Here is a 107620-nt window from a genome sequence, read left to right as displayed (position 1 = left end):
GGAACCTCCATCATCGGAAGACCTCGACCCCACTCCCGGCCACGACGCGCCAACCCCACACCCGTACGGCTACACCCTCAACTGCGAAGAGCCGGTAAATTCAAGGCGGATAAGATGCTCGCGAGGGCTTTCCATCGGTTTAACCATCTCGAGTATGTCTTTTATTCGTATCTCAGGCGTTCCAAGGTTTTCGGGGAAAGTTGCAAGTTCGCTGCGAGCCTCTCGATAGTGTCGTAAATGAAATGTGGCACCGGTCGATCTAGCCAGAGCAAAACCGTTTCTAGACAAATGGTGTACTCACCGGCTTCGATGTATTCGCGCAAATCATCTAGGATCGTCGCAGGGAACTGTTCTCTTAACTCGGCAATGATTGTTTCTAGACTTCGTTCTGCTTCTTGCCATGTAATTTGTGCCATGTTTGTTGTGCGTCCCCTCCTTAGGGCGATTTGGCCTGTGGTAATACGCGGGAAATATAACGCTTGAGTCAATCAAGCCGCGATTCCCTTCCGCGTTGAACTGATGGGTGGACTGGGTGAGTTGCGCGAGCAGCAACTGAACAGGATGTTCACCGCCGGAGCACGCGTGTAAATTCTTCGTCGTCTAGCGAATTGGATAGCCGGTGATAATCCCTTCTCCGCTAGGTGCTATTATTACTTTCATTCTGACTCCATCTCTTTCCCCTATTACATCAAAGCGGGGTTGATATTCGTCCATTCGGCTGAGCATCGACGGAGGTATTTCCTTTTCGGTCCAAGTCAGCGATGGGTCCGTCGCCACATCTGATATCTCGTGCATGATTTTCTCGTCAGACCACTCCCTCGGAAAAAGCGACTTACCTTTTCCTCCCGGAAACCGGTGCCCCCCTCCGTTCGTGCCCGGTTCGCCGTCGAGGATATGCCTGGTTCGCTCGGGGCTGGCGAGGTTGACGTAGTCGTCGGGGACGGGTGTGACGGCGTTGAGTGGTTCGTTTGGTGTGGTGATGTCTGGTGTGAGGGCGTCTGCTTCTTTGCCGAGGAGGGTGCGCGTGGAGCGTCCGGCTCCGGCGAGGCCGTGTCCGAGGAGTGGTCCGCCGGCTCCCATGGCGGCGCCGGAGAGTGCGCCGCCGCCGGAGGCTTGGAGGAAGCCGTCGAGGGTGTGGGGTCCAGGTCCGGAGGCGTAGGCGTACGCGTCGCCGGAAGCGCCGGACGCGGCGCCGGAGGCGGCTTCGGTGGCGACTGCGGCTTTGAGGCCGTTGATCCCGGCTGCGCTGAGGCGGGCTGCCATGAGGCTGCTGCCGACGCCGCCGGTGACGGCCATGAGGGCGGTTTGTGTCCAGTTGACGGAGCCGGTGGTGGCTTTTTGGACGATGACGTCGATTCCAGCGCCGACGAGGGCGGCACCGATGGGGCCGCCGATTCCGATGAACATCAGGGCGCCGCCAGCGAGAGCCATGGCGCCGCCGGCGATGTATTCCCAGTTGTCCGCCAGGAAGTCTCCGGCGGCGGCGAAGGCCCCGTTGTGTCCGTCGCGGTAGGCCTGGAGTTGCGCGTCGCTGACGGGGCTTAAACCCGCGGGGTCGAGCGCGTGCACGGGGTCGTTGCCCGCGAAGGAGTACGGGTTCCCGGACCAGGCCGCGCCCCACACGGGCGGCACGGGGTCGGTGGAGAGGAATCCCCGGGTGGTGGGGTCGTAGGCGCGTCGGCCCATCCATTCCAGTCCGGCGAAGGTGAGGGCGCCGATTATGGCTAGGCCGATGGGGCCCGACGGTGGTGGTGGAGGAGGGTTTCCATGGGTCCTGGGCGCTGGTGGAGTGTCCGGTGCGCTCCGCTGGTCGCCGACGCCGGTGACGCCGCCGGGCGTTCGAAGGACCGGGGAGAGGAAGTTGGGGGCTCCACTCGCGTCGTCCCACCAGGCGTAGATGCGCTCCGATTGTGAACCCGACTGTCAACTCTTAAGCAAGGCGATTGGCTATCTTGTAAAGTTGGGTCCGCAGGATGCCTAACTCTTTATTGAGTCCTCGCGGATAAGTGCCGTTGTTATAAATAACTGCGTCATTGAAAGAACCCATTCCGCCATAAATGTGAATTATCCTTCGCGAAAGGCGGCTGACGTCTGCGGAATCGTGTGAATTATCCAACTCATCGAGCAAGGAATGCATTACATCAGCCCAGAACTTATCCTTGCCACTAATGAAGATACTCTCCAGTGCCTTGAGTGTTTCGCGCAAGGCATCGATACTCACTTGAGTCCCCAATAGCCGAGAACTTCCACGCCATCTATAAGCCACGGCTCAATGATGACGTGCTGTGTTGTTCCTCCCATGTAAAATCCTCCTTGATTGGCTATTATTCCCGAATGTACCATCGTTCCAGCGGGAAAGCGAACGGCAAATCCAGTGTCTAAATGCGCCGGCTGTCCGTTTGACCAGACGGGCGGCAGGGCACGATCAATTCTGGTCTGTAGAACACTATAGGGCGGGGTTTCGGTCCAAAATTGCCCAAATGCTCCTTTTTCGAATGATCCGGCTCGGAAGAGCGTGGTCGGCTCGGCCAGGCGGGAGGAGGTGTATTGGGAGCCGCTGAAGGTCTCCGCGATTTCTTCCGACATGGAGGACGGGGTGGTCTCCGTCGAAGCGGCGCTGACAGGAAACCTAGTCCCGAGCTTGGAGGCTGCGCGGGAGAGCGCGCCTCCGATGGCTCCTCCGGCGGCGCCGAGTGCTGCGCCGGCGAAGGCTCCGCCGGCGGTGGCGGTGACGAATTCGCCGGCGGTGTGGGGTCCTGGGCTGGTGGCGTAGGTGTAGGCGCTTCCGGCGCCCCCGCCGGAGGCGCCTGCTGCTGCGCTGACGGCGACGGCTGCTTGGGCTCCTTTGATGCCGAGGGCGCCGAGGCGTGCGGCGGCGAGTGTGCCGCCGATGCCGCCGGTGACGGCGGTGAGGGCGGTTTGTGTCCAGTTGACGGATCCGGTGGTGGCTTTTTGGATGATGGTGTCGGCTCCGGCGCCGATGAGGCCCAGGCCGATGGGTCCGCCGATCCCGGTGTACATCAGGAACCCGCCGGCGAGGATCAGTCCGACTCCGGTGACGTAGTCCCCGTATTGCGCCCACCAGTCTCCGGCGGCGGCGAAGGCTCCGTTGTGGCCGTCGCGGTAGGCCTGGAGCTGCGTGTCGTTGACGGGGCTTAAGCCGGCGGGGTCGAGCGCGTGCACGGGATCGTTGCCCGCGAAGGAGTAGGGGTTCCCGGACCAGGCCGCACCCCATGTGGGTGGTACGGGGTCGGTGGACAGGAACCCGCGGGTGTCGGGGTCGTAGGCGCGTCGGCCCATCCATTCCAGTCCCGCGAAGGTGAGGGCGCCGGCGGGGGTGAGTCCGACGCCGTCGGCGACGGTGGTCGCGGCGGAGGGGTTCCATGGGTCTCGTGCGCTGGTGGCGCGTTCGCTACGCCAGCCCGGGTCGGTCCATTCGTCGCCGATGCCGGTGACGCCGCCGGGCGTGCGCAGGACGGGGGAGTCGCCGACGGCGAGGAGGTCAGGGGCTCCGCTCGCGTCGTCCCACCACACGTCGGCGCCCTGCACGGAGGCGAGTTCCCCGAGTACGTCCACCCACAGTGACGTCGTGTGCGGCGCGGAACCCGGATGCGACTGAGAGACCGACGCGAGGTTGCCGGTCGCGGACCACGCATACGTCCGCTCCGATCCGTCGGAGGAGATTTCGCGGGTGCGGCGGCCGAGCCCGTCGTGCACGTACTCGACGCGGGTGCCGTCGCTGGCCTGTGATGCGGTCAGTTGACCGGCCGCGTCGTAGTGCCTGGTGCGGGTGGTGCCGCCTTCGCGCTCGTGGACGAGTCGTCCGGCAGCGTCGTAGGTCCACTCGATGGTGGGGCCGGAGTCGGGGATCGCGGCCACGAGTTGGTGCGCTTCGTCGTAGCGGTAGGCGACGGACCCGTCCGGCCCGCTCACTCCGATGAGGCGTCCCTCCGTGTCGCGCCGCAGGAGGGTGGTGGTGGTGCGCCCGCCGTCGTTTCGCTGGTGTTCGATGAGGGCGCCGTCGCGGAAGAGCCACTCCTGGGTGTGTCCGCCCGCGGAGGAGCGGACGAGGCGGCCGGAGCTGTCGTGGGTGAATGTGGCGCGGCCGAGGCGTGGATGGGTGAGGGCGGTGATGAGTCCGCGGGCGTCGCGTTCGTACTCGGTGCGTTGTCCATTGGGGTGGACGACGGCGGTGCGGGAGCCGTTGTCGTCGTATTCCCAGGAGACGCCGCTGTCGCCGCGGCGACGCTGGATGAGTTGGCCGCGGCGGTTCCAGCGCAGTTCGTGCTCGACTGGTGCGCCGGGTGCGGTGTGGTCGGTGACGCGGAGGGTGCGGCCGCGGATGTCGCGGTGGGTTTCGGAGACGATGCGGCCGTTGATCTGGAAGCTTTTCTCGCGGCCGTGGGGGTCGTATTGCCGGTCCCAGCGTGATCCGTCCCGTTCTTGTTGCCAGATTTGGCGTCCTGCGGCGTCGTAGCCGCCGGTGGTTGACCTGCCGAGCGGGTCGATGGTTTCGATGGCGCGGTCGGCGGCGTCGAAGCGTCGGCGGGTGACGCCGCCCATCGGGTCGATGATGACCGTGTTGCGGCCGCGGTCGTCGTACTCGAATCGGGTGACACCTCCGACCCCATCGACCGCTTCGATCAGCTGCCCGGCAGCGTCGTAGCGGAACCGGCGCCGGCCTGTCCACGGGTCGCTCGAACGGACCACCCGCCCGAGGGCGTCGTACGCGAACCGGGCTGTTCCGAGGCCGGGGATCGTGCGGAGCAGCACGCGGCCGACGGCGTCGTAGTCGATGCGTTCGATCTCGCCGGTGGGGAGGATGGTTCGCACTCGGCGGGAGTCGCGGTCGTACTCGATCGTGGTCCGGGCGCCGAGCGGGTCGGTGACGGCGGCTGGTCGGCCGCAGTGGTCGTAGTCGAAGGTGGTGACGGCGCCGGTGGGGGAGACGCGTTCGATGATGCGTCCGGCGGCATCGCGGCGCAGGAGCGTGACGGATCCCTCACCGTCGACGAGTTCGACGGGGCGGCCGCAACGGTCGTAGGAGGCGAGTGCCACGGTCTCGCCCTGCTCCTCGATGCGGGTGAGGCGGCCCAGGGAATCGAAGCGGGTCAGTTCTTGCGCGCCGCCGTCGTCGATGCGGAGGGATTGCGGTTCGTGGTGGAGGCCGCGTCGCACGCCGGTGGGGTCGATGGTGGCGGTGAGGGCGCCCGTCGCGCTGTGCTCGCGGCGCCACACGCCTCCGCTGGGGTCGATGGTTTCGGTGAGGCGGGAGAGAGCGTCGTGACCGAATCGCCAGGACGAGCCGTCGGGCAGGATTGTTTCGCTGACGAGGCCGACGTCGTCAAGGACGCGGGTCACGGCACGGCCGAGCGGATCTACTGTGCGCACTGGTGCACCGTGCTCGCCGTGCTCGATGGTGGTGCGCCCGCCGAGCGGATCGATGACGGCGACCCTGCGCCCGGCGGTGTCGTACTCGTAGCGCCAGGTCGCGCCGAGAGCATCGCGGGTGGAGACGAGCCGCCCTGCCGCGTCGTAACGGAATTGGGTGAGCGCTCCCGACGGGGTGATCGCGGCGACGACTCGACCCGCGTCGTCGCGCTCGAGCCGGGCGCTGGCTCCGTCGGCGTCGGTGGTGGCGATGAGGTCGCCGTACTGGTCGTAAGAAAAACGCAGGCGGACACCGACCGGATCGACGATCTCGGTGAGCAGGCCATCGAACCAGGTCAGGATCGTGTGCCCGCCCTCGGGGTCCACGACGAGGCTGGGGTTGCGGTCCGACTCTCGTGCGTACTCATAGGTGGTGACCGCGCCGGACTCGGCGACCACCGCTGTGACGCGATCGTGCTGGTCCCAGCCCACGGTCACGTCCGCGCCGGAGGGGGTGATCGTGCGGATCCGGCGCCCACGCGCGTCATACGCGTGCGCGGTCGTCGCTCCGTCGCGCTCGATGGCGGAGAGGAGGTTACCGTGCCGGTCCACGCTCATCGACTGGCGGCGCCCGGTCGGGTCGAGCACCCCGACTAGTCGGCCGCGAGAATCCGAAATCCAACTGTTACCGCGGGAACCGTCCTCGTCGGAGGCGACAGTGATCCGGCCGGGGAGATACGCGAAACGCGTCGTGCGACCAAACGACGAGGTCTGCGCGATGACGCGGCGCCGCGAGTCGTAGCGGTTCTGCACCTCGGCGACGCCCGCCGCGTCCGTGACGCTCGCGAGGAGCCCCGCCTCGCTCCAGCCGTAGCGGCGGGTCCCCGCGAGACCCGTCGCCGCGACCAGGGTCTCGCCCTCGTACTCGAAGACGACGCGCCGTCCGTCGGAGGCTTCCAGGGCGATGATCCGCTCGCCCGCCCAGATCACGTCGATACGGCGGCCCCGCTCATGCTGAAGAGCGCTGAGTCGGCCCTCGGCGTCGCGTTCCCCGCTCACCCGCGTCCCGGCGCCGACGCTCGACGCACGCCACACCCCGGCCGCCGAGAACTCCCACCGCCCGCCATCGTTATCCGAGACGTGGAGAGCGTCACCGACCCGGTCAAGCCACAGGTTCTCGCCGTCGGCGTGGTCCCAGCCATCCCCCAGCCGCGGGAACATGGTTTCGCGGCCATCAGCACGCACCAGCGTCGCGCCGTCGTCCTCCAAGCGAAGCCCCACCTCAGCATGAGAGGACCAGCCGCGCCCGAACGCGCCGACCCGCTCATCCAACGAGTTATAAGTGCGGGCGAAACAAAGCGCCGCATTCCCGCCGCTGAAACCCAGATCGACCTCGGTCTCGAGAAAGTTCCCGGTCGCGGTATTCACCGGATCATCCGCATAACCAGTGGTCGGCACAGCCCCATACGCCTGCGGGGGAGCGATGACAATATCCAGACGCGCCAGCGGAACACCGGCCGAGCCCAAAGCCGTCGCAAGCGCCGCATTAGGCAACGCCGTGACCGACCCCGCACCTCCAGCCGCAGCGAACGCCTCAGCAATCGTGCCAGCCCACGCGACGTCTTGATCGTTCGCGGACAGCCACTGCTCGAAGCCCGCGATAACTGAGTCGGCCGAGAGCCCGCCCCACCGGCAGGAATCAGTGAACTCCGCCAGCCAGCCGCGCACCGAGGCGAGCTTCCCCCGCAACTCCCCGTTCGCGGTCCCCGAGGACGCGGCGAAAGAACGCAGATCCTCCGGACGAGCCGAGGTCGTACCACCGCCCGCGCCGCCGCTGCCCGGGAACGGGTTCTGCCGAGTGCCGGCCGTCGACGGCTCCACGGTGAGAGACAGTGGCGTGGCCGGCGGACCCACGGGCGGCTCCTCCTCACCGAAGAGACCGTCATGCACATGCTCGAGGAGGTTGCGCGCATCCTGCTTGCGCTTCCACTCCCGCGCCACCGTGCGCCGCTTCTGCTCAGCGAGCGCCTCGCGCGCCAACTGCTGCACAGCATCCGAGACCTCGCGAAGACGGACCACGAGTTCGTCCGCGTCAGCCTTCGCGACCCGCGCGTTCTCGGCGAACACGTCGGCGAACAGCCCCCGAAACTCCGCACTCGCCGCCGACACCAGAGCAGCGCGGGAACTCGCCTGCGCCTCAATCGCCGCGGCAGCCGACACTGCCGAACCGGCGAGCTGCTCGGCAGTCGCATGACTGAAGCGGACGTTCTCCTCGATCGCACCCAAATCTGCCACAGCGACTCCTCCCGCACCCGGCAGTGAGACCGACGCTCGACGCACGAGCGGGAGCCGGCGCCCTACTCCCGCTCCACCAGGGGCAGAGACGGGTCGGATCGGCCGAGAAGCGCACCGAGGAAGGCTCGCCTACGCTAGCCGCGCACAGCCAGGGCTAGCCGAAAATGGCGCCCCCCTGGCGCGGATCATCGGATGGGGCCGCCGGACCCTCAAATGTTCAGGCGGTTGAACACCGGCGCCGGGAGCAGCTTGATGACGGTCATGATCACCCGCCATTTCGCGGGAGCGTAGGCCACGGCACGCCCCGAGGCGAGGGCAGCGACGACGTCCCGGGCCACCGACTCCACCGGGGCGAGCGCGCCGCCGGACTGCTTGATGTGCGCGGTCATCGGAGTATCGGTCGGGCCGGGCTTGACCAGCACCACCGAGAGGCGCGAGCCGGCTAACCGGTGCTGCAAGCCCTGGGCGAAGCGCTCCACGAGCCCCTTTGCGGATCCGTACACGTAGTTCGTCTTGCGGCCGCGGTCGCCCGCCACCGAACCGAGCACGCCGATGGTGCCGGAGGGGAGCGCGTTCGCGTACGCCTCCAGCCACAACGCCACCGAGACGCCGGTGACCACGAGCACGTCGCGGGCGACGGCGAGGTCGGCTGAGGCCTCCTCCTGCGACGTCATCGCCCCGTGCGCGATCAGCACGGTGTCGGGAGCCCCGCCCTCGAGCGAGGAGGCGACCACGGCCGAGATCGCCGCCGGATCGGTCAGGTCGACGGCCGAGACCGCGAGCGCTGCGGCGGGGAAGCGCACGCGCAGGTCGGCGGCGAGCGCCTCTAGGCGGGCGGAGTCGCGGCCGACGAGCAACGCCGAACGCGCGCCCGTACCCAGCCAGAGTCGCAGGGTGTGTTCGGCGATGGCGGAGGTGGCTCCGATGACGACGATCTTCGAGGGGGTTCCAGTGCTCACGTCAGCTCCCGAGGACCCGGCGCGAGAAGCCGGAGGAGATCCCCGGGTCGCGCTGAGCGGTGAAGTCGGCGAGGCGCGGATATCCGGCCTCGAACATCGCGCGCGACATTCGCGCATCCTTGGCGGGATACAGCCGCCCGCCGGCGTCCAGCACCAGTGCGTCCAGCCGCTCGAACAGGGGCAGCGCCGCCGGGGTGTTCGGGAAGTCGAGCGCGAAGCAGACGCCGGGCGCGGGGAAGCTCAGCATCCCGGGCGACTCGAGTGCGCCGAACGTCTTCAACACGCCGAGGAACGAGCCGGTGCCCGAGGCGGCGATCAGCGCGAGCATCTCGCGGGTCGTCTCGAGCGCCCCCTCCCACGGCACGACGCTCTGGTACTGGTAGAAGCCGCGCGACCCATACATCCCGTTCCAGCCCTCGATCGCGTCGAGCGGGTAGTAAAACTGCTCGTAGTGCTGCACCGAACGGCCGGCGCGGGTCGCCTTGAGACGGTAGTAGGCGCGGTTCAGCAGCGGCAGGGTCGCCCGGTTCACCACCGAGATGGGGAACGTGAACGGCACCCGCAGTGAGCGGCTACGGCCCGGAGCCAGCGCGGGAGCGGCGGTGCTGTCGGCGCGCGAGTACACGCCGCGCCGACCACCCCCCGTGGTCACGTCAATCCACGCCACAGTCTGCTCGAAGACGTCTACCGACTCGTGCACCAGGCCCAGGTACTCCTCGAGCGTCTGGAACGGCACGTCTTCGGCGACGAGCCACGGCCCGGGCACCCGCGCGAGCGTCAGCTCGACCTCGACGATCAGCCCGGTGAGGCCGAGACCGCCGACGGTCGCGTCGAAGAGGTCGGAGCCGGGGGTGCAGCGGGTCGAGGAGCCGTCGGTGCGCAGGAGCGTGACCGCGACGAGGTGGCGGCCCAGAGTGCCGGCGGAGGCGTGATTCTTGCCGTGCACGTCGTTGGCGATCGCGCCGCCGAGGGTCGCGTTCTTCGTCCCGGGAGTGACGGGGAGCATCCAGCCGCGCGGCGCGAACACGGCCTGCACGTCTTTGAGCAGCACGCCCGGCTCGGCGCGCAGCACCCCCGTCTCCTCGTCGAAGTCGAGCAGCCGGTCGAAGCCGCTGAGGTCCCAGAGCACGCCGCCGCCGTTGAGCGCGACGTCGCCGTAGCTGCGGCCCACTCCATAGGCGATGCCGCCGTCCCCGCGGGCGAGCGCCGCCTGCGCCTGCTCCGCGCTCGTGATCGCGACGACGCGGTGCTCGTCGCGCGAGAGCAGCCCCCAGGCGGACACGGCGGCTGTCATGCGTGATCCTCTCGCGGGGGATGGAAGGTGATGTTCTTATCGAGCAGGTACTTGGCCGCGTAGCCGATGGCGAGGCCGATGACGGCGCCGGTGTAGCGGGCGACGTCGGTGCCGAACAGGTAGTCGAAGCCGAACTCGAAGCCCCAGAAGACGAGCGTGGTCACGCCGCTCATCACTGCGTAGAGGAGGAACGTCCGCACCCCGTGCGCCGTGTCTATCGTCTCGTGCCGAAAGATATAGCGCTTGTCGAGGAGGTACTTTGTTACTACCCCCGTCAGGGTGCCAGCGAGGACCGCGATCACCGTCGCCCAGTCGCCGTCCAGGGCGAGCTCGACGAGCATCTGGGTCCCCAGATTCACTGCCGTTGCAAGGATCGCGAATGCGATGTAAAGACCGGCCGTCCTCATCCGAACTCCCCTGGGGCTCCGCAGTGACGAACAGCGCGGGATCGTCGCGTTCTCCGACGATTGTAGGTTGAGTCCGTTCTCCCCGTTCCGTCCGCCCCCGGCCGTCCCGGCCGCGTCCTCCAAGAGGGAGACGCCGTGAACACCGCTCGTGCGCTGGTCGCCGCCATGCGGCCGCGTCAATGGCTGAAGAATGTGCTCGTGCTCGCCGCGCCGGTCGCCTCGGCGCGCGTTTTCGAGCCCGAGATCCTCGCCGCGAGCCTGATCGCCGTCGTGGCGTTCAGCCTTGCCTCCTCCGGCGGCTACCTGCTCAACGACCTGCTCGACGTCGAGTCCGACCGCCTGCACCCGAAGAAGCGCTTTCGCCCGATTGCCTCGGGCGCGCTGCCCCTTCGCGCGGCGTGGGTGGCGGCCGTCGTGCTGATGCTCGCGCCGGTTCTCGTGACGTTCGTGGCCGGATTCACGTGGTTCGCCGCCACCCTCGCCGGGTACCTCGTGATGCAGATCGCCTACTGCATCTGGCTCAAGGAGGAGCCGGTGATCGACATCCTGATCGTGGCCGGTGGCTTCGTGCTCCGCGCGATCTCGGGCGCCGCGGTCGCCGACATCCCGCTGACGCAGTGGTTCCTGCTCGCCGTGTCCTCCGGCTCCCTCTTCATGGTCGCGGGCAAGCGCTACTCCGAGAAGCTGCAGAGCGAGGGTCGCGAGAACGCCCACACCCGCGCCACGCTGAAGATATATACGCAGGGCTACCTGCGCTTCGTCTGGTCGGTCGCCGCCTCCCTGACGATGATCTCGTACGCGCTCTGGGCGCTCTTCATCAACGGCGAGAACTCGCTCGTGTCGATCGCGTCGGTCGTGCCATTCGGAGCAGCGCTGTTCCTGTATGCGCTCGACATCGAGCGCGGGCGAGCCGCGGCGCCGGAGGAACTCGTGCTCGGCGATCTCCGGCTGCTGATCTGCGGGGCGCTCTGGGCGGTGCTGTTCGTCGTGGCGATCGTGACGCGGACGCCGGTCGTCTGACGCCGTGGGAATCGGCCGCGTTCGCAACCGAGGTTGAAAGAGCTACAGGGCCCCATTCACCGTCGTCAACGAGCAACTGACCTCGATTGCGAACACCGACCGGGCGAGATCAGTCCGCTTCGCTCCCGGATCGCCGGTCGAGCACGTGAGTGACGCCGAGGAGCAGCGCAATAGCGCCGAAAGCGGCGACGATCAGCGCGACGACCGCGCCGGGTTCGAGGGCGAGTCCGCGCTCGACGACTGCCGCGCGCAGGGCGGGATCGGCCGAGATCGCGAGCAACCCGGAGGACGCGGCGATGGCCACCAGTCCGTAGAGGACCGCGCCCACGCGGATCCGCGGGCGCCGGGGAGTGATCGGGGTGGTCATCGTGCTTCTCCTGTCGTTGTGGTGGCGCCCGCGTCGGGCTGTGCAGTGGTGTCGGGTGGTGGAGTGGTGGTGGGCGCGGTCTCCGCCGTCGAGTCGTAGACGTTGATCGAGCCGCTCTCCTGCGTGATCCGCACCACGAATGGCGTCGCGGCTGGATCGCCGAACGTCTGCGTCCACAGCGTCCGTCCGCCGACCGTGCGCACTTCGCGTGGCACCTCGGTCTCGCCACTCTCGGGGTCGATGATCTGGAGCGCGGTCTCTTCGGAGGTGGTCTCGATCCGCACCGACGTCCCCTGCATCGCCTCGATCGAGACGTGACCGACACCGACCCAGAGATCGAGTTCACCGTCACGCTCGAAGCCGGGAACGATCCGCACGTGCAGGTCGCTCGCCAGAAGCGCCGAGTACCTCCCGGGTGTGCCGTTCGAGAGCATGTAGGAACTGCCGAGCACCGGCAGGAACGTGCGATCGGTGGGAAGCAGCGCCGTCGAGGTCGCCGTCAGCAACGCGACCACGGAGAACGCGATCAGCAGAATCGCCCGCCGCTTCAGCACTGCGGCGAGCACGATCGCGACGCCGAGCACCAGCGCGGCAGTGGCGAATCCCACGACGGTCGCCGTCGGTCCGGAGACGGTCAGTGAGACGAGCGCGCCGGTCAGCGCGGCCGCGCCAAGAGCGAGCAGCGTGAGGCTCGCCCGCAGTCGTGGACGGGCGGCCCGGCGCAGGCGCCGCCGCTCGAGGCGGGCCGCAGTGATGGCGGCGGCGGCACGGCGCGCCTCCTCCCCACGGACACGGGCTGTCTCGCGGGCCGACACGCTCTGCTGGGCGCGGAACGCCTCCCTCTCGGCGCGCCACGCCGCCTGACGCTCGCGCCATTCGGCGACGGCCTCGGGGGAGGAGGGGCGCGCGTCCTGCGGAGCGAGCGGCTCGGTCGGCTGCAATGCGACGGTGGCAGGAGGTGGCGCGCTCGACCGTGCGCTGCGGCGGACGATCCAGATGATGAACGCCACAATCAGAGCCAGCACGCCCGACGACCACACCGTCCGGCCCGTCATCGGCGACCAGGGGATCGCTCCCGTGTACGCCCCGCCGAGTGACCAGAAGCCCTGCGCCATCGGCAGCATCGAGGCGAGCACCAGCGCGCCGATCGCGGCATGGATGCGGTCGAAGGAGCCGCGCAGCAGCCGCTCGACCGGCAGCGCGCCGTCCTGGTCGGGGAGCAGCAGCCAGGCCGCCGCGTAGAAGAGGAGCGCCGGCCCGCCGAGCACGGCGACGACGATCACGATGCCGCGCACGATCAGTGGATCGATCCCGAGGCGATCGGCGATCCCTGCGCAGACGCCGCCGATCCAGCCGGGTTGGCGTGGCAGATCGAGCCCGCGGAGCCAGAGCACGAAGCGGTTTTCGAAGGCCGGAGGCGCGGCTGCGGCGGACGCCGACCCTTCGGACGCCGAATCGGACGGCATCGACCCGCCGCTGGCCGCGCCCTCCTGACTCCCGGCCGACCCTTCCTGCGCACCATCCGGCTCCGTGGAGCCGCCGTCCGGTGCTGTCGTGCTCTGTGCTGTCATGCTGCGAGTCTCCCGTGAAGCGCGGATTCGGGATATCGGGGGAACCCCTGATCCGACCCCGACTCCGCCCCGCAGCCGCGGCCGACCTGTTTGTATGCAGGGGTGAGCACACTCCCCGGCACGATCGTCCGTCCTCCTCTGCGGCGCGCGCGCTCGGTCGTGCTGGGCGGAGTCTGTGCCGCGCTCGCCGAGCACCTCGGCTGGAAGGTCCGAACGACCCGCTTCCTCGCCCTCGCGACGACCGCCCTCGGCGGCGGTGGTGCGCTGCTCTACCTCTGGCTGTGGGCGCTGGTTCCACTCGCTCCTCTTGAGGGGCCGGATGCCGATCCGGCCGTCCGCCGCCGGGCCCCGGTCGCCGGCCTGCTCGCGCTCGCCACGGCCGCCGCGACGCTCACCGTCCTGTTCGCTCATGTCCGCGGTGACGACGCCGACATTGACGTCACCCGCGCCCTCGTCGCGGTCGGCGTGCTTGCGGGCGGCGCGGTCGGCTGGAGTCTCGGCCCCGACCGCGGCGATCCGGCGCGCTCGGCGCGCTATGGCCCCACTGTCCGTCTCGCCACTTGCGGGCTGCTCGTCCTCGCGGGTGGCGCGGTGCTCACCAGCCGCCCCAGTGCCCTCAACGCTGTGCTCGCTGTGGGCGTTCTCCTCGTGGCCGCGGGCGTGCTGGCGGCGCCGCGCGTGGTCACCCTGTGGTCCGAGCTGATGGGTGAGCGCGCCGCCCGCGTGCGCGAGGAGCAGCGGGCCGAGATCGCCGCGCACCTGCACGACTCCGTTTTGCAGACCCTTGCGCTCATTCAGAACCGCGCGGGCGCCTCCAGCGAGGTTGCCCGGATCGCGCGCGCTCAGGAGCGCGAGCTGCGCGACTGGCTGTTCGAGCGCGACGTTCCTGTCGCGAACGACCTCGCCGCCGAGGTCCGCGCGATTGCCGCCGCGGTCGAGCTCCGCGGCTCGCGGGCTTCGTGCTCGACGCCTTCGGCGCGCTCGCGGGCGAGCAGGCGGAGTCGGGGGACGAGCTCGACCGGCTCTCGGCCCGCGAGCGCGAGGTCATGCGGCTCATCGCTCGCGGTTACGCCTATAAGGAGGCGGCGGCTGAGCTGTTTATCTCGGTCAAGACGGTCGAGTCTCACGTCTCAGCTGTGCTGCGCAAGCTCCAGCTCTCGTCGCGCTATGAACTCACCGCATGGGCGTCCGCACGGCGTCTGCTCTGACGTTCGGCGCAGCCGGAAGATGGGGGTGGTTCCAAACGAAGGAACGATTCGCTTGGCCGCCGCGACATCCGCATGTTCTCGTACGCGCGCGGCAATCCTTCCTACGTTTGGAACACGACCGTGCTCAAGCGTCGGAGGAGTGCCGGTTTACAAGGACAGCGCAGGCAGCAGCAGCGCGGCCAGCGCCGTCAGCCCGCCGAGCAGCGCCCCCGCGAGCACGTCGGTCGGAAAGTGCATCCCGAGCGCCAGCCGCGACACCAGCATCGCGACCACCACGACCACCGCCAGCGGCCAGAGTCCCGGCAGCATCACCGTGAACACGATCGCCGCGGTCGTCGTGGACGACGCGTGCGAACTCGGGAAGCTGAGCTTGCTCGGTGCCGTCCCGAGCACCTGCACGCCCTCGCCGTGCGGACGCGGCCGGCGCACCACGCGCTTCACCACGATCGAGAGCCCGTGAGCTACCACGATCGCGACGTCGCAGAGCGCCCACGCCCAGAACCGCGACGGATCCAGGAACGCCCCGACCACTCCCAGCAGCAGCCAGCCCGCTGCGTGCTCGCCGACGAGGCTCAGTCCGCGGGCAATCGGGAGGAGGAGACGCGTGAGGGGTGCGCGCTGCACGGCGGCGATCACTGCCGACTCGCGGCTCCTGAGGGTCGGCATCGCGATCAACCTAGCGCACAGGAGCGCGGCAGCCGCGGCCGCCTCCCCCTCACGCCTCGGAGTCGTCCTCGGCTCGGCGGCGACGGGCGCCCAGTCCCACCGCGGCCGCCCCTGCCGCCAGCAGAGCCGTCGCGCCGGCGATCAGGCCAGCGCTCTCGACGCCGGTGGCGGCGAGCTTTCCGCCCGAGCCGCCGGCCGGTGGTGCGAGGGGGGTCGGAGCGGGTGAGGACATCGGCGGGTCGGCAGTCGGGCTCCCGGCCGGCGCTCCCGTCTGCCCGGGAGTCTGCCCGGGAGTCTCCACGGGAGTCGGCGCAGTGGTCGCCCCCGGAGTCGGCCCCGGCTGCACCACCTGTGCGGCCGGCAGAATCTGCACGATCGTCGGACGCGGCGCCGCCACCGCGCCGGCCGCCGTCGATCCGTAGTCCGGGAACATCGAGTGCGGCGCCTCGAAGGTGCCCTCCTCACCCGGGTGCTGCACCGCCACGAACACGTGCTGGTCGAGGTCGTGCACGATCGGGCCGCAGGTCTCGGCATCGCGCGGCACCGAGAGGAACTGCTCCACCTTGCCGCGGCTCGCCCCGTCGAGCGTCACCTTGAACAGGCCGTCGTTGTAGCCGATGCCGTCGGGCGCCCCGTCCGTGGCGATCCAGAGGTTCCCCACCGAGTCGAAGGCCAGGTTGTCGGGGCAGGAGATCGGCGAGACCTTGTCCGCCGGGAAGCCGGAGAAGTAGACCGCGTCGCCCTGCGCCTGGTCACCGCAGAGCATCAGCAGGTTCCAGGTGAAGGTACGGCCGGCCTGATCGCCGCCGTCCTCGATGATCTCGACGATGTGGCCGTCGCGGTTCTCGGTGCGCGGGTTGATCTCGGTCGCGCCCTCCTTGCCTGCCTTGCCGCGGTCGGAGTTGTTGGTGCACGACACGTAGATTCGCCCGCTGACCAGGCTGGGCTGTACGTCCTCGCAGCGGTCCATCTTCGTGGCGCCCGCGAGGTCCGCGGCCTGACGCGTGTGCACGAGCACCTCCTCCACGCTCATTCCGGCAATCGCGGAGGCGCCGCTCACCACCAGCGGCAGCCACTCGCCGATGCCGTCGAAAGCGCCATCCGAGGGGACGGCTCCGGTCCCGGTGATCTCGGCCACGGGGGAGTCGCCGGTGAAGCGCGCGACGAAGAGGTCGCCCTCCTCCAGCAGCGTCATATTGTGAGCGCGGTCGCCCTCGATGTAGCGCTTCGTCGACACGAACTTGTAGAGGTAGTCGAAGCGCTCGTCGTCACCCATGTAGGCGACCACGCGGCCGTCCGGGGCGATGATGACGTTCGCGCCCTCGTGCTTGAGGCGGCCGAGCGCAGTGTGCTTCTTCGGGGTCGACGTCGGATCGAACGGGTCGAACTCGACGATCCAGCCGAAGCGGTTCGGCTCGTTCTCGTATCCCGGAGTGCGTGCGTCGAAGCGGGGGTCGTCGAGCTCCCAGCGCCGCGAGGTCTCGGAGTCGACAAGCCCGTACCGCTTCTGCGCGGCACTCGTTCCCGTCACGCGGAAGTAGCCGTTGAAGTTCTCCTCGCCCGAGAGGATCGTCCCCCACGGCGTGGTTCCTCCCGAGCAGTTGCCGAGCGTGCCGAGCACCGTGCGGCCGGAGGGATCGGCGACCGTCTTGAGCAGGTCGGAGCCGGCGGCGGCACCGGTCACCGCGTAGGGCGTGTTCATCAGGTAGCGGCGGTTGTGCGCTCCCCCGCGGACGTACGTCCACGGGCGGTCGACCGCGGTGCGCACCAGCTCGACCACGCTGAGGCCGTGGGCGGCGCGGCCGACGGCGCGCACTCGCTCCGGCTCGGCGTCGAGCTGCGCGGCCGGGAACATGATGCTCTCGTTCGTGTACTCGTGGTTGACGACGAGCAGCGCGCGCAGCCGCTGCGAGCCCGGAATCTCGACGATGTCGGTGTAGTCGTTGTTGTAGCCGAACTGCGCGGACTGCGCCGCCTCCGTCTGGTCCTCCAGCGAGAAAGCCGGGCTGTCGGCGAAGAGCGGGTCTCCCCACCGGATGATCGACTGCCAGGCGAACCCCTCCGGCACCGTGAACTCGTCGGTGAGGTACGGCACCGGAGCGATCGGTGTGAACGCGAGTGGGGACCGGTCATCGACAGCCGCCTCGGCGGTGGGCGCGCCCGAGGCCGAGGCGACGGCCACGGTGACCGCGCCCGCGAGGCCCAGGCCGAGCGCGCTGCGGCGCGAGAGCTGCGACGAGACGATGTCGCGGAAGTAGCTGTTGTGCGAGGTGTTGCAGGTCGCGATGGAGCAGGCGTTGGCACACTTCAGTGCACAGGTGACGGGGCTGCGCTTCCCCCGGACGTGGCCGGTCATCGGCAGCAGGAGTCGTCGGGAGGTGTCGGTCATCGTGGTCGCGTCCTTCGGTGTCGCAGTGGGGGATGCGTCGAGCGAACCAAATCCGGCCAACCGGGATGCGGTGCGGAGGTGACCGCGGCCTGAACGCGAAGTGAACGAGTCGTTTGCGGGGGCGCGGGTCCTCCGCTCACAACGAGCGCTCCGGCTCCTCCCCGACCGCTTTGAGCATGTCGCCGGCCGTCGTGAATCCCGCCAGCTCCGCGACCGCCTCGAGGTCCGACTCCGTCACCCATCGCCGCCGTGCGAGCATCGCGCGCGCTCCCGCCGCGCGCGCCGCGCGAAGCATGCCGCCTGCAGTCCTTCCCGTCGCCTCAAACGCTGCCTCCAGCTCGCCCACCGTCACCTCCAGCTCCGCGGCCAGCGCCGGTACGTCGACGTCCGCATCCTCCCAGTCGCGCGCGATCACCTCGATGGCCGCGCGAACCAGACCTCCTTCACTCAGCCCGACCTCGACGACAAGCCCGCCGATCAACGTTGCGAGCATCTCGCGCAGCAGCGGCCAGCTCGGCGCGTCAGGCTCGGGTCGTGACTCCAAAGCCGCGATTGCGGTGGGAAGGAGGAACTGCAGCGTCGTGGTCTCGGCGCCGACCACGGTCGGTTGCTCCGGCAGCGGCATCCAAAAGCCTCCGAGGTGCGCGGCGCCGTAGACGATCTCGACCACGGCGAAGGGCGTCGCGCTCTCGAGCGTGAACCGCGTCGGAGTGGGGAACAGCAGCGCGCCCCGGACCAGCTCGTCGGCACCGTCGATCCGCAGTTCGCCCTCGGCGACCAGCAGCACGCCGAGGCCCGGCCCCTCGTGGACCACCTCGGCCCGGCCGGGCGAGTGCTGCACGCGCGCAAGGGAGAAGGCGGAGTCGCGGGCCGCGTCGCCCGCGATCCGCATCCCGTCCGCTCGCGATTCCTCCCAGCCGAGCGTGCGCATCCAGGCCGCCGCCGCGTCACCGGTCAGCTGCACTGCGGGAGCGACTCGCGCGGGCATCCAGTCGTCGAAGGGTTGCACCGGTGCTCCAGACGGGAGAGTAAGGCCCCTGTAGTGGGGCCGCTCCACCAGCATCGCGACCCGTGGCGCGTAGGAGAAGCCCCCAGGCACAATTCTTGCCGAGGGCGAAAGAGTGGGGACCGCGTCTCGGGAAGCATCTCCTCGACGCCCCCGTTGCACCCCAGGGTGGCGGATTCGCCACCCTGCCCCCAAGGAAGGACCCCCATGACCCTGGTCGTCACTGGAGCCACCGGCCATCTCGGCCGCCTCGCTATCGAACACCTGCTCGCCCGCGGGACTGCCGCCTCCGACATCCTCGCCACCGGGCGAGACACCGCGAAACTCGAAGCCCTCGGCCTCGGCGTCCGGACCGCCGTGGCCGACTTCGAGAACCCCGCCTCGCTCGACGCCGCCTTTGCGGGAGCCGAGGCCATCCTCCTCGTCTCGGGTTCGGAGGTGGGCAAGCGCGTCGCGCAGCACACCGCCGCGATCGAGGCAGCGGCCCGCGCCGGCGCCCGCCTCGTCTACACGAGTGCCCCGAAGGCGACCACCAGCCCGCTGATCCTGGCTCCTGAGCACAAGGCGACGGAGGAGGCGATCGCCGCGGCGGGACTCCCCGCCGTCATCCTGCGTAACGGCTGGTACAACGAGAACTACGCGCAGACCGTCAGCGAACTCGCCACCACCGGCACGACCCTCTCGAGCGCCGGCGAAGGCCGCGTCGCGAGTGCCGCACGGAGCGACTACGCCGAGGCCGCGGCGGTCGCCCTGACCGACGCCTCCCTGGTCGGCACCGTGCACGAGCTCTCGGGAGACACCGCCTGGACCTTCGATGAGCTGGCCGCCCTCGTCGCCGAGGTCGCCGGCCGCGACGCCTCAATCCGCCACGTCTCCGCAGACGAGCATGCGCGCATCCTCGCTGAGGCCGGTGTCCCGGAGGGCGGAGTCGGCTTCGTCGTCGGACTCGACGCGAACATCGCCGACGGCCTCCTCGGCGAGACCGACGGCTCCCTCGCCCGCCTGATCGGCCACCCCACCACGGGGATCCGCGCCTTCGTCGAGCAGCAGCTCGCCCGCTAACGCGCCGCGCGCTTGATGCCGTGGTGCACGCTCACTGTCCCGATCCAGCGTGCACCGCGGCATCAAGCGTGCTTACTCGGCCGCGAGCGCCCGCGGCACCGGGGTGCGCAGCGAGTGCAGCGTCGGCAGGAGCGTCGCCGCCAGCACGAGCACCAGCCCGAAGCCGAACACCGCACCCGGCTCGGCGACTGGGATCGACGGCAGCACGACGATCCCGCGCCCCAGAGAGATGGCACACGCGGCCGTCGTCGTAGCGACGGCGACCACACCAGTCCCCAGCAGAAGTGCCGTCACCGCGTGGACCGCGGCTTCCCCGATCGAGGAGGCGATGATCGTCCCGTCCGTCGCTCCCGCTGCACGCAGGAGCGCGTTGCGGCGGTAGCGGTCGCGCCCGGCGACGAGGACGACGACGGCCGAGCCGAGGAGGGAGAGCGCAATCGGCGGGCCGATCAAGAGACTGAGGTTCACGAGGATGCTGCCGGAATCGCCGGTGAAGTAGTCCATCGTGAGCTCGTGGGTGATGCTGATCGTGTTCGTCGCGGTCTCGATCGCGGCGAAGAATCCGCCGATCAGCGCGACCGAGATCATCAGCGGAGTCACGGCCGCCGTCGAGAGCCCCATGTCGTGCCGGGCGTTGTGCCGCGCGAGATACCACGCCGGCGAGAGGCGCGCCGGCAGGAGGGCCGTCCAGAGTCGCACCGTCGCGGGGAAGAGCAGCGGACCCAGCGCAGCCGCGACCAGAACGAGGATCGAGGAGAGTCCGATGCTCGTACCGATGATCTTCGACAGGTCCTGCGTCCCCATCGACTGAACCATCAGAGCGACCACGCCGAGCAGCGCGACGACCACAAGCCAGCGCCGCCACGTCATCCGGGCGGGAGGAGTCGTCGACTCGCGCAACGCGGTCAGCGGTTCCGTCCGGGAGGCGCGGCGAGCGGCGGGGATGCTCGACGCGAGCACGAGCACCGTGACGACGAGAACGTCGGCAATCGCGCTCGCCGGGCCGAAGCGCATCGAGAACGTCATCGTGCTGGTCGAGCTGAGCATCGCGTCGAGCAGCCCAGGCACGACCTGCGTCGCGAGCGCCGCCCCGAGCACCGAGCCGGCGAGCGCCACGACCACCGACTGGCCGAGGATCACGTTCCGCACCGCGCGAGGCTGCACTCCGGCGAGGCGCCACGCGGCGAACTCTTGTCGGCGGAGGTCGATGGCGAGCTTGCTCACCGCTCCAACCACGAGCATCGACGTGGAGACGGACCCGACCAGGGTGGTCATGGCCATGCTCACCATCGCGCCGGAGGAACTCGACAGGGTCGTCGCGGTCTCCATCATGCTGATCCCGAAGGCGAGCACCAGCGCCGCACCCACGATCGTCACGAACGGCCCGAGCCTGCTCGCCACATCCGTGCGCAGGTCGGCCAGGATGAGGCGGATCACGCGTCTGCCCTCGTCGCGTCGGCGTTCGTCGCCGCGTCCAGCGCAGCGAGGATCTGCGGGCGTGTCGGCGAGGCGAGCTCGGCGTGGATCCGCCCGTCTTTCAGTACGAGGACGCGGTCGGCGAGGGTTGCCGCGTCGAGATCGTGCGTCACCATCACCACCGAACGGTCGCCGGATGCCAGCGAGCGCAGCAGTGCGAGCACCAGGGCCCCAGACGCTCCGTCGAGGGAGCCGGTCGGCTCGTCCGCGAACACGACCGCCGGATTCGCCGCCAGCGCCCGCGCGATCGCCACCCGCTGCTGCTGGCCGCCCGACAGATGGCCCGGCGCGTGCTGGGCCCGGTCGCTCAGCCCCACGGCCGCGAGTGCCTTGTCGGCCTGCGCTGTCGCGTCCTTCTGCCGTGCGAGGCGGCCAGCGAGCGCCACGTTCTCTCGGGCGGTGAGCGAGGGAACCAGGTTGAACCGTTGGAACACGAAGCCGACCGTCTTGCGCCTGAAGAGGGCGAGCGCGGCGCCGTTGAGGGTGCCGACAGCGGTGCCCGCGATTCTGACGCGCCCCGAGGTCGGCGCCTCCAGCGAGGAGAGGCAGTAGAGCAGCGTCGACTTGCCGGATCCGCTCGGCCCGACGATTGCCACGAACTCGCCACGGTGCACCCGGAGCGACACGTCAGTGAGGACATCGACGCTCGGCGCTCCGCGACTGGCGCGAAACGATTTCGTGATGCCCACCGCCTCGACGAGTGGTTCGGTCGTGCGGGGTGCGTTCTGCTGATGATCTGCCATGCCACGAGTCGACCAGCTCGGCCGCGGCGGGTCGATCGTGCGCACTCCCGTCCCGAGGTGGTGCTAGCACTACCCCTCTTCTCTCTGGCGCACCCGGGCGCTCGGCCCGTCCGGCTCCTACTGTGGGCGCCATGCCCTCCACCGCACCCCCGTCGCCTGCCCAGGAGTCTCGCGGTACCGCGGCGAACGGCTGGCGCGCCCTACTGCGCCCCGGCTTCCTCTTCTCCTCCTGGCCCTGGCGCGCCCTGCCCTACGCGCTGAGCAGCGTCGCGATCATGGCCATCGTCCTCCCGCTTGTGATCGTTACCGTCCTGATCGTTCCCGTGTGGGCCGTGCCGTTCGCCGCCCTCGAGCGGCGGCGGGCGCGCCTCGTCGGTCAGCCGCGCCTCCCGTCCGGGCATGCGCCGATCCCGCGGGAGCAGTGGTACCGCTGGCTGCCCATCCGGTACGTCGAGGCGGCGACCTGGCGGGACACCGCGTACGTCATGATCGCGATCGTCTTCGGGATCCTGCACGCGACGGTGCTCGGGTTCAACGTCGTGATCGTTGGGACGATCGCGTTCATTCCTAGCACTCTCGAGCACTACTACCGGCACGACAACGGTTACTACTCTGAGCACCCGCCGACGCTGCCTCTCCCCGGGCACACCTTCAACCTCACCGACCCGTCCACCCTCGTGCTGGCCCTGGTCGTCGTGGTTCTCATCGAACTCGTCACCGTCTACCTCGGCACGCTCCTCGCGCTCGGCCAGGGCGCGCTGGTGCGGGTTCTGCTCTCTGCGCGGCCGGAGGAACTGGAGGCGCAGGTGCGCGACCTCACGTCGTCCCGCGCCACGCTGGTCACCTCCTTCGACGCCGAGCGGCACAGCATCGAGCGGAACCTGCACGACGGAGTGCAGCAGCGCCTGGTCAGTGCCGCTCTTCTGGTTGGCACCGCCGAGCTGGACGTGGACGACCTCACCGCCACCGACGCCGAAACGACCAGGCTGCGCGCGACCCTGGCCGCCGCGCACGACGCCGTCGAGGGCGCCCTCGTCGACCTGCGGAACACCGTCCGCGGGATCCACCCCGCCGTGCTCACCGACCACGGGCTGGTCGCGGCGGTACGCGAACTCGCCGCCCGCCTCCCAATCCCGGTGGACCTGCGCGCGACCGCGACCGCGCGCCTGGACCCCGGAGTGGAGGCGTGCGCCTACTTCGTCGCGAGCGAGGCGCTGACCAATGTCGTGCGGCACGCCTCCGCGACGACCGTCGACATCGGGATCCAGGTGGTCGATGGCCGGCTGACGCTGACGGTCGAAGACGACGGGACCGGTGGGGCCGACGCCTCCCGCGGCTCGGGCCTCGCCGGCTTGCAGCAGCGGGCGGCCATCGTCGGCGGACGGCTCGAGGTCTCGAGCCCGGCGGGGGGACCGACGCGCCTTGTCCTCACGGTTCCGGATTAGCGTCCCCGCCGCCCGCGCCAATCGCCAGCGGATGACGAGCGAAAACTGAGGCACGATCCGACCAGCACCTGGCATGGCCGCCACATCGCCTTTGTCGTGATCCTGGCGACTGTCGGAATCTGGCTGAATCCGGGGAGTCGGATGACGGTCACGACAACAACAACTGTCAGATTGATGGACTGAGACTAGGCCGTCACACCAACGTCGAGCATAGGTCAAGTAGTGTGCGCTCATCCACTCACCATCGCGAGGAAGGGCAGATCATGACCTCCGCAATAGAATTCAGCCACTTCACGAAGGCGTTCGGCAAACGGCTCGCTGTGGATGACCTCAGCTTCTCGGTCCCGCAGGGAACTGTCGTTGGACTGCTTGGCCCGAATGGCGCGGGCAAAAGCACAGCCCTTCGGGGGCTCGTGGGGCTCTTGCGCGGTGATTCGGGTCAGGCTCGGATCGGTGGTCGCTCCTTCGGTGAGTTAAGTGATCCAGCGCGAGTTGTCGGGGTGCACCTTGATGGTCTCGGATTCGAGAACGGAATAACGGGGCGTCGCCACCTTGCGATCGTCTGCCTCGCGGTTGGTGTGTCCCTCGAGAGGGTCGACGAACTTCTCGAAACTGTCGGCCTTGCCGACAGCGGCCGGGCTGCCGTACGCGGGTATTCGACCGGGATGCGTCAGCGCCTCGGGCTCGCCACGGCACTGGCCGGGGACCCGGAGATCCTCGTCCTTGACGAGCCCGCGAATGGGCTCGATCCGGAAGGCATCCGCTGGTTGAGACAACTTATCCGAGCCGAAGCGGATCGCGGCCGGACGGTCCTTGTCTCGAGTCACCAGCTGGCCGAACTCGAGCATACGGTCGATGAAGTCGTTGTCATGCGGCGGCGCCTTCTGTTTCACGGTCCGCTGGATCAGCTCACCCGGTCAGGTTCTCAGAGTTTGGAAGACGGCTACTTCACTCTTGTCGACCAGGCGGCAGGGCGATGAGCGGCGTCATGAGGTTGGTCCGCTCCGAGATCCTTCGCGCCCGAAGCGGTTCCTCGTTTCCGCTGCTGCTGAGTTACGCGGTGATAGTACCAGGATTCACCCTCGGTCAGACGGGCATTCTTCACTCGCTCGCCTCACTCGACGACGGCGCAGCGACCCGACTCGTTTTCGCTTGTGTCGCGTGCGCGGCCCTCGGTGCCTGCTTTTATGGTTCTTACGCATACACCCGGGAGACCTACTATCATTCTCTAGAACGGACACTTTTGCTGGGAAATCGCGATGCAATCCTGATCGGGAAGTCAGTCGCCGGCGCCGCCTCCGGAGCGATCTTCGGAGTCGTCGCGATCCTCTGCTGGACTCCCATTACCATCGCTGTTCTGGCGGCTTCGGGGCATGGACTGGTCGTTGACGCGACAGTAGCTGTCGCCGCCGTAGGAACCATTCTCTCTTGTGCCCTGAGCGGTGTGATTGGAGTTGCTGTTGGATACGTCATCCGTAACTACTATTTGGGAATACCGGTAATACTCATCCTGCCTCCGCTCATCGCCGTGCCGATGCTCACCCACCTGCGGGAGATCGAGCGCTTTCTGCCGGCCGGAGCACTTGCGGGATCGACAGTTGCACCTCTCGACGGACTGCTTCCTGCACCGCTAGCGCTACTCGTTCTCCTCGCTTGGTCCATTCTGAGCGTCGCGGGAGCGCGGGCTGTCGAACGTCGGCGGCGGCGATGAACGGGAAGGGAAAGGTCGAGATCGTTCGTGCCACCTCGGCCGAATTCCGGCGGCTCACTCTCAGCCCGATGCTCGTCTACTGCCTCATCTGCGCGTTCCTGCCCGCGCTGCCGCTCCTGACTGCGCTGGCACAGCTCGACGGCGACGTGACCGCGTCGCAGTCGACTGCGCTCGGCCAGACAATGGCGAGTGCCCTCCTGCAGGGCTCGGCATTCGGAGCAGCCGCGTTTGGTGCGCTGCGCACGGCATCCGCATTCGACAGCGGAGTTCTCGCCCGCGACGTCCTTCTCTCCGGCACGCGACCCGCGTTGGTCGCACGTTTCGTGGCCGCCGCGACGAGCGGCGCTGTACTTGCGGCCCTGGTGGTCATCATCGGCGCCGGGATGAGTGCACTCTGCTCGACCGGACACGTGCTCCCCACCGCGGGTTGGATAGTAGCCGCGCCACTAGTCGGCTGTTGGGGTGGAATCTGGGGCGGCTTATGCGGAACAATCGTGCGACTACCGCTCTTCGTATTGTTTGCGGCGCTCGGCCCCCTGAGTATCACAACGCTCGTCACAGAGAGCGGCATTCGTGAGGCTATGCCACTCGCGATCCTCGAGACCACCGCAACGCCGACCATAGTGTCGGCTTGTGCTGGTATCGCCTGGTTACTACTCTTACTGGCCATCGCTTATATTTCGGGACGCCGTCGCCCATTACTGTGAAACCGGCCGTGCCCGCCGCGCCGATGAGGGCGCCAGCCAGGGCGAGACCCAGCGTCCCGCGCTAGCGTTCCCGACCGTGCGCATCATCCTGGCCGAGGACACGGTGCTTCTCCGTGACGGGCTCACCTCCGTGCTGGAGCGCTTCGGGCACGTCGTGACGGCGGTGGCCGATGCGCCCGCGCTTGAGGCCGCCGTCGAGGCGGCCCTCGCCTCGAGCGCCGGAGTCGACGTCGTCATCACCGACATCCGCATGCCGCCGCACCGGCGCAACGACGGACTCGATGCCGCCCTCGCCCTCCGCTCCCGGCACCCCGGCCTACCCGTGCTCGTCCTGTCGCAGTACATTGCCGGCGCCTATGCCCGCGAGTTGCTCGCCGACGGCGTCGGCGGCGTGGGCTATCTCCTGAAGGATCGGGTCGGCCGCGTCTCCGACTTCCTGTCGTCGCTGGCCGTCGTCAGCGCGGGAGGCACCGTGATCGATCCGGAGGTCGTCCAGCAGGTCCTCGACCGCAACGGCCCCGGTTCACCGCTGACCGGTCTCACGGCCCGCGAAAGGGAGGTGCTCGAGCGGATGGCGACCGGCATGTCGAATGCCGACATCGCGCGCGTCCTCGTCGTCTCGGAGGCCGCAGTCGCCAAGCACATCGGCAGCATCTTCGCCAAGCTCGGCCTCTCCGCCGAGGATCCCGGTCACCGCCGCGTCCGCGCGGTCCTCGCCTTCCTGGCTGCGGACGCTCGCTAGGAGCCGCGGCGCACGTCCGATGTCTACCGCGGGCGTGTGTCGCAGCGTCGAGCGTGCGTGGCAGCCGTCACGAGGCGCCCGCCCCGTCAGGGATCGACGATGAGCGACTCGGATGCTGGCGTCGGCTCGATCGTCATCCCCGGCATTTCGGCGAGGACAGCGCGCATCGTCGTCGTCGCGAGCACCGGGCCGAGCGGATGCTCTCCGGCAGCCCCGAAGACGTACAGGCAGCAGCCCGAGCCGAATCGGGAGCGCGAGCGGATCCCGTCGAATCCGGCCGCGGCGATCGCGGTCGCCCACGTCTGAGTGAGCCCGTAGTCGGCTCGGGGTGCCGAGACGTCGCCCGGCACGATCCCGAACACACTGGCACTCTCGGCGGTGAAGTCGGCGAATCCGCTCCGTGGGATCTCGAGCGAGCTGACCCGACGACCCGACACGACCGTTGCGGGAATCGTTGAGGCCGCCGCGAGGACGCCGCCCAGCGACTCGCGGGCGGCGGTCTCCCGCGACGACGCCAGATTCAGCGTGCCCCGGGGCGCGGCAAGATCGAATCGCCCCTGCGAACTCGAGAACCACCACGGATTGAGGGACTTCAGGTGCGCCCGGTGCAGCCGCTGTCCGCCCCGGTGCTCACGGAGTGGGAAACGGGCCAGGTCGATCCCCGGATCAGGGGGACGGAGCGTGCTCTCAGACCTCCCCACGAGGTCCCCTGCGCCACGAAGCAGCGTCGTCTGCGGCCAGGTCCATCAGGTCCTCGATCTCGTCCGCCCGGCGGGAGTCAAGCACATCGAGGGCAGTGCGGCCCTCGAACTGAGCGAGCGGGGTGGTGAGCCAATAGGCGACCGTCCAGCTGTTCTCTCCGGTCGCCAAGAGGGTCTGCAGGAGTGCCGCGAGCCGCGGCCGCACCTCGCCCGTGGGCTGGAACTGGAAGGCGGGGAACAGGAGCTTCCCGTCTGAGGTCTCGACACGGAGGAGTCGATGGCCCGCGACCCGCTCCGTGACGGCCTGGCGTGAGATGCCGCCGAGCAGAGTCCGGACGCGATCACTGCTGTAAAACGGGCCGAGCTGCGCGTTCAGCCGGTTCGCTTCGCGCACCCCCGCGAGAGCGGAGGCCGTGGTCGCCTCGAGAGCGTCTTGGGAGAAGTCGGTAATGGTGTGGGAGTCGAGGAGTTCATCGACAGATCTGCTGAATCGGTCGAGGAGCACTTCCCGATAGCGATCGGATGCGGCGTTCATCTGTCCTCCTTCTTTTCCCGAGGTTACCTTATCGTCAAGCTTCGTCAAGCCCGGGCGCGTATCGCCTCAGGCTGTGACGGGGAGCCGTCGCACTACCGCCCGCACGCGTCCGCTCACGAATGCCTCCAGCGGCCCGCGCCGGCCCGTCCGCAGGAGGAACGCTCCGATCGCCAGCGCCGCCAGCGTGTGCACCGCGAGCCCGCCCGGCCCGATCGCCAGCCACTCCGCTTTCGACAGCATCGAGAGGGCGAACAACGCGTAGAAGCCGAGGAAGTGCCCGAGGTAGAGGGTGAGCGGAGCGGATCCCGCGCGGGCGATCACGCGCACCGGCAGAGGAAGCGAACCGCGCTGGAGTGTCAGGACCAGCACGGCGAGGATGACCAGCGCCGTTCCCGCCGTCCGCAGCACGTCGGCCGTCGTCCCCGTGTGGGGTGTCGCGTTGAGGATGGCGAGCCAGCCGGAGCCGAGCGGCGTCCCGAAGCCCTGGCCGATCACTATCTCCCGGGCAGCGTCGCCCGTCATTCCCTGCGCCTCGAGCGCGCTCACCACGGCCGGGCGGCTCAGGATGTCGCTCGCGAACCCGGCAATCGCCATGACGGCTCCCGGAATCAGGATCGCCAGGGCCGGGAGCCGCCGTCCCGCGATCAGCACCCGGCCGGCGCACACGCCGATCAGCAAGTAGGTGATCCAGGTGATGGCCGGGTAAAAGCCCGTGAAGAAGATCGTCTGGAGAAAGTCGTGCGGATTCTCGAACGACGGCGACGGGATCTGACCGCTCGGTGAGGTGGTCCGCGCCCAGAGGATGAGGTGTGGCCCAGCGGCCGTCAGCGCCGCGGCCCCGAGCGCGAGGACCCAGGTCGGCAGCCAGAGTACGAACGCCACCACGATCAGGGCGACCCCGTAGTAGGCGAGGACCATCACGATCACGAGCGTGACGGCTCCTAAGATCAGCCCGATCACCGCGATAATCAGCCCGCGCACCGCGACCGACACGCACGCGGCCACCGGCCGGCCCGCCTTCACCAGGCTTCGCGTCGAGATCGCCACGCTCACGCCGCCCAGCACGGCGAACATTGTGGAGGGGAAGCCCGTGACGATCTGCTGAATCAGTCCCGGGTGCTTAGTCATCATCAGATGTTCGGCGAACATCCCGATCAGAGCGAGGAACCGGGCTACGTCGAGCGCGACGATCCGGTCGGGCCGCCAGGGGGTGGGGGAGGGTTTGACCAGGGCGGCCAAGCGGGTCGCGAGCGACATGGGTGAGTTCCTTTCGACAAGGACCCATCCTCTGCGTCGGCGGCCTCCACCCGCGTCGGCCGGCGGGCTCGCCGAGATCGACCCGGAGGAGGAGTCCGGCGAGCCCGCGGTCGCATGCTGGCGCGTCCCGCCACGCAGCTACGACCGCCTCTTCGCTCCGACACGCCCGATCGCCGCCGGCCAGGTCTCTTCCGCGCTCTCCCGGCTCACCCGCGACGAGGTGAACTCCCTGCTCTGACGCCGGAGGAGCAAACGGCCGTGCGGGTGCTCACGCGGCTCACGTTCGACTGCCTTCGCGCACACAAGATCGACGTCCCCGACCTCATGTCCTCCGGCGGCTGGAACGACGTCCCGCCCGATTTCGACTGGAAGGAGTACAGAAGTGTGCGGACGGTGACGACCAGCGATTGCCGCCACCAGCGATCACAGTGACGACCTGAGGTGTCACGGGGATGTCGCTTCCCGCCACCTGCTTGCACTCCTCAGGTAATTCCCTCCGTCGGTCGTGACAGTGGTGCGGTCGGCGATGACCGAATCGACGTGCGCTCCGCTTGAGGGGGTCGCTCGGGACCTGGATTCGCACGCTCCTCTTCTCCCGACCACGAAGGAACGACCATGACCTCCCTCCTCCGCGGAGTCGCCCTGCTCTCAGCGACGGCGCTCGCCGCGGTCCTGCTCGCCGGCTGCACCTCCGCCGCCCCGCCCGTCCCCATGACCAAGGAGCGGGCGCTCTCCCTGCGCGACGCCGCCGAGCAGAGATCAGCGAAATGGGATGACGAGTACACCGCCTGCCTCGCCCGCAGCGGCGTCGTCGATAACGGACCTGCCGTGCACGACGACGACCCGCGCCTCGGCGAGGTCTCGATCGCGTGCGGGAGCGAGCTCGGCGCGGAGCCCACCTACACGGCCGAGGAGGATGCCGCGGTCCGCGTGCTCAACCAGCTCACGATCGACTGCCTGCGTAGGAACGGTGCGACCGTCCCCGACCTGACCGCCTCGGGCGACTGGCCTGATCTCCCGGACGACATCGACGACTCCCAACTCGACGCCTGCGAGGACGGCGGCGACCAGTGATCCGCACCCGCAACGCTGTCCTGACCGGTGCCCTCGTCCTCGCGGCATCGATTGTGTTCCCAACGAAGGATGAACGTCGCCGGCGCCCCGAGATCACGCGGATCTCGAGGCCCCACATCGAATCCATCCTGAATTAGGAACGGCTCTGCCCTCGGGCTGTTCATTACCGAGGTCAGATGCCGCGAAAAGACCTAAAAAGCCGCCGCTGACCGCATCCAGCCTCGGTTACGAACAGGTCCCGAGCCCAGGAGGAGCGGAGACGGGCAGCCCGGGAGCTTCTCCATGCAGACGGCCGTGCCCAGCCGTCTTCATAAGCAGGATCCTGCACAGCCATCCTGCGGTAGCCGTGGCTCCCCTCCCGGGCGGAACTCCGGGCCCTCGCAGTGCCTATTAGCCGGGCTTCGCCGTCGGTGCCGGTGTGCACACGCGCGCCGAGACCGACATCCCGTCGCTCCATCCGATGATGCAGCCGGCTCCGCCCATCACGGGCACCACGATGCACGGGAGGGTGACCAGTCCCCGGGCATCGGTCGTCGCCGAGCAGGTGGTCGAGCCGGTGACGAAGGTGTAGCCGCCGGCGAGAGTAACGGTGATGAGCGCGCCTTGGACGGGAGTGCACCCGTCAGACAAGCGGCGGAGCTGTACCCGCGGGACGTCGTACAGGCGGTGCCGCGGTACTCCGCCTGCGTGAAGGCCAGCAGGGGCTGGCTTGACGAGGCGATGGCAGGCGCGAAGGTGATTTTTGAGATCACCGGGGTGGTCCACACCGCCGGTGTCAAGGTCGTGTCCTTGGGATGACGGTCCCCGGCGGTGACGTGTAGGCGGACGAGGGCAGGGGAGATTCGGGTGAGTGGGTAAGCACGGGTTTCTTCGCCTTCTGGGTACAGAAATTGCAACAAAGTTTCGCCAGCTTAGGCCCGCGAGCCATGCGGACACGAGTGACAGTGTTCTGCAAAAGGCGACAACTGCGGCCGGGATGTGCCCGGAGGGCTGTCATCTCGCGACTGACGACCGCTTCAACCGCTGTATTTCGCGGGATCAACTTCTGAAAATGGCCATACAGAGATTCACACCGAGTCTGTTTACCATAAATATATGGTTCTCCTCGCGGAGGGAAAAGGATCCCGCGTGAGGCCATCTGCCCGGCGGCGGTCGGCACGAGCGCTGTGCCGGGATGGGGCTGCCGTTAAAGAACGTGGAGTCAAGCGGCAGCGTGACGATCTCGAGCCCTCGTCTCGTGAACACACCCCAGAGACGGAGGAGGTCGGAGCCAGGGCTCCGACCTCCTCCGTCCTTCCGAGAGGCGGCGCAGTTGCCGTCACCCGGAGAAACGCCTGGCGAGTGTCTCGCAGTCGATGCGGTGCGCCTCGATCAGGCTGGGCGACCGCGTTGTGCAGCCACTCGTCACCTCGCTCAGCCGCAGGTGACAGTCGGTGCCGTCACCCCCAACTCGTCGCTGACCTGATTGTCCGTTACTCCGTTGTGGGAGAACTTCATCTGGAGCTGAATGCTGGTTACTCCTGCCGGGACGGTGTAGCTGGCGGTCCTCTGCGTGTACACGGTGAACGGATTGTTGGAGGGAGAGTTCGGAGTGCTTCCGTCCTGACTCGTGCTGGAGATCAGCTCGCTGAGCGAATTGTTCGCGAGGACTCCGAACGAGTAGATGGCCGCCGTCGGAGCCTGGTTCCCGCCCGTACCGCGGGATGCCGCCGCGGAGAAGCTGAAGGTCAGGACCTGTCCTGGTGTGACCGTGATGTTTGTGGTGAAGGTCGATCCGGCATTACCCGTGTTCGTCGCGGGTTCGATGTAGTCGAACCATTCGTTGCCCTTCGATCCGTTGCGGGTCGGCGCTCCGGTTCCAGCTTGAATGTTGCCCTGGGTCGAGGAGAGGGCCCATGCCGAGGCGGGCGGCACGGTGGGGCACGCCACTGGGTTCGACGCTGCGGCGGCGGGGGTGGCCATCGCGACGGCGACGACGGGGACGGTCCAGGCGGCGCCCTTCACGATCGTGCGGCGGTGGAGGCCGTCTTCGGAGGGGATGGTCCAGTCGGATGTCGTGACGATGAGGTCGCGGGTCTTCTTGGTCATGGATGCTCAACTTTCGGTAATTGTCTATCTGACTGCCGAAAGTGTCTGCCGGGCCGGTCTCGAGTGGGGCCGGGATCCCGATCCTGTTCGCGTCGAAGTCGAAGTGGGTTCGCGTTGGCGTACCTGGCTTATTAGCCGAAAAGTGCCCCGAGACTTCCAAAAATGTCATAAAATACGCGAATGGACTGTGGATGCCAGGTGGTGCTCTGCCTGGTCTCATTGTGAAAGAGGTCCCAGCGGCGTTGAAAACGGACCCCTGAACGCCACCGAGGGCGCTACAGGCCCTAGCTCTGGCGGAGGTCGCGATGATCGCGTGGTGATGGAGGCCGTCGTTAGGGCGGATGGTCCAGTTGGAAGAGACGCTGAAAGCGAAGGCGTTGATCGTCTTCGTGCGCGTTCTCGAGCCTTCGCTGTAGCGAGTACGAGTTGTAACGTTTCATCGCCGCTGGTCTTCCTTTGCAGGTAGTTGCCGAAATAGCGCCAACACGGCCGGAATATGCATGTCTGGCGACGCCCAGTCGAACCAACCGAGCCGGCCGCCCTGATCCGGGTCGCAGTGAGTGTGTCCAACGACGCGGCAAATGTGCCGTTGCACGCCCTGTCCGGGCACCTCGTCGGTTAGTTCGTGGCCGACGGGTTTCTTTTGGGGGTGATCATTCCGAGTCCTGTTGTAGCCTCGGTTTTCAAAATGGCGTGGCTCGCCGTTCCCCGTGTCGAGGAACCCGGACTCTTGGAGCGCTTTCGCGTCGTGGACGCTGTCGGGCAGCGGATCGGAGACCCAGGCCAGTTGACCACCGAGAGTGCGCGCGACCTGCACGATGACGCCGGTTCTCTTGTGTTTCCCGGAGTACAGTTCTGGGCGGTTCTGCCAGGACCAGCAGATGTACTGGCCGTTCGAGTCGAAATCATAAACAGCCGGGACCCAGTCGGCCAGCGCGGCCGTTAGCGCAGGAACGAACGCCGCGATGATGCGGGAAATTGTCGCTTGTGAAGCACCAAACATTTCCGCTAACTCGTGCTGAACATGATTGCGCCGAAGATAAGCGAGAGTTATTGCGACGGATCGGAAGAAGCTCAGGGCTGACTTCCGTTCCGTCGTTCGTTTCCGGCTCGAGACGTGCGGCGCGACCAGCGCACACAGTTTCGTTATTTCCGTCGTCGTGAAACCTGTCGTATGGTACATCCGTGGCGGTTTTCTTTGGTGGACTAATCCTCCAAGAAGAACCGCCATTTTTAGTTATGCCGCGCGCATCGACCGTCTACTAATCAACCGTCCTGAATAAACCTCAAGGAACAGAAATAGCCTTACATCGCCAACTCACCGTGGCGACCGGATGCTAAGTCAATCTCCTCGATCCGCCTTCGTGCTGGCAGCAGAGGGACGAACGAGAACACGAATGGGTTTATCCGCGAGTCCTACCCGAAAGGGTTCGATTTCACCGCGATCACCGAAAAGGAATTTGCCAAGACGCGGGAACTCCCGAACGTCCACTTGTGACAGTCACTTGCATTTTGGAGCCCGCTCACTAATCTCAAAGACTTGATCAGTAGCACGCTAGCTACATGCAGCCGCGGCAGGGTAAGACTTGTACGCGTGGGACGCGAGGACCTCCTGGCCAGAATCGAAGCCGTGGCAGCTCCACCCTGAACCGGGAGGTCCTCATCTCGTTTTGCCGACGACGGCGAGACGTCACACATCAACAAACCAGCCTATATGGTACAGCTAGAAAGCTGCCGCGGCCGGCCAGGGCGAGATCAGAGACGACGAGCTCACCGGGTGCGCGCCGATATACAGATAAGGCGCACCCGCGAGAGGCTTTAGGAGCAGGTCAGTGTCGGCATCTTGATCCAGACATCGTGGTTCGCGTCTTGCGTGCTCGCCAGCTGTGAAAGACGGACCGTGTAACGGAATGTGTAGGTGCCGTCAGTCGTCGGCGTGAACGTCTTCGACGCGGAGACCCGAGCCTTCGTGTTGGGGTCGATGAATGAAGCACCCCCTCCGTAGTTGCCGTCTGTCGATGCCGTGTAAACCTGATTTCCGCCGATTGTAACGTCGTAGGCGGCGTAGTTGGCAGTATTCCTAGCGCCACTTGCGTAAGCCGACCAGTTGAAGGTATAGCTATGGCCGGCAACGCCCTTGAAGGAGAACTCAATGTAGTAGCTGAAGGAATCTGCTTTTGTCGAATCCTTCGTGTTTTGCCACTCAGTGCCGTCGGTCGACCACTCATAGACTCCCGGGCCAGTTGAGGTACCACTAGTGACTGGCTTCGTCCACCCGGAAGAGGCCGGCACGGTGGGGCAGACAAATGCTTCCGACGCGGCAGCAGCCGGCGTAGCCATCGCAACGGCCACAACCGGAACGGTCCAGGCTGCGCCCTTCACGATCGTGCGGCGGTGAACGCCGTCGGCGGAGGGAACGGTCCAGTCGGACGAAGCGACGATGACGTCGCGGGTCTTCTTCGGCATGTGATGCTCGAACTTTCTATCGGTGTGTACGGACAAGAGGCAGTGTTGCCAGTGCTCCCCGCCCGAAGCACTCTCAGGCCCGAATATCGGCCGGAAAGCGCTGGCGCGTCTGCCGCTATGGGTCGAAAGGACTGCCAGGCCGCGAAAACGTGACCCCCAAGCAGGCCCGGCCGCCCGGCCGCGTTCGGATCGACGTCGCCACGACTTCGCGTTGGCGTCCACCCCCTGCATCCCTCGCCACGATGGGGCGTGATCGAGGTGGCGCGCGGCCGATCGGGCGTCCTGAGGACAGGGGTACCGAGTGCTGCGTAATCCAGGAGAGGCCGAGTCGGTTGACCGTCGCGTTGCCGTGCAGGGGGAGCCCGCGATGCAGTGGATGGCGGGCCTCGGCTATGACGTGACGAGTGAGTCGCCGCGGATGCGGGCGGGCGGCGACGTCATCCGGGGCCGCACTTTCGCGGTCGCGCGGCTCTGGCACGACGCCTCCGCTCTCACCCGGCGAGCCGGCGGCGGTGGGAGTGCGATCAGTTTGGTTGTGGAGGGGCGGATCCGGGTTACGCGAGTAGCGACGTCGATCGAGGTGGGCAAGGGGGAGGGCTTTATCGACACGCTCGACGGGGCGACGACGGTCGAGGTCGAGAACTCGGTCGGCTCGATCGAGTTGCGGGTGAGCGAATCCTTCTCTCGGCGCTACGGCGTCTCGGTGGCCGACGGGTTGCACTGGCTCGGTCCCGACCTCGACTCCCTCCCGTGGCTGCTCTCTCTCGCGAATGCGACGCTCGCTTCCCGTGGGGAGCGCCGCGACACGACCTGGTCCTTCACCCGCGCGGCGCTCGAGAACCTGGTCGCCGCGGTGCTGGTCGAGGCGAACGAGCCGCCGTCCGACTCGATCGTGGACCGCGCGCTCGAGGAGATCCGCCGCTCCTGCACCGACCCCTCCTTCGATGTCGCAGCCCTCGCGGCAACCCAGCGGATGACGCCGCGCTGGCTCCAGGTTGCCTTCGCCGAACGGGCGCTCACTCCGCGGCAAGCCATCCGCCGTGAGCGGACCCGTGTTGCCCGCCAGATCCTCGAGACGCACCGGGGACTGGGAATAGACGACGTCGCGCGTCGCGCCGGCTTCCCCTCTTCGCGCGCATTGCGAGATGCATTCCGGGCACTAGGCGAGCCGGCATCCGGGGAACTTCTCTCACTCCACCGAGCGCACCACATTCGACGCGTCGCGGAATCGAGCCGGAATGCCGACGGGCGTCAAGGAGAAGGGGATACTGCGGCCCGGTTCGCGACGCGTATTGCCTCTGCCCAATAATCCTCGGTGAGCGCAGGAGGGACGTCGGGAGGAGTCGCGACGGCGGCCCTGTGACATGCGGGGCCGCTCGGACGGTGCGCTTTCGATTGCGTCTGAGGGAATGTCCTCGGGACAACGGAGCGACGGGGAGAATCGGACGGAGATGGTCTCGTGTTCGGTATTCGAGGCGATGACCAATACCTGAGGAATGGACTCGCCGAGCGCCGAGAGTAGACGCTTTCGGTCGCTGCTGAGGTCTCCGCTGGGACCCTCCGCCGTCGAAGATGATCGCCGCCGTATGTGCCTCCGGCCGTGGGCGTGGAGGCACCGACCACCGTCGTGGTGCTGATCCGCTGTCCGCGGTGTCTCGGAAGTCGCCCGAACGGCGACCGAGAGCACGCTCCTGCTGGCCGTTTATATGCCACGGCGATGGTTCCCGCGACGTTCTGGCGCAAAGACGTCTTCACTTTCCGGCAATTCGCGCCATCTGGAGGTGTCCGGAGAGTTCTCCATATTCCGTGAGCTATTCGCAATGTGCGAATATCCGCCTTTCTTAGAGGCTTCTGCGACGACGTTTTGTCGACAACTTTGATTTACGCGAACGCAGCCGTCAATCGCCGCAAAACGCCCATGTCATTGCCGAAATATGTATTTGACAGGCCTCCGTCGTCAAGGTGTAAGCAGAACCAATCACGGCAGTCGACCTTCCACACGGTCGAGCAATCGTCGTTACCAAACATCGACAAGAAAGGAAAGTCCATGCCCACTGAGACGCCACGATACAAATACTCCCTTCGCGGTCCGGAGGCGCTGAGCTGGCTTGCCGACCGAAATATGGTCGAGAGCAGCGATGACGAACCCGAGGTCCGTCTCGTCGCCGACGAAATCGTTCTCCCCGACCTCCGTATGGCCCGCGTCTGGCACACCGGCGCCTCCTACCGGGTCACCCGCCACGCCTTGAATGCCCTTGTGCTGCTCCAGATAGAGGGAACTGCGACGATCGAATCGGACTCCTGGGATCAGCCGGCAGAACTCGGCGCGGGAGACGTGGCGGTCCTCCCAGGAGGCGAACACTCCTTCCGGTTCACCTCCACCTCGCCGACCGCTCGCTACGAACTCGACTACGACCTCGACGTCCTCCCGCGGGCCGCCCGCGACGAGCTCGCCGCGGGCAAGATCTTCGTCGCGCCAGCGAAGGAATACCGCGATGCCGTCGCCGCTACCTCGAACGCCGCGTTGAACTCAGGAATGAGCGTGCAAGACGCTGGATTCTCAGACTTCGCGACGGGGGTGCGGCACCTGATGACCGCGCTCCTCCTCCAGGCGCTCGAGACCACGTCGCCCTGGCTCATGACTGCGTCGAGCGCCCTCCACCGCAGTGCCATGCGGATGATCGCAGCGAAAGCAACGGATCCGGACTTCGACGTCGAATTGCTCGCCGCGGCGATCAGCACCTCGCCGCGCAACCTGCGCCACGTGTTCGCGCAGGCGGGCTCCACCGCCAAAGCCTCGCTCACGGCCGAGCGCGTGCGGATTGCGCGGACCTATCTGGCCCGGAACGCGGAGGGCTCCTCGTTCACCCAGACGGAGATCGCCCGGCTTTCCGGTTTCCGCGACGTCCGCGCGCTACGGCGGGCGGTGACGAAGATCGGCGACCGGACACCGGGGCGGCGCCGAACGAGCGCCGACGGCGATGACGAAACGCCCGCGTCAGACCTCGCGCGGACCGCGCCACACCGTGACACAGGGTTGCTGCGAACCGTCTCCTCAGCATGAGATTCCTGCGGAGCGCGGCTGACACACGGCCGGTTCGGTCGACCAGCCGTCGACACGATGTCCTGGCGATGGCCGTCGCCGCCCTGGTGAACGAGCGTTACGTCGACCGGGGATTCACGATCAGTCGCCTCGGCAGGGAGTTAAAGATCGCGCCCGCCGTACTCCGTCGCCGGTTCCGCCGTTTTTACGGGTTGCCCGTGGCGGCGCACCTCGCGTCGCGCCGCCTCGAACTTGCCGAATTGCTTCTGGCGAAGGCCGCCGGCTCGGCCGAACTCAGCCGCATTGCGCGCCTCTCGGGCTACCACGACGCTGCCGGTCTCCGCCGTGACCTCCGCCGTGTGCAGCGCCTCCGCAGGCTCCGCCCGTGGCGCCCCCTTGCCCTCCGCGATCCCTCCCCCTCCAGGTGGACAGACGTCGAACTCCCCACACTCCTTCACACCCTGACCCCGCGCCGCTAACGCTGCCCCCTACCCCTTTCTCCCCGCCGCGAGATGCCGGTTGGGCACGCGTTCATCGGCGTGTCGCGTACCCAACTGGCATCTCGCGGCGTTCGGGAGTGGCGTTCGGAGCGTCGTTCGGAAGGTTGACGCGGGTCGGCCTTGCGGTGGTTGTCCTAGCGGTGGCGGGGTGGGCAATCTGGGGAATTGGCCGAATGAAGGAGGACCCGTGTCTGCATCGTCTTCTCTGGGGTGGTGCCGCTGGGCTGCACGGGTCGCTCTTGTCTTGCCGCTGATCGAGCTGGGCGCAGTTGTCGGAGGGAACGCGGGCGCGGCGCCGGAACTCGCCGTGATCGGCGCGGTGCTCGCCGCCGTCCTCATCGTGGTTGTTCTCGACCGCGGGGCAGCTTTCGTCACGATTCGCATGGGGTCGGAGCGCTTGCCCTGGGTCAGCTGCGTCCTCGCGCTGGTTGGTGCGTGGCTGTTCGTCGGAACGTTCACCCTCGTCCGCGCCGAGTTCACCGCGGTGGACGCCACCGGCTCCGGCCCGTTCGCCGTGTGGGCGGCGATGTCGGCCGCGGCGGCCGTGCTGACGGAGACGGGCGCGGTGATCGTCGCGGTGATCGCCACGTGTCGCGCCCTCGCCGCGTCGCCCACGATCACTCGGTAACTCGCGAGCCTCTTCGCTGAGTCCATGAGGTCCTGAGCGCGCGGGAGTTCTTTCGTGCCCCAAAAGGGTCTGACTATGCCCCCAAAGGGGGACTTATGAAAAGCACCGACACTCGTAGAAAAGTGCGAGAACGCTCATGCCATCGGGATGATGGCGGTAAAAGAGTCGGGCTACTGTCGTCGCCGACCGGGTATTCGCTCGGATCCTCTTCGAGAAGTCCTCTCGTGCGCCCGAGCGCGATGCTGACAATCGGGATATTACTCAGGATGACGACTGGTGCGACTCTCCTTACCCACGGCGCACCGGCCGGCACCCTTTTACACGAGGTGAATCAATGAAGTTCCCACATCCCATGCACAGACGGCGGAAAGCTCTCGGCGTGATGAGTATCCTCCTGATGGTCGCCGCACTCGTCGGGTCCGCGGCTCCTGCACACGCACAGAACAACCTTCGAACCCGCTTTCCCATTGTCGCGGGAACCGCCCTGACGATGCCCGACGGGAGCTACTGCACGGTGGGCGCAGTGCTCAGGAGGATCGGGCCGGGTTCTCTGGTCTCGCAGTACGTGGCGGCGACGCGCTACGTCGTCTTGGCCAAGCACTGCGCTTCGTCCATTAACGCGAATGTCGGCCTCAACTTCGAAAATGTAGGCTCCGTCGTGTGGATGTCTCCCACCGATGACGTTGAACTCGCCGTGATCCCGCCGTACACGTCCCCCACGCCTCGAGCCTGCTTCGGCTCTGTCACATCGTGCATTGCCGGAAGTGCGGTGGAGCCGCGTGCGGTGGGGCGGGTCATCATGAGCACTCGCGGCGGTGAACGACCGCTTCCCATGAAGCCCGCTGGGAGCCCGGCGTGGGGAGAGCGTTTTTGTACTAGCGGGCAGGAGACCGGAGTGAACTGCAACTGGGTGTCGGAGCACAACAGGCCATCGGACTGGGGCGACAATACGGGCGTCATGGCTCGCTCGACAAACGCTCAGGGGATCATTCCTGGTGATTCCGGGGGCCCTGTCATTGGTGAGGACGGGCGGCTATACGGCATCATCCAGAGGGCGGGACTACACGAATACGTGAACGTCATGCAGTACCTTCCGGTCGAACAACTCTTCGCTCAGATCGGCCCCAACTTTGTTATCGCGCCGGCGGGCTGACGGGCTCACCTTCGTGGATCTACTACGGAGTCCTCTCGGCGTGGAGCGACGTTCACTCAGCTAAGCAACACCTGTAGAACACTGACCGAACGCTCATGTCACCGGGATGAGTACGCAGAAGCGAGTCCGATAACGTCCTCGCCGGTCGGGTACGCACTCGATCGGTCCTTGAAGGTTGCCGTCGTCCGCTTCTTCGTCGCTCTCAGGACCTCACTCCACTCGATCGGCAGTGAGCTTTCTCTCCAACCGTGGCGCGCTGCTGATCACCTGTGCACAGAAGGTGATTCCGATGACATGTCCTGCTCTTTGCCGAAGTCTCTCGCTCCGCCTGGCAGGTTTCCTCCTGGTGCTCGCCACGCTGATCAGTGTGACGACGCCCGTTGATGCTGACGAGCAACTGCGGACCCAAATCCCCCTCGTCGCGGGATCCGTCCTGTGGACGGTCAGTGGGACGTTCTGCACGGTTGGCGCTGTACTCAAGAGGAGCGGATGGGACGCCAATGTCTCCACCTACACGGCGGGGTTCCGATATCTCGCTCTCGCCAAGCACTGTGCGCCGGAGGTCGGTACTGAGCTCGGGTTGGGACGTCGACCGGTCGGTATCGTCACCTGGGTCTCCCGCACGGACGATGTGGAACTCGTTCAAGTTCCGCCTGAAGTGACGAGTCCGGAAGGCTGCTTTGGCTCCCACGGGTGCATTGTGGGCAGCGTCATCGCCCCTCGCGCAGTCGGGAGGGTCGTGATGGCTGTCCACGGACGCGAACGAGCCATCCCGATGAGGTACATGGCCATTCCGGGCGGCGATGAGCGTTTTTGCACGAGCGGGGCGATCAGCAAAGTCAACTGCAACTGGGTATCGGAAAGAGAAAGGCCGTGGAGTTGGGGAGACGACGGAGGGCAAATGGCCCGGTCGACCAATGCAGTCGGAGTCGAGGCTGGTGACTCCGGTGGTCCTGTGATCGGATCCGAGGGGGAGTTGTATGGCATCATACAACGGTTCGGTACTGGGGCCCTTGTCAATCTTATGCAGTATCTGCCGATCGCGACCCTTATGTCGCAGACCGACTATGCCTACGACATCGCTCCACCGTAACGTCCTCGTTCACCTCCGGTGAAGTATGCAAGAACCTTCATGGCGCTGAGATGGTAATTCGGGAAGACGGTGTCTAGCGTCAGCCACGGCCGGGTATCCACTCGGCCGGCTCCTGACACATCCGCTCGTACGGAAGGTGAATCAATGCACTCAAGGAAAGAACATCCGTCCACTCGTCAACCACAGACCGTTCTCGGCCTGACGACCATCCTCCTCCTCGTCGCAATGCTCGTCGGCTTTGCGACTCCCGCACACGCTCGCGACGGGGTGAGAGAGAGCACACCCATCGTCGCGGGAACCCTCATCCAGACAAAGGTGGGGTTCTGCACGGTCGGTGCCGTACTCAAGAAGAACACCGCGGGCGCCCACGTCTCGACGGTCACGGCGGCGGTGCGTTATCTCGTCCTGGCCAAGCATTGCGCACCGCGGGTCGGCGACGCCGTTGGATTGGATGGCCGCCAGATTGGAGTCGTGTCGTGGGTGTCGGCCAAGGACGATGTGGAACTCGTCCTGGTTCCGCCCGAGGTCACGAGTCCGAAGGGTTGCTACGGCCAGCATGGTTGCTTCCAGGGCAATATGGTCGCTCCTCTCGCCGTGGGGCGGGTCATCCTCAGCACTCGAGGAGGCGAACGAGCGGTGCCGATGAAGCCCATGGCGGTCCCGGGCGCGGATGAGCGTTTTTGCACGAGTGGAGGAAAGAGTGGCGTGAATTGCAACTGGATGTTGGAGACGGATAGGCCAGGAAATTGGGGGGACAGTTCGGGAACGATCGCTGTCACCACGGGAGGCAGGGGCGTCGTGGAAGGGGACTCAGGCGGCCCCGTCGTCGGCCAGCAGGGTCAGCTCTACGGCATCCTGCAACGAGCGGGAAACCCGCCGTACACGAGCCTCATGCAGTATCTGCCGATCGATGAACTCCTCTCTCAGCTCGATCACGACTACGAGATCGCCCCTCTGTGATGCGGAGGATCGCCTGACCGAGTAGCCCACGGAGTGGGCGAAGAGAGACCTACGCTGACGTGACGTCTCGATTCGCCCACTCTGGCGGCTACCCACTCGCCTGGAGAGAGTAGAGATCGACACCTGAGAGATCGACACCTGTAGAAGAATGCAAGAACGTTCATGCCACTGAGACGTCGCTGGGTAACAAGTCCCTCTAGCATCATCGGCGACCCCGTCACGAGGCCGCGTCTTCCACGAAAGGTATTTCAATGGAAAATCCCACTTCCAGCCGTCGCAGGAATACCTTTTTCTGTCGGATGATCCCGCTTCTCCTGCTGGCCGCGCTTTTTAGTGCCGCCACTCCAGCAATCGCCCAGGACGACGTGCGCTTTAATTCCCCTCTCGCAGCGGGGGCGTTCATTTCGACGTCCACCGGAGCGAGCTGCACTGTCGGTGCAGTGCTCAAGCGGACTGGGCCGGGCGCGGGTGTCTCCACCTATGTGGCTGCGACGCGATATCTTGTCCTGGCCAAGCACTGTGCTCCGAAGATAGGCGAGACGATCATTTTTAACTTCTTCCCCATCGCCACCGTCACGTGGATGTCGGCCACCGATGATGTCGAACTCGCCGAAGTCCCACCCGAAGTGACGAGGCCGGATAACTGTAGCGGCGCCCACGGATGCTTTCAGGGATCGATCATCGCCCCTCGCGCAGTGGGACGGGTCGTCATCAGCACTCGGGGAGGGGAGCGGGCGGTGCCGATGAGGGCACCGGCGATCCCTGGTGCAGATGAGCGCTTCTGCACGAGTGGTGCAGTGAGCCACATGAATTGCAACTGGATGGTGGAGTCGGACCGGCCCGCGAACTGGGGAGACAGCACGGGGGTGATAGCCCGTTCGACTAACGGTCAGAGCGTCGAGCGCGGCGACTCCGGTGGTCCGGTGATCGGTGAGCAGGGCCAGCTCTACGGAATCATCCAGAGAACGGGAACGGGACCTTCTGAGGATCTCATGCAGTATCTGCCCATCGACGAACTCTTTGCACAGACCGGGCGGGCCTACGAAATCGCGCCGTCATGAGGGCATTACTTTCACACGCAAGGTGTATCCATGAATCACTCGCCGCCAGCGTCTCGCCGAACACCTCCCTTCGGTCTGGCGAGTGGCCTCCTGATTCTCGTCGCGCTTGCCGCCGTTGCCGCGCTTGTCGCTCTGATCGCCCTGGCCTTGGTCGCCGGCTCGGAACCTCCAGTCGGTGCATACGATCGATGTCGACTTCGCGTACCGGTCGTCGGAGGGATCGGCGTCACGGTGTCTGACGGTCACTGCGCCGTCGGCGGAGTCAGGGCGAGACACGGACTGCCGGCTGATGGCGATACGGAATGAAATCTCCGGAGTCGGAGAAACGCCGGAACACCTCGGCATCATGAGAAAGGACACGCATGCCGCACGACACGACCGCGCTCACGAAGAAGATCGCGCTCATTCTCGGCTCGATCACTGTCGGAGCATGTCTTCTCTCGGGCTGTTCCGCGGCCTCCACCGACGGGGAGGACGCCGATGTCACGACGGTCGCGGACGCCGCCGCTACTGTCAGCTCCTATGAGCAGCAGCAGATGGAGTATCAGGAAAAGTTCACCGCCTGCCTCGGCAAGCGAGGGGTCAGTAGCGCAGGTGATGGAGCGCTGCCGCCCGATCCGGGCGACGCACTCGTACCGGCCAATGCGGACGATCCCGCCGTCGCGGCCTGCACCGACGAGGTCGGCCAAGAGCCCGCGCCGACGGCAGAAGAGACCGCGGCGCTCCGGACGTGGAATGGTGCACTGACCTCCTGCCTCACGAACAAGGGCCATAAGATGCCCGATCTCCAGGCGGATGGTGGGTGGAATAAGCCTGCAATGACGGAACTCCTTAAAACAGATTCCGCGCTCGATTCGGATACGGAGGCGTGTTTCACGGAGATTTCGGAGTGACCGCGAACGTCCGCGGAGCGAGCGCGCCCTTCCATGAGCTGGGTCGTCCCAGCGGTCGTCGTGCCCCCTTCTGAGGGATGACTTTCGGTCGCTGAGAGCGGAAAAGTGGCGCGGTCACCCTCGATCGGGGCGCACTGCGGCCACCGTGGTCGGGGCAACTCGTAGGGTCTGCGGAGCCGAATCCACTCAGGATTTGGCTCCGGAGGAAGGTACTTCCATGACGAGCACTCGGACGATCCTTACAAAGAAGATCGCGCTGCTTTCAAGTTCCGTCGCTCTCGGAGCGCTCCTGCTCTCGGGCTGTTCCGCTGCATCGACGGACGGAGCAACCACGGAGCCGATGTCAGTCAAGGACGCGATTGCCACGATGGGAACCATCGAGCAGGCGCAGATCGAGTACGACGGGAAGTTCAGCTCCTGTCTCGAGAACCGGGGTGCAGAGAGCGCCGACAAGGGCTCGATGTCGGCCGATAAGCGGGACGCGGCCCAGTCGGCCTGCGCCGAGGAGGTCGGAGACCTACCGCAGCCGTCAGAGCAGCAGACGGTAGCGATGCGAACCTGGGCGAAGGCGCTGCACTCGTGCCTCGCGGAGAAGGGCCACAAGCTGCCCGATCTCAAGGCCGACGGGCAGTGGGACAATGGGGCGATGAAGACGTTGCAAAAGACGGACACGGCGCTCAACTCGGATTCCGAGAAGTGCTTCACAGAACTCTCGAAATAGCCGCGACAGTTCTTCGCGGGTGCAAAGACTGGCGCTCACCTCGGCATCGCGAGAGCCTCATCTCAGGGAGTATCCGACGGCTCAAGGACAGTGTCAGAACCCTCATTACATTCCTCTGGCGATACGACAACGAATCCGATAGCGTCGAAGGTGATGTGGATGCCCTCTCACTCCTACCGCCGGAGGCTGTCTCGCGGCCTGACGAGCCTCCTTCTCGTGGTGGCCGCAGTCATCGGCGTCGCGACTCCCGCGAACGCTGAAGACCCTGTGCGACTGCGGACGCCGATCGTCGCCGGAACCACGGTGCTCGGGCCGCTCGAGAACACCTGCACCGTCGGCGCCGTGCTCAAGAGAAATGGACCGGGCTCCCTCCTCTCGCCCTTCATGGGTGCGGTGCGATACCTCGTGTTGGCAAAGCATTGCGCTCCAGAATTGGGGATGGAATTCACTCTGAATTCCGTGGTGATCGGGCGAGTCTCCTGGCTGTCGGCGACCGACGATCTCGAACTCGTCCAGGTCGCTCCTGAAGTCACTCCGCCGAGGGGCTGCTATAGCTCTATCAACGGCTGCTATATCAACAGTCTGGCCAGACCGCGCGCTGTCGGGCAGGTCATTCTGCGCGGCATCGGAGGCGAACGGCCGGTGCCGATGCTTCCCCCGGCCAGCCCTGCTCCGGGTGAACGTTTCTGCACGAGTGGAAGCACGACCGGGGTGAACTGCAACTGGATCGTGTACGAGGGAGGGACGGGGCGGTGGAGGGAGCCAGGAGTCGCTCAGGCCTTCGCCACCAACGCCCAGGGGGTCGACCACGGCGATTCCGGTGGCCCTGTGGTGAGCCAGCAAGGGCAGTTCATCGGGATCATCCAAAAAGGGGGCGGGCACGGACGGGTCAACATCATGCAGTACATGCCGGTCGCCGAACTCGTCTTGCAGCTCGACCATGAGTTCGATATCGCCCCACGATGACGGGCCTCCGAGAGAGGGACCATCGTCGTCCCAGCGATCATCATGCCTCCTTCTTGGGAATGACATCTGGTTGGTGAGAGTCGAGAAACGGCGCGTTCATCGTGAGATGCGGCGCGACGCGGCAGATGACTTCGCGACGGATCGTAGGGTCTTCGGAGTCGGATCCAGACAGGGTTCGGTCTCTGGAGAAAGGCATTTCCATGACGAGTACTATCACCACCCTCACGAAGAAGATCGTGCTCCTCTCGAGTTCAGTTGCTCTCGGAACGCTCCTACTTTCGGGCTGTTCCGCGGGAGCAACAGACGGACCGACCGCGGAGCCGACGATGTCAATCGAGGATTCGCGGTCGGTGGCGTTGACATATACCCGGCAGAAGGATGAGTACAAGACGAAGCTTTCCGACTGCCTCGGCAAGAAGGGCGTCACAGAGTCCGACAACGCGTCGGCGGACGCGAGTGACGCGGCCCACTCGGCCTGTGTCGATGAAATCGGTGATCCTCCTGTGCCGACGGCGGAGCAGGCGGCGGGTCTGGCGACGATGAGCAGGGCGCTGACGTCCTGCCTCAAGGACAAGGGTCATAAGGTGCCGGACCTCAAAGCCGATGGGCAGTGGGACGACGGTGAAATGGATCGACTCTCGAAATCGGATACAACGCTGAATTCTGATGCAATGGCATGTTTCAAGACTCTTTCGGAGTAGATCCGATATCGTCGAGCTCGGCCCCACCCCTCGAGGAGCTCTGGGAAGCGGCCCTCCCAACGCCTGTGGAACAGTGCTAGAACGCTCATCTCACTGATATGAGGACATCGAAGTCGCTTCGATAGCGTCCTCATCGTGATTCCTCGGACATCCCCCAACGGCGGCGGAAGGCTTACTTCCGCCCTGATAAGCGTTCTCCTCCTGGTCACCGCACTCCTCGGCGTCGCGGGTCCCGCGAACGCCGAGGATCCTGCGCGGACGCGGACCCCGATCGTTGCGGGGACCGCCGTCGCCGGGCTGAGGGGAAACATCTGCACTGTCGGCGCCGTGCTCAAGAGGAATGGCCCGGGTTCCGCCCTGTCGCCCTTCATCAGAGCGGTCCGCTATCTCGTCCTCGCTAAGCATTGCGCTCCGAAGATCGGTGCGGCTGTCTTTTTCAACTCGGTGCACATCGGAACTGTCAGCTGGATGTCCGCGACCGACGATGTGGAACTCGTTCAGGTCGCTCCCGACATGACTCCGCCGCAGGGCTGCTTCAGCTCCATCAACGGCTGCTTCATCGGGAGCATTGCGAGACCGCGCGCCGTCGGTCAGGTCATCATGCGCGTCGGGGGAAGCGAAACGCCGGTGCCGATGCGTCCTCCGGCCACTCCGGCGCTGGGTGAACGTTTTTGTACGAGCGGAAGCACGACAGGCCTGAACTGCTATTGGATATTGCCGGAGGGCAGGGGAATTGACCCGGCCGCGCACGGCTTCGCTGTCAATCCGTTGGGACTAGATTTTGGCGACTCCGGCGGGCCGGTGATAAGCCAGCAGGGCCAACTCTACGGCATCATCCAGAGAGGAGGGATGGAGGGACCCTCGGCCTTCATGCGGTACATGCCGATCGACCAGCTCTTCAGACAGCTCGATCACGAGTTCGATATTGCCCCGCGCTGAGACGGGACCTCGAGACCCCTGGGTAGAGCCGGGTCCTCCGAGCGATCACGGCGGCTCATCCTCACGGCGGATATTCGGCGGAAAGAGTACGAAAAGCGGCGTGAACGCAGTCAAGCGTGGCGCAACGGGCGAGGTGGCCATGGAAGAGTGTCCTAGGGTCTTCCAGGTTGGCCGCACATAGCGCGCTCTCTGTGAAAGGAATTCGCATGATTCTCGATAAGACAACTTTGACCAAGAAGATCGCACTGATCTCGACGTCATTCGCGCTTGGCGCCCTCCTGCTCTCGGGCTGCTCCGCAGCCTCGACCGACGGAGCAGCTCCTGAAGCGACGATGTCGGTCAAGGACGCGCAGGCGGCGGTCTCGACGTACAGCCAGCAGAGCAAAGAGTACGAGAAGAAGTTCTCCGCCTGTCTCGGCAGCAAGGGCGTCAAGAACACCGGCGACGAGTCGGCTGACACAGTAGCGGCAGCGCAGTCCGCCTGTGCGAGCGAAGTCGGTGAGCCGCCCGCGCCGACGGCGGAGCAGGCCGCGGCCAACGTCGTGCTGACCAAAAAGACGCAAGCGTGCCTCGTCGACAAGGGCCACAAGTTGCCTGATCTCAAGGCCGACGGGAACTGGGACAACGACGCCATGGCGGCGCTCTCGAAGACCGACACGACGTTGATGTCCGACTACCGCTCGTGCGCGGACGAAATCAGCCAGTGACCGCCCACCCGCGCCGCCTCATCGCCGGCATCGCCGGTGTTCTCGTCCTGGCCGTCGTCGTCGGGATCGTCCTCTGGGCCCCGTGGTCCGCTCAGACCGCTGATACCGCGAGCGCGTCCCAACCGGTCGGCCGCACGGTCCAGGTGACGACGGGCACCGTGTCGAAGACATCGACGGAGAAGGGAACTCTCCGCTACCCCGTCGTGAAGTCGATCACCTCCAAATCGAGCGGAACACTCACCGCCATCCCCGATGTCGGGGCGACGATTGGGCGCGGCGACACCCTGTACGAGGTCGACACCGTTCCGACCGTCCTGCTGATCGGGACGGCTCCCGTCTGGCGTGACCTCTCGGTCGGAGCGAAGGGAAAGGACGTCCTCCAGCTAGAGGAGAACCTTTCCGCCCTCGGCTACTTCTCGCGAGTTCCCGATGAGGAATTCCTCGAGCCCACGGCGGAGGCGGTGCGGAAGTGGCAGAAGGCGCTCAAGGTCCCCGAGACCGGAGAGGTCGCGCAGACCGCGATCGCCGTCGCTCCCGACGCGGTCCGGGTGGGCAGCACCCCGCTGGCCGTGGAGGCTCCGGTGGGCGCGGGGACGACGGTGCTCACGCTGACCGCGTCCGCCCCCTCGGTGAAGGTCTCGTTGCCCCTGACCGAGCAGAACCTGGCCGCGACGGGCGCGGCCGTCTCCATCACCATGCCCGACGGCTCAGCCGCTCCCGGCACGATCACCTCGGTCGGCCAGGCGCAGGCCGCCGGGGGACAAAGTTCTGGCCAGGGCGGGAGCTCGAGTTCCAGCGACGGCAGCCAGGATGATTCGGCTGCCAATCGCGTCGTCCCCGTCGAGATCAGCCTCGCCGATCCGTCGGTCGCCGGCGGCACCCAGGAGGCAGCGGTGCAGGTGGCCTTTGTCGGCGAGCGCCACGAGAACGTCCTCACCGTGCCGGTCGACGCGCTGCTCGCGCATCCCGGCGGTGGCTACGACCTCGACGTGTTCGACGAGGGGAGTGCCCACCACCGGCTCTCCGTGACCCTCGGGCTCGTTGCCGACGGCATCGCCGAAATCTCGGGAGACGGCCTGCGCGAGGGCCTGACTGTCGGGGCGGCGGGCTCATGAGCCTCCTCGACCTGCGCGACGTGACCCGCGAGCATGGCGCTCCGCCCGTCCGCGCCGTCGATGGCATCTCGCTCGCCGTCGACCACGGCGAACTGCTCGCCATCGTCGGTCCCAGCGGATCCGGGAAGTCCAGCCTGCTGAACATCATGGGCCTGCTCGATCGCCCGACCAGCGGATCCGTCCACATCGATGACGTCGATGTGAGCACCCTCGGTGACCGCCGGCTTTCGGGCCTGCGGGCCTCGACGCTCGGCTTCGTGTTCCAGCAGTTCCACCTCGACGAGAGCAGGACAGCGCTCGACAATGTCGCCGACGGGGCGCTCTATACCGGCACGCCCCAGCGCATACGCCGCGAGGCGGCGGGCGAGGCACTGGAGAAAGTCGGCCTGGCACATCGCGTGCACCATCGCCCGCACCAACTCTCCGGCGGCGAGAAGCAGCGCGTCGCTATTGCCCGCGCGATCGTCTCGGAGGCACCTCTCTTACTCGCCGACGAGCCCACCGGCGCACTCGACTCCGTTTCGGGCGCCGCCGTGGTGGCTCTTTTGCGCGAGCTGAACGAGCGGGGGACGAGCATCGTCGTGATTACTCACGACCGCGCTCTGGCCCAGAGCCTCCCCCGAGTCGTCGCCATTCGCGACGGTCGCATCGAATCGGACACCCGTTCCTCGGAAGGCGCCGCATGACCCGCTCCCGACTCCTCGCCAGCGACCTGTTCCGCATCGGTGGAGGGGGCCTTCGGCTGCGCCCTCTGCGCGTGATCCTCTCGGCCCTCGGAATCGCTATCGGCATCGCCGCGATGATCGCGGTGGTCGGCGTCTCCTCGACCTCACAGGCGAAGCTCGAGAAGCAGCTGCACGAGCTGGGCACGAACCTACTCACCGCGGGGCCGGCCTCGAGCATGATGAGCGCTCCCGTGCCGATGGCGGTCAACGCGGTCGACCGGGTATTGCGGATCGACGGCGTGGAGTCCGCGGCCTCGGTCGCCGCTCTGTCCCTCAACGCCTACCGCAACCAGTACGTCGATCCCGGCAACAGCAACGGGCTCTCGGTCGACGTCGCCGATCTGCGTCTGCTGACGGTGACGGAGGCGCCGGTCACACGGGGTCGGTGGTTCGACGAAGCCTCGGCCGAGCTGCCGACGACCGTGCTCGGCCCGGCTGCCGCGACGGCGCTCGGGATCCAGGACGCCGGCTCGATGATCCACGTCGGCACGACGGACTTCATGGTCATCGGCATCCTCGGCCACAGCCCGCTGGCGCCGGAACTCGACCCCGCGGTGCTTATCCCCGGGCCCGCGGCGCGCGCTCTCCTGAACTGGAAGGGGAACCCGACGACCATCTATGAGCGCTCGTCAGACGCCGCGGTTCTCGCCGTCCAGCAGGTGCTCTCGGCGACCATCGACCCGGTGAAGCCGCGCAACGTCGCCGTGGCCCGTCCCTCCGATGCGCTCAAGGCGAAGAACGCGGTCGACGACTCGCTGAACGGCCTGCTTCTTGGAGTGGGGTCCGTGGCCCTGCTCGTCGGCGGCATCGGCATCGCCAACACGATGGTGATCTCGGTGCTCGAGCGCCGACGCGAGATCGGCCTGCGCCGTGCGCTCGGCGCGACGCGCGGGCACATCCGGGCGCAGTTCCTCGTTGAGGCGTTCCTTCTCTCTCTCCTGGGCGGGATCGGCGGTGCGGCGCTGGGCACGGGGGCCGTGGCGATCTTCGCGGCGGCGAACGAGGCTCCACTCGTCGTGCCGATCGGGATCGTCGCGGCGGGAGTGGGCGCGACGGTGGTGATCGGGATGGTCGCCGGCTCCTACCCGGCCATCACGGCGGCTCGCACGCCGCCGGCGATCGCGCTGACGACGTAAGCGTTTGTTCGCGGGCGGACGACGACACTCCTCCCGTCGTTTACCCCCGAACGGGCACCCACGTGGTGCAGAACGCGTGGATTGGATGTACGCGGGACGTCTTCTCGTGGGGCAGAAAGGCACTAGCGCTGTACATGCCCTCCGGGGGAGAGGATAATCGCCCCCATGTGCGACCTGACGCAGACGGGAGGTCGGACAGTGGGCAACGTTTCTGTGGGACGGTTTTCGACCGGGGCTGCCGGTCTTCCCGGGTGGGAGGACGTCCCCCGGGCGCCCGGGGTCACCATCGAGAGCGTGTCGGCACCGATGTACCGCCTGGACCGAGTGTGGTCACCGAGTGGCACGCTCCGGATCGGCGCCTCAGCGGTCTGGATGTCTGCTCTCTTGGTGATGGAGGGGAGTGGTGCGCTGCAACACGGCGACGAACGGATCGCCTATGTCGCCGGCGACCTCTTCATCCTCGACGGCCGTGCGCCGCTTGAACTCCAGGTCGATATACCGACGGCCCACTTTCTCTGGCGGTTCGCCTATGCGCCACTCCTGAGAGCGTCGAGCGTGCGTGCGCATATGGGGACGCCCGTGGCGCTCGAGGAATCGTACTGGTCTCCCCTCTCGGCTCTCGCGAACAGCCTGCTCGCCGCCGATCCGGCAGTCGCGGAGTCGATCTACGCGGCTCGAGCGAGCAAGGGTCTTTTGGTCGCTGCTCTCTCGGCCGCCACGCGGACAGGGAGCGACCGCCCCATACGAGCGAGTGACCTCTTTGCGGACGCTGTAGTCCTCATCGCCGAGCGGAAATACGACCCGGACTTCACCGCCGCCGTCCTGGCGCTCGAACTCGACGTCCCCGAGCGCCTGCTCGAGGCGGTTTTCGCTGCCCTCGGTGGCACTGCTGGGGGAGAGCTCGACAGACAGCGCACCGAGGTGCTCCAGGAGCGCATACGGGTCGCCGACGACGCGGACTCCTTCGAGGCACTGGCGAAGGCGTCCGGATTCTCGTCGGAAGAGGACGGTCAGCAGGCGGTCGACGACGCCGAGGAGTGAGCGGAGTGGTTCGCTCCGGGTACCTTCTTGGCGCCAGCTTGCCTCGGTGCCGTCTGCGGCCTCAGTGCTTGAGGGCTTCGACCGGAGTCACGGAGACGGCCCGCCTCGCGGGGATGATCGCCGCTGTCACCGTGAGGGCAGCGGTGACGAGCGCGAGCCCGACGACGAGTGCGAGCGGGACGACCGGCCCGACTACCGTCACTCCGGGCAGTGAGCCGATGAACGACAGGGCGCCGACCCAGCCGTAAGCGGTCCCGAGTACCAGCCCGAGGAGCGTTGCCGTGATCGACATGGCTGCCGCCTCAAGCACGATCGTGCGGCGGACCTGCCGACGTGTGAAGCCCAGGGCACGCAGGAGTCCGATCTCGTGCGTGCGCTGCACGACGCTGATGGACAGGTCGCTGATGACGCCGACGCAGGCGATCGCCGCACTGAACGCGACCAGGCCGAGTCCGATTGCGCTCGTCTGTGCGAGGACCGCATCGAGATCGATGTAGTAGTCCGGCCGAGCGGCGATGGCGGGATCGAGGAGTCCGCGGAACGTGGCGAGCGCGACGGAGAACGCGGCGACCACGGTGACTCCGATCAGCACCCCCGACGTGGCCCGCGTGCTCCGCTCGGGATTGCGCAGTGCATTCGCCTGCGCGAGGGACGCCTCGGGCGTGGAGCCGAAGAACCGACCGACGAGGTGGAGGGCGCGCGGCAGGAACGCGTGAGCGCCGAGGATGACACCGAAGAACGAGGCGATCCCGCCCAGCAGAGTGATCAGAACGCCTCTGAAGTCCTGCAATCCCTGGAGGACCCCGAGCACGATGACGGCGTTCCCAACAACGAACAGCAGGGCGGCGAGGACCGTGCGGACGGGGCGGCGGCGGGTGCCGAGCGGAGCCTCCTCAGCAGTTCCCAGCGCCTGGATGGGCGTGACCGTCAGCACTTCGCGGGACCCGTTCCACGCGGCCACCACGGTGACGGCGATGACGGCGACGAAGGGGAACGCGATCGTGACGGGGATCGCAGGTGGGAGGAAGGGGGCGGCGGCGCTGACGGCGACCACCGCGAGGACGACGAAGGCGAGGCCGATCCCCAGTACGGAGCCGAGCGTCGACCCGACGATGCCGATCGTGGCGCCCTCGCGGAGGAAGACCCGCCGCTGGGACCGGGCGGAGGAACCGAGGAGCCGCAGGAGCGCGATCGTCCGCGTGCGCATCGCGACGGAGGCCGCGAACGTGTTGGCGGTCACGACGCCGCCGATGAACGCGGCGATGCAGAAGAAGACGGGCCCGAGGACGGCGAGGAGCTCAGGGACGATGTGGCTGCTCGCCGTGCTCGGGGCGTTCTCCAGGATCGCGTCGATGCCGGCGAGGACCGTGATCAGGGCGGTGCCGAAGGCGGCGCCGAGCGTCGCGACAACGAGGCTCGGGCGCTGGTCGTGCAGGGTTGCGCGCAGGGTCATCCGGTCGTCTCCATGGCCTGGAAGTGGACCGCGACAAGGACGACGAGGGTGCAGAACACCGCCAGCATCACGCCGTTCAGGGCGATCCCCCATCGCGCGAGGCGGTGGTACGGCTCGCGCCGGAAGCCTTTGATACCGAGGATGATGCCGATCGTCGGGATGACGAGGATGAAGCCGACGGCGACCGAGCAGACTCCGAGCACGAAGCTCACCATCGACAAGCTCCGCGCCATCGGCGGGGCGGACAGGATGCTGACGTCCCGCTGGTCGGCGATGGACAGACGGTCGGACATGGGCCCCCTCGGTATAAACGGTGTATCGGTGCCCGCGGCTGCACAGCCGACAGAGACAGGACGACTCGTTGGGCACTTAGTCGCGAGACGTCCTCACGCTATGCTGCGGGCCTGAAGCGCGCCACGCTTCGCGCCAGGTGGCGCTCCAGAGTCCGGCGCCATCGTTCCCTCCGTTTCGCGTCGTTAGTCGACCACGTCGTGCCGGGATGGAATTCTGACCCGCGTACAGCGCCGGCGGCGGCGAGCATCGCCGGTGAGGAGATCAGCACGAACGGAGTCGGACCATGCCGATGCCCCCCTCGAGCGCGTCCCGCGACCGCGAGTTCTCGCTCCAGGGAGAGCCGGCCCGGGCCTGGTTGCTCGACCGCGGCGTTCGACAATCCGATGACCCACTGTTCCGCCTGGTCGCCGACGAGATCCGGCAGGAGGGATTCCGCCTCGCGCGCGTCTGGCATTCCGCGGGCCGACTCCGCTTCGAGAGGGGGCCGGAGACTGCGCTGCTGATCGTGCAGATCGAAGGCGCCGTCGATCTGGGTTCAGCCGACGGCCCTGTTCGCCCGGTGCAGCCCGGAGAGACAGTTCTCGTCTCCCGCGGACTCGACCTCATCGCCCAAGAGAACAGTGCCCGCTATGAGATCGAGATGCCGAGATCCACCCTCGCCCCGGTCGTCGCCGACCTGTTCGCCGAAGGCGGGAGGGTCGTCGATCCCGCCGTCGCCTACCGCGGTGTCCTCCTGGCGGCGGTGAACGCGGCTCTCAACGGAGGAGTCACCGTCGCGGACCCGGGGTTCCCGGCCTTCCGCAGCTCCCTCCGGCGCCTGGTTGCCGCACTCCTCGCGGGGGTGGTCCGCGACGACCGCTCGGCGGTTCCCGACTCGCTCCAGCTGCTCTTTCTCCGCGCCTGTGAGCAGATCGAGGAGGCATCGGTCGATCCCGGCTTCAGCGCCGCCGTGCTTGCCCAGCGCCTCGGCGTCTCGCCGAGCTACCTCCGTCGCGCGTGCGCCGCGCACGACACGACTGCGTCGGCGCAGATCCGTTCGGTGCGGCTGCGCGCTGCCCGCGAGCACTCGCACTCCGCCGGCACCGGCGGGCTCAGACGAGGCGCGGACGTCGTGGCGATCGCGGGCTTCGCGAACCGGCGCGCGCTGTCTCGAGCGGAGCGTGCCGAGCGCCGCACCTCCTCGGCCGTGAGCGATCAGGGTGTGGAGGAGGTGTCCGGACCGGCGCGCTAAGGACTGACCGCGCCGTCCTCCGATCCGGTCCCGCGCCGATCTGGCGGGATTACCCGTCGAAAGACGGTCTCGTGGCGCACTCTCAGGCGAACGGCAGAGTGGCCCGGGTCGGGGCGGTAAGAAGCCTCACATCATGGCCTCACTTCCGTCATTCACACGGCGTCGGGTGCTCGCGCTCGGCAGTCTGCTGCCGATGCTCGCCCTGCAGGCGTGCACTGCACCGCCGATCGTCGTCCCGTCTGCCGAGCCTGTTCCAGGCCTCGACCCCAACCCGGCTCCACCCTCGACCGCTCCGCCGACGTCGGCCGCGCCGGAGATCGCGCGCGTCCCCCGTCCGCCAGCCGGGGAAGGCGTCTACTCGGTCCCGGGCGACGGAAACCACCTGATGTGGACGGTGGACGACGGCGGTGACGCGGCCGCTGTCCGCCGCTACGCCGAGATGGCACGCGACACCGGGACCCGCCTCGTTTTCTTCCCGAACGCGCAATACCCGGGCTGGGCCCAGGCCGCCGACATCCTGCGGCCGATGGTGCAGTCGGGGCAGGTACAGATCGGCAATCACACCTATTCGCACGCCGACCTGACTTCCCTGTCCGATCAGGGCATCATCGACGAATTGACGCGCAATGACGAGGCGCTGACGGTGCTCTTTGGGGTCAGCACTCGACCCTATTACCGCCCTCCTTTTGGGTACCGCAACGACCATACCGATGCCGTCGCAGCAGCCATCGGATTCACGACTCCGGTGATGTGGTATGGGTCACTCTCGGACTCGGGGCTGATCGCGAAGGAGCAGATACTCGAGTTCGCCAATCAGTGGTTCATCCCGGGACACGTGGTTATCGGTCATGCCAATCACGAGAGCGTGTGCGATGTCTTTCCGCAGCTCCGTCGGCTTCTCGGCGAGCGATCCCTGACCACGGTGACCCTCGACGATGTGTTCACCAAGGCATGATCCTCGCCTGAGCGCTCCTCTGTGGTGACTGATAACGCTACTGGAGTGGAGGACCCGGAGTCGAGTTCGCGAGAGTCGCTGCGACAACCGCACTCGACAAGAAGGACAGCATGAGAAACACAACTCCTCGCCCTGACGCCCACTCCGATAACGGGGCAGAGCCCACGTCGCGTCTCACTCGCAGGACCATCGTCCAGGGAGCCGGATGGACTATTCCGGTCGTTGCGGTCACCGTCGCAACGCCAGCCGCTGCGGCCTCCGCAGCACCGACGCTCGCCTTCACCCAGAATTCCTATTCGGGTAAGGCGTGCGAGACTCTCAGCGGCGTCCAGGTACGTCGCACAACCGACGGGTCGACGGCTGATTCCGGCCAGACCGTCTCGGTGACTCTCGCCGATGGCTACACCTTCGCCGACGGCTCGACCCGGTACTCGGGTACGACAGGCAGCGACGGCACGATCACACTGCCCGGGATCAAGGTTCCCGCGAAGGGCGGGAAATCGGTGTTCAGCGCCAGTTCGACGACACTTTCCGCCTCGGCTCCCGTGTCTGGGACCAGCAAGCCCTCCGCTTTCCGCCGGGACGGGGACGGGACAGTCTCCACGTACAGCGCTGTCCCCGCCGGCTCGACGGCGATCGGCGACAGTGCGTATCTTGCCCACAACGGCGATTTGTACAGCGGCGATACGCTCGTCGCGAGCGGCGTGGACAAGGCGCACTGGACCTTCAACCGCTTCGGCGGCAAGGCCGGTTACCACATCCTGACGTATGTGAAGGGCACCAAGGGATACCGCCGCGACAATGATGGCAATGTGACGGAGTCGACGGTTCCGTCGAATTCCACTCCGATCGGCGACGGTATCTACCTCGCGCCGAACGGAGACGTGTACCACGGCGGCAGCATCGTCATTGCCGGTACGAGTTCAGCCCACTGGTACTTCAACCAGGCGAACAGCGATACGGCGAGCCAGAACGTCTACAGCTATATGAAGGACGGAGTGGCGTACCGCAGAGACGGGGACGGAACCGTGACGACGTATGACAAAGTTCCGACAGGCTCCACGGCGATTGGTGACAGCGCGTATCTTGCGCCGAACGGTGATCTGTACAGCGGTAACACCGTGGTCGCGAGCGGTGTAGATAAAGCGTCGTGGACCTACAACCGCTTCGGCGAAAAGGCCGGGTACCACATCCTCACCTATGTGAAGGGGACGAAGGGATACCGTCGCGACAACGACGGTACTGTGTCGGAGTTCACGGTCGCGTCGGATTCGACGCCAATTGGCGACCAGATCTTCCGGTCCCCGAACGGTGACGTCTACCACGGTGAGACCAAGGTGCTCGAGGGCACGAAGTCTGCTCACTGGTACTTCAACCAGGCGAACAGTGACACTGCCAGCCAGAACGTGTATTCCTACACGATCGAGCCCACCTGCGCGTGAGTTCTCAGCGCGGGGAGGGGCGCGGATCCACGAACGGATCGGCATCCCCCCCGCGCTCGTCACCATCGACCGGCACTCGGCGTCAACCGCCTCCGTGTCGGCACCCCGCCGTAGGCTGTCGCTCATGACCTCGACGACGCCCCGCTCCGGTATCGACCTGCCCGAACTCGACCCCGCGACGCGCCCGCAGGACGATCTCTACCGCCATGTGAACGGGCTGTGGATCGACCGCACCGAGATCCCCTCCGACAAAGCGCGCTACGGGTCTTTCCACACCCTCCAGGAGGAGGCGGAGAAGGCGGTGCGCGAGATTATCGTCGAGGCGGAGACCGCGCAGCACGGTACCGAGGAGCGCCTGTTCGGCGACCTCTACGCCTCCTTCATGGACGAGGCCCGTGCCGAGGAGCTGGGTGCGGCTCCGATCATCGACGACCTCGCCTTGGTGCGGCGCGTCGACTCGATTCCCGGCCTCCTCCGCACCATCGGCGAGTTCGAGCGCTCCGGCGTCCCCGGGCTCGTCGGCCTCTTCGTCGACAACGACCCGGGCAACCCCGAGCGCTACCTCGTCTCCGTCAACCAGGGCGGCCTCGGCCTACCGGACGAGAGCTACTACCGCGAGGAGGAGTTCGCGTCGGTTCGCGAGGCCTACACGCCGTTCGTCGCGCGCATGCTCGCGCTGGCGGGCATCGACGCCGCCGAGACGCGGGCCGAGCGGATCGTCGCGCTCGAGACTCAGCTGGCGGCCGTGCACTGGGACAAGGTGCGCAGCCGCGATAGCCAGGCGACCTACAATCTCCGCTCCTGGGCAGAGGTCGAAGAACTCGCCGCGGGCGTCGATCTCCGCGTCTGGCTCACCGCGATGGGTGCTCCGGAGGGGGCGCTCGCCGAGGTCGTCGTGCGCCAGCCGAGCTTCCTCCAGGGCCTCGCCGGCCTCCTCACTGACGAGCACCTCCCGGCCTGGCGTGACTGGCTGTCGTGGCAGGTCGTTCGCGGCGCCGCCGCCTACCTGTCAACCGATTTTGTCGATGCCAACTTCGACTTCTACGGGCGCACCCTCACGGGCACGCCACAGAAGCGCGAGCGCTGGAAGCGCGGCGTCTCGCTCGTCGAGGGGGCGCTGGGGGAGGCGGTCGGCCGGACCTATGTCGCCCGTCATTTCCCCGAGAGTGCAAAGGCCGCGATGGACGTGCTCGTCGCGAATTTGATCGAGGCCTACCGCCGCTCGATCACCGACCTCGAGTGGATGGGGCCCGAGACTCGCGAGCGCGCGCTCGAGAAGCTTGGCAAGTTCACCCCGAAGATCGGCTACCCGGCGCGCTGGCGCGATTATTCGGCCCTCTCGATTGACGCCGCGGACCTGGTGGGCAACGCCCGCCGCGTCGCCGCATTCGAATTCGACCGCGAACTCGGCAAGATCGGCCGCCCGCTCGACCGCGACGAGTGGTTCATGACTCCGCAGACGATCAACGCCTACTACAACCCCGGCTTCAACGAGATCGTCTTCCCGGCCGCCATCCTGCAGTTCCCCTTCTTCGACGAGAACCGCGACTCCGCCGCGAACTACGGCGCGATCGGAGCGGTCATCGGTCACGAGATCGGCCACGGCTTCGACGACCAGGGCTCCCGGTTCGACGGCGACGGCCGCCTCACCGACTGGTGGACCGAGGACGACCGCGCCGCATTCGAGGAGCGCACCAGCGCGCTGATCGCGCAGTACGACGCGCTCGCTCCCGCGACGACCCCCGATCACCACGTCAACGGGGCGCTCACGATCGGCGAGAACATCGGCGATCTCGGTGGCCTCGGAATAGCCTGGCAGGCGTACCTCCTCTCGCTCGAGGGCCAGGAGCCGCCGGTCATTGACGGCCTGACCGGAGCGCAGCGCTTCTTCCTCTCGTGGGCGCAGGCCTGGCAGCAGAAGTCGCGCGACGAGGAGACCATCCGTCTCCTCGCCATCGATCCGCATGCTCCCGCTGAGTTCCGCTGCAACCAGATCGTCCGCAACATTCACGAGTTCTACGAGGCGTTCGACGTCTCCGACGCAGATGCACTCTGGCTCGCCCCGGGCGAGCGCGTGAGCATCTGGTAGCCGCCCGCCCCACCGACCGCACTCCTGATACGTAGAGGGGCCCTACCGTGGTGATCCCCACCCGCGATTCCCGCCGCACGAAGAGACGCAACCGCAGAGGACGCCACAAGGGTGACGGCGAGCGCGACAACTTCCAGCGCGGGTTCGACGCTCTCGGGCGCCTCGCGCTCGACGGAGTGGTGGTCTCGGCCCGCGCGGTCGATCTGGCGACCGGGCGGACCCTGTTCACTGTCGACGACTCCGTCTCGATGCCCACCGCGTCCCTCGGCACGGTGGTGCTGCTCATCGAGGTCGCCGCGCGCCTGGCGAACGAGCCTGAGGAGAATCTGCGCCTCGTCGATCGCACCGGTGGAGATGCGGTCTCGGGCTCGGGCCTGTGGCAGCACCTGCAAATCCCCTCGATGCCGATTGCCGACCTCGCCGCTCTGGTCGGGGCATCGAGCGACAACCTGGCCACCAATGTCCTGCTGCGCCGGGTGGGGCTCGACGCGGTCCGCGAGCGCGCTGAGGCCCTCGGGCTCTCCCGCACTGCCCTGCTCGATGTGGTCCGCGATGAACGCGGACCGGATGACGCTCCGCAGCTCTCCATCGGCTCCGCTCGCGAACTGACCTGGCTGCTGGCCACGCTCGCGAACGGCGAGATCGTCGACGCGGCGGTGAGTTCCCGTGTGATCGGCTGGCTGTCTCTCGGTAGCGACCTGTCGCTGGTCGCGTCCGCGTTCGGCCTCGACCCGCTCGCGCACCGCCGGCCCGATCACGGGGTACTCCTCGTGAACGCCACCGGGATCGACGTCGGGGTGCGCGCCGAGGCCGGGGTCCTCCGCGGCCCGCGCGCGGGCGTCGCCTACGCGGTCGCGACGCAGTTCGACGACACGACGCTGCACTACCGGCTCGCCGTGCTCGAGGGGATGCGGACTCTCGGTGCGGACCTGCTCGAGTACGTGCACTGAGTTCGAGTGGTTGGCCTGCGTTCAGTTTGTCTTCGTGTTGATGAGTAGTGAACGGACGAGGGACCTCGGCCGACGACGGGCCCTGCTCGATCAGATCGCGAGTGGAATGAGAACGGGAAGCGACCGGACGCACCTCGTCAAGGCCGTGACCGCGTCAGAGAGGTCGACTTATGCTGCCCGCAGCGGCACCGCGCACCGTCTGTGCCGTGGAGAGGGAACCATGAGCAGCTTTGGCTTCGACGCCCCCGAGGACGTCACCGACACCACCCGCCCCGACGTCGACTCCCTGCCGGTGCCGCCCGAGGACCCGGCCGAGATCGACGATCCGGAGGCGCTCGACGAAGCGCTGGACGAGGGGGCCGACGCACGACTCGACGACGACCAGGACCCGCCGGAGCACCCCGTCGTCCCCTCGCCCAGCTGATCGGCCGCTCGGCCGACCGACATTCAGCGACACGCATCTCGCGCCAACGAGCGCGGTGGAGGGCGATTCGGGCAGGCTGGAGCGATGACAGAAACTCAGCCGTCCGCCCCGCCCGTTCCGCCGTTTTCCGGCTCCCACGCTGCACCACCCGCACCACCCGCGCGTAGCGGTCTCGCCATCACCGCCCTGATCATCGGGATTGCGGCCGTTCCGCTGGCCTTTGTGCCGATCCTCGGTGGTCCCCTCGCGATCGCCGCGATCGTTCTCGGAATCGTGACGCTGGCAAAGAGGAAGCCGCCGAAGAGTTTCGGGGTGACTGGTCTCGTACTGGGCGTGGTCGGCGTCGTACTCACCATCGTCATCATCGTGATCACAGCCATAGGGATCGTGAACGCCGTGCGGGACCGACAGCTCCAGGGGCTCACCCACTCATCCGACTCGTCCCCGAGTGCGCGCCCCGCTGACCAGAAGCTCATCGCGAAGTTCAACGACGGAATCATCTATGACGACAAGGTCGCGGTCGGAGTTGCGGAGCCGACCACTTTCCAGCCCGGCGAGAGAGCGACGGGCGCTGACCAGGCGCACCAGGTCGTGCTGACCTTCGCGATCAAGAACGACTCCGACAAGGCCTTCGACCCGCAGCTCAGGGTCAATGTCTCCTCCGGTGGCGTCGAGGCGAGCCGCATCTACGACTACTCCTCTACAGAGAAGTTCGAAGAGCCTCGCACCTCGGTCCTGCCTGGCGGCTCGGTGACCTGGCGACAGGCCTTCTCCGTGGCGGACCCCAAGTCCTTGGTCGTCGAGATCGCCGCCGACTTCGACCGCCCGAAGGCCATCTTTACCAACACCCAGTGACGCTCGCTTCCGCGGAGACCGCAGCCGGAGCGCCAGCCGTGTGAGCGGATGGTCGGGCTCGCGCTCGGTGGGCTCCTCGAGCCCGGAGAACGTGCCAATGTCGCCCACGAGGGCGGCCCACCGGGCGCGGTCGTACGCGCGGATCTGTCTCCGAAACGTTGCAGCCTGCCGCGGTAGACGGGCCCGGCCCCCGTCCTCGGGCTCGCGCGATCCACTTCCCGTACGCAAGGCTGGACGTGTGCAGTTCAGAGTGTTTACCGAACCCCAGCAGGGCGCGAGTTACGAGGACCTCCTCGCCGTCGCGCAGGCCACCGAAGCTCTCGGCTATGACGGCTTCTTCCGCTCCGACCACTACCTCCGGATGGGGGACGGCGACCCCGGAGTCGGCCCTTCCGACGCGTGGACGACGCTCGCCGCTCTCGCCCGCGAGACGGAGCGGATCGCGCTCGGCACCCTCGTCTCCTCCGTCACCTATCGCCCGCCAGGCATCCTGGCGATCCAGGTGGCACAGGTCGACGCGATGTCGGGTGGTCGGGTCGAACTCGGGCTCGGTACCGGCTGGTTCGAGCAAGAGCACGCTGCGTACGGCATCCCTTTTCCGCCCCGCCGCTTCGACCTGCTCGAGGAGCAGCTCGAGATCATCACAGGCCTGTTGTCGACTCCGGTCGGCGAGCGGTACTCGTTCGCGGGCGAGCACTACACGTTGACCGACTCGCCGGCGCTGCCGAAACCCGCGCGGCTGCCGCTGCCGGTGATCGTGGGAGGAGGCGGTCCCCGGCGGACTCCGGCGCTCGCGGCGCGCTTCGCGAGCGAGTTCAACCTTCCGTTCCCCGAGTTCGACGCGATCCCGGGCGCCTTCGCGCGGGTGGATGAGGCGTGCCGGGCGATCGGTCGCGAGCCGTCGTCGATCGTGCACTCGGTCGCGCTGATCGCGGTTGGCGGAGGCGACGAGGCGGAGTTCACGCGGCGAGCCGCTGCGATCGGTCGCGAGCCGACCGAGTTGCGCGAGCACGGCGTCGCAGGTGGGGTGCAGGAGGCGGTCGACCGCCTGGAGTCGCTTCGTGAGGCAGGTGTCGAGCGGGTCTACCTGCAGTTCATGGATGTGCAGGACCTCGAACACCTCGACTTCTTCGCTCGCGAGGTGCTGCCGCGAGTCTCCTCCTGACGCAGTCGGCGGGACGGCTTGTGGAGGCTCGGTGGCAGGGGCGAGGAGACTCGGCGCGGGCGACCTACTCTGGAGGGATGGCGGACACGATCGAGCGCGTGGACGAGCGGCAGGCGACCCGCTCGGCGGCTGAGGTGCCGTGGATCGTCCTGGTCTGGGACGATCCGGTGAACCTGATGTCGTACGTCTCGTACGTGTTCCGCACGTACTTCGGCTTCGGCAGGGCGGAGGCCGAGCGCCTCATGCTCCAGGTGCACACCGAGGGTCGCGCCGTCGTGGCGACCGGGAACCGCGAGGAAATGGAGCGGCACGTGGAGGCGATGCATGGCTTCGGCCTGTGGGCGACGTTGCAGAAGGCTGACGCGTGAGCGGGGCGGGCTGATGCGCGCGTTCCGTCGCGACTCCTCCGGTGCCGTCGTCGCCCGTTTTGACCGCGAGGAGGCCGGGATCCTCCGCCACCTCGCCGGCGAGATGCTCGAACTGCTCGACCGGGGTGCGTCCTCGCCCGAGGCCCGCTCCGATCCGGCGTTGGCGCGTCTCCTGCCCGATGCCTACCGCGATGACGCCGAGGCGGCCGATGAGTTCCGGCGCTTTACTGCTCCGGATCTCGCCGGTCGCAAGATGGACGACGCGCGGATGATTGTCACGGGCCTGGACGCCGGCGACGGATCGAGTCACGGCCGGGTGTTCGCGGAGCTCGGCGACGTGAGCGTGCGACTGGAGGAGCCGCAGGCGGTCGCCTGGCTCCGAGCCCTGACCGACATGCGGCTCGCGCTTGCCGTGCGCCTCGGGATCGCGGACACCGACGGCGTCGAACCGGAGGGCGAAAATGCCGCCGCGATCCGCAGCGTCTACGACTGGCTGGGCGGCGTCCAGGAGGGCCTCGTCCGCGCCGTCGACATCTGATCCGCTCGACGACTCGGCCATTCCACAGGTGTGGACAACCCTGTGGAGAGGTGTGGAGAACCGCCCTGACGCAGCTCCTGATCCGCTGCTGGCCTGGAGTCCGGGTGTGGAAACTCGAAGCGTCCCCTGCGAGTGCTCGCGAGCAGCATCCGTGCGACGAACGCCCCGTGCGGCACCCGAAATGTGCGCGCGCTTCGGCGTCGGGTGCTGGTGAGGACACGGCGGCGGCGGGCTCTGCGCTACCTGTCACCCCCCTTTCGTGCAACTGGTGTCACCGACCGTGGCGGCGGTGACACGCTGAGTAACGTGAGCGGGGAAATCGAGGAGGGGGCCGGTGGCAGGGCGCGCCCTGCGCTGACTGAGGATGCGGCGGGGCTGCTCGTCCGGGCTTCGATGGGCGATGCCTCCGCACTCGCCGATCTTTTCGACCGCTTCGGCGCGCTGTTCTCGGCGTGCATCTCCACGGTCCAGGCCGATCCGGGTATGCGTGACCAGCTCTGCACCGCGGTGTTCACCGCTGTCTGGCGGCGCGCCCGTGAGGGTGCCCGGGTGCCGGAGCCTGTGCTGTGGCTGCTTGAGGTGCTCTGCGAGACGCTCGGTTCAACAGTTGATTCCACCCAGCGCCCCATCGGCCGCGAGGTGCTTGCGCTCCGGTGCCCTGATCGGGAACTGCTCCTGCTGGCCTCGGCCGGTCGCTTCTCGCAGCCCGAGATCGCTGCTCTCACCGGGATCGGCGAGCCGCGCCTGCGCTCGATCCTTCGCGATGCCCTCTCCTCACTGCGCCGGGGTCTCCGGATGGCCTGACTACTCGGGAATAGGCGCTCCAAGAGCTAAGTTGAGTGGGAAGCACTCAACTTTCGATCCATGGAGGAGACCATCATGCAGGCCGGTCGGATGCCCCAGCAGGACGAGAAGTCCGCCCTCGAGCAGTACGGCGTCAACCTGACCGCGATCGCGGCCAGCGGCAAGCTCGACCCGGTGATCGGGCGCGACGCCGAAATCCGGCGCGTCAGCCAGGTGCTCACGCGCCGCACTAAGAACAACCCGGTCCTCATCGGCGAACCTGGCGTCGGCAAGACCGCGGTCGTCGAGGGGCTCGCCCAGCGGATCGTCGCCGGTGACGTCGCCGAGAGCCTCAAGGGCAAGCAGCTCGTCAGTCTCGACCTCTCGGCGTTGATTGCGGGAGCGAAGTACCGCGGCGAATTCGAGGAGCGGCTCAAGGCGGTGCTCCAGGAGATCGAGGAGTCCGACGGCCGGATCATCACCTTCATCGACGAGCTGCACACCCTGATGGGCGCGGGCGGCGGCGAAGGCTCGGTCGCGGCGGCAAACATGCTCAAGCCCATGCTGGCCAGGGGTGAGCTGCGGATGATCGGCGCGACCACTCTCGACGAATACCGGCAGTACATCGAAAAGGACGCCGCCCTGGAGCGCCGGTTCCAGCAGGTGTTCGTCGGCGAGCCGAGCGTCGAGGACACGGTCGCGATCCTCCGCGGGTTGAAGGAGCGCTACGAGGCGCACCACAAGGTGGCCATCGCCGACTCCGCCCTGGTCGCCGCCGCCTCGCTCTCGAACCGCTACATCACCGCCCGCCAGCTGCCGGATAAGGCGATCGACCTGATCGACGAGGCCGCGTCGCGCCTGCGGATGGAGATCGACTCCGCTCCGGTTGAGATCGATGAGCTGCGCCGCTCCGTCGACCGGTTGACGCTGGAGGAGCTGGCGCTGAAGAAGGAAAAGGACGAAGCCTCGAAGGCGCGGCTCGAGAAGCTCCGCGAGGACCTCGCCCGGCGCAGCGCCCAGCTCGAGGAGTTGCAGGAGCGGTGGGAGCGCGAGCGCGCCTCCCTCAACCGCGTCGGCGAACTGAAGAACCGGCTCGACGCTCTGCGCATCGCGGCCGAGCGGGCGCAGCGCGAGGGAAAGCTGGAGCGCGCGTCGAAGCTGCTCTACGGCGACATCCCGGTGATCGAGCGTGAACTCGCCACAGCGGAGGCCGAGGAGGAGCCCGTCGAGGGCCGCATGGTCAATGAACAGGTGACGGCCGACGACATCGCGGCGGTGATCGCGGCGTGGACGGGCATCCCGGTCGGGCGACTCCTCCAGGGCGAGACCGAGAAGCTGCTGCACCTCGAGACCGAGCTGCACCGGCGACTGATCGGGCAGGACGAGGCCGTCTCGGCCGTGTCCGATGCTGTCCGCCGCACTCGGGCCGGGATCTCGGACCCCGATCGGCCCACCGGCTCCTTCCTCTTCCTCGGGCCGACCGGCGTCGGCAAGACCGAGCTGGCGAAGGCGCTCGCCGACCACCTCTTCGACGACGAGAAGGCGATGGTGCGCATTGATATGTCGGAGTACGGCGAGAAGTTTGCTGTCTCGCGGCTGGTGGGCGCTCCTCCCGGCTACGTCGGCTACGAGCAGGGCGGGCAGCTGACGGAGGCGGTGCGGCGCCGCCCCTACTCGGTCGTGCTGCTCGATGAGATCGAGAAGGCGCACGCCGAAGTGTTCGACGTGCTGCTCCAGGTGCTCGACGACGGACGGCTGACCGACGGGCAGGGACGGACTGTCGACTTCCGCAACACGATCCTGATCCTCACCTCGAACCTCGGCTCGCAGTTCCTCGTCGATCCCGCGCTCTCGCGGGCGCAGAAGGAGGAGGCGGTGCAGCAAATGGTGCGCCAGGCGTTCAAGCCCGAGTTCGTGAACCGGCTCGACGACATCGTGATTTTCGACGCGCTCGACCGGACCGAGCTGGGAGAGATCGTGTCGCTGTACGTCGACCGACTCTCCCGGCGGCTGGCGGAGCGGCGGCTCGATCTGGCGGTGACGCCGGCCGCTCGCGGGTGGCTGGCAGAGCGCGGCTACGACCCGCAGTACGGGGCGAGGCCGCTGCGCCGGCTGATGCAGCGGGCGATCGACGATCAGCTGGCGACGGCGCTGCTCGGCGGGACTATTCGCGACGGCGACGTCGTGCTGGTGGACGTGGCGCCGGACGGCGAGCGCCTGGTGGTGACGCCGGGCCTGTCAGAGCCGTCATAGGCCGCCGTCGCCGTTCGAATGTCCAAAAGTTGTCGCACTCGACGCCGAGTGCGACAACTTTTGGACACTCGCGGCGGCGAGCGGCGGAGGAGGCTCCTCCACAGGGGGTGGAGAGGGCTCGATTGTCCACAGATGCGGTCGCGGGCGCCCGCGGCGACGGTGGCCTGCGTAGCGTCGCGGGCATGTCCTTCGAATCGCCGCGCATGGCCGACCTCGCTCCCGAGCAGCGGCCGCGAGAGCGCCTGCGTGCGCGCGGCCCTGGGGCGCTGACCGATGCCGAGACGCTCGCCGTGCTCATCGGAGCGGGAGTGCGCGGCGCCAACGCGACCGTCGTGGCGCAGCGCCTCCTGGCCCGTTTCGGCGGCATCGACGCGGTTGCGCGCGCTGGCGTGGTCGATCTGATGCGGCATCGCGGAGTCGGCGAGGTCGCCGCGTGCCGGTTGGTCGCCTCCTTCGAGCTGCGTCGGCGGATGAACCGCGCGTCGCGTGCCACTCGCGTGACGGATGCGGACGGGCTCGCCGAGCTGGTCATTCCGTTCCTCGCCGCCCGCCCGCTCGAGACGGTGCTGGCGGTCGCCCTCGGCGAGTCGGGCATCGTCCGCGATGTCCTGACGTTGGCCGACGGCGCCCCCGCCCACGCGGAGCTCCCGGTGCCGACCGTCTTGGCCGAGGTACTCGCCCGCGGCGCCACGGGAGTCGGACTCGCGCACAGCCATCCAGGTGAAGCGGTTGTGCTGCCCTCCGACCGGGCAGCGACGCGAGCGCTCGCCGAAGGGGCGGAGGCGTGTGGGCTGCGGTTCATCGCGCACGTCGTCGTGGGGCGGGACGGCTGGGCGGAGGCGCCGCCGTGATCGCACTCAAGTGTCAGGCGGAGGCGCCGCCGTGCAAGCCCCCCTCGGTCCGACGTCCGCCGCACGACGCGGGCGTAGCGTAGAAAGCGTCCTACCCCTCTCCATACCAGGAGTATTCATGCGAGCAACACTGATCCACGGCGAACGCGACATCCGGCTCGAGGAGGTCCCCGACCCGCAGTTGTCGACCGGGCGCGACGCGATCGTCCGCGTCACGGCCGCCTGCGTCTGCGGCTCTGACCTCTGGCCCTACCGGGGTGTCACTCCCACGAAGGAGGCGCATCGCATTGGCCACGAGTTCGTCGGCGTTGTCGAGGCCGTCGGCGAGGACGTGCACGATGTCGCTGTCGGCGACTTTGTGATCGCCCCCTTCTACATCTGCGACGGAACCTGCCTGAACTGCGCTAACGGTGTTTCGACCTCCTGCCTCGCGGGCGGCTGGTGGGGTGCGGAGGTGCGCGAGGACGGCTTCGCGGATGGCGCCCAGGGCGAGAAGGTGCGCGTTCCGCTCGCCGACGGCACGCTTTTCCGTGTCGGCACCGACCCCGATCCGGCGCTCATTCCGAGCCTGCTGACGCTGGCCGACGTGATGGGCACCGGTCACCACGCGGCCGTGTCCGCGGGAGTGACGGTCGGCTCGACGGTCGCAGTGGTCGGAGACGGCGCGGTCGGCCTTTGCGCCGTCCTCGCGGCCAAGCGCCTCGGAGCGACCACCATCATTGCGATGTCACGGCATGAGTCGCGCCAAAATCTCGCTCGACGGTTCGGTGCGACGCACATCGTCGAGACCCGCGGCGACGAGGGCGTCGCACGTGTCCGCGAACTGACCGACGGCATCGGAGCCGACTGCGTGCTTGAGTGCGTCGGCACCAAGGAGTCGATGCAGCAGGCGCTCGACTCCGCGCGCCCCGGTGGGATGGTCGGCTATGTCGGCGTCCCGAACGGCGGTCCCGAGCTGCCCGTGCGGCAGATGTTCGGATCGAACGTGGGCGTGAACGGCGGGGTGGCGCCGGTGCGCGGTTACATGGCGGAGCTGCTCCCCGATGTGCTCAGCGGAGCGATCGAGCCCGGCCTGGTCTTCGACCTCGAGCTGCCGCTCGAGCACATCGCCGAGGCGTACGCAGCGATGGACGAGCGTCGTGCGATCAAGACGCTCGTGCGTCCGTAACCAATACAGCGGAGCGTGGGGCTGGGGTTGTGGCAACAAGGATGACTTCCTCCGCGCGGCCCGACATCCGCTTATCTGCTAACGACGGCTTGGTTATTGACGGCGGAGTGGGTCAGTGGCTAGCAGAAGGCACCCCGGCCAACTCTGCGTTAAGTGCTGGCTGCTCGCCCGCCCGCCCCGCCTGATGGAGTACCCCGTGAACATCGACCGGCTCGCCACCCGCTACGAGATCGCTCTGCCCGCCTGGATCGAGGACGCGCTCAGCGACGTTCCCGAGGTCCTTCCGACGCTCGAAGCGCGGATGGCTCTCGTGCACACCCTCGCCGACCGAAACTTCCGTGAGGGCAACGGCGGACCGTTCGCGGCGATTGTCGTCGAGCGCGACTCCGGCCGCCTCGTCTCGGTTGGAGTGAACGTGGTCCTCGCGAGTGGAGTCTCCTCCGGGCACGCAGAGGTCACGGCGCTCGGTCTGGCGCAGACTGCGCTAAGCACCTGGGACCTCGGCGGCGAGGGCCTCCCCGTGCACGAGCTTGTCGTCAACTGGCGGCCGTGCGTGCAGTGCTACGGGGCGACGCTATGGTCGGGGATTCGCCGGTTGGTCGTCGCGGGCTCGGGACCCGAGCTGGAGGAGATCAGCACGTTCGACGAGGGCCCGATGCGCGAGGACTGGGCCGCCCAGTTCGAGGCACGTGGCATCGACGTCGTGCTCCGCAACGAGGCCCTCACGGTCTCCCGCGCCACCCCCTAATCTCGCGAAATGTCGCGAAATGCCGACGGACGGACGAGATACCCCGCCGCGGCAGGAGATCTCGTCCGTCCGGGCCGATCTCGAGGCTCGTCCGAGTCAGCGCCACCAGTCGTCGAACATCGACAGCGGTACCTGGCGCTTGTGTTCGGTCGCGGCGTACCGCGCCTCGATCGCGGCTGCGACTGCCGGATCCACGTCGCCGCCCTCGAGGTACGTGTCGAGATCGGCGTAGACCAGGCCGAGGTTTGACTCGTCTGGCTGGCCCGGGTTCTCATCCAGGAGATCGGCGGTCGGCGCCTTCTCGTACAGCCGGGCTGGAGCGTCCAGGTGTTCGAGGAGCGAGCGGCCCTGGCGCTTCGTCAAGCCGGTCAGCGGGAGGACGTCGGCGCCGCCGTCGCCGAACTTGGTGAAGAAGCCGGTCACCGCCTCTGCCGCGTGATCGGTTCCGACGACGAGCATGCCGGTCTGGCCGGCGATGGCGTATTGCGCGATCATCCGGGCGCGGGCCTTGACATTGCCCTTGACGAAGTCAGAAAGCGTTTCGCCAACCGCATCGCCGAACGCTGCGGCGATCCCATCGACCCCCTGACGGATGTCGAAGACGACCTGGCGGTCCGGCCGGATGAACGTGAGGGCCAGCTGGGCGTCCTCCTCGTCGGCCTGCACGCGGTACGGCAGGCGCACTGCGATGAAGGAGGCGTCGCCACCGCTGGCGCGCACCCGCTCGACCGCGAGCTGGCAGAGTCGGCCGGCGAGGCTCGAATCCTGTCCGCCGCTGATGCCGAGGACGAGGCCCTTCGCGCCGGTGCTGCGGAGGTAGTCGGCGAGGAAGCCGCTGCGCCGATCAACCTCTGCGGCTGGATCGACGGTGGGGGAGACGTGGAGCTCGGAGATGATCTGCTGTTGGACGTCGCGCACGGCCTCACGCTACTCCGGATGGGGCCGCCGAGCTTCGGCATGGGGAATCAGTCGCCAAGACGGCCGCGGCCGTCACCCTTCCAAGCGACGACAGACTGACGGAACTCTTCCGGATGCGGCTGCGGCACGGTTGCCATCTTTCCGACAGCGACCATTGGTCGCCACAGATCAGGAGTCGACCGACCCCTCAGCAGTCCCGAGATCTTCCCCGTTCGTGGCCGAATCTTCGAGTGCTTGCCGAAGCCGCTCGTCGACGCGGAGGGTAATTTTACCGGTCTCGTCGATTGACGAGACCGGCGTGACGACGCCTCCGCGAGAGAAATGGACGTTCAGAGAGAGCACGCCCCCGGGCACCAGCCCATCGCCGATCGCCTGCATGGTCACCCCGACGAGTTGCTGCACCGCTTCGAGGGTCTCCGGCCCGGTGAGAGGCAGAGTGATAAGCATGTGTCGATAGGGAATTGTGAAAAAGGTTCCGAATGGTGCGGAACCAATGACTGCGGGAAGATTCGCAGCCTTTGAGGCGGTGAAGAGAGAATTGCCGACGATGACCTCGACTCCAGGAGATGCCTCATATCGTTGATCAATGGCCTCGCGGTCGGTGTTCAGCTGCCCAAAGGCGTACAGCTCGTCCTCGCCCAGTGCGAGCGTGCGAATGTTTTCGTCGCTGAGCATCATCACGGCGTTGGGAAGGTCGATGCACAGGGCGATGACGATGCCATCCGAAAACGGCCGGGCGTAGCGGAGCGACGGTCCGTCCGGCTGGCCCTCCGAAGCGTGCAAGAGACGGGTGCGGATGCGCAGACGGAGTTCCTCGGGCGAGAAGTTCGCTATGTCGAGTGTCTTGTCGAAGGTGAGGAGTGGGCTGATGTGATCGGCGATGATGTCTTCCGCCTCAGCAATCGACGCCCCGTCCGTTTTCGCAAGCATGGTGAAGAGCGGGTAGCACCGCCCGTCGGCATCGATAAGCATCACGTCTTCGGGCTTCTCGCCATGCTGGACGGTGGCCTCGATACCCCGCTCGGCGAGTATTCGTCGCGCCGTCGCTGTCACCCACTCGATCCGATCCGTCGGTTGCGGCATCTTCTTATTGCGCTTAAATAGACCCATTGCTTTCCCTAACTCGGATTCCCATTCGTGCCCAGAGGCTAGCATGAGACTTATTCAGTCGGTGTGATCCGTCGCGTTCTGCGCATCGAGGATCCGGTGCGCGGTCACCACATTGACGCCGGTCCGTCCTTCTGCACGGAGGACGCTCAGAGTGCCGTTGCCGGCGTCAAGACACAGGTGAACTCGGGCACTGCGTCTGATTCGGCCTCAGCCGCGCGCCGCGACGATGCGCGCAATCCGCGCCGGCACGGTGTCGTCTTGAAGGCTCGTCACGTCGCCGAGCGCGCGCCCGTCGCGGATGTCGCCGAGCAGCCGCCGCATGATCTTGCCGGAGCGGGTCTTGGGTAGATCCGGCACCACCACGACGTCTCGGGGCTTGGCGATGGGACCGATCGCGGTGGCGACGTGGTCGCGCAGCCGCGCCGAGAGGGTGACGCCGAGTGCGCTCCAGTAGGCCGGGTCCTCCTCCGCGCGGTCGACGGCCTCGTCGGAGGGGATCACGAATGCCGCGATCGCTTGCCCCGTCACTGCGTCGGCGACCCCGACGACTCCGGCCTCGCCGACGGCGGGGTGGGCGACGAGCGCCGATTCGATCTCGATGGTCGACAGCCGGTGTCCCGAGACGTTGATGACGTCATCCACACGACCGAGCACCCAGATGTCGCCGTCGGCGTCGTACTTGGCGCCGTCGCCCGAAAAGAAGTAGCCCCGGGAGGCAAAGCGCTCCCAGTAGGAGTCGCGGTATCGTTCCGGGTTCCCCCAGACGGTGCGCGCGAGCGCCGGCCCGGTGCGGTCGACGACGAGGTAACCGCCGGAGCCGTTAGGGACTCGCTCGCCGTGCTCGTCCACGACGAGGGCGCCGAGCCCGGGTAGAGCGCCGAGCGAGGAGCCGGGCTTGAGCGTCGAGACGCCGGGCAGGGGACACATCACTGCGGCACCCGTCTCGGACTGCCACCAGGTGTCCACGATCGGGCAGCGCCCGCGCCCGATCGCCTGGTGAAACCAGACCCATGCCTCCGGGTTGATCGACTCGCCGACCGTGCCCAGCAGGCGCAGACTCGAGAGGTCGTACTGCTCCGGCACCCCCTCGGGGAACCAGGTCTTCAGCGTGCGGATCAGCGTGGGCGCCGTGTAGTACACGGTGACTCCGTAGCGCTCGATGATCTCGAAGTGCCGCGCCGGGTGCGGAGTGCTGGGGGTCCCCTCGTAGATCACCTGGGTTAGCCCGTTCGAAAGCGGGCCGTAGATTTCATAGGTGTGCGCTGTCACCCAGGCCAGGTCGGCGGTGCACCAGTGAACGTCGTCTGGCTTCGCGTCGAATACCGCCCAGTGAGTCCAGGAAGCCTGGGTGAGGTAGCCGCCGCTCGTGTGCACCAGCCCCTTGGGCTTCCCGGTCGTTCCGGAGGTGTAGATGATGAATAGCGGCGTCTCGGAGTCGAAGGCCTCGGCGTCGTGGACGTCGCTCTGCGCGTCGACCAGCTCGTGCCACCAGACGTCGCGGCCCGGGGTCCAGGGGACGTCGGAGTCGCCCGTGCGCCGGACGACGAGGACGTGCTCGATCGACTCGACGCCCTCGACCGCCTGGTCGGCGTTCGCCTTCACCGGCACAGCCGCACCACGGCGGAACTGCCCGTCCGTGGTGACCAGCAGCTTCGCGCCGGTGTCCTCGACACGCAACCGCACCGCGTCCGCGGAAAACCCGCCGAAGACGAGGGAGTGGACGGCTCCGATGCGTGCGATCGCCAGGGTGATAACGACGGTCTCGGGGATCACCGGGAGGTAGACGACGACGCGGTCGCCGAATCCGACTCCGAGCTCGGCCAGCGCATGCGCGGCGCGCGCGACATCGCGTTGCAGCTGCGCATAGGTGATCGAGCGCCGGTCGCCGCGCTCGCCCTCGAAGTGCAGCGCGACCTTCTCGCCCCGACCGGCAGTGACGTGGCGGTCGACGCAGTTCTCGGCGACGTTGAGGCGTCCGCCCTCGAACCAGGTCGCGCGCGGCACCGAGAGAGAGCCGTCGGGGAGCGGAACCGCCGGCTCCCAGGTGTGTGCGGTGTGCCACGGTTCAGCCCAGTCGAGGCGCCGCGCCGCCTCCTCCCAGAATGCGACCGGATCGGTGGCCGCCCGCGCGTACTCCTCCTGTCCCACGTTCGCCGTGGCGGCGAAGCCCTCGGGAGGCGGAAAGCGCCGGTGCTCATCAAGGAGGCTGGCAAGGGTGTCGTTCACGGACGACACTCCCTCCCGGGCGCTCATGCCCATCTCCTGACGGCGTAGCGCTGGAACACGCCGACCACGGCGTCGGTGAGCGTGCCGAGGACGGCCAGCAGGATGATCGTGAGGAACACCCGGTCGATCCGGCCGTTGCTTTGGCTGTCGGTGAGGCGGAAGCCGAGTCCCATCGACGAGGCGATCAGTTCGGAGGCGACGAGGAACAGCCACGATTGCGCGAGCGCCAGGCGAAGACCTGAAATCACCGAGGGGATCACAGCTGGCAGTTGTACGGAGGTGAAAAGCCGCACCCCCGAGAGGCCGAAGGCGCGTCCCGCCTCCACGAGGTGCCGGTCGACATGGCCGAGGGCTGTCGCCACCGTGGTGAAGACGGGGAAGAACGCGCCGATGGTAATCAGCGTGACCTTTGACTCCTCGCCGATGCCCATCCAGAGCAGCAAGAGGGGTACCCAGGCGAGCGAGGGCACCGCGCGGATCGCGCCGAGCGTCGGCCCGAGGATGACCTCCCAGACGCGAGAGAGCCCGAAGAGCGCTCCCACGATGAGCCCGAGGGCAGAGCCGAGGGCGAAGCCGATCAGAACGCGCTGCGTCGAGATGGCGACATCCTGCCCCAGGTCGCCGCGCCGGGCGAGGTCGACGCCGGCCGCCCACACCATCGCGGGCGACGGGAACACCGAGACCGAGACGAGTCCTGTCGTCGTCGCCAGTTGCCAAGCCGCGAGCAGAAGCGCCGGGAGGATCGCCCCGCCCGCTACGACGAACCAGCGCCGCGAGCTCAGCGCCCGAGCGCCGGCCATATGTTCGTCACGAAGCGGGCTCCGCGGCGCTGCCGCTGAGCGGCTGACTACCGCGATCTGGACCGCGTCGGGCGCCTGCACGAGCCCGCCCCGCGCGGCATCGGCGTCGGTCACCGTCTCGCTGTCACGGATCACCATGGTCGTCTCCTCGGGTCGAAGGAAGGGGGAGCCGCTCAGGCGCCGATGGCGCTCGGATCGGCCGCCGTCGCATAGGTGTCGTCGATCAGCGCCCCGAGCGCCTCGTCGACCTGCCGCTGCGAGGGAACGTCGCCGTTCTCGACGAAGATCGGCCCGATGACCGCGAGCACGGTGGTCTGTGCGGACCCGGGCACGTGGTCGACGTCGAGATTGCTCCGCTGCGTGATGACCGTGGTCGCCACCGCCACATCGAGACCTGCGACCGACGCGAGGATTCTCGCGGTCTCGTCCTGGTTCTCGAGAGCCCAGGCCCGGGCGTGCTCATAGGCGTTGACGACAATCTGCGCGAGGTCGGGCTTCTCGGCGAGGAAGCTCTCGGTCGCGTTGAGCAGACCGTAGGAGTTGAAGTCCACGTTGCGGTAGAGCAGGGTCGCTCCCGCCGCCTCGGCGCCCGCCATGATCGGGTCGAGCCCAGCCCAGGCGTCGACGGAGCCGTTCTGCAGCGCCGCCCAGCCATCGGCGTGCTGGAGGTTCTGTACCGTCACGTCGTCAATGCCGAGGCCGGCCGCCTCGAGCGCCTGCACGAGGAAGAAGTAGGGGTCGGTGCCCGTGGTCGCGGCGATCTGCTTGCCCTTGAGCTGCTCGACCGATGTGATCGGCGAGCCGGCCGGCACGACGAGGGCCGCCCACTCCGGCTGGGAGAAGATGTCGATCGTCCTGATCGGCGAGCCATTCGAGCGGGCGAGCAGGGCGGCGGAGCCAGCGGTCGAGCCGACGTCGATCGCTCCGGCCCGCAGCGCCTCGTTGGCCTTATTTGAGCCGGCGGACTGCACCCAGGTGACAGTGACCTGCTGGCCGGCGAGGGCTGCCTCGAGCCAGCCTTTCTCTTTGATGACGAGGCTCAGCGGGTTGTAGGTGGCGAAGTCGAGTGTCAGGGTGCCGCCCCGCGTGCCTCCAGCGGCGGCGGCGGCCGCGCCGGTGCCGCCTTCCCCCTGGACACAGCCGGCGAGCAGCGGGACAGCGGCGGCCGTGAGCAAGCCGGCGAGAGCAGTGCGACGAGTGAGAGGGGAGCGGGAGAACGACATGGGGGCCTCGACTTCGGAGTGCGGTGACGGGTCTGAGTGTGCGGGATGCGGGGGACGGGGTGGAGTGGGAGCGGCAGATCTGTGGAGAGCCAGGGAAAAACGCCCCTGGGGAGGAGCTAGTGCCGTTCGATCCCGAGGCCGGTCAGCAGCTCGGCGCGATACTCGGCGAGTTCAGCCGAGCCGCGGTCACGGGGGCGGGCCCCCGGAACCGTCACGACACGCTGAATTCGCGAGACGCCGCCAGGCTCGTCGCGGCCGAGCAGCACGATCCTGTCCGCGAGCTGTAGGGCTTCGTCAACATCGTGCGTCACCAGCAGGATCGTCGCGGGTGCCGCCGCATGCACGTCGAGCAGCAGGTCCTGCATCCGCAGCCGCGTCAGCGCGTCGAGCGCGCCGAACGGCTCATCGAGGAGGAGTACGCCGGGATTTCGGGCGAGCGCGCGGGCGAGCGAGGCGCGCTGAGCCATACCGCCTGAGACCTCGCGTGGCCGGGAGCGTGCGTGCGCACTGAGCCCGACCAGCGAGAGCAATTCATCGACGGCCGTGCGGGCAGCCGGACGGGCTGTGCCGCGCGGAAGGCCCAGGGCGACGTTGTCCGCGATGCTCCGCCACGGCAGCAGCCGCGGCTCCTGGAACGCAACCGCGCAGCGCGGGTCAATTCCCGAGACGGGCGTCTCGCCGATCAGCACCGAGCCCTCGGATGCGCGATCCAGGCCCGCTGCGATGCGCAGAAGGGTCGACTTGCCGCAACCACTCGGCCCGAGGATTGCGATGACCTCGCCTGCAGCGACGTCGAGCGACACGTCCGTCAGCACCGGAGCACCCGGCGCGAAGGTGCGGCCGACCCCCTCGAAGCGCACCGGGAACGCCGACTGGCCGATTTCAGCGTCGAACGCCAGGCTCGTGCGAGGGGCGGGGGCGGCGGGCATGATGCTCCGGTCGGCGGGACGGGCGGTCGGGTGATCCGATCGTACGGACGGGCCCCCTCGACCGCGGCGATCAACGACACGGGGAGTAATACACACAGCCTCCCGGACCGCATGACGGTCGGGAGGCCCAGCAAGAACGGGCGGCTACGCCTGAACGAGTACCAGTTCGTCGAGGGGGAGGCGGGTGCGTGGTGCCGTCTCACGGTCGCGGAGCGCCTCGTTCTCGAGCGCCTCCGCCCCGGCCGCGATGCCGATCGCGGCGACGGTCATGGGATCGAACCGCTCGTCGACGCCGAACGCCGTGCGCACGCCGTCCTTACTGAAGCCGCCCATCTGATGCACGTGCAGCCCCTCGTGGTGTGCCTGGATGCTGAGGTGCGCGACGGACTGCCCCAGGTCATAGACAGCCCACGGGCGCGCCTTCCCCTCGGTGTCCACTGTCTCGGCGAGCGCGACGACCAGAACCGCGGCGGAGCCGGCCCAGACGCTGTTGAAGCCGGCGAGGGTCGCGACGATGCGGTCGAACTCGTCGGTCCCGCGGCGGGCGACGAGGAAGCGCCAGGGCTGCGAGTTGCCGGCCGAGGGGGACCAGCGCGCGGCCTCCAGGAGCGAGGCGAGCGTCTCGTCCGAGAGGGTCGCGGTTGTGTCGTAGGAGCGGGGGCTCCAGCGCTCGGCCAGCACGTCGAGGATAGGGGCGCTGGTCGTGGCGGTGCGGGGAGTCGCGAGGGTCATCGAAGACTTCTTTCGAACAAGGGACCGGGTGAGGGCTCCATCGCCCGCACGTCTGCAACGCCGCTCACGGTGCCACCATTCCCATCTGCTGTCGCTGGTAGGCCCCTCTTCGCCCGGGGCCGCCTCCGAGCCTGGGAACGGTACGGTGGGAGACGGCGTGGTCACCCCGCGCACACCGATCACGACTCTGATGGAGGATCATCCATGGCCCAGCACTTCGACGTCGTCGTCCTGGGGGCAGGCCCCGGCGGATACGTGGCCGCGATCCGCGCCGCCCAGCTCGGCAAGTCCGTCGCCGTCGTCGAGAAGCAGTACTGGGGCGGTGTCTGCCTCAATGTCGGCTGCATCCCGTCGAAGGCGCTGCTGCGCAATGCGGAACTCGCCCACCTCTTCCACACCCAGGCCAAGCAGTTCGGCATCTCAGGCGATGTCTCCTTCGACTTCGGCGCAGCGTTCGACCGCAGCCGCACGGTGGCGGACGGCCGCACTAAGGGCGTCCACTTCCTGATGAAGAAGAACAAGATCACCGAGTTCGACGGTGTCGGCTCGTTCACCGGCCCCCAGGGCCTCGACGTTCAGCTCTCCAAGGGCGGCTCGGAGTCGCTGACCTTCGATGACGCAATCATCGCCACCGGCGCGAGCGTCCGCCTTCTCCCCGGCGTCGAACTGTCTGAGAACGTCGTCACCTACGAGACCCAGATCATGACCCGCGACCTCCCGGACACGATGGCCATCGTGGGCGCCGGCGCCATCGGCATGGAGTTCGCCTATGTCTTGAAGAACTACGGCGTCGACGTCACGATCATCGAGTTCATGGACCGTGCCCTCCCCAACGAGGACCCGGACGTCTCGAAGGAGATCCAGAAGCAGTACAAGAAGCTCGGCGTCGAGATCCTGACCTCGACCAAGGTCGAGTCGGTCGTCGACAAGGACGGCTACGTCACGGTCACCTACACCGCGAAGGACGGCACGCAGTCGACCCTCGAGGTCGACAAGGTCCTGATGTCGATCGGCTGGGTCCCCCGCACCGAGGGCTTCGGCCTCGAGAACACGGGCGTCGAGCTAACGGAGCGCGGCGCGATCGCGATTGACGACCACATGCGCACCAACGTCCCGCACATCTACGCCATTGGAGACGTCACCGCGAAGCTCCAGCTCGCGCACGTCGCGGAGGCGCAGGGCGTCGTCGCCGCGGAGACCCTTGCCGGCGCCGAGACACAAACCCTGGGCGACTACCGGATGATGCCGCGCGCGACGTTCTGCCAGCCGCAGATCGCATCCTTCGGCCTGACCGAGAAGCAGGCGACCGACGAGGGCCACGAGATCACCGTCTCGACCTTCCCGTTCATGGCCAACGGCAAGGCACACGGCCTCGGCGAGCCCACCGGCTTCGTGAAGCTCATCGCGAGCAAGAAGTACGGCGAGCTCCTCGGCGCGCACATGATCGGACCGGACGTCTCCGAGCTGCTTCCCGAGCTCACGCTCGCGCAGAAGTGGGACCTCACTGCGACCGAGCTGGCCCGCAACGTGCACACGCACCCGACCCTCTCGGAGGCGCTGCAGGAGGGCTTCCACGGCCTCAAGGGGCACATGATCAACATGTAGCTTCTCTGCTACCTCTGGATCGCAGGAGCCGGTTCGGCTCGTCCGAGCCGTCGGCTCCTGCAATCCAGTTCCACAGGCGTCTTGGAGTGGCGGACCGTCATCCCTCCCCGACCCCGTCCACCGGGCGCGCCGTCTCCGCTACCGTGACCCAATGGATCCGCGCCTCCTCGACCGTCTCGCCGCCGAGGCCTGGCCCCCGCTCGTGCGGCGCACCCTCGGCGCGTGGGAGCTGCGCGCCTCTGCGGGCGTGACGAAGCGCGCTAATTCGGTTCTCGCCTCCGGTGACGTTGCCGACCAGGCCGCGGCCATCGACGAGGCGGAGGCGTTCGCCCGCGAGCACCGCATCCCGCCACTGCTGCAGCTCGGCCCGCCGAGCCCCGCAGGGTTGCCCGAGTTGCTCTCCGCCCGCGGCTACACGCCGACCGACCGTACCCTCGTGCTCACGGGGTCGGTATCGGAGGCGCTCGCCGCGCTTCCCGAGGCGGCGTCCGTCCACCTCGCGCCGACTCCCGGCGAGGGCTGGCTCGCCCTCTGGTGGTCGGTCGATGGTCGCGGAGGCGCCGCCGAGCGTGCGGTCGCCGAGCGCATCCTCACCGGTTGCCCCGCGGTCTACGCTCTCGCCGTCGACGAGGACGGTCCCGCCGCGACTGGTCGCCTCGCCTTCGTCCGGGCGCTGGACGGTGAACTGTGGTGTGGGCTCTTCGGCCTCGCCACCCGCCCCGACTGCCGTCGCCGCGGCCACGCCTCTGTAGTGATCCGCGCACTCCTGGAGGAGGCGTCGCGTCGCGGCATCGAGCGTTTCTGGCTGCAAGTGCTCGCCGCCAATGCTGGAGCCCGCCGCCTCTACGCTGCCCTCGGCTGCCGCGAGTCCTCCTGGTATGAGTACTGGCGCCCCTGACCCCTCCCGCGAGATGCCTCTTGGGTACGCGACGCCCCGACGGAGGCGTACCCAAGAGGCATCTCGCGGAGGGGGCGGCGGCTACGCGTTCGCGAGGAGCGCGCGGGCGACCGCCTCGGCCTTCGTCGCGTCGCCCGTGACGGTCACGCGCCACCACACGTCGTCGGCGAGAGCATCGATCTCGCACACGCCTGCGGCGCATCCGGTCAGCGCCTTCTCGCCGAAGCCGTCCAGCGGCTCGAGCGCGATCGCCAAACCCGAGGTCAGCGAGAGGTTGCGCCAGCCGTCGTCCCCGTTGGGCAGTGCGTCCACGGTCACACCTGAGTAGGTGCCGCTCGCCGCGTCGCTCCAGCTGCAGGAGGCATAGCCCGCGCGCGTCGCGGCGGCGGCGTTCGCCGTCGGGGGCGCTCCCGCCTCGCTGCCCGCGCCCGGGGTGGGCTGCGCGAGTCCGGCGGCCGCGGTCAGTTGCTCGGCGGTGAGCAGATCGGAGCAGATCGGAGCCGTGGCCGTGACGGGCTCGTCGAGGGTGCCGAGAGTTTCGGAGGCGGTTCCCGTGGCGAGCGCCGCGAGGTCGACAGTGGCGGGTGCCCCGCGTACTTGCAGGGTCACCCAGGTAGTTCCGGCCAGCAGATCCACGTCGCAACTGCCGTCGGCGCACGAGCCGTACGCTTCTACCTCGGTCGCCAGTCGCGCGCGCGGCCGACCGGCGAAGGCGGCTCCGGCATCCTCGGCGGCGGCCGCTGTGATCGACGTATCGCCGTCGTACCAGGCGCAGCGCAGCAGGCCGCCGTTTTCCTCCGCGGCCTCGCGGATCAGTTCGCCGGAGGAGCGCACGGTGACCGTGCGGCTGCCCTCGAGGGCGGTCCTCTCTACTCCCAGGGCGGTCGCGGCACGGGAGGCGGGGAGAAGGGAGTCGCACCCGAGCCTCGTGGAGGCAGTGGGAGAGGGGGTGGGCTGGGCCGGCGCTGAGGCCGTGGGGGATCCCGCACCCGAGTCGTCGTTGTCGCTCGGCTCCGCCGCCGTGCATCCGCCCAGGGCGACGAGTACCGCGAGCGCCGCGCCGAGGATGCGGGCTCTCACGCGCTCAGCTCACGCTCAATGGCGGCGGCGAAGGCGTCCACATCGTCCTCAGTGGTGTCAAAGGAGCAGACCCAGCGCACCTCCCCGGTAGCGGGGTTCCAGTCGTAGAAGCGGTAGGCCTCGCGGAGACGGTCAGCCACGCCGGCCGGCAGCGTGGCGAAGATCGCGTTGGCCTGCGTCGGCTGCGTGAAGGCGAGCCCGGTGATCCGGCCCGCCCCGATCGACTCCTCCAGTCGCGAGCGGAGGCGCGAGGCCATCGCGTTCGCGTGGCGCGCCGAGCGCAGCCACAGCGGGTCCTCCTCGCCGCCGTCGCCGAGCAGCGCGAGCAACTGCGCCGAGACGAAACGCATCTTCGACGAGAGCTGCATGTTCGTCTTGCGCAGGAAGGTCAGCCCGCTGGACGCCTCCGGGTTGATCACCACGATCGCCTCCCCGATCAGGATGCCGTTCTTCGTGCCGCCGAACGAGAGCACGTCGACCCCCGCGTCGGTGGTGAACGAGCGCAGGGGCAGGCCGAGGGAGGCAGCTGCATTCGCGATCCGCGCGCCGTCCATGTGCAACCGCATCCCCCGAGCGTGTGCGTGGTCGGCCAACGCCCGCACCTCCTCGGGCGTGTAGACGGTTCCGAGTTCGGACGATTGAGTGATCGAAACCACCAGCGGCTGCGCACGGTGCTCGTCGCCGAAGCCCCACGCCTCCTCGTCGACCAGGGCGGGAGTGAGCTTGCCGTCGGGCGAGGCGACGGTCAGGATCTTGATGCCACCGACCTTCTCGGGAGCCCCACCCTCGTCGGCGTTGATGTGCGCGGTGCCCGCAGCCACGACCGCCCCCCAGCGTGGAAGCATCGACTGCAAGCCGGTCACGTTAGCCCCAGTGCCATTGAAGACCGGGAAGGTCTGCGCCTGCTCGCCGAACTCGCGGCGGAACGCCTGCTGCACCTGCCGGGTGTAGACGTCCTCGCCGTAGGCGGTCTGATGGGCTCCATTGGCTGTGACGATCGCTGCGAGAACCTCGTCGTGCACTCCGGAGTAGTTGTCGGAGGCGAAGCCGCGGACATCGGGGTCGTGCAGAGCGCTCATCCCCCCATCTTCGCAGCCCCTTGCCCGGAGCGGTCGCTGCGGCGCCCCCGAGGCACCCATGATGCTCTCCTCGTGTTTCGTGAAGGTGAACGGAGCGAGGCTCCGAGAATCGATTGCCGTCAAGAAGTTGGTATCGGCTGTGCGGCAGGCCACTCTTGTACCTATGCGCATGGACACGACGGGAGCAGTTCGCGACATGCCCGCCCCTCCAGGGGTGGACGAGATCGCGGCCCGCTTCGGCGACCCCGTCCTCGCGTTCGCCCCGCAGCCTCGTCTCGAGGAGTTCACCGCGGCCCAAACGATGGCCCTCGGCCGCTTCGTTGAGATCTCGCTCTCCTATTCGTTCTTCAAGAATCCGCGCAATCGAGCCGATCCCGTCAACACCGTCCCCCTGTCCCCCGAGCAGAAGCGCGCGATCGAGCGCGCCGAAAACGACCATCTCCCGCCGTGGATGGTGGATCAGGTGACGCGCATGCGCTACCCCGTCCTCTGGGAGGCGGTGCGCACCTCCGTGCCGATCCCCGCCGAACGCAGCCGCCCTCTGGAGTCGCGCCTCGCCGCCCACATGGGGGATGTGCTGCGCAACACCTTCCCCGGTCGCGTGCGCACCCGCCGCGGCGGCATGCCGGTCGTGGCTGCCGCACTGCGCGATGAGGACGTGGTGCGCGGCGTGCCGGTGATCGTGGACGGCGAGGCGCTGCGCGGTTATCGCGTCGATACCGATCTCGACGTGATCGCGATCGGCGCCCGGGTCGATGGCCGCTACATGACCGTCGTGCTCGATCGCAAGATCGTCCCGGACATCCGGATGGAGTTCGTCCGCCGCTCACCACCGCACGCCCTGCAGGCTCCCCGGCGCTGAGCCCGACGCGTTGGTCGTCATCCGGGCAGGTGCATCACCATGTCCCGCCATGATCGCGCGGAGGTCTGGATCCCCTTCACCAGGCGCACTCCCGATGCGAGGGAACGGCTCATGGGCCGAAGGTGGCGGGAGAGATCACCCAGGTCGCTCAACTGCAGTTCGAGAAGTGGCGCTCCAGGTACCTCGAGGGTCTGTACCAGAGCGTCGAGCGTCTCGGAGAGCGAGCGCCGTTGCGGCGGATTCGGCATCGACGACATCAGCAGGACTATTCGGGAGATGTCGCTGTCCATGCCGCTCCAGATCGCGCCCAGGTTGTCAGTGGCGTGATCGAGTCGAGCAACGGGCTCGGCTAGTTCGGCGCCGATCTCGGCGAGGGCGCGTGCGTCAACGTCGGCCGAAGCGGCTGCCAGTGGAGGACGGCGAGAGAATACGTTCGAGACGTCCTGGAGTGCGTCCTTAAACTCTCTCGCCGAAGCACCGAAGTGGGATTGCTTCGATTGCATCGACTCCATGATCTCGAGCACGTCATGCTCGTCGGGCGCTGCGCCGCCGTCTCCACCGCCGTTCAGCGCGGCAGACGACTCGGGATCGACCGCATCGACCGCCTGGCGCAGTCGACCGGCGACCCTGTCGAGGAGCGCGTCGTAGGCAACGGATCCCGGTTCGAGTAACCGAACATCGACTGCTGATTCCGACTGGGTCTCCCTGACCCGTGACCAAACGACGTCCTGGTCGGAGACGACTCCGCTAGACGACGGGTCAACCCACACCAGCGGAAGGAGGATCTTTTGCCCGGGGTCGGTGCTAGCTGCCTGCCCGAAAGCCAAGAACTCGCTTCTGCAGGCGTCGCTCGACAGGTACCTGGGGGTGATGAAACCGAGCAGGAAGCTGGTCGAGCCTGTCTTGTGCGTCAGACGTCGACTCCAGTTTTCTCTCCAGGTGATGTCGTCACGGTCGATGAAGAGGCGAAGAGTCCGTCCGGTGAGGAATTCGTACCTGTCGGCGAGATCGCGGGCGAAGTCAAGAATACGTCCGCGGGAACTCTGATCGTCGGCATGGACGTAGCTCACGAACATGGATGCGTCGGTTCTCGCTGCCGATGTCGGCGCGGCACTATTTTCTCGATTGGGAATAGTGGATGAATTGATAGCGCCAATGACATGACTGCCGGTGAGTGCACTGAGCGGAACGGCCCAGATGTTCTCGCGGAGGCGAATTGTTTCCGCGCCGCCGTAAAAGACGAAGCCGCGATGGAGGCCGCGCTGGTCGGCAAGAGCGAGGATGCCGTTAATGTCGCGTTCGTGGACGGAGCGAGAGGTCTTCACCTCGATTCCTACGGCGCGGTCACGTTCGTCGATCAAGACGAGGTCAACCTCGTGACCTTTCTGTGCCGCAGAGCGCCAGTAAAAAGCTCTCACCTCGTGGTCGGACCATGCGATGGCAGTCGTCAGTTGGTTGACGACATGGCTCTCCAGGACTGCGCCGAAGGCCTCGCGGTCGTCTGGCAACTCGACGCCCGCCCGCGCGAGGGATTCTACTGCGAAGGATGTATCCACCGGATGGATCTTTGCCCGAGAATGATTCTGTCGGCTCGCCGCTGTCGCCAGATTGGGAAGGTGATGGAGAAGGAAAACTCGCTCGAAAATGCTGAGGTAGCGATCAACCGTTCGGCGGTCCAGATCAAGTTGTTGAGCCAGGCGACTGGCGTTGAAGATGCCGCCCGGTGTGCGGAGAAGAAGATCGAGTGCGCTTCTCGCGGCGAGAGTGTCGATCCCTCGTCCGGCGAGCGCCTCGTCGGACAGAAGACCCTCGACATCCGAGCGCAGGTCTCGCCAGAGGTCACGGCGCGTTCGAACAGTGTTGGGGACGACGTAAGAGGGGAAGCCTCCGCGCGACACGCTGCGCACTAACTCTGCTTCGTCGCTTTTTGTGCGGCCGCCGAGCACAATGTCGGCATCAAAAAGAAGATCGACGAGTGAATCCTTTTTTCCAGCAATCTCCCATTCGGTGAGGGGACCCATGGTGAATCGGCGGGATCGGCGCGTCAGTGGGTCCGCTCCGCCAAGACCGGTTCGCCCAATCGAGGAGGAGCCGGTGAGGACGACGCGTGTCCCCGATCCTGGCGTTTCGTCAACGAGATCCTTCACCAGCAGGGGAAGGGTCTCCAGAAGCTGTGCCTCGTCGATCACGGCGGGGAGGGAGAGCCCTCGCAACCAGCCGTCGGGGTCCCGCGCAGCCCGGTTCAGGACGGCGGGGTCCGAGAGGGATGCGTAGGAAAAGCCTCGCTCCTGTAGCACCGTGCGGACCAGTGTCGTCTTCCCGACAGCTCGCGCACCCTCGAGCACGACGACCTTCGCCTCGGTGCGGAGGAGCGCCTCGCCGAGAAGCCGTGGAATAACTGTCACGCAAGAATTGTACATCCACTGTACATATTTGTGTACATCGGATGCACAAAAATTGACGCTTCTCGAGGTTACAGACGACCGGGCACTGCGATCCCGTGCTCGTAGGCAAAGACAACTGCCTGAATCCGGTCGCGGACCCCCAGTTTCATCAGGATCTTCGACACGTGGGTCTTCACGGTCGCTTCGCCCACGAAGAGTTCGGCTGCGATCTCGGCGTTCGACCATCCGCGGGACAGGAGCACCAGGACCTCGCGCTCACGGTCGGTGAGATCGCCGACGCCCGGGTGGTCCGCGGGCAGTGGTCGCGCGGGGCCGGAGGCGAAACGCTCGATCACGCGGCGGGTCACGTCGGGCGACAGCATCGCGTCGCCCCGGGCGACCACCTGTACCGCCTCGACGAGTTCCTCCGGCGACGCGTTCTTGAGCAGGAAGCCGCTCGCGCCGGCCGAGAGCGCGTCGAAGAGGTAGTCGTCGCGGTCGAAGGTGGTCAGGATGAGCACGCGCGAGCAGAGCCCGGCATCCGCGACGATCTCGCGGGTAGCGGCGAGGCCGTCGAGACCAGGCATCTGCACGTCCATGCAGATCACATCCGGACACAGCTCGGCGGCGCGCTGAATCGCCTCGAGGCCGGTCCGAGCCTCACCGACGACGTCAATGCCGGGCTCCGACTCGAGGATGATACGGAAGCCGACGCGAACGAGCTCCTGATCATCGACGAGCAGCACGCGCACGCGCTCGGTCATGTGCTCCCCTCGGTCGGTTGCTCCTGACGCCCCCGATGACGCTACCGGGTTGGCGCTCGGCGCCCCGGCACCCACCCGGACAGGGGACAGTGGTACCTCCACATGGACGAGGTAGCCCGCGCCCTTCGGACCCATTTCGATCCAGCCACCGACAGCAGCCGCGCGCTCGCTCATGCCGGTGTGCCCCAGGCCGCAGGAGGCGGGCGCGCCCACATGCGGACCCGTGCCGCCGTCATCGGCGATCTCGAGTTCCACAGCCTCGGTTGCGTAGCGCAGGCGCACCTCCGCCCGCGCGCCCCGTCCCGCGTGCTTGCGCACGTTCGTCAAGGATTCCTGAGCGATGCGGTAGAGGCTGAGGCCCACAGTGGCGGGAACATCGCGGGGAGTGCCTATCGCCTGGAAGGTGGTGGGCAGTCCAGAGCCGTTCGAGGCGGCGACGAGTTCCTCCAGCTGCGCGACTCCGCGCGTGGACGCAGAGTCAGAGAGCGCGTTCGGTGCGGCATCATCGGCTCGCAGCGCGACCAGGATTCGGTGCAGTTCCTCGATTGCTGAGCGGGCGTCGCTCTCGATTGCACTGAGCGAGGCGGCGGCCTTCTCGGGATCGCGCGCCAGCACGCGCCTGGCGGCCCCCGCTTGCACCCCCATCACACTGACGTGATGCGCGACCACGTCGTGCAGCTCTCGCGCGATGCGCAGACGCTCGGACGAGACTGCTCGCTTCGAGGAGCGCTCGCGCTCGTCGTCGAGTTCGGCGGTGCGCGCCTCCAGTGCCTCCAACCGCCGCGCCGATTGCCAGGATGCCTCGCCGAAGACGTACGCGCCACCAAAGAAGAGGAGGTTCGACATCACCGCGAGCGCCGACGCGGCGATGTAGGGCGAGAGCAGCCCGGAGGAGTCGTCGCGGGACACCGCGCTGCTGACCCAGTCGTCGGTGATCAGGGAGACGATCAACCAGCCGAGCATGCCGACCGCGATGACGACCCGCACGGCGAGCGCCACCCGCCGGTCGCGTCCCCATGCTCCGACCGTGTAGAGGGCCAGGAACAGACAGATCTGGCCGAACATCGACTCCGGCACGCGGAGTACGAGCCCCAGGACGTAGACGACGGAGAGGACCACGGCGACCGTCGCGGGGAAGCGGCGACGCAGAGCAAGCGGCAGGGTCAGCGCAACGGCCCAGTGCGCGCTCAGGATCGGGTGCGGCGCGTCTGCGAACCCCGCCGACGTATACAGCGCCACGGACGCGAGAGTCGCCACGAGTAGGATCCCGGCGCTGATCGTGTCCTGCACGTAACCGGCTCGGCTCGGCGGACGCCGCACCCACCCCGCGTCGAAAGGATCGGTGGCGCCGAAACCTGGAGACATGCACTTCACGCTAATCGACGCCTCGGGCGCCTCCGCTCACGTGCGCCCGGTAATTCCCCGGGTGGACGCGATGACATCGCCCATCTTTCGTCCGAGGGCCTCGTAGAACATCGAGAGCGGGAACTCGTCGTCCAGCACGGCATCCGTCAGACCGCGCGGAGCGCCGAGAAGCACCTCATCCGCCAGACCATGCGCCCAGGCGGACGCCGGATGGGGAGTGAGCGTCGCGGCGATCAGGGCATGTGCGGCCAGCCAGTGCGCCGTTTTGGGCCGGTCGATCGAGCGCCAGTAGAGCTCGTCGATGGCGTCCGAGAGCGCGACCACGACGTCGGCGACCCCGTCCCACTCGAACGCCAGACGAGTGTCCGTCCAGTGCAGCACCCCGTGCTGGTGCAGCCAGGCGAAGAGCAGCTGCCCGCCGAGGCCGTCGTAATTGCGCACTCGGGTCCCGGTCAGCGGGAAGCGGAAGAGCCGGTCGAAGAGGATCGCGTACTGGACGAAGCGGGAGCGCTCGAGAAGCGCCTCCTCGTCGGCATCGCGGTGCTCGAGGGCGGCGAGCCTGCGCTCGATCGCCACCGCTTCCCTGAACGCAGTGAGGTCGCAGCGCAGCTCCTCCAGCGAGTACAGGAAGAACGGCATCCGCTGTTTGATCATGAACGGGTCGAACGGCAGGTCGCCGCGCATGTGGGTGCGGTCGTGGATGAGGTCCCACATCACGAAGGACTCTTCTGCGAGTCGCTGGTCGGTCAGCAGTCGGCGGGCGTCCTCGGGGAGTTCGAGTCGCGTGATCTCCGCGGCCGCGGAGACGACGCGGCGAAAGCGCGCTGCCTCCCGGTCGGCGAAGATCGCGCCCCAGGTGAAGGAGGGGATGGAACGCATCGCGACCGTCTCGGGGAACAGGACGGCACTGTCGGTGTTGTAGCCGGCGGTGAAGTCAACGAAGCGAACGGGGACGAAGAGCGCGTTGGAGTAGTCGCCCGCCTCCAGCTCGGCGACGAAGCGGGGCCAGACCACCTCGATCAGCACGGCCTCGACGTACCGGTTGCGGCTGCCGTTCTGCGTGTACATCGGGAAGACCACGAGGTGGCGCAGGCCGTCGACGCGATCCAGCTGCGGCTGGAACGCGCTGAGCGAGTCCAGGAAGTCGGGGACTCCGAGTTCGGCGGCGCTCCAGCGCTCCAGGTCGTGCACGAGTGCGTCCAGGTAGGCGGCGTCGGAGGGGAAGGAAGGAGCGAGGGTGCGGATGCCGGCCACCAGCCGGGTGATCTCGGCGCGCGCCTGCTCCAGGTGCTCTGGATCGGCGAGCGAGCCGTCCTGCTCCTGCAGCGGCTGAAGCGCCGAGGCGGCGGCCTTGATGCCAAGCCACGCCGCAGAGGCCTCCATGCGGTCCTCGACGACCTCGGGTTCTCCGACGACGGTGCGGTGCATAGCTTGCGACATGGTGATCCTCCTCACGCTGATGATCCTGGGTGGAACGGGGTCTCGACGGCCTGACTCCGAGCGTATGGGCTTCATCGCGCGCTTTTCGTGCGTCACTGCGGACCGATACGGCGCCGTCGGCTTCCGTCGCGCACGTCATCCCCGCCGCGCGGGAGCGGGCGAGCGGGCATCGCGCAGAGCGCTTGCAGGTGGCGCCCCCCATTCGGGGTTAGTTTCGGGAGTGCTGCGCCACCGCCACCACAATCGGGTTGATGATAAGGGACACCGTGTCCGCATCCCGAGTGCCGACACATCCAACTGAACCGATGCGATGAGTACCTGATGGCGCGCCGGATTCCGACAAGCCATCTACCAGAGAGAGGATCGGCGCGCGTGACGGGACCCGAACCCGGAAGCGACCAGAGAACAGCCAGCATCGATCACGACACCGAGAACATCCGCCTGCTCCCCTGGCCGCACGCGGATGCCGCAGTCCTCCACGAGACGTCCACGGACACCGGCGGCGGCCTCGCGAGCGACGTCCTCGTCCGCCACGACCGCTACCTCCGCGGCTGGTCAGAGGGCGACGCGTTCTTCTACGTGATCGAGTTGAACGGCGTCTCCGTCGGCTCCATTGGCTATTGGTACAGCTGCTCGCGCGGCGTCGTTGCCTACGAAGCGACCTGGAACATTGCTCCGCGCGCGCGAGGGATTACGGCGCAGTCCGTGCGGCTGCTGCTCGCGGCGGCGGCGTCGTTCCCGGTGCCGCGTTTCCTGCACGTCTACGTACCCGAGGGCGACCTCGACCGCAGTGCCGTGTGCGTCGAGGTGGGCTTCGACCGTGTTGGAGTGGTCGAGCAGGGAAACCCCCGTGGCCTTTACGCCGACTGGGCGTTCGACCTCGCGGAACTCGGGTGAGAGCCGCCGCCACGGCGTGCTGTTCGTCGTCGGCTACCTGATACCCGTCCTCATCGCCGTCTCGCTGCTCCTGGGCTGAGCGGAGCGCGCCGACCCTCGTCGGCGCAGGTGGCGCGCTTCGTCGTGCGTTCTCGGCCGTCGTTTAGGCTCTCTCCAATGAGCACCACGACGTCCGCCTCCCGCCGCGCCTCACGTAGACCGCGCCGCCGTCGCGGCCTGTGGATCACTCTGATCGTCTTCCTGATCCTCCTGATTCTGGCCGTGGTGGCTGTGCTACTCGGGGTGCGCACCTACGAGAAGGCGATGTCGGTCCGCGACAAGCTCACCGAGGCGATCCCGCTGGTGTCCCAGGTGTCCGGCAAGCTGACCTCCTTCGACACCGACGGAGCGGAGCAGACGGCAGCGCAGATCGCAACCCTCACCGGCGAGGCTCGCGACGAGACCGACGACCCGGTGTGGCGCGTGATGGAGATCGTGCCGATGCTGGGCCCGAACCTCTCGGCCGTCCGCGCCGCGACCGAGATCGCCGATGACATCTCCGGCAAGATCGTCACTCCTCTCTCGACGACATCGCTCGATATCCTCAAGCCGGTCGCGGGGCGGGTCGACCTCGCGGCCATCACCGAGCTCTCGCAGAAGATCACGGTTGCCAAGGGCGTCGTCGACGAGGCGCAGACCCGCGTCGCCGGGATCGATCGCGAAGCTCTCGTGCCGCAGGTCTCCTCCGCGCTCGACTCCTTCAGTCCGCAGCTCGTGACCGCCACGACCGCGATGGATCAGGTCGAGCCGCTCACGAGGATCCTTCCCGATTCGCTCGGTGCGAGCGGCCCACGCCACTACCTCGTCCTCTTCCAGAACTTGGCCGAGGCGCAGGCCCTCGGTGGCGGCGCCTCCTCGGTGATGCAGCTCGACGTTGACGGCGGCATGATCTCGATCGGCCAGCAGCAGGCGAGCAGCGACTTCTCCGGGCTCGATCCGGTCACCGTTGACGAGAGTGCGCTGAAAGCGATCGGTCCCAACCTCGCGACCACGTTCAACGTCGCGACCAGCCGGCCTGATTTCCCTACCGCTGCGTCGATCACATCGCAGTTCTGGGCGCAGAAGTTTCCCGAGCAGAAGATCGACGGGGTTCTCGCCATCGATCCCGTGGCGCTGTCCTACTTGCTGGGCTCGACCGGCCCTGTCACCCTGACCGACGGCACCGTGCTCACGAGCGAGAACACGGTGTCGACCTTGCTCAACCAGGTCTACTTCCGCTACCCCGACTCCACCGTCGGCGAGAAGACCGACGAATTCTTTTCGGAGGCGAGCGCCACCGTCCTCGGGAAGATCCTCGGCGGCGAGATGGAGCCGACCAAGATGCTCCCCGCCGTCGTGAAGGCGGTGGATGAGAGCCGGATCCTGGCCTTCAGCTCCAACTCCGGCGAGCAGGCGCTTCTCTCGCCGACCCCTATCGCGGGGGTCCTGCCGGCCACCACCACTGAAAAGACGACGACGGGCGTGTTCTTCCAGGACGCGTCGCGGGGCTCCAAGATGGACTACTACCTCAACTCCGCTGTGAAGCAGTCAAGCACCGGCCGGTGCGCCGCCTCCGGAGCCGTCTTTACCACTTCGGTCACTGTGACCAACACGATCAGCAGGGCCGTCGCGCAGACTCTGCCGTCGTACGTCGCCGCGAATGGTGGGACCGGCCTCTATCCGCGGGGTGACTTCGTCACCAATATCTACGTCTACGGCCCTCCTGGCACGACTGTGGCCGGATCAGACTGGGAAGACGGCACCGGCTACGACCCGCAGACCCTGAGTGACCTCGGGCGCCCCGTCTCGAAGGTCGCGGTGCAGCTCTCGCCCGGGCAGTCCGAGACGTTCGACGTACAGTTCACCGCCGCGGGCTCAGGATTCGGCAACCAGGCCGTGCGCGTCACTCCGATGATCAACCCGACGACGGTGACTCTGAGCGACGAGCCCAGCTGCGGCTGAGGCTGCGCACCCGGCTCGGCGCACGGCTGCTACGCCACTGCCGAGCCGGGAATCGAACTCGTGACGAGCCAGGAGGCGAGGAACGCCGCGCCGATGCAGAGCACGGCGCCGACGATCGGGATCCAGAATGCGCGACGGCCGACGAGGTAGCGCACGATCGTCACGACCACGGCGATCAGCGCCAGGATCGGCGGCCCGATGAGCGCGATGGAGACGCCCCAGTCGATTCGGTCGAAGTCACAGGCGAAGTTCTGGCCCTCGCACTGCGCCGGGAAGACGGCCAGGACCGCGGCGAGGTAGCCGAGCGCTATGGACACCAGGCCGAGGCCGAGGCAGCCGAGGATCGAGACGACGAGGTCCCATCGGCGGCGGAGGGGCCTGCCTGCCGCGATGGTCTCGCGGACCGAGCGGTAGGCCTCCGTCCGCAGCTCGTCGTGGGCGGAGGTGGAGCGGGCGGGGGCGGGATGGCCGGGCGTCGCGCGGGCAGGAGCCGGCCGCTGAGCAGGGGCGACCAGAGCCCGCGCACGCTTCTTCTTCGAGGACGCCATCGTCAGAAGATCATCGGACGCTCGTCGTCGAGCGTCGTCTCGAGGTCGAGGTCGACCAGGACCGGTACGTGATCGCTCGGAGCGTCGCCTTTGCGCTCGTCCCGGTGGATGGCGGCGCCCGTCACTAGCTCGCCAAATGCGCGGGAGCCGAGGATGAAGTCGATCCGAAGCCCCTCGTTGCGCGGAAATCGCAGCTGCTTGTAGTCCCAGTAGGTGTAGCCCTCCGGCACCAGCGGCCGAACCACGTCCTGGAGGCCTGCCGCCTCGAACGCGGAGAAAGCGGCGCGCTCCGGGAGAGAGACGTGCGTGGATCCGGGGCCCAGGCTCGGGTCGCCCACGTCACTGTCCAGCGGAGCGACGTTCCAGTCGCCCACCAGCGCGAGCGGCAGGTCGGGCTCAGCTGTCAGCCATTCCCGCGTGCTGGCCTCGAGGGCGGCGAGCCACTCGAGCTTGTAGTCGTAGTGCGGATCGCCGACGGCGCGGCCGTTTGGAACGTACAGGCTCCAGACGCGGACGCCGTCGGCTGTGGCGCCGATCGCGCGCGCTTCGAGCGGGAACGTGCCGTCGGCTGACGCCTCCTTCGCGAAACCAGGCATGCCGGGAAAGCCGACCTCGACGTCCTCCATCGGCAAGCGGGAGGCGATGCCCACGCCGTTCCACTGGCTGAGGCCGACCATCTCGACGTGGTAGCCGGCGTCGGCAAAAGCCTCGTGGGGGAACTGCTCGGGCTTGCACTTGAGTTCCTGCATGGCCAGCACGTCAACGTCCTCGCGCACGAGCCAGTCGACGACGCGGCCGGTGCGGGCCCGGATGGAGTTCACGTTCCAGGTGGCGATTCGCATCCTGAAAGTGTAGGAGTCGCGCCTGTTCACGGTCGCCCGTTGAACGCGGCGCGCTGCTGGCGCGGTCCGTCGGCGGGGCCTGGGGACGTCCCTTCCGCGTTGAGACGCCGCGTCTGCGGCGGTGGGTCGGGGACGCCCGCTCCTGCGTACCGCCCTCCTGCTCGGCGATTGCGAATCCGGTGTCGGTGGTCGATGGTTGTCTTGCGCCGTCCCTGAGCGGTGCTTCACTGCTCGATTGTCGCCGGCCGCTTCGTGCCTCCCGAGCCCATCGTCTCCTTCCTCGCTCCTGCTTCGCTTCCCTCCGGAGGACCCATGATCCTGATGCGTCTCGCGTCGACCTACGCGAAGCCCTACCTGCGCTGGGTGATCGCCGTCGTCGTGCTTCAGCTTGTCGCGACGCTTGCTGCCCTCTACCTGCCGAGCCTGAACGCCGAGATCATCGACCAGGGGATCGGGCGGGGCGACACCGATTTCATCTGGGGCACCGGCATGACGATGCTTGGCGTCTGTCTCGTGCAGGTCATCGCAGCGATCGGCGGTGTCTACTTCGGCGCTCGCACCGCGATGTCGGTTGGCCGCGACCTACGCCGCGATGTCTACCGCCGCGTCGACTCATTGAGCGGGCTCGAGGTCGGTGGCTTCGGAACGGCGACCCTCATCACCCGCGGCACCAATGACGTGCAGCAAGTACAGATGCTCGTGCTGATGACCCTCAACTTCATGGTGTCTGCGCCGATCATGTGCGTTGGCGGCATCGTCTTCGCCCTGCGAGAAGACGCGGGACTGTCATGGCTCGTGTGGGTGTCGGTGCCGCTGCTCTTCCTCGTGGTTGGCTTCCTCGTCTTCCTGCTGCTGCCACTGTTCCGCCTCATGCAGGACCGGATCGACGGGATCAACAGTGTGCTCCGCGAGCAAATCACCGGCATCCGCGTCGTGCGCGCCTTCGTGCGCGAGCCGTTCGAATCCGAGCGGTATCGCACGGCCAATGCGGCGATTACCGAGGTCTCCATCAAGGTCGGCAACATCTTCGTGCTGATGTTCCCGGCGATCATGATGATCCTGCACCTTGCCACGGCCGCCGTCCTCTGGTTCGGCGGGCAGCGGGTCGAGGCAGGTCAGATGCAGATCGGCTCGCTCACCGCGTTTCTGCAGTACCTTTTGCAGATCCTCACCGCCGTCATGATGGGCGTGTTCATGGTGATGATGATCCCGCGCGCCGTGGTCTGCGCTGAGCGGATCCAGCAGGTGCTCGACGCGCGAACCAGTCTCACCACTCCTCCGGGAGGAGTCGCCGCACCGACCCGCGGCCGGGTCGAGTTCACCGGCGTCGTCTTCGGCTACCCGGGTGCCGAGCGTCCCGTGCTTTCGGGTATTGATCTCATCGCCGAACCCGGACGCACGACCGCCGTCGTCGGCTCGACCGGAGCCGGCAAGACCACCCTGCTCGGCCTCGTGCCTCGGCTGTTCGACCCACAGGAGGGGTCGGTGTCCATAGATGGCGTGCCCGTCTCCTCCCTGGACCGGGCGCAACTCGCGCAGGTTATCGGGCTCGTGCCACAGCGGCCGTACCTGTTCTCGGGCACGATCGCCTCCAACCTCCGCTTCGGGCGTCCCGACGCGACCGACGCCGAACTGTGGGAGGCGCTGCGGATTGCTCAGGGCGACGACTTCGTGCGCGGCAAAGAGCACGGCCTTGACGAGCCCGTTTCGCAAGGCGGCACCAACGTCTCGGGCGGGCAGCGCCAGCGGCTCTGCATTGCCCGCGCCCTTGTTGCCCGGCCGCGGGTCTACCTCTTCGATGACTCGTTTTCGGCTCTCGATGTCGCTACGGATGCTCGGCTGCGGGAGACGCTCGCCGAGGCTACGACGGACGCGACGGTGATCATCGTCGCCCAGCGCGTATCGACCATCCGGCACGCTGATCAGATCGTCGTGCTCGACGCCGGCCGCGTCGTCGGGCGCGGCACGCACGATGAACTCCTCGAATCGAACACGACCTACCGCGAGATCGTCGAATCCCAGCTCAGCGTCGAAGGAGTGTCCTGATATGGCGCGCACACGCGATACCGCCGCCGCCACCTCTGCGGCCGCAGAGCACGATTCCGTTGAGCCCGAGTTCGAACCCGGGGAGGCCGACGGAGGGATGTTCGGCGACGGACCGCCCGCTCGAAAGGCGCAGAACTTTTGGCCCTCGGCCAAGCGCCTCTTCGCGCTCCTGGGTCCTGAGCGCGCGCGGATGATCCTCGTGGTCGTCCTGGTCTCGCTCTCGGTCATCCTGACCGTCATCGCTCCCAAGATCCTCGGGCAGGCGATGGACACGATCTTCAACGGAGTGATCGGCTCGCGCCTCACCCCGGGAGTCCCGCTCGAGCAGATCATCGAACAGCAGCGCGCCTCCGGCAACGGCACCTTCGCCGACATGCTCTCGAAGACCACCATCGTGCCCGGCGCCGGCATCGACTTCATGGTGCTCGGTCGGCTCATCATCGTCGTGCTTCTGATGTACGTGGTCGCGTCGGTGTTGATGTGGGCCCAGGGGTACATCCTCAACGGGCTAGTAATGCGCGTGGTCTTCGGCCTCCGCCAGGACATCGAGACCAAGCTCAACCGCCTCCCGCTGCGCTTCTTCGACACCCGCCAGCGCGGAGACGTGATGTCGCGGGTCACGAACGACGTCGACAACATCCAGACGGCACTCCAGCAGGCGTTCTCGCAGCTCGTGCAGTCGGTGCTCACGATCATCGGCATCGCGGCGATGATGTTCATCGTTTCGTGGCAGCTCGCGCTGATCGCGCTGATCTCGATCCCGCTCTCCGCCGTCATCGCCGGAGTCATCGGCGCTCGCTCGCAGAAGCTCTTCGCCGCTCAGTGGAAGAACACGGGAGCGCTGAACGGCCACATCGAAGAGACCTTCTCGGGACTCGAGATCGTGCGAGCGTTCGGCCGCGACCGCGAGATGCTCGAGGAGTTCGACCGCCGCAACGACAGCCTCTACTCCGCCTCGTTTGGCGCGCAGTTCGTGTCGGGCATGATCATGCCGGCGATGACCTTCGTGTCCTACCTCTCCTACGTGCTGATCGCCGTGGTTGGCGGCCTGCGGGTCGCCTCCGGTCAGCTGACCCTGGGCGACGCGACGGCATTTATCCAGTACTCGCGCGAGTTCACCCAGCCCGTGACCCAGCTCGCCAGCATGGCGAACATGCTGCAGTCGGGCGTCGCCTCGGCCGAGCGCACCTTCGAGCTGCTCGATGCCGACGAGCAGGAGCCGGAGAATGCGCGCGAATCCCTCCCTGACCGCACCGACGGCCGCGTCGAGTTCGACAACGTCTCGTTCTCCTACGATCCGGAGCAGCCACTGATCGAAGGCTTGACCTTCTCGGCCCAGCCGGGGCAGACGGTCGCCATCGTCGGGCCTACGGGCGCAGGCAAGACCACCCTCGTGAACCTCGTGATGCGCTTCTACGAGCTGACCGGCGGGCGCATCCTCCTCGACGGCGTCGACATCACGAGCCTCGCCCGCGGCGACCTACGCTCCCGGGTCGGGATGGTCCTGCAAGACGCGTGGCTCTTCCAGGGCACCATCCGCGAAAACATCCGCTACGGGCGACTCGACGCCTCCGATGACGAGATCATCGCGGCGGCGAGGGCCACCATGGTCGACCGATTCGTGCACCAGTTGCCCGACGGCTACGACACGATGCTCGATGCCGACGGCGGGAGCGTGTCGGCCGGCGAGCGTCAGCTCATCACGATTGCCCGGGCGTTCCTCGCCAACCCCTCCCTGCTCATCCTTGACGAGGCCACCTCCTCGGTCGACACCCGGACCGAGCTGCTGGTCCAGCACGCGATGAACGCGCTGCGGACCGATCGCACGTCGTTCGTCATCGCGCACCGCCTCTCGACCATCCGCGACGCCGACACCATCCTGGTGATGGAATCGGGCCGGATCGTCGAGCACGGCGCACACGACGCGCTACTGGCTCGGCGCGGTGCCTACTACGACCTCTACATGACCCAGTTCCGAGGAGGTGGCGACGACGCTGGCGAGAGCGTCGCGGCGGCCTCGCTGCCCGGTGGAGGGAAGGACCGCCCCGTAGAGTAGGCGAGTGACCGACGCACGCCAGCAGCTCATCGAGTACATCGGCTCCGACGCCGTCTTCCATGGAGACTTCACCCTCACGAGCGGTAAGAAGGCCTCCTATTACGTCGACCTGCGCCGAGTGAGCCTCGACCACCGCGTCGCTCCGCTGATCGGAGAGGTCATGCTCGACCTCATCGCGCCGATCGAGGGCGTCTCCGCGGTCGGTGGGCTGACGATGGGAGCCGACCCGATCGCCGCAGCAATCCTGCACCAGGGAGCCGTGCGCGGGGTCGCCTACGACGCTTTCGTCGTCCGCAAGGAGCCGAAAGATCACGGTCGTGGCCGGCAGGTCGAAGGCCCGGACCTCGAGGGCAAGCGCGTCGTCGTCGTCGAGGACACCTCCACCACCGGAGGTTCCCCGCTTAAAGCCATTGAGGCGCTGCTTCGGGTGGGCGCCGAGGTCGCTGGAGTTGCGGTCGTGGTCGACCGAGCGACCGGCGCGCGCGAGATCATCGAGGACGCCGGATACCCCTACTTCTCTGCGATCGGTTTGGCCGATCTCGGCCTCGTCTGATGGACGACGAGCGCGAGCGCTCCCACGAGGGGGAGCGTCCAGAGCCGGAGCGTCCGATCGGAGGCAGCGAGTGGCTGCTGCAGCAGCTGAGCGGCGGACGGCTCAAGAGCATCTTCGACGCACCCCGTTCCACCACTCCGGCCGGGCAGCCGGACGCTGCCGAAGCGCCGGAGGGTGAGCGTTCCCTGTCCGACGAGCCAGGGCAGCCGGATGCTCGTCGAATCGAGGCTCCTCAGCCTGATGCGCTCTCTCCCGATACGCCCCGGCCCGAGGATTCTCAGGAGCGCGACCAGGACGGCGAGACCGCGGAGAGCACCGGTGCAGAGTCCATCGACGAGAAAGCGGCTGGCAAGAACGGCGACGACTCGTCCTCAGACGTGTTTCGTGAGCGCAATCGTGCCGCTCCGGTCGGCCGCTGGCCGGGTGAGCCGGTGCTGAGCGTGACACCGCAACCCGAAGCGCTCGATCATCCCGAAACGGTCGACCCGCGCGAGCCCACGAGCGACGACGCGCCGAGCGGTGACGTCCCGAGCGAGGCTGGCCACGGCGCGTCAGCAGGGCTCGACCCCTCGGAGCAGCAGCCCGGCGACTCCGTACCTCCTTCGCGGCAGCCCACGGATGACGGTGCGGTGCCGGTCCCTACCGAGGAGGCCCGCGCCTCGGATGCCGTCCAGCCCGAGTCCGCTCCGGATCCCTCGCGCCCGTCCCTGCCCGCGGCGCAGCCGCCCGACGATGTGCCGACGGCGCCCGCTGCGCTCCGCGACGCGCCCACCCCGCCTTCGGAACCGCTCGCGGAACCGAGCGACGGGCGACCCGACGGAGCGACGCCGCCGACCACGCGCGAACCGGCTCCCGCGGCCGTCTATCAGTGGCCCGATCCGCGGGGACAGTGGGACGAACCGCCCGTGTGGGAGGAGGTCGTCGCCTCCCGCGACGACCCCGAGGACGATGGCGGAGACGAGGAGCTGTGGCGCGAGACCGCCGGCACCTACCCCTGGAACCTCGAGCCGACCGCTGAGCCGATCGCTGACCCGACCGCTCCTCCAGCCGAGCCGGCCGCTCGCCAAGCTCCACCGTTCGAGACCACCCCTGCCGCTTCGCACGTGAACTCAGCGTCGTCGCGTGCTTCCCGTGGTCCTCACGGGCGGCTTCCTGATCGCGCCGGTGCCGAGGTTCGCGGGTCGGCGCCTGCCGCTTTACGGTTTCCCTCGTGGCGCACCCTGAGCCGTCGCCGCCTGCTGATCGGCGTGATCGCCGCGGGAGCCGTGATCCTGCTCGCCGCTCTGTTCGCCATCGGCATCGCCGTCGGCTCCGCCGGTGCGCCCGCCCAACAGGAGGTGTTGCCCGGTGCGGCGAGTGCCGAGGACGTTCGCTCGCCCACTCCGGCTGCCTCGCTTCCGGGCGTCGGACCGTTGCCCGCGGGCACCTGGGCGTGGAGCGCTCTGCTCGGCGGCGAATGCATTCAGCCCTTTGACTCTGTCTGGGCGGAGGAGTTCACGGTTGTCGACTGTGCCGTGGCGCACACCGCGCAGCTCGTGGCGACGGCCGAGTTGCCCGACCCCTCCTTCCCTGGGCAGGAGGCGCTCGCCGTCTCGGTCTCGTCGCTGTGTCAGGCGCAGGGCGTGGTCGATGTCGCAGCCGCCGGGACCTACGGCGACGTGCAGGTGTCCGGCGCGTTTCCTGTCACGCAGGAGCAGTGGGACGCCGGGGAGCGCAGCTACTACTGTTTCGTCGACCGCGCAGGCGGCGGTGAGCTGACCGGGTCACTCGCCGGGACCTCCTCTGGCTGACCGGGTGGCGTCCTCGGCCCGGGTCCACGGCTTGTAAGGTTGCCGATCGTGCACGAGAACGAGGCGACCAGCGCGGCGGGACCCACCTCCTCCGTCGAACTCACGACCCAGGGTGTCGGCCCGTGGGAGGGCGACTGGCCCGACGACGAGCGCCTGGACCCGGAGCTGCTCGAGCGCGGCGACTCCCGCAACGTGATCGATCGCTTCCGTTACTGGCGGATGGAGGCCATCGTCGCGGAACTCGACCGCACCCGGCATCCGTTCCACGTCGCCATCGAAAACTGGCAGCACGACATGAATATCGGCTCGATCGTGCGCAGCGCCAATGCCTTCGGTGCCGAGGGTGTGCACATCGTCGGTCGGCGGCGGTGGAACAAGCGCGGTGCCATGGTGACGGATCGTTACCAGCACGTGCAGCACCACGAAACGGTGGCTGATCTGGTGCAGTGGGCATCCGCGGCGGAGTTGCCTCTGATCGCGATCGACAACGTTCCGGGGTGCGTGCCGCTCGAGACGTTCGCGCTGCCGCAGCGCTGCGTGCTTGTGTTTGGGCAGGAGGGGCCGGGGCTCTCGGAGGAGGCGCTCGAGGCTTCCGACGCCGTGCTCGAGATCTCGCAGTTCGGCTCGACCCGCTCGATCAACGCCTCGGCCGCGGCGGCCGTCGCGATGCACGCGTGGGTGTTGCAGCACGTGCGCTTGTCAGCGCGAATCGTCCGGTGATCAGGCGGTGGGCTCCGGCGGGAACTCCGACTCGAGCGGCTCGACCGACAGCAGCTCGTGCACGCCGCTCAGCACCTCGTCCGGGCGGAACGGGTAGCGCTCGATCTCGGCCTCGTCACTGATTCCAGTCATCACGAGGATCGTATGCAGACCGGCCTCGATCCCAGCGACGATGTCGGTGTCCATCCGGTCGCCGATCATGCCCGTGTTCTCGCTGTGTGCGCCGATTTTATTCATGGCGGAGCGGAACATCATTGGATTTGGCTTGCCGACGACGTACGGATCTTTGCCCGTGGCCTTCGTAATCAGCGCGGCGATCGCGCCCGTCGCTGGCATGACCCCCTCAGCGCTGGGGCCGGTCGCATCAGGATTGGTGACGATGAAACGCGCGCCGGCCACGATCAGGCGGATCGCCTTGGTGATCGCCTCGAAGCTGTAATTGCGGGTCTCTCCGACGACGACATAATCGGGCGACGTCTCGGTCATGATGAAGCCGACCTCGTGCAGCGCCGTGGTGATCCCCGCCTCGCCGATCACGAATGCACTGCCCCCGGGCATCTGCGAGGCGCAGAAATCGGCGGTGGCAAGCGCGCTCGTCCAGATCCGCTCCTCCGGCACGTGCAATCCGGAGCCACGCAGGCGCGCGGCGAGATCACGCGGAGTGAAAATCGAATTGTTAGTGAGCACAAGGAACGGTGTACCCGAGTCGGTCCACTCCTGGATCAACTCCGGCGCGCCAGGGAGCGCCTGGTTCTCGTGCACCAGCACGCCATCCATATCGGTGAGCCACGCCTCGACGTCACTGCGGTTAGTCGCCATGGGTCGATGCTATCGGCGGACCTTCGTCGTGGCGCGGGCAGTCGCGGCGCAACCCCCGGGAACGGCTCATCAGGCCACCTGTGGAGGAGCGTGTGTCGCGCGCCTCGGTTGCAGGCTTCCAGACCCGAACGGGCAGGAGCGGGATAGCCTGGGACCATGACTGGCGAGAACCTGCTAGGCCCCGAACCGACCCTCCTCCCGGATGAGCCCGCCGTCGCCGCGGCCCTCGCACAGCACGCGAACCCGGGAGCCGTCGAGTTCGCCGCCCTCGCCGCCGCTCATCCGCGTTCACCGCTGGCCTGGGCGCTCCTCGCCGACAGCGTCTGGGGGATCGACGCGGCCCTCCCCTCGTACGCGTACGCACGCGTCGGCTACCACCGGGGCCTCGACATGCTCCGCGCCGCAGGCTGGCGCGGCCAAGGCCCCATCCCCTGGCGCCACGGCCCTAACCGCGGCTTCCTCCTCTCGCTCTACGCTCTTCGTCGCGCCGCAGAATCCATCGGTGAAACGGAGGAAGTGACCCGCCTCACGCAGTTCCTCGAACAGGCCGACCCCGCCGCCATCGGCCAGATCGAGCGGTACCACGAAGACGCGTTGCCCCCCACCGCCTCCATAGTCATCCTCGGCGCCGACTGATCGTCCCCCGGGTACGGCGCTCGCGGCGTTGTCGTCGGGCGTCGTAGCGCCGCTACGACTTCCTCCTCCGCCTTGCGATCACCGCACCCGGACGACGATCAGTCCACCCTGCGGGAGAGGGGGGTGGGCCGTGCGCTGTGCGCACGAGCCGGCGGGGGAGCCGTGCGTTGTGCGTACGAGCCGGCGGGGGCCGTGCGCTGTGCGCACGAGCCGGCGGGGGAGATGGGGCGCGTCTGCTTGATGAGCCGGAGGGTGTGTGCGTGCGGGAGGATCAGGGAATGGACAGCGAGGTGGTCGGGGGGTTTCTCGGAGGGCTTGCGGGGGCCGAGGCGGGGTTTCCTTTTGGGGAGGGGATTCGGGTGTGGAAGGTCGGCGGGAAGGTCTTCGCGCTGGAGGGGGAGCGGTTCGGGCGGCGCGTGGTCAGCGTGAAGGCGCTGCCGGAGAATGCGGTGCACCTCGTGGCGGGAGTCGACGGCATCGAGCCTGGGTATCACTTGAACAAGCGGCACTGGGTGACGGTTGACGCCGAGGGGATCGTCGAGCCCGGACTGGTGCTCGAACTGATTGCGGAATCGCACGCGATCATCGTCGCGAAGCTGCCGCGCCGTCTCCGCCTCGCCCTCGACGGAACTGCCTCGGGATCGCTGAACGAGGACCGCTGACCAGCTCTTCCGCGGCGATTTTCCCGCCAGATACCGGAGAACGGACGAGATCCCCCGCCGCGGCAGGGGATCTCGTCCGTTCCGACCGATCTCGCGACATTTCGCGAGAGGGGGGCGGCGGGGGCGGGGGCTAGAGGTTGTAGGAGCGGAGGTAGGCGGCGGTGTCGTGCCAGCCCTCGACGGCGAAGCACTCGACGCCCATTGCCTTGACGGGGTAGTCGTTACCGTCGGGGTCGAGGCGGTCGCCGACGAAGATCATGTCGTCGAGGGGGATGCCGGTCAGCTCGGTGAGCTTGTTCATCCCGTACGCCTTATCGATGCCCTTGCGGGTGATGTCGACGGAGGTGGAGCCGCCGGAGCGGACCTCGAGGTCGGGCAGGACGGCCTGCACGGCCTCGCGCAGGATGTTCTTCTTCTCGCCGTCCGGGTCCCAGGCCTGCTTCGCCTCGACGGGCGCGGCCTGGCCGAGGGCCGAGAAGGTGATCTGCGAGTCGCGGTCCTCGAGGATCGGACCCCAGGTCTCGGACTCCCAGTAGCCGAGTTCCTTCGCCTTCTCCTCGACCGCGGCGAGGGCGCGAGACTTCTCGTCGTCGGTGAGGTTCTCGGCGTAGATCTGCGCCCAGTCGCCGTTCTCGTAGCGGTAGTACTGCGTGCCACAGGTGGGCATCAGGTGCAGCTTCGCGAGGACCTCGGGGTCGGCGCCCTCGAGCCGGTCGAGCACCTGCATCCGGAACTGGCCAATCTGGCCGCCCGAGATGATGCAGACCTCGGTGGCCTGGAGCAGCTTGACGAAGAGGTCGGCCATCGCCGGGTCGACGGGGGACTTCGAGGCGGCGAGGGTGTCGTCGAGGTCGAAGGCCATCAGGCGGGGCAGGGTGCTCATGGATCTCGTTTCACGGTCTGCGGACGGGGCGGTATCGAGGATACGGGGCGGCGCCGGAACGCGGGCGCGGTCGGCACGGGCGCCCTCCGCGCGCAGACTGGAGAGATGACCGCCGCCACAGCGCCCGACGGAGGATGCCGCTCCGCCCCGCGCACCCTCGCCCGCCTCCTTCTCGGCCTCGTCCTCGTCACGGCGGGGACCGCCCACCTCACCCTCGCGCGGCAGGCGTTCCAGGCTCAGGTTCCGCCGTGGCTCCCGTTTGACTCCGACCTCGTCGTCGTGGCGTCGGGGGTGGTGGAGATCGCGCTGGGACTCGCGCTCGCGCTGCTCGCACGGCGGCGGGTGCTGCTCGGAGTCGTCGTGGCGGCGTTCTTCGTCGCGGTGTTCCCGGGGAACATCTCGCAGCTCGTTACCCGCACCCCGGCCTTCGGCCTCGAAACGGATGTCGCGCGCGCGGTGCGGCTCGTCTTCCAGCCCCTCCTTGTCGTCTGGGCGCTGTGGTCGACGGGGGCGTTTTCGGCGTGGCGGCGCCGGGCGCGGGTGCGCCGGGCCTGATCCGTCATCGCCCCTAACGACGGATGGCGGCCGACGGGAGGAGCCCCGTCGGCCGTCGTCCGCGTCGCTGTGCTAGGCCGTGCGGCGGCGTCGCGCGATCACCAGCGCGAGGCCCGAGGCCAGCAGCACCAGCGCGCCTCCCACGAGACCGGCCGCGTCGGCGCCGGTGTTCGCGAGCGAGCCCGGACCGGTGCCGCCGGCGACGGGAGCCGCCGTGGTGAGGGGCTGCGGCGACGGAGCGACGGTGGGCTGCTCGGTCGGCGTGCCCGGCTCGGTCGGGGCCGGAGCGACCGGGATTTCGGCAGCGGGCTGCGTCGTCAGCGTCCAGTTCGGGTCGAAGAAGTCGGCTTGGTCGATCACGCCGCGGGCGCTCGACCAGTCGATCAGCAGCTGGCGGATCTCGAGGCGTTCATCGTAGACGAGGGGAGCCTGCGCGACGGCCGGGTAGGCGCCTCCGCCGCTCTGACGGTAGTTGTTGACCGCCATCACGAAGCGCTCGTCATCGGCGATCGGGGTGCCGTCGGGGTGCGAGAGGCTGCGGATGCGCGAGCCGGCGGGCTGCGAGACGTCGATCAGGTAGTCCACGCCCGAGATCGCGTCGTAGTTGTAGTCCGGGATGCCGTCGGGCCGGTCCTCGGTCTTCGCGTCGGTGCCGGTCTCCGGGTCGAACACGGCCCCCTCCGCGGTCTGGACGAAGTAGCGGGCCGAAAACTCGAGGTACTGGCGCACCTCGGCGCCGGTCAGCTCGACTCCGCGCAGAGTGTTCTCGTAGATGTACAGGCCCGCGATGTCGCGGATGCTGACCTGCCCCTTCGGGAACACGGCGGTGCGCGAGAACGGCGATGCCTGCGAGATCACCGGCAGGTCTCCCCACTCCGTGCCCTCGAGGGCTGTCTCGACGGTCTCCGCCTGCACCGTGTTGATGAAGTCGATGATCGGAGTGTCCTCGTAGCGGGAGGTCGCGGCCGAGAGCTCTTCGACCGACTCCGCCACGGGGGTGTTCACGTACTCGATGGTGGTGGCGTGCTGCTCGGCGAGGGCGTCGACCAGCGCGGTCGACTCCTCGGCGATGTCCGTCGCGTAGACGGGCTTCGCGACCGGAGCGTTGTCGGCGGACCAGTCGACCTCCAGGCCGCCCGCGGCATCCGGCACCAGGGTGAGGGTGACCTCGGTGAGGCCCTGCGCCCAGAACTTCGGCTGGGTGACGAGCACCTGCTCGCCGGCGACGTTGGTGAAGAGTGTCTCCGGGACATCCTTGTGGCTGTGGCCGGCGACGATCACGTCGATCCCGGGGACCTGCGTCGCGATGTTGTTCACAACGTCCTCGTTGAGATCGGCCGCGTCGTACTCGGCGTCCGGCACTGTGCCCTGACCGGTGTGTGCGAGGACGACGACCACGTCGGCCTGCTCCTGCACGATCGGGACCCACTGCTTCGCGGCGGCGACCATGTCCTGGAACTCCAGAACGCCGTCGACGTACTGCTTGTCCCACACCCGTACTCCCGGAGTGACGAGGCCGAGGACTCCGACGGTGACCGTCTTCCCGTCGATCTCGCGCTCGATCAGGGTGTACGGGTCGTGGTACGGCTTCCCCGTGGCGACGTCGATCACGTTCGCGCCGAGCAGCGGGGCGTTCAGGTCGCCGTCGTAGGCGCTGAGCATGTCAAGCCCGTAGTTGTACTCGTGGTTGCCGACGACCTGGGCGTCGTAGCCGATCGTGTTGAAGGCGGTGGCCATCGGATGCGTCGTCTCGCCCGAGAGGACGCCCGCGGCGCCGTCGCCAAGCCCGTAGTAATAGGTGAGCGGTGTGCCCTGGATTGCGTCGCCGTTGTCCATGACGAGCACGGACTCCTCGCCCTTCTCGGCCCGGAGGCGGTCGACCTCGGTCGCGACGCGGGAAAGGCCCAGCGTGCCGGTGGCCGGGTAGGGGGCGTTGGCGAAGTAGTCCCAGTCGTCGACGTGGCCGTGCGTGTCCGTCGTCGACACCAGAGTGAGCTCGACGCCGTCGTCGAGGGTCGCGGCTGAGGCGACGGGAGCGGCGGTGGCAGCCCCGAGCGCGACGAAGGCGAGGAGGCTTGCAGCGCGGAGTGTGCGCATCGTTATCCTGTTCGCGTGATGAGTGGTGTGTGAGCAGTTTCGAATCTATGCGGCCCGTGTGAACTGCGCATGTGGGGATCGGGAGTATTGCTCGGCGACCCAGGCGCCGGGTCGCCCGCGGCACCCCTCCGCTAGAATTGAGCGGCTGGTCGCGCGGAGGCGGCACGACTTCCGCGCCGGACCCGCCCATCCCACGCCCCTCCCGTTGAGAAGGACACGCCATGCCAGCAATCGTCATCACCGGCGCCCAGTGGGGCGACGAGGGCAAGGGACGCGCGACCGACCTCCTCGGTAGCCGCGTCGACTACGTCGTCAAGTTCAACGGCGGCAACAACGCGGGGCACACCGTCGTCGTGGGTGACGAGAAGTACGCGTTGCACCTGCTTCCCTCGGGAATCCTCACACCGGGCGTCGTGCCCGTGATTGCGAACGGCGTCGTCGTCGACATCGAGGTGCTGTTCCACGAGCTCGAGGCGCTGAGCGCCCGCGGCGTCGATGTGTCGAAGCTGCTCGTCAGCGCCAACGCGCACGTCATCACCAGCTACCACCGCACCCTCGATAAGGTCACGGAGCGCTTCCTCGGCAAGCGCCAAATCGGCACGACCGGTCGCGGCATCGGCCCGGCCTATGCCGACAAGATCAACCGCGTCGGCATCCGGATCCAGGACCTCTTCGACGAGAACATCCTTCGCCAAAAGGTCGAGGGCGCCCTCGACCAGAAGAACCACCTGCTGGTGAAGGTCTACAACCGCCGCGCGATCCTGGTCGAGCAGGTGCTCGAGGACCTGCTGCAGTACACCGAGCGCCTGCGTCCGATGGTCGCCGACACTTCGCTCGTGCTGGCGCAGGCCCTCGACGCGGGCAAGACCGTGTTGTTCGAGGCCGGCCAGGCCACGATGCTCGACGTCGACCACGGCACGTACCCGTTCGTCACTTCCTCCAACGCCACCTCGGGCGGCGCGGCCACTGGCTCCGGAGTCGCGCCGAACCGCATCGACCGGGTCATCGCCGTCATCAAGGCCTATACGACGCGCGTCGGCGCCGGTCCGTTCCCGACTGAACTCTTTGACGAGTGGGGCGAATACTTGCGCAAGCAGGGCTTCGAATTCGGCACCACCACCGGCCGTCCGCGCCGCTGCGGCTGGTACGACGCGCCCATCGCGCGCTACTCCGCTCGGATTAACGGGGTCACCGACTTCGTCCTCACCAAGCTCGACGTGCTCTCCGGCCTGGCAACGATCCCCGTCTGCGTCGCTTACGACGTCGATGGCGTGCGCCACGACGAGGTACCGGTCTCACAGAGCGACTTCCACCACGCGAAACCGATCTACGAGGAGTTCCCCGGTTGGCAGGAGGACATCTCGGGCTGCCGCGAGTTCTCTGACCTCCCGCAGACGGCGCAGGACTACGTCCGTGCGCTCGAGGCGATGAGCGGCGCGCGGTTCTCGGCGATCGGTGTCGGGCCCGAGCGCGAGCAGGTCGTCGTGCTGCACGACCTGCTCTGAGGATTTCACAGCACGTGCAGGCCGTGGCCGATCGCGGCGAGGATCGCGCGCTCCACGTCCGGCCAGCGGGTGAGCACCTGTGTCGCTGAGAAACGCAGGGTGACATAG

At 67.5% G+C, this 107620-nt stretch carries 98 protein-coding genes and 3 pseudogenes (1 of these 101 only partly in view); 59 read left to right on the top strand and 42 right to left on the bottom strand.

The annotated features are described in order from the left end of the window. Positions 1-161 precede the first annotated feature (161 nt). From B0H03_RS16575 to B0H03_RS09555, 7 genes are all read right to left on the bottom strand, one after another. Positions 162-416, bottom strand: coding sequence for a hypothetical protein (locus B0H03_RS16575; RefSeq protein WP_127844018.1), 255 nt, complete (start codon positions 414-416; stop codon positions 162-164). Between the two features lie 184 nt (positions 417-600). Further along, positions 601-1686: an EndoU domain-containing protein gene (locus B0H03_RS16570; RefSeq protein ID WP_127844019.1), complete on the bottom strand. Its 1086-nt coding sequence runs from the start codon at positions 1684-1686 to the stop codon at positions 601-603. A gap of 244 nt (positions 1687-1930) precedes the next feature. Next, positions 1931-2221 carry a DUF6966 domain-containing protein gene (locus B0H03_RS16220; RefSeq protein WP_127844020.1) on the bottom strand — a complete coding sequence of 97 codons (291 nt, stop codon included), beginning with the start codon at positions 2219-2221 and terminating at the stop codon, positions 1931-1933. Next, positions 2218-7665: a DUF6531 domain-containing protein gene (locus tag B0H03_RS09570; protein WP_104265831.1), complete on the bottom strand. Its 5448-nt coding sequence runs from the start codon at positions 7663-7665 to the stop codon at positions 2218-2220. Before B0H03_RS09570 ends, B0H03_RS16220 begins: the two co-directional genes overlap by 4 nt. A 209-nt stretch (positions 7666-7874) precedes the next feature. Beyond that, a complete protein-coding gene (locus B0H03_RS09565; RefSeq protein WP_202130052.1) occupies positions 7875-8624 on the bottom strand; it encodes an SDR family NAD(P)-dependent oxidoreductase in 750 nt (249 codons plus the stop codon). 1 nt (position 8625) lies between these two features. Continuing rightward, complete coding sequence (locus B0H03_RS09560) at positions 8626-9918, bottom strand: FAD-binding oxidoreductase (protein ID WP_104265833.1); 1293 nt, start codon at positions 9916-9918, stop codon at positions 8626-8628. Continuing rightward, complete coding sequence (locus B0H03_RS09555) at positions 9915-10325, bottom strand: GtrA family protein (protein ID WP_104265834.1); 411 nt, start codon at positions 10323-10325, stop codon at positions 9915-9917. Before B0H03_RS09555 ends, B0H03_RS09560 begins: the two co-directional genes overlap by 4 nt. Before the next feature lie 135 nt (positions 10326-10460). On the opposite strand from B0H03_RS09555, the gene B0H03_RS09550 reads away from it, so the two are divergent. Next, positions 10461-11345 (top strand): decaprenyl-phosphate phosphoribosyltransferase, encoded by an 885-nt coding sequence (locus B0H03_RS09550; RefSeq protein WP_104265835.1) that lies wholly within the window; start codon positions 10461-10463, stop codon positions 11343-11345. A gap of 109 nt (positions 11346-11454) precedes the next feature. Here the strand turns inward: B0H03_RS09550 and B0H03_RS09545 are convergent, their stop codons facing one another. Then, the gene (locus B0H03_RS09545; protein ID WP_104265836.1) at positions 11455-11712 is read right to left on the bottom strand and encodes a hypothetical protein; all 258 of its coding nucleotides are present in this window, start codon (positions 11710-11712) and stop codon (positions 11455-11457) included. Continuing rightward, the gene (locus tag B0H03_RS17470; protein ID WP_237399475.1) at positions 11709-13178 is read right to left on the bottom strand and encodes a PspC domain-containing protein; all 1470 of its coding nucleotides are present in this window, start codon (positions 13176-13178) and stop codon (positions 11709-11711) included. Before B0H03_RS17470 ends, B0H03_RS09545 begins: the two co-directional genes overlap by 4 nt. A gap of 207 nt (positions 13179-13385) precedes the next feature. On the opposite strand from B0H03_RS17470, the pseudogene B0H03_RS17465 reads away from it, so the two are divergent. After that, positions 13386-13523 (top strand): annotated as a pseudogene (locus tag B0H03_RS17465) (PspC domain-containing protein); the annotation flags it as partial. A 698-nt stretch (positions 13524-14221) separates the two neighbouring features. Next, positions 14222-14491, top strand: a pseudogene (locus B0H03_RS16565) (response regulator transcription factor); the annotation flags it as partial. A gap of 147 nt (positions 14492-14638) precedes the next feature. On the opposite strand, the gene B0H03_RS09530 reads toward B0H03_RS16565, so the two are convergent. The 3 genes from B0H03_RS09530 to B0H03_RS09520 form a co-directional block, all read right to left on the bottom strand. Beyond that, on the bottom strand, positions 14639-15157 hold the full coding sequence (locus tag B0H03_RS09530; protein WP_104265838.1) for a phosphatase PAP2 family protein: 519 nt from the start codon (positions 15155-15157) through the stop codon (positions 14639-14641). A gap of 49 nt (positions 15158-15206) precedes the next feature. After that, the gene (locus B0H03_RS09525) at positions 15207-17546 is read right to left on the bottom strand and encodes a PhoX family protein (protein ID WP_104265839.1); all 2340 of its coding nucleotides are present in this window, start codon (positions 17544-17546) and stop codon (positions 15207-15209) included. Positions 17547-17682: 136 nt separating this feature from the next. Next, positions 17683-18555, bottom strand: coding sequence for a hypothetical protein (locus B0H03_RS09520; protein ID WP_104265840.1), 873 nt, complete (start codon positions 18553-18555; stop codon positions 17683-17685). Between the two features lie 204 nt (positions 18556-18759). Here B0H03_RS09520 and B0H03_RS09515 point away from each other — a divergent pair, with 204 nt between their 5' ends. Continuing rightward, positions 18760-19614 carry an NAD(P)H-binding protein gene (locus B0H03_RS09515; protein ID WP_104265841.1) on the top strand — a complete coding sequence of 285 codons (855 nt, stop codon included), beginning with the start codon at positions 18760-18762 and terminating at the stop codon, positions 19612-19614. A 72-nt stretch (positions 19615-19686) separates the two neighbouring features. Here the strand turns inward: B0H03_RS09515 and B0H03_RS09510 are convergent, their stop codons facing one another. Then, complete coding sequence (locus tag B0H03_RS09510) at positions 19687-21051, bottom strand: FtsX-like permease family protein (protein ID WP_104265842.1); 1365 nt, start codon at positions 21049-21051, stop codon at positions 19687-19689. After that, complete coding sequence (locus B0H03_RS09505; RefSeq protein WP_104265861.1) at positions 21048-21833, bottom strand: ABC transporter ATP-binding protein; 786 nt, start codon at positions 21831-21833, stop codon at positions 21048-21050. Before B0H03_RS09505 ends, B0H03_RS09510 begins: the two co-directional genes overlap by 4 nt. A gap of 131 nt (positions 21834-21964) precedes the next feature. Here B0H03_RS09505 and B0H03_RS09500 point away from each other — a divergent pair, with 131 nt between their 5' ends. The 5 genes from B0H03_RS09500 (at position 21965) to B0H03_RS09480 (ending at position 26438) form a co-directional block, all read left to right on the top strand. Beyond that, positions 21965-23278 (top strand): sensor histidine kinase, encoded by a 1314-nt coding sequence (locus B0H03_RS09500; RefSeq protein ID WP_104265843.1) that lies wholly within the window; start codon positions 21965-21967, stop codon positions 23276-23278. A gap of 263 nt (positions 23279-23541) precedes the next feature. Then, positions 23542-24258, top strand: coding sequence for an ABC transporter ATP-binding protein (locus tag B0H03_RS09495; RefSeq protein WP_104265844.1), 717 nt, complete (start codon positions 23542-23544; stop codon positions 24256-24258). An 8-nt stretch (positions 24259-24266) separates the two neighbouring features. Continuing rightward, a complete protein-coding gene (locus B0H03_RS09490) occupies positions 24267-24989 on the top strand; it encodes a hypothetical protein (RefSeq protein ID WP_104265845.1) in 723 nt (240 codons plus the stop codon). Beyond that, entirely contained in the window at positions 24986-25696 is a 711-nt protein-coding gene (locus B0H03_RS09485; RefSeq protein ID WP_104265846.1) for a hypothetical protein, read from the top strand. The genes B0H03_RS09490 and B0H03_RS09485 overlap by 4 nt, the downstream gene beginning before the upstream one ends. A gap of 76 nt (positions 25697-25772) precedes the next feature. Further along, a complete protein-coding gene (locus B0H03_RS09480) occupies positions 25773-26438 on the top strand; it encodes a LuxR C-terminal-related transcriptional regulator (protein WP_206612071.1) in 666 nt (221 codons plus the stop codon). An 86-nt stretch (positions 26439-26524) separates the two neighbouring features. Here B0H03_RS09480 and B0H03_RS09475 read toward each other — a convergent pair whose 3' ends face one another. The 3 genes from B0H03_RS09475 to B0H03_RS09465 form a co-directional block, all read right to left on the bottom strand. After that, positions 26525-27139, bottom strand: a complete 615-nt coding sequence (locus B0H03_RS09475) for an RES family NAD+ phosphorylase (protein ID WP_160487310.1) — start codon at positions 27137-27139, stop codon at positions 26525-26527. Continuing rightward, positions 27126-27674, bottom strand: a complete 549-nt coding sequence (locus B0H03_RS09470) for an antitoxin Xre/MbcA/ParS toxin-binding domain-containing protein (protein WP_104265848.1) — start codon at positions 27672-27674, stop codon at positions 27126-27128. The genes B0H03_RS09475 and B0H03_RS09470 overlap by 14 nt, the downstream gene beginning before the upstream one ends. Positions 27675-27740: 66 nt before the next feature. Further along, positions 27741-28931, bottom strand: coding sequence for a heparan-alpha-glucosaminide N-acetyltransferase domain-containing protein (locus B0H03_RS09465; protein WP_104265849.1), 1191 nt, complete (start codon positions 28929-28931; stop codon positions 27741-27743). On the opposite strand from B0H03_RS09465, the gene B0H03_RS09460 reads away from it, so the two are divergent. From B0H03_RS09460 to B0H03_RS09455, 3 genes are all read left to right on the top strand, one after another. Next, a complete protein-coding gene (locus B0H03_RS09460) occupies positions 28930-29169 on the top strand; it encodes a hypothetical protein (RefSeq protein ID WP_104265850.1) in 240 nt (79 codons plus the stop codon). The two genes, B0H03_RS09465 and B0H03_RS09460, sit on opposite strands and share 2 nt — an antisense overlap. 20 nt (positions 29170-29189) lie before the next feature. Further along, positions 29190-29363 (top strand): hypothetical protein, encoded by a 174-nt coding sequence (locus B0H03_RS16560; protein ID WP_160487309.1) that lies wholly within the window; start codon positions 29190-29192, stop codon positions 29361-29363. A 183-nt stretch (positions 29364-29546) separates the two neighbouring features. Beyond that, entirely contained in the window at positions 29547-30005 is a 459-nt protein-coding gene (locus B0H03_RS09455; protein WP_104265851.1) for a hypothetical protein, read from the top strand. Between the two features lie 390 nt (positions 30006-30395). Here the strand turns inward: B0H03_RS09455 and B0H03_RS09450 are convergent, their stop codons facing one another. The 4 genes from B0H03_RS09450 to B0H03_RS09435 all read right to left on the bottom strand — a co-directional run bounded on the left by B0H03_RS09450 (position 30396) and on the right by B0H03_RS09435 (position 34559). Beyond that, complete coding sequence (locus B0H03_RS09450; protein WP_109714871.1) at positions 30396-30635, bottom strand: hypothetical protein; 240 nt, start codon at positions 30633-30635, stop codon at positions 30396-30398. 783 nt (positions 30636-31418) lie between these two features. Then, positions 31419-32093, bottom strand: coding sequence for a hypothetical protein (locus B0H03_RS09445; protein ID WP_104265853.1), 675 nt, complete (start codon positions 32091-32093; stop codon positions 31419-31421). Positions 32094-32529: 436 nt separating this feature from the next. Next, entirely contained in the window at positions 32530-33276 is a 747-nt protein-coding gene (locus B0H03_RS09440; protein ID WP_160487308.1) for a transposase family protein, read from the bottom strand. A gap of 635 nt (positions 33277-33911) precedes the next feature. Then, a complete protein-coding gene (locus tag B0H03_RS09435; RefSeq protein ID WP_104265855.1) occupies positions 33912-34559 on the bottom strand; it encodes a hypothetical protein in 648 nt (215 codons plus the stop codon). Between the two features lie 301 nt (positions 34560-34860). On the opposite strand from B0H03_RS09435, the gene B0H03_RS09430 reads away from it, so the two are divergent. The 18 genes from B0H03_RS09430 to B0H03_RS09340 all read left to right on the top strand — a co-directional run bounded on the left by B0H03_RS09430 (position 34861) and on the right by B0H03_RS09340 (position 51941). Next, positions 34861-35868 (top strand): helix-turn-helix domain-containing protein, encoded by a 1008-nt coding sequence (locus tag B0H03_RS09430; RefSeq protein ID WP_104265856.1) that lies wholly within the window; start codon positions 34861-34863, stop codon positions 35866-35868. Positions 35869-36606: 738 nt separating this feature from the next. Further along, positions 36607-37623 (top strand): helix-turn-helix domain-containing protein, encoded by a 1017-nt coding sequence (locus B0H03_RS16210; protein WP_127844023.1) that lies wholly within the window; start codon positions 36607-36609, stop codon positions 37621-37623. 68 nt (positions 37624-37691) lie between these two features. Next, positions 37692-38081 (top strand): helix-turn-helix domain-containing protein, encoded by a 390-nt coding sequence (locus B0H03_RS09415; RefSeq protein WP_104354026.1) that lies wholly within the window; start codon positions 37692-37694, stop codon positions 38079-38081. A 208-nt stretch (positions 38082-38289) separates the two neighbouring features. After that, positions 38290-38730, top strand: a complete 441-nt coding sequence (locus tag B0H03_RS09410) for a hypothetical protein (protein ID WP_104265863.1) — start codon at positions 38290-38292, stop codon at positions 38728-38730. Between the two features lie 379 nt (positions 38731-39109). Next, the gene (locus B0H03_RS09405; protein ID WP_104354385.1) at positions 39110-39883 is read left to right on the top strand and encodes a chymotrypsin family serine protease; all 774 of its coding nucleotides are present in this window, start codon (positions 39110-39112) and stop codon (positions 39881-39883) included. A 229-nt stretch (positions 39884-40112) separates the two neighbouring features. Then, positions 40113-40976 carry a chymotrypsin family serine protease gene (locus B0H03_RS09400; protein WP_104265865.1) on the top strand — a complete coding sequence of 288 codons (864 nt, stop codon included), beginning with the start codon at positions 40113-40115 and terminating at the stop codon, positions 40974-40976. A 144-nt stretch (positions 40977-41120) separates the two neighbouring features. After that, the gene (locus B0H03_RS09395; protein WP_104265866.1) at positions 41121-41936 is read left to right on the top strand and encodes a chymotrypsin family serine protease; all 816 of its coding nucleotides are present in this window, start codon (positions 41121-41123) and stop codon (positions 41934-41936) included. 299 nt (positions 41937-42235) lie between these two features. Then, positions 42236-42997: a chymotrypsin family serine protease gene (locus B0H03_RS09390; protein WP_104265867.1), complete on the top strand. Its 762-nt coding sequence runs from the start codon at positions 42236-42238 to the stop codon at positions 42995-42997. A gap of 362 nt (positions 42998-43359) precedes the next feature. Then, positions 43360-43890, top strand: coding sequence for a hypothetical protein (locus B0H03_RS09385; RefSeq protein ID WP_104265868.1), 531 nt, complete (start codon positions 43360-43362; stop codon positions 43888-43890). Between the two features lie 217 nt (positions 43891-44107). After that, complete coding sequence (locus B0H03_RS09380; RefSeq protein ID WP_104265869.1) at positions 44108-44611, top strand: hypothetical protein; 504 nt, start codon at positions 44108-44110, stop codon at positions 44609-44611. A gap of 159 nt (positions 44612-44770) precedes the next feature. After that, complete coding sequence (locus B0H03_RS09375; protein WP_127844024.1) at positions 44771-45577, top strand: trypsin-like serine protease; 807 nt, start codon at positions 44771-44773, stop codon at positions 45575-45577. 200 nt (positions 45578-45777) lie between these two features. Next, on the top strand, positions 45778-46278 hold the full coding sequence (locus B0H03_RS09370) for a hypothetical protein (protein ID WP_104265871.1): 501 nt from the start codon (positions 45778-45780) through the stop codon (positions 46276-46278). 468 nt (positions 46279-46746) lie between these two features. Then, a complete protein-coding gene (locus B0H03_RS16205; RefSeq protein ID WP_127844025.1) occupies positions 46747-47217 on the top strand; it encodes a chymotrypsin family serine protease in 471 nt (156 codons plus the stop codon). A 206-nt stretch (positions 47218-47423) separates the two neighbouring features. Continuing rightward, a complete protein-coding gene (locus B0H03_RS09360) occupies positions 47424-47924 on the top strand; it encodes a hypothetical protein (protein WP_104265873.1) in 501 nt (166 codons plus the stop codon). Continuing rightward, positions 47921-49039, top strand: coding sequence for a peptidoglycan-binding protein (locus tag B0H03_RS09355; RefSeq protein WP_127844026.1), 1119 nt, complete (start codon positions 47921-47923; stop codon positions 49037-49039). The genes B0H03_RS09360 and B0H03_RS09355 overlap by 4 nt, the downstream gene beginning before the upstream one ends. Continuing rightward, a complete protein-coding gene (locus B0H03_RS09350; protein WP_104265875.1) occupies positions 49036-49725 on the top strand; it encodes an ABC transporter ATP-binding protein in 690 nt (229 codons plus the stop codon). Before B0H03_RS09355 ends, B0H03_RS09350 begins: the two co-directional genes overlap by 4 nt. Next, complete coding sequence (locus B0H03_RS09345; protein ID WP_104265876.1) at positions 49722-50900, top strand: ABC transporter permease; 1179 nt, start codon at positions 49722-49724, stop codon at positions 50898-50900. The genes B0H03_RS09350 and B0H03_RS09345 overlap by 4 nt, the downstream gene beginning before the upstream one ends. A gap of 165 nt (positions 50901-51065) precedes the next feature. Next, on the top strand, positions 51066-51941 hold the full coding sequence (locus B0H03_RS09340; RefSeq protein WP_104354386.1) for a hypothetical protein: 876 nt from the start codon (positions 51066-51068) through the stop codon (positions 51939-51941). 61 nt (positions 51942-52002) lie between these two features. On the opposite strand, the gene B0H03_RS09335 is transcribed toward B0H03_RS09340, so the two are convergent. Both B0H03_RS09335 and B0H03_RS09330 read right to left on the bottom strand, forming a co-directional pair. Further along, entirely contained in the window at positions 52003-53394 is a 1392-nt protein-coding gene (locus B0H03_RS09335; protein WP_160487307.1) for an ABC transporter permease, read from the bottom strand. Then, entirely contained in the window at positions 53391-53687 is a 297-nt protein-coding gene (locus tag B0H03_RS09330; RefSeq protein WP_104265879.1) for a hypothetical protein, read from the bottom strand. The genes B0H03_RS09335 and B0H03_RS09330 overlap by 4 nt, the downstream gene beginning before the upstream one ends. Positions 53688-53971: 284 nt before the next feature. Here B0H03_RS09330 and B0H03_RS09325 point away from each other — a divergent pair, with 284 nt between their 5' ends. From B0H03_RS09325 to B0H03_RS09255, 15 genes are all read left to right on the top strand, one after another. Then, a complete protein-coding gene (locus B0H03_RS09325; protein WP_104265880.1) occupies positions 53972-54919 on the top strand; it encodes a hypothetical protein in 948 nt (315 codons plus the stop codon). A 133-nt stretch (positions 54920-55052) separates the two neighbouring features. After that, a complete protein-coding gene (locus tag B0H03_RS09320; protein ID WP_104265881.1) occupies positions 55053-55874 on the top strand; it encodes a polysaccharide deacetylase family protein in 822 nt (273 codons plus the stop codon). A 110-nt stretch (positions 55875-55984) separates the two neighbouring features. Continuing rightward, positions 55985-57316, top strand: a complete 1332-nt coding sequence (locus tag B0H03_RS09315; RefSeq protein ID WP_104265882.1) for a hypothetical protein — start codon at positions 55985-55987, stop codon at positions 57314-57316. A 124-nt stretch (positions 57317-57440) separates the two neighbouring features. Next, positions 57441-59405 (top strand): M13 family metallopeptidase, encoded by a 1965-nt coding sequence (locus tag B0H03_RS09310; RefSeq protein WP_104265883.1) that lies wholly within the window; start codon positions 57441-57443, stop codon positions 59403-59405. A 47-nt stretch (positions 59406-59452) separates the two neighbouring features. Further along, positions 59453-60355: a serine hydrolase gene (locus B0H03_RS09305; RefSeq protein ID WP_104265884.1), complete on the top strand. Its 903-nt coding sequence runs from the start codon at positions 59453-59455 to the stop codon at positions 60353-60355. A 220-nt stretch (positions 60356-60575) separates the two neighbouring features. Next, entirely contained in the window at positions 60576-60779 is a 204-nt protein-coding gene (locus B0H03_RS09300) for a hypothetical protein (protein ID WP_104265885.1), read from the top strand. A gap of 84 nt (positions 60780-60863) precedes the next feature. Then, complete coding sequence (locus B0H03_RS09295; RefSeq protein ID WP_104265886.1) at positions 60864-61634, top strand: hypothetical protein; 771 nt, start codon at positions 60864-60866, stop codon at positions 61632-61634. Positions 61635-61872: 238 nt separating this feature from the next. Continuing rightward, positions 61873-62799 carry an LLM class F420-dependent oxidoreductase gene (locus B0H03_RS09290; RefSeq protein WP_104265887.1) on the top strand — a complete coding sequence of 309 codons (927 nt, stop codon included), beginning with the start codon at positions 61873-61875 and terminating at the stop codon, positions 62797-62799. 77 nt (positions 62800-62876) lie between these two features. Next, positions 62877-63167, top strand: coding sequence for an ATP-dependent Clp protease adapter ClpS (clpS, locus tag B0H03_RS09285; protein WP_104265888.1), 291 nt, complete (start codon positions 62877-62879; stop codon positions 63165-63167). A gap of 13 nt (positions 63168-63180) precedes the next feature. Next, the gene (locus B0H03_RS09280) at positions 63181-63705 is read left to right on the top strand and encodes a DUF2017 domain-containing protein (protein ID WP_104265889.1); all 525 of its coding nucleotides are present in this window, start codon (positions 63181-63183) and stop codon (positions 63703-63705) included. A 306-nt stretch (positions 63706-64011) separates the two neighbouring features. Further along, positions 64012-64509, top strand: coding sequence for an RNA polymerase sigma factor (locus B0H03_RS09275; RefSeq protein ID WP_127844027.1), 498 nt, complete (start codon positions 64012-64014; stop codon positions 64507-64509). A 75-nt stretch (positions 64510-64584) separates the two neighbouring features. Beyond that, positions 64585-66741: an ATP-dependent Clp protease ATP-binding subunit gene (locus B0H03_RS09270; RefSeq protein WP_104265902.1), complete on the top strand. Its 2157-nt coding sequence runs from the start codon at positions 64585-64587 to the stop codon at positions 66739-66741. A 182-nt stretch (positions 66742-66923) separates the two neighbouring features. Next, the gene (locus tag B0H03_RS09265) at positions 66924-67592 is read left to right on the top strand and encodes a JAB domain-containing protein (protein ID WP_127844028.1); all 669 of its coding nucleotides are present in this window, start codon (positions 66924-66926) and stop codon (positions 67590-67592) included. Between the two features lie 118 nt (positions 67593-67710). Next, on the top strand, positions 67711-68760 hold the full coding sequence (locus B0H03_RS09260) for a zinc-dependent alcohol dehydrogenase family protein (RefSeq protein WP_104265892.1): 1050 nt from the start codon (positions 67711-67713) through the stop codon (positions 68758-68760). A 115-nt stretch (positions 68761-68875) separates the two neighbouring features. Continuing rightward, positions 68876-69508: a tRNA-specific adenosine deaminase gene (locus B0H03_RS09255; protein WP_202130050.1), complete on the top strand. Its 633-nt coding sequence runs from the start codon at positions 68876-68878 to the stop codon at positions 69506-69508. Positions 69509-69604: 96 nt separating this feature from the next. Here the strand turns inward: B0H03_RS09255 and nadE are convergent, their stop codons facing one another. The 7 genes from nadE to B0H03_RS09220 form a co-directional block, all read right to left on the bottom strand. Then, positions 69605-70426 carry an ammonia-dependent NAD(+) synthetase gene (gene nadE / locus B0H03_RS09250; protein WP_104265894.1) on the bottom strand — a complete coding sequence of 274 codons (822 nt, stop codon included), beginning with the start codon at positions 70424-70426 and terminating at the stop codon, positions 69605-69607. 168 nt (positions 70427-70594) lie between these two features. Then, positions 70595-71536 carry a hypothetical protein gene (locus tag B0H03_RS09245; RefSeq protein ID WP_243411139.1) on the bottom strand — a complete coding sequence of 314 codons (942 nt, stop codon included), beginning with the start codon at positions 71534-71536 and terminating at the stop codon, positions 70595-70597. A 207-nt stretch (positions 71537-71743) separates the two neighbouring features. Beyond that, positions 71744-73789 carry an acetate--CoA ligase gene (gene acs / locus B0H03_RS09240; RefSeq protein ID WP_104265895.1) on the bottom strand — a complete coding sequence of 682 codons (2046 nt, stop codon included), beginning with the start codon at positions 73787-73789 and terminating at the stop codon, positions 71744-71746. Then, positions 73786-74562, bottom strand: coding sequence for an ABC transporter permease (locus tag B0H03_RS09235; RefSeq protein WP_104265904.1), 777 nt, complete (start codon positions 74560-74562; stop codon positions 73786-73788). Before B0H03_RS09235 ends, acs begins: the two co-directional genes overlap by 4 nt. Positions 74563-74735: 173 nt before the next feature. Further along, on the bottom strand, positions 74736-75785 hold the full coding sequence (locus B0H03_RS09230) for an aliphatic sulfonate ABC transporter substrate-binding protein (protein ID WP_104265896.1): 1050 nt from the start codon (positions 75783-75785) through the stop codon (positions 74736-74738). A gap of 116 nt (positions 75786-75901) precedes the next feature. Then, positions 75902-76714 (bottom strand): ABC transporter ATP-binding protein, encoded by an 813-nt coding sequence (locus tag B0H03_RS09225; protein ID WP_104265897.1) that lies wholly within the window; start codon positions 76712-76714, stop codon positions 75902-75904. Between the two features lie 144 nt (positions 76715-76858). Further along, on the bottom strand, positions 76859-77446 hold the full coding sequence (locus B0H03_RS09220) for a nitroreductase family protein (protein ID WP_104265898.1): 588 nt from the start codon (positions 77444-77446) through the stop codon (positions 76859-76861). Between the two features lie 204 nt (positions 77447-77650). Between B0H03_RS09220 and lpdA the strand changes: the two genes are divergently transcribed. Both lpdA and B0H03_RS09210 read left to right on the top strand, forming a co-directional pair. Continuing rightward, the gene (lpdA, locus tag B0H03_RS09215; RefSeq protein ID WP_104265899.1) at positions 77651-79051 is read left to right on the top strand and encodes a dihydrolipoyl dehydrogenase; all 1401 of its coding nucleotides are present in this window, start codon (positions 77651-77653) and stop codon (positions 79049-79051) included. 151 nt (positions 79052-79202) lie between these two features. Further along, entirely contained in the window at positions 79203-79949 is a 747-nt protein-coding gene (locus B0H03_RS09210) for a GNAT family N-acetyltransferase (protein WP_104265900.1), read from the top strand. Positions 79950-80030: 81 nt separating this feature from the next. On the opposite strand, the gene B0H03_RS09205 is transcribed toward B0H03_RS09210, so the two are convergent. Both B0H03_RS09205 and B0H03_RS09200 read right to left on the bottom strand, forming a co-directional pair. Continuing rightward, positions 80031-81029, bottom strand: a complete 999-nt coding sequence (locus B0H03_RS09205) for a hypothetical protein (RefSeq protein ID WP_104354387.1) — start codon at positions 81027-81029, stop codon at positions 80031-80033. Beyond that, on the bottom strand, positions 81026-82108 hold the full coding sequence (locus B0H03_RS09200) for a threonine aldolase family protein (protein ID WP_104265905.1): 1083 nt from the start codon (positions 82106-82108) through the stop codon (positions 81026-81028). Before B0H03_RS09200 ends, B0H03_RS09205 begins: the two co-directional genes overlap by 4 nt. A 196-nt stretch (positions 82109-82304) precedes the next feature. On the opposite strand from B0H03_RS09200, the gene B0H03_RS09195 reads away from it, so the two are divergent. Beyond that, positions 82305-82970 carry a hypothetical protein gene (locus tag B0H03_RS09195; protein WP_127844029.1) on the top strand — a complete coding sequence of 222 codons (666 nt, stop codon included), beginning with the start codon at positions 82305-82307 and terminating at the stop codon, positions 82968-82970. 17 nt (positions 82971-82987) lie between these two features. On the opposite strand, the gene B0H03_RS09190 is transcribed toward B0H03_RS09195, so the two are convergent. The 4 genes and pseudogenes from B0H03_RS09190 to B0H03_RS09180 form a co-directional block, all read right to left on the bottom strand. Next, positions 82988-85375: a DUF4143 domain-containing protein gene (locus B0H03_RS09190; protein WP_160487306.1), complete on the bottom strand. Its 2388-nt coding sequence runs from the start codon at positions 85373-85375 to the stop codon at positions 82988-82990. 68 nt (positions 85376-85443) lie between these two features. Then, positions 85444-86118 (bottom strand): response regulator, encoded by a 675-nt coding sequence (locus tag B0H03_RS17085; protein WP_104265908.1) that lies wholly within the window; start codon positions 86116-86118, stop codon positions 85444-85446. 516 nt (positions 86119-86634) lie between these two features. Further along, positions 86635-87483, bottom strand: a pseudogene (locus tag B0H03_RS17460) (sensor histidine kinase); the annotation flags it as partial. Positions 87484-87519: 36 nt separating this feature from the next. Next, complete coding sequence (locus tag B0H03_RS09180) at positions 87520-88923, bottom strand: DUF6421 family protein (protein WP_104265910.1); 1404 nt, start codon at positions 88921-88923, stop codon at positions 87520-87522. Between the two features lie 372 nt (positions 88924-89295). Between B0H03_RS09180 and B0H03_RS09175 the strand changes: the two genes are divergently transcribed. Together B0H03_RS09175 and B0H03_RS09170 are read left to right on the top strand one after the other, a co-directional pair. Continuing rightward, positions 89296-89820 (top strand): GNAT family N-acetyltransferase, encoded by a 525-nt coding sequence (locus B0H03_RS09175; protein ID WP_104265911.1) that lies wholly within the window; start codon positions 89296-89298, stop codon positions 89818-89820. A 156-nt stretch (positions 89821-89976) separates the two neighbouring features. Next, on the top strand, positions 89977-91800 hold the full coding sequence (locus B0H03_RS09170) for a DUF4012 domain-containing protein (protein WP_104265912.1): 1824 nt from the start codon (positions 89977-89979) through the stop codon (positions 91798-91800). Positions 91801-91829: 29 nt separating this feature from the next. On the opposite strand, the gene B0H03_RS09165 is transcribed toward B0H03_RS09170, so the two are convergent. Beyond that, positions 91830-92348, bottom strand: a complete 519-nt coding sequence (locus tag B0H03_RS09165; protein WP_104265913.1) for a DUF6264 family protein — start codon at positions 92346-92348, stop codon at positions 91830-91832. A 2-nt stretch (positions 92349-92350) separates the two neighbouring features. Beyond that, a complete protein-coding gene (locus tag B0H03_RS09160; RefSeq protein WP_104265914.1) occupies positions 92351-93190 on the bottom strand; it encodes an exodeoxyribonuclease III in 840 nt (279 codons plus the stop codon). Positions 93191-93502: 312 nt separating this feature from the next. Here B0H03_RS09160 and B0H03_RS09155 point away from each other — a divergent pair, with 312 nt between their 5' ends. Genes B0H03_RS09155 through B0H03_RS09135 form a run of 5 tightly spaced genes read left to right on the top strand, consistent with a single transcriptional unit; the run spans position 93503 to position 100355 of the window. Beyond that, positions 93503-95236, top strand: coding sequence for an ABC transporter ATP-binding protein (locus tag B0H03_RS09155; protein WP_104265921.1), 1734 nt, complete (start codon positions 93503-93505; stop codon positions 95234-95236). 1 nt (position 95237) lies between these two features. Further along, complete coding sequence (locus tag B0H03_RS09150) at positions 95238-97292, top strand: ABC transporter ATP-binding protein (RefSeq protein ID WP_104265915.1); 2055 nt, start codon at positions 95238-95240, stop codon at positions 97290-97292. Positions 97293-97296: 4 nt separating this feature from the next. After that, the gene (gene pyrE, locus B0H03_RS09145; protein ID WP_104265916.1) at positions 97297-97845 is read left to right on the top strand and encodes an orotate phosphoribosyltransferase; all 549 of its coding nucleotides are present in this window, start codon (positions 97297-97299) and stop codon (positions 97843-97845) included. Continuing rightward, the gene (locus tag B0H03_RS09140) at positions 97845-99635 is read left to right on the top strand and encodes a hypothetical protein (protein WP_104265917.1); all 1791 of its coding nucleotides are present in this window, start codon (positions 97845-97847) and stop codon (positions 99633-99635) included. The genes pyrE and B0H03_RS09140 overlap by 1 nt, the downstream gene beginning before the upstream one ends. 48 nt (positions 99636-99683) lie before the next feature. Continuing rightward, positions 99684-100355 (top strand): TrmH family RNA methyltransferase, encoded by a 672-nt coding sequence (locus tag B0H03_RS09135; protein ID WP_104265918.1) that lies wholly within the window; start codon positions 99684-99686, stop codon positions 100353-100355. Here the strand turns inward: B0H03_RS09135 and B0H03_RS09130 are convergent, their stop codons facing one another. Beyond that, positions 100356-101174 (bottom strand): HAD-IIA family hydrolase, encoded by an 819-nt coding sequence (locus B0H03_RS09130; RefSeq protein WP_104265919.1) that lies wholly within the window; start codon positions 101172-101174, stop codon positions 100356-100358. A gap of 156 nt (positions 101175-101330) precedes the next feature. Between B0H03_RS09130 and B0H03_RS09125 the strand changes: the two genes are divergently transcribed. Beyond that, on the top strand, positions 101331-101810 hold the full coding sequence (locus B0H03_RS09125; protein WP_104265920.1) for a DUF3151 domain-containing protein: 480 nt from the start codon (positions 101331-101333) through the stop codon (positions 101808-101810). Positions 101811-102088: 278 nt separating this feature from the next. Further along, entirely contained in the window at positions 102089-102472 is a 384-nt protein-coding gene (locus B0H03_RS09120) for an MmcQ/YjbR family DNA-binding protein (RefSeq protein WP_104354389.1), read from the top strand. Between the two features lie 130 nt (positions 102473-102602). Here B0H03_RS09120 and B0H03_RS09115 read toward each other — a convergent pair whose 3' ends face one another. Further along, on the bottom strand, positions 102603-103355 hold the full coding sequence (locus B0H03_RS09115) for an HAD-IIB family hydrolase (RefSeq protein WP_104265923.1): 753 nt from the start codon (positions 103353-103355) through the stop codon (positions 102603-102605). A 105-nt stretch (positions 103356-103460) separates the two neighbouring features. Between B0H03_RS09115 and B0H03_RS09110 the strand changes: the two genes are divergently transcribed. Beyond that, positions 103461-103910: a DoxX family protein gene (locus tag B0H03_RS09110; protein WP_104265924.1), complete on the top strand. Its 450-nt coding sequence runs from the start codon at positions 103461-103463 to the stop codon at positions 103908-103910. Between the two features lie 72 nt (positions 103911-103982). Here the strand turns inward: B0H03_RS09110 and B0H03_RS09105 are convergent, their stop codons facing one another. Continuing rightward, on the bottom strand, positions 103983-106007 hold the full coding sequence (locus B0H03_RS09105) for a 5'-nucleotidase C-terminal domain-containing protein (RefSeq protein WP_104265925.1): 2025 nt from the start codon (positions 106005-106007) through the stop codon (positions 103983-103985). 221 nt (positions 106008-106228) lie between these two features. Between B0H03_RS09105 and B0H03_RS09100 the strand changes: the two genes are divergently transcribed. Further along, entirely contained in the window at positions 106229-107512 is a 1284-nt protein-coding gene (locus tag B0H03_RS09100) for an adenylosuccinate synthase (RefSeq protein ID WP_104265926.1), read from the top strand. A gap of 5 nt (positions 107513-107517) precedes the next feature. Here the strand turns inward: B0H03_RS09100 and B0H03_RS09095 are convergent, their stop codons facing one another. After that, on the bottom strand, positions 107518-107620 hold the 3' end of the coding sequence (locus tag B0H03_RS09095) for a DUF559 domain-containing protein (protein ID WP_160487305.1). 719 nt of this gene lie beyond the right edge of the window; 103 of the gene's 822 nt are visible here — the last part of the coding sequence; the start codon falls outside the window, past its right edge; it ends in the stop codon at positions 107518-107520.

Origin of the sequence: Rathayibacter iranicus NCPPB 2253 = VKM Ac-1602, assembly GCF_003149025.1 — a bacterium.
GTDB classification, from domain to species: Bacteria; Actinomycetota; Actinomycetes; order Actinomycetales; family Microbacteriaceae; genus Rathayibacter; species Rathayibacter iranicus.
This window is presented reverse-complemented; position numbering and strand designations above follow the sequence as displayed.

Coding starts and splice junctions, on each gene's coding strand:
- B0H03_RS09380 (WP_104265869.1), top strand. CDS start 44,108: ATGACGAGCACTCGGACGATCCTTACAAAGAAGATCGCGCTGCTTTCA.
- B0H03_RS09235 (WP_104265904.1), bottom strand. CDS start 74,562: ATGGCCGGCGCTCGGGCGCTGAGCTCGCGGCGCTGGTTCGTCGTAGCG.
- B0H03_RS09110 (WP_104265924.1), top strand. CDS start 103,461: ATGACCGCCGCCACAGCGCCCGACGGAGGATGCCGCTCCGCCCCGCGC.
- B0H03_RS09130 (WP_104265919.1), bottom strand. CDS start 101,174: ATGGCGACTAACCGCAGTGACGTCGAGGCGTGGCTCACCGATATGGAT.
- B0H03_RS17085 (WP_104265908.1), bottom strand. CDS start 86,118: ATGACCGAGCGCGTGCGCGTGCTGCTCGTCGATGATCAGGAGCTCGTT.
- B0H03_RS09505 (WP_104265861.1), bottom strand. CDS start 21,833: ATGGCAGATCATCAGCAGAACGCACCCCGCACGACCGAACCACTCGTC.
- B0H03_RS09500 (WP_104265843.1), top strand. CDS start 21,965: ATGCCCTCCACCGCACCCCCGTCGCCTGCCCAGGAGTCTCGCGGTACC.
- B0H03_RS09260 (WP_104265892.1), top strand. CDS start 67,711: ATGCGAGCAACACTGATCCACGGCGAACGCGACATCCGGCTCGAGGAG.
- B0H03_RS09560 (WP_104265833.1), bottom strand. CDS start 9,918: ATGACAGCCGCCGTGTCCGCCTGGGGGCTGCTCTCGCGCGACGAGCAC.
- B0H03_RS09455 (WP_104265851.1), top strand. CDS start 29,547: ATGACCTCCCTCCTCCGCGGAGTCGCCCTGCTCTCAGCGACGGCGCTC.
- B0H03_RS09525 (WP_104265839.1), bottom strand. CDS start 17,546: ATGACCGACACCTCCCGACGACTCCTGCTGCCGATGACCGGCCACGTC.
- B0H03_RS09105 (WP_104265925.1), bottom strand. CDS start 106,007: ATGCGCACACTCCGCGCTGCAAGCCTCCTCGCCTTCGTCGCGCTCGGG.
- B0H03_RS16210 (WP_127844023.1), top strand. CDS start 36,607: ATGCCCACTGAGACGCCACGATACAAATACTCCCTTCGCGGTCCGGAG.
- B0H03_RS09485 (WP_104265846.1), top strand. CDS start 24,986: ATGAACGGGAAGGGAAAGGTCGAGATCGTTCGTGCCACCTCGGCCGAA.
- B0H03_RS09545 (WP_104265836.1), bottom strand. CDS start 11,712: ATGACCACCCCGATCACTCCCCGGCGCCCGCGGATCCGCGTGGGCGCG.
- B0H03_RS09435 (WP_104265855.1), bottom strand. CDS start 34,559: ATGCCGAAGAAGACCCGCGACGTCATCGTCGCTTCGTCCGACTGGACC.
- B0H03_RS09330 (WP_104265879.1), bottom strand. CDS start 53,687: ATGTCCGACCGTCTGTCCATCGCCGACCAGCGGGACGTCAGCATCCTG.
- clpS (WP_104265888.1), top strand. CDS start 62,877: ATGGCGGACACGATCGAGCGCGTGGACGAGCGGCAGGCGACCCGCTCG.
- lpdA (WP_104265899.1), top strand. CDS start 77,651: ATGGCCCAGCACTTCGACGTCGTCGTCCTGGGGGCAGGCCCCGGCGGA.
- B0H03_RS09210 (WP_104265900.1), top strand. CDS start 79,203: ATGGATCCGCGCCTCCTCGACCGTCTCGCCGCCGAGGCCTGGCCCCCG.
- B0H03_RS09320 (WP_104265881.1), top strand. CDS start 55,053: ATGGCCTCACTTCCGTCATTCACACGGCGTCGGGTGCTCGCGCTCGGC.
- B0H03_RS16575 (WP_127844018.1), bottom strand. CDS start 416: ATGGCACAAATTACATGGCAAGAAGCAGAACGAAGTCTAGAAACAATC.
- B0H03_RS09345 (WP_104265876.1), top strand. CDS start 49,722: ATGACCCGCTCCCGACTCCTCGCCAGCGACCTGTTCCGCATCGGTGGA.
- B0H03_RS09225 (WP_104265897.1), bottom strand. CDS start 76,714: ATGCCCGCCGCCCCCGCCCCTCGCACGAGCCTGGCGTTCGACGCTGAA.
- B0H03_RS09335 (WP_160487307.1), bottom strand. CDS start 53,394: ATGACCCTGCGCGCAACCCTGCACGACCAGCGCCCGAGCCTCGTTGTC.
- B0H03_RS09325 (WP_104265880.1), top strand. CDS start 53,972: ATGCCGATGCCCCCCTCGAGCGCGTCCCGCGACCGCGAGTTCTCGCTC.
- B0H03_RS16205 (WP_127844025.1), top strand. CDS start 46,747: ATGTCCGCGACCGACGATGTGGAACTCGTTCAGGTCGCTCCCGACATG.
- B0H03_RS09390 (WP_104265867.1), top strand. CDS start 42,236: ATGATCCCGCTTCTCCTGCTGGCCGCGCTTTTTAGTGCCGCCACTCCA.
- B0H03_RS09490 (WP_104265845.1), top strand. CDS start 24,267: ATGAGGTTGGTCCGCTCCGAGATCCTTCGCGCCCGAAGCGGTTCCTCG.
- B0H03_RS09200 (WP_104265905.1), bottom strand. CDS start 82,108: ATGAGCGCTCTGCACGACCCCGATGTCCGCGGCTTCGCCTCCGACAAC.
- B0H03_RS09370 (WP_104265871.1), top strand. CDS start 45,778: ATGACGAGTACTATCACCACCCTCACGAAGAAGATCGTGCTCCTCTCG.
- B0H03_RS09180 (WP_104265910.1), bottom strand. CDS start 88,923: ATGTCGCAAGCTATGCACCGCACCGTCGTCGGAGAACCCGAGGTCGTC.
- B0H03_RS09265 (WP_127844028.1), top strand. CDS start 66,924: ATGTCCTTCGAATCGCCGCGCATGGCCGACCTCGCTCCCGAGCAGCGG.
- B0H03_RS09230 (WP_104265896.1), bottom strand. CDS start 75,785: ATGTCGTTCTCCCGCTCCCCTCTCACTCGTCGCACTGCTCTCGCCGGC.
- B0H03_RS09445 (WP_104265853.1), bottom strand. CDS start 32,093: ATGACCAAGAAGACCCGCGACCTCATCGTCACGACATCCGACTGGACC.
- B0H03_RS09280 (WP_104265889.1), top strand. CDS start 63,181: ATGCGCGCGTTCCGTCGCGACTCCTCCGGTGCCGTCGTCGCCCGTTTT.
- B0H03_RS09160 (WP_104265914.1), bottom strand. CDS start 93,190: ATGCGAATCGCCACCTGGAACGTGAACTCCATCCGGGCCCGCACCGGC.
- B0H03_RS09465 (WP_104265849.1), bottom strand. CDS start 28,931: ATGTCGCTCGCGACCCGCTTGGCCGCCCTGGTCAAACCCTCCCCCACC.
- B0H03_RS09300 (WP_104265885.1), top strand. CDS start 60,576: ATGAGCAGCTTTGGCTTCGACGCCCCCGAGGACGTCACCGACACCACC.
- B0H03_RS09120 (WP_104354389.1), top strand. CDS start 102,089: ATGGACAGCGAGGTGGTCGGGGGGTTTCTCGGAGGGCTTGCGGGGGCC.
- B0H03_RS09360 (WP_104265873.1), top strand. CDS start 47,424: ATGATTCTCGATAAGACAACTTTGACCAAGAAGATCGCACTGATCTCG.
- B0H03_RS09375 (WP_127844024.1), top strand. CDS start 44,771: ATGCCCTCTCACTCCTACCGCCGGAGGCTGTCTCGCGGCCTGACGAGC.
- B0H03_RS09155 (WP_104265921.1), top strand. CDS start 93,503: ATGATCCTGATGCGTCTCGCGTCGACCTACGCGAAGCCCTACCTGCGC.
- B0H03_RS09220 (WP_104265898.1), bottom strand. CDS start 77,446: ATGACCCTCGCGACTCCCCGCACCGCCACGACCAGCGCCCCTATCCTC.
- B0H03_RS16570 (WP_127844019.1), bottom strand. CDS start 1,686: ATGGGCCGACGCGCCTACGACCCCACCACCCGGGGATTCCTCTCCACC.
- B0H03_RS09515 (WP_104265841.1), top strand. CDS start 18,760: ATGACCCTGGTCGTCACTGGAGCCACCGGCCATCTCGGCCGCCTCGCT.
- B0H03_RS09195 (WP_127844029.1), top strand. CDS start 82,305: ATGCCCGCCCCTCCAGGGGTGGACGAGATCGCGGCCCGCTTCGGCGAC.
- B0H03_RS09385 (WP_104265868.1), top strand. CDS start 43,360: ATGCCGCACGACACGACCGCGCTCACGAAGAAGATCGCGCTCATTCTC.
- B0H03_RS09530 (WP_104265838.1), bottom strand. CDS start 15,157: ATGCCGACCCTCAGGAGCCGCGAGTCGGCAGTGATCGCCGCCGTGCAG.
- B0H03_RS09310 (WP_104265883.1), top strand. CDS start 57,441: ATGACCTCGACGACGCCCCGCTCCGGTATCGACCTGCCCGAACTCGAC.
- B0H03_RS09350 (WP_104265875.1), top strand. CDS start 49,036: ATGAGCCTCCTCGACCTGCGCGACGTGACCCGCGAGCATGGCGCTCCG.
- B0H03_RS09495 (WP_104265844.1), top strand. CDS start 23,542: ATGACCTCCGCAATAGAATTCAGCCACTTCACGAAGGCGTTCGGCAAA.
- B0H03_RS09555 (WP_104265834.1), bottom strand. CDS start 10,325: ATGAGGACGGCCGGTCTTTACATCGCATTCGCGATCCTTGCAACGGCA.
- B0H03_RS09315 (WP_104265882.1), top strand. CDS start 55,985: ATGAGAAACACAACTCCTCGCCCTGACGCCCACTCCGATAACGGGGCA.
- B0H03_RS09115 (WP_104265923.1), bottom strand. CDS start 103,355: ATGAGCACCCTGCCCCGCCTGATGGCCTTCGACCTCGACGACACCCTC.
- B0H03_RS09100 (WP_104265926.1), top strand. CDS start 106,229: ATGCCAGCAATCGTCATCACCGGCGCCCAGTGGGGCGACGAGGGCAAG.
- B0H03_RS09470 (WP_104265848.1), bottom strand. CDS start 27,674: ATGAACGCCGCATCCGATCGCTATCGGGAAGTGCTCCTCGACCGATTC.
- B0H03_RS09150 (WP_104265915.1), top strand. CDS start 95,238: ATGGCGCGCACACGCGATACCGCCGCCGCCACCTCTGCGGCCGCAGAG.
- B0H03_RS09460 (WP_104265850.1), top strand. CDS start 28,930: ATGGGTGAGTTCCTTTCGACAAGGACCCATCCTCTGCGTCGGCGGCCT.
- B0H03_RS09295 (WP_104265886.1), top strand. CDS start 60,864: ATGACAGAAACTCAGCCGTCCGCCCCGCCCGTTCCGCCGTTTTCCGGC.
- B0H03_RS09415 (WP_104354026.1), top strand. CDS start 37,692: ATGGCCGTCGCCGCCCTGGTGAACGAGCGTTACGTCGACCGGGGATTC.
- B0H03_RS09165 (WP_104265913.1), bottom strand. CDS start 92,348: ATGGCGTCCTCGAAGAAGAAGCGTGCGCGGGCTCTGGTCGCCCCTGCT.
- B0H03_RS09125 (WP_104265920.1), top strand. CDS start 101,331: ATGACTGGCGAGAACCTGCTAGGCCCCGAACCGACCCTCCTCCCGGAT.
- B0H03_RS17470 (WP_237399475.1), bottom strand. CDS start 13,178: ATGCCGTCCGATTCGGCGTCCGAAGGGTCGGCGTCCGCCGCAGCCGCG.
- acs (WP_104265895.1), bottom strand. CDS start 73,789: ATGAGCGCCCGGGAGGGAGTGTCGTCCGTGAACGACACCCTTGCCAGC.
- B0H03_RS09140 (WP_104265917.1), top strand. CDS start 97,845: ATGGACGACGAGCGCGAGCGCTCCCACGAGGGGGAGCGTCCAGAGCCG.
- B0H03_RS09440 (WP_160487308.1), bottom strand. CDS start 33,276: ATGTACCATACGACAGGTTTCACGACGACGGAAATAACGAAACTGTGT.
- B0H03_RS09270 (WP_104265902.1), top strand. CDS start 64,585: ATGCAGGCCGGTCGGATGCCCCAGCAGGACGAGAAGTCCGCCCTCGAG.
- B0H03_RS09170 (WP_104265912.1), top strand. CDS start 89,977: ATGAGCACCACGACGTCCGCCTCCCGCCGCGCCTCACGTAGACCGCGC.
- B0H03_RS09395 (WP_104265866.1), top strand. CDS start 41,121: ATGCACTCAAGGAAAGAACATCCGTCCACTCGTCAACCACAGACCGTT.
- B0H03_RS09245 (WP_243411139.1), bottom strand. CDS start 71,536: ATGGGTCTATTTAAGCGCAATAAGAAGATGCCGCAACCGACGGATCGG.
- B0H03_RS09340 (WP_104354386.1), top strand. CDS start 51,066: ATGTGCGACCTGACGCAGACGGGAGGTCGGACAGTGGGCAACGTTTCT.